At 66.4% G+C, this 111039-nt stretch carries 99 protein-coding genes and 1 pseudogene (1 of these 100 only partly in view); 54 read left to right on the top strand and 46 right to left on the bottom strand.

The window, feature by feature from the left end:
- The 4 genes from ACWKV7_RS04155 to fba all read left to right on the top strand — a co-directional run.
- Positions 1–782: the 3' portion of a phosphoglycerate kinase gene (locus ACWKV7_RS04155; RefSeq protein ID WP_483856383.1), read on the top strand. 382 nt of this gene lie to the left of the window's left edge; the window shows 782 of its 1164 coding nt (coding positions 383–1164); its start codon lies beyond the left edge, outside the window; it ends in the stop codon at positions 780–782.
- A 68-nt stretch (positions 783–850) separates the two neighbouring features.
- Complete coding sequence (locus ACWKV7_RS04150) at positions 851–1048, top strand: hypothetical protein (protein ID WP_483856382.1); 198 nt, start codon at positions 851–853, stop codon at positions 1046–1048.
- A gap of 10 nt (positions 1049–1058) precedes the next feature.
- The gene (locus ACWKV7_RS04145) at positions 1059–1289 is read left to right on the top strand and encodes a hypothetical protein (protein ID WP_483856381.1); all 231 of its coding nucleotides are present in this window, start codon (positions 1059–1061) and stop codon (positions 1287–1289) included.
- A gap of 136 nt (positions 1290–1425) precedes the next feature.
- Positions 1426–2490 (top strand): class II fructose-bisphosphate aldolase, encoded by a 1065-nt coding sequence (gene fba / locus ACWKV7_RS04140; protein ID WP_483856380.1) that lies wholly within the window; start codon positions 1426–1428, stop codon positions 2488–2490.
- Positions 2491–2555: 65 nt separating this feature from the next.
- Here the strand turns inward: fba and ACWKV7_RS04135 are convergent, their stop codons facing one another.
- Entirely contained in the window at positions 2556–3221 is a 666-nt protein-coding gene (locus ACWKV7_RS04135) for a polysaccharide lyase family 7 protein (RefSeq protein WP_483856379.1), read from the bottom strand.
- A gap of 457 nt (positions 3222–3678) precedes the next feature.
- Between ACWKV7_RS04135 and ACWKV7_RS04130 the strand changes: the two genes are divergently transcribed.
- From ACWKV7_RS04130 to yddG, 3 genes are all read left to right on the top strand, one after another.
- Positions 3679–4542: an HDOD domain-containing protein gene (locus tag ACWKV7_RS04130; protein ID WP_483856378.1), complete on the top strand. Its 864-nt coding sequence runs from the start codon at positions 3679–3681 to the stop codon at positions 4540–4542.
- A 62-nt stretch (positions 4543–4604) separates the two neighbouring features.
- On the top strand, positions 4605–5318 hold the full coding sequence (locus ACWKV7_RS04125) for a helix-turn-helix domain-containing protein (RefSeq protein WP_483856377.1): 714 nt from the start codon (positions 4605–4607) through the stop codon (positions 5316–5318).
- Positions 5319–5391: 73 nt separating this feature from the next.
- Complete coding sequence (gene yddG, locus ACWKV7_RS04120; RefSeq protein ID WP_483856376.1) at positions 5392–6252, top strand: aromatic amino acid exporter YddG; 861 nt, start codon at positions 5392–5394, stop codon at positions 6250–6252.
- A gap of 117 nt (positions 6253–6369) precedes the next feature.
- Here the strand turns inward: yddG and pdxR are convergent, their stop codons facing one another.
- On the bottom strand, positions 6370–7794 hold the full coding sequence (pdxR, locus tag ACWKV7_RS04115) for a MocR-like pyridoxine biosynthesis transcription factor PdxR (protein WP_483856375.1): 1425 nt from the start codon (positions 7792–7794) through the stop codon (positions 6370–6372).
- 119 nt (positions 7795–7913) lie between these two features.
- On the opposite strand from pdxR, the gene ACWKV7_RS04110 reads away from it, so the two are divergent.
- The 3 genes from ACWKV7_RS04110 to ACWKV7_RS04100 all read left to right on the top strand — a co-directional run bounded on the left by ACWKV7_RS04110 (position 7914) and on the right by ACWKV7_RS04100 (position 9858).
- The gene (locus ACWKV7_RS04110; RefSeq protein WP_483856374.1) at positions 7914–8351 is read left to right on the top strand and encodes a carboxymuconolactone decarboxylase family protein; all 438 of its coding nucleotides are present in this window, start codon (positions 7914–7916) and stop codon (positions 8349–8351) included.
- 11 nt (positions 8352–8362) lie between these two features.
- A complete protein-coding gene (locus ACWKV7_RS04105) occupies positions 8363–8791 on the top strand; it encodes a cupin domain-containing protein (protein ID WP_483856373.1) in 429 nt (142 codons plus the stop codon).
- 128 nt (positions 8792–8919) lie between these two features.
- Positions 8920–9858, top strand: a complete 939-nt coding sequence (locus tag ACWKV7_RS04100; protein ID WP_483856372.1) for a DUF808 domain-containing protein — start codon at positions 8920–8922, stop codon at positions 9856–9858.
- 5 nt (positions 9859–9863) lie between these two features.
- On the opposite strand, the gene ACWKV7_RS04095 is transcribed toward ACWKV7_RS04100, so the two are convergent.
- Genes ACWKV7_RS04095 through ACWKV7_RS04080 form a run of 4 tightly spaced genes read right to left on the bottom strand, consistent with a single transcriptional unit; the run spans position 9864 to position 11593 of the window.
- The gene (locus tag ACWKV7_RS04095) at positions 9864–10439 is read right to left on the bottom strand and encodes a DUF1993 domain-containing protein (RefSeq protein ID WP_483856371.1); all 576 of its coding nucleotides are present in this window, start codon (positions 10437–10439) and stop codon (positions 9864–9866) included.
- Entirely contained in the window at positions 10436–10564 is a 129-nt protein-coding gene (locus ACWKV7_RS04090) for a hypothetical protein (RefSeq protein WP_483856370.1), read from the bottom strand. The genes ACWKV7_RS04095 and ACWKV7_RS04090 overlap by 4 nt, the downstream gene beginning before the upstream one ends.
- The gene (locus ACWKV7_RS04085) at positions 10546–11160 is read right to left on the bottom strand and encodes a hypothetical protein (RefSeq protein ID WP_483856369.1); all 615 of its coding nucleotides are present in this window, start codon (positions 11158–11160) and stop codon (positions 10546–10548) included. The genes ACWKV7_RS04090 and ACWKV7_RS04085 overlap by 19 nt, the downstream gene beginning before the upstream one ends.
- The gene (locus ACWKV7_RS04080; RefSeq protein ID WP_483856368.1) at positions 11144–11593 is read right to left on the bottom strand and encodes a hypothetical protein; all 450 of its coding nucleotides are present in this window, start codon (positions 11591–11593) and stop codon (positions 11144–11146) included. Before ACWKV7_RS04080 ends, ACWKV7_RS04085 begins: the two co-directional genes overlap by 17 nt.
- A 253-nt stretch (positions 11594–11846) precedes the next feature.
- Between ACWKV7_RS04080 and ACWKV7_RS04075 the strand changes: the two genes are divergently transcribed.
- A complete protein-coding gene (locus ACWKV7_RS04075) occupies positions 11847–13847 on the top strand; it encodes a methyl-accepting chemotaxis protein (protein WP_483856367.1) in 2001 nt (666 codons plus the stop codon).
- A 39-nt stretch (positions 13848–13886) separates the two neighbouring features.
- On the opposite strand, the gene ACWKV7_RS04070 is transcribed toward ACWKV7_RS04075, so the two are convergent.
- Entirely contained in the window at positions 13887–14144 is a 258-nt protein-coding gene (locus ACWKV7_RS04070) for a hypothetical protein (RefSeq protein WP_483856366.1), read from the bottom strand.
- 135 nt (positions 14145–14279) lie between these two features.
- Here ACWKV7_RS04070 and ACWKV7_RS04065 point away from each other — a divergent pair, with 135 nt between their 5' ends.
- On the top strand, positions 14280–15020 hold the full coding sequence (locus ACWKV7_RS04065) for an MgtC/SapB family protein (RefSeq protein WP_483856365.1): 741 nt from the start codon (positions 14280–14282) through the stop codon (positions 15018–15020).
- 10 nt (positions 15021–15030) lie between these two features.
- On the opposite strand, the gene ACWKV7_RS04060 is transcribed toward ACWKV7_RS04065, so the two are convergent.
- Complete coding sequence (locus tag ACWKV7_RS04060; RefSeq protein WP_483856364.1) at positions 15031–15735, bottom strand: pYEATS domain-containing protein; 705 nt, start codon at positions 15733–15735, stop codon at positions 15031–15033.
- A 197-nt stretch (positions 15736–15932) separates the two neighbouring features.
- Here ACWKV7_RS04060 and ACWKV7_RS04055 point away from each other — a divergent pair, with 197 nt between their 5' ends.
- From ACWKV7_RS04055 to ACWKV7_RS04045, 3 genes are all read left to right on the top strand, one after another.
- The gene (locus ACWKV7_RS04055) at positions 15933–16667 is read left to right on the top strand and encodes a substrate-binding periplasmic protein (RefSeq protein ID WP_483856363.1); all 735 of its coding nucleotides are present in this window, start codon (positions 15933–15935) and stop codon (positions 16665–16667) included.
- Between the two features lie 383 nt (positions 16668–17050).
- Positions 17051–18457, top strand: coding sequence for a mannan-binding lectin (locus tag ACWKV7_RS04050; protein WP_483856362.1), 1407 nt, complete (start codon positions 17051–17053; stop codon positions 18455–18457).
- A gap of 197 nt (positions 18458–18654) precedes the next feature.
- A complete protein-coding gene (locus ACWKV7_RS04045; RefSeq protein ID WP_483856361.1) occupies positions 18655–20163 on the top strand; it encodes a P-loop ATPase, Sll1717 family in 1509 nt (502 codons plus the stop codon).
- 8 nt (positions 20164–20171) lie between these two features.
- On the opposite strand, the gene ACWKV7_RS04040 is transcribed toward ACWKV7_RS04045, so the two are convergent.
- Together ACWKV7_RS04040 and ACWKV7_RS04035 are read right to left on the bottom strand one after the other, a co-directional pair.
- Complete coding sequence (locus tag ACWKV7_RS04040; protein ID WP_483856360.1) at positions 20172–20930, bottom strand: hypothetical protein; 759 nt, start codon at positions 20928–20930, stop codon at positions 20172–20174.
- 45 nt (positions 20931–20975) lie between these two features.
- Positions 20976–21167 (bottom strand): hypothetical protein, encoded by a 192-nt coding sequence (locus ACWKV7_RS04035; RefSeq protein ID WP_483856359.1) that lies wholly within the window; start codon positions 21165–21167, stop codon positions 20976–20978.
- A 20-nt stretch (positions 21168–21187) separates the two neighbouring features.
- Here ACWKV7_RS04035 and ACWKV7_RS04030 point away from each other — a divergent pair, with 20 nt between their 5' ends.
- The gene (locus ACWKV7_RS04030; protein WP_483856358.1) at positions 21188–21529 is read left to right on the top strand and encodes an FKBP-type peptidyl-prolyl cis-trans isomerase; all 342 of its coding nucleotides are present in this window, start codon (positions 21188–21190) and stop codon (positions 21527–21529) included.
- 19 nt (positions 21530–21548) lie between these two features.
- Here ACWKV7_RS04030 and ACWKV7_RS04025 read toward each other — a convergent pair whose 3' ends face one another.
- Positions 21549–22895 carry a choice-of-anchor Q domain-containing protein gene (locus ACWKV7_RS04025; RefSeq protein WP_483856357.1) on the bottom strand — a complete coding sequence of 449 codons (1347 nt, stop codon included), beginning with the start codon at positions 22893–22895 and terminating at the stop codon, positions 21549–21551.
- 174 nt (positions 22896–23069) lie between these two features.
- On the opposite strand from ACWKV7_RS04025, the gene ACWKV7_RS04020 reads away from it, so the two are divergent.
- On the top strand, positions 23070–23852 hold the full coding sequence (locus ACWKV7_RS04020) for an exodeoxyribonuclease III (RefSeq protein ID WP_483856356.1): 783 nt from the start codon (positions 23070–23072) through the stop codon (positions 23850–23852).
- A 59-nt stretch (positions 23853–23911) separates the two neighbouring features.
- On the opposite strand, the gene ACWKV7_RS04015 is transcribed toward ACWKV7_RS04020, so the two are convergent.
- The 5 genes from ACWKV7_RS04015 to ACWKV7_RS03995 are packed head-to-tail and all read right to left on the bottom strand — an operon-like array spanning position 23912 to position 34912.
- Positions 23912–25555: a diguanylate cyclase gene (locus ACWKV7_RS04015; RefSeq protein WP_483856355.1), complete on the bottom strand. Its 1644-nt coding sequence runs from the start codon at positions 25553–25555 to the stop codon at positions 23912–23914.
- The gene (locus tag ACWKV7_RS04010; protein ID WP_483856354.1) at positions 25548–25934 is read right to left on the bottom strand and encodes a response regulator; all 387 of its coding nucleotides are present in this window, start codon (positions 25932–25934) and stop codon (positions 25548–25550) included. Before ACWKV7_RS04010 ends, ACWKV7_RS04015 begins: the two co-directional genes overlap by 8 nt.
- Positions 25931–28531 (bottom strand): hybrid sensor histidine kinase/response regulator, encoded by a 2601-nt coding sequence (locus tag ACWKV7_RS04005; protein ID WP_483856353.1) that lies wholly within the window; start codon positions 28529–28531, stop codon positions 25931–25933. The genes ACWKV7_RS04010 and ACWKV7_RS04005 overlap by 4 nt, the downstream gene beginning before the upstream one ends.
- The gene (locus ACWKV7_RS04000) at positions 28528–33744 is read right to left on the bottom strand and encodes a PAS domain S-box protein (protein WP_483856352.1); all 5217 of its coding nucleotides are present in this window, start codon (positions 33742–33744) and stop codon (positions 28528–28530) included. The genes ACWKV7_RS04005 and ACWKV7_RS04000 overlap by 4 nt, the downstream gene beginning before the upstream one ends.
- A 43-nt stretch (positions 33745–33787) precedes the next feature.
- The gene (locus ACWKV7_RS03995; protein WP_483856351.1) at positions 33788–34912 is read right to left on the bottom strand and encodes an HDOD domain-containing protein; all 1125 of its coding nucleotides are present in this window, start codon (positions 34910–34912) and stop codon (positions 33788–33790) included.
- Positions 34913–35105: 193 nt separating this feature from the next.
- Here ACWKV7_RS03995 and ACWKV7_RS03990 point away from each other — a divergent pair, with 193 nt between their 5' ends.
- Positions 35106–36020, top strand: a complete 915-nt coding sequence (locus ACWKV7_RS03990) for a LysR family transcriptional regulator (protein WP_483856350.1) — start codon at positions 35106–35108, stop codon at positions 36018–36020.
- 167 nt (positions 36021–36187) lie between these two features.
- Here ACWKV7_RS03990 and ACWKV7_RS03985 read toward each other — a convergent pair whose 3' ends face one another.
- From ACWKV7_RS03985 to ACWKV7_RS03975, 3 genes are all read right to left on the bottom strand, one after another.
- A complete protein-coding gene (locus ACWKV7_RS03985) occupies positions 36188–37075 on the bottom strand; it encodes a dihydrodipicolinate synthase family protein (protein ID WP_483856349.1) in 888 nt (295 codons plus the stop codon).
- Positions 37076–37086: 11 nt separating this feature from the next.
- Positions 37087–37872 (bottom strand): aldolase, encoded by a 786-nt coding sequence (locus ACWKV7_RS03980; RefSeq protein ID WP_483856348.1) that lies wholly within the window; start codon positions 37870–37872, stop codon positions 37087–37089.
- A 187-nt stretch (positions 37873–38059) separates the two neighbouring features.
- The gene (locus ACWKV7_RS03975; RefSeq protein ID WP_483856347.1) at positions 38060–39682 is read right to left on the bottom strand and encodes a SulP family inorganic anion transporter; all 1623 of its coding nucleotides are present in this window, start codon (positions 39680–39682) and stop codon (positions 38060–38062) included.
- Between the two features lie 437 nt (positions 39683–40119).
- On the opposite strand from ACWKV7_RS03975, the gene ACWKV7_RS03970 reads away from it, so the two are divergent.
- From ACWKV7_RS03970 to ACWKV7_RS03960, 3 genes are all read left to right on the top strand, one after another.
- Positions 40120–41103 carry a lipin/Ned1/Smp2 family protein gene (locus ACWKV7_RS03970; RefSeq protein WP_483856346.1) on the top strand — a complete coding sequence of 328 codons (984 nt, stop codon included), beginning with the start codon at positions 40120–40122 and terminating at the stop codon, positions 41101–41103.
- Positions 41104–41344: 241 nt separating this feature from the next.
- Complete coding sequence (locus ACWKV7_RS03965) at positions 41345–41500, top strand: hypothetical protein (protein ID WP_483856345.1); 156 nt, start codon at positions 41345–41347, stop codon at positions 41498–41500.
- A gap of 236 nt (positions 41501–41736) precedes the next feature.
- On the top strand, positions 41737–44529 hold the full coding sequence (locus ACWKV7_RS03960; RefSeq protein ID WP_483856344.1) for an AsmA family protein: 2793 nt from the start codon (positions 41737–41739) through the stop codon (positions 44527–44529).
- 8 nt (positions 44530–44537) lie between these two features.
- Here ACWKV7_RS03960 and ACWKV7_RS03955 read toward each other — a convergent pair whose 3' ends face one another.
- Both ACWKV7_RS03955 and ACWKV7_RS03950 read right to left on the bottom strand, forming a co-directional pair.
- Entirely contained in the window at positions 44538–46502 is a 1965-nt protein-coding gene (locus tag ACWKV7_RS03955; RefSeq protein ID WP_483856343.1) for a 7TM diverse intracellular signaling domain-containing protein, read from the bottom strand.
- Positions 46503–46638: 136 nt separating this feature from the next.
- Complete coding sequence (locus ACWKV7_RS03950) at positions 46639–47871, bottom strand: HD domain-containing phosphohydrolase (RefSeq protein WP_483856342.1); 1233 nt, start codon at positions 47869–47871, stop codon at positions 46639–46641.
- A 293-nt stretch (positions 47872–48164) separates the two neighbouring features.
- Between ACWKV7_RS03950 and ald the strand changes: the two genes are divergently transcribed.
- From ald to ACWKV7_RS03935, 3 genes are all read left to right on the top strand, one after another.
- A complete protein-coding gene (ald, locus tag ACWKV7_RS03945) occupies positions 48165–49286 on the top strand; it encodes an alanine dehydrogenase (RefSeq protein WP_483856341.1) in 1122 nt (373 codons plus the stop codon).
- A gap of 78 nt (positions 49287–49364) precedes the next feature.
- Positions 49365–49532, top strand: coding sequence for a hypothetical protein (locus ACWKV7_RS03940; protein ID WP_483856340.1), 168 nt, complete (start codon positions 49365–49367; stop codon positions 49530–49532).
- Between the two features lie 117 nt (positions 49533–49649).
- Positions 49650–50522: a type 1 glutamine amidotransferase domain-containing protein gene (locus ACWKV7_RS03935; protein ID WP_483856339.1), complete on the top strand. Its 873-nt coding sequence runs from the start codon at positions 49650–49652 to the stop codon at positions 50520–50522.
- 245 nt (positions 50523–50767) lie between these two features.
- Here the strand turns inward: ACWKV7_RS03935 and ACWKV7_RS03930 are convergent, their stop codons facing one another.
- From ACWKV7_RS03930 to ACWKV7_RS03915, 4 genes are all read right to left on the bottom strand, one after another.
- Complete coding sequence (locus tag ACWKV7_RS03930; protein ID WP_483856338.1) at positions 50768–51952, bottom strand: BaiN/RdsA family NAD(P)/FAD-dependent oxidoreductase; 1185 nt, start codon at positions 51950–51952, stop codon at positions 50768–50770.
- 219 nt (positions 51953–52171) lie between these two features.
- Positions 52172–53407 carry a diguanylate cyclase gene (locus ACWKV7_RS03925; protein ID WP_483856337.1) on the bottom strand — a complete coding sequence of 412 codons (1236 nt, stop codon included), beginning with the start codon at positions 53405–53407 and terminating at the stop codon, positions 52172–52174.
- Positions 53408–53569: 162 nt separating this feature from the next.
- Positions 53570–53848 carry a DUF3509 domain-containing protein gene (locus ACWKV7_RS03920; protein WP_483856336.1) on the bottom strand — a complete coding sequence of 93 codons (279 nt, stop codon included), beginning with the start codon at positions 53846–53848 and terminating at the stop codon, positions 53570–53572.
- A gap of 189 nt (positions 53849–54037) precedes the next feature.
- A complete protein-coding gene (locus ACWKV7_RS03915; RefSeq protein WP_483856335.1) occupies positions 54038–54436 on the bottom strand; it encodes an acetyl-CoA sensor PanZ family protein in 399 nt (132 codons plus the stop codon).
- A gap of 119 nt (positions 54437–54555) precedes the next feature.
- Here ACWKV7_RS03915 and hisB point away from each other — a divergent pair, with 119 nt between their 5' ends.
- The 8 genes from hisB to ACWKV7_RS03875 all read left to right on the top strand — a co-directional run bounded on the left by hisB (position 54556) and on the right by ACWKV7_RS03875 (position 60305).
- Entirely contained in the window at positions 54556–55149 is a 594-nt protein-coding gene (gene hisB / locus ACWKV7_RS03910) for an imidazoleglycerol-phosphate dehydratase HisB (RefSeq protein ID WP_483856334.1), read from the top strand.
- Positions 55149–55787, top strand: coding sequence for an imidazole glycerol phosphate synthase subunit HisH (hisH, locus tag ACWKV7_RS03905; RefSeq protein ID WP_483856333.1), 639 nt, complete (start codon positions 55149–55151; stop codon positions 55785–55787). The genes hisB and hisH overlap by 1 nt, the downstream gene beginning before the upstream one ends.
- Positions 55787–56047: a DUF2164 domain-containing protein gene (locus tag ACWKV7_RS03900; protein ID WP_483856332.1), complete on the top strand. Its 261-nt coding sequence runs from the start codon at positions 55787–55789 to the stop codon at positions 56045–56047. The genes hisH and ACWKV7_RS03900 overlap by 1 nt, the downstream gene beginning before the upstream one ends.
- A gap of 36 nt (positions 56048–56083) precedes the next feature.
- Entirely contained in the window at positions 56084–56827 is a 744-nt protein-coding gene (gene hisA, locus ACWKV7_RS03895) for a 1-(5-phosphoribosyl)-5-[(5-phosphoribosylamino)methylideneamino]imidazole-4-carboxamide isomerase (RefSeq protein ID WP_483856331.1), read from the top strand.
- 96 nt (positions 56828–56923) lie between these two features.
- Complete coding sequence (gene hisF / locus ACWKV7_RS03890) at positions 56924–57694, top strand: imidazole glycerol phosphate synthase subunit HisF (RefSeq protein WP_483856330.1); 771 nt, start codon at positions 56924–56926, stop codon at positions 57692–57694.
- A gap of 135 nt (positions 57695–57829) precedes the next feature.
- Positions 57830–58567: a substrate-binding periplasmic protein gene (locus ACWKV7_RS03885; RefSeq protein WP_483856329.1), complete on the top strand. Its 738-nt coding sequence runs from the start codon at positions 57830–57832 to the stop codon at positions 58565–58567.
- A 105-nt stretch (positions 58568–58672) separates the two neighbouring features.
- Positions 58673–59428, top strand: a complete 756-nt coding sequence (locus tag ACWKV7_RS03880; RefSeq protein WP_483856328.1) for a substrate-binding periplasmic protein — start codon at positions 58673–58675, stop codon at positions 59426–59428.
- Between the two features lie 121 nt (positions 59429–59549).
- A complete protein-coding gene (locus ACWKV7_RS03875) occupies positions 59550–60305 on the top strand; it encodes a substrate-binding periplasmic protein (protein WP_483856327.1) in 756 nt (251 codons plus the stop codon).
- A 178-nt stretch (positions 60306–60483) separates the two neighbouring features.
- Here the strand turns inward: ACWKV7_RS03875 and ACWKV7_RS03870 are convergent, their stop codons facing one another.
- The 3 genes from ACWKV7_RS03870 to gpmI form a co-directional block, all read right to left on the bottom strand.
- Positions 60484–61794: a S41 family peptidase gene (locus tag ACWKV7_RS03870; RefSeq protein WP_483856326.1), complete on the bottom strand. Its 1311-nt coding sequence runs from the start codon at positions 61792–61794 to the stop codon at positions 60484–60486.
- A gap of 73 nt (positions 61795–61867) precedes the next feature.
- Positions 61868–63109 carry a murein hydrolase activator EnvC family protein gene (locus tag ACWKV7_RS03865; protein WP_483856325.1) on the bottom strand — a complete coding sequence of 414 codons (1242 nt, stop codon included), beginning with the start codon at positions 63107–63109 and terminating at the stop codon, positions 61868–61870.
- 110 nt (positions 63110–63219) lie between these two features.
- On the bottom strand, positions 63220–64755 hold the full coding sequence (gene gpmI, locus ACWKV7_RS03860) for a 2,3-bisphosphoglycerate-independent phosphoglycerate mutase (protein WP_483856324.1): 1536 nt from the start codon (positions 64753–64755) through the stop codon (positions 63220–63222).
- Positions 64756–64913: 158 nt separating this feature from the next.
- Between gpmI and ACWKV7_RS03855 the strand changes: the two genes are divergently transcribed.
- The 4 genes and pseudogenes from ACWKV7_RS03855 (at position 64914) to ACWKV7_RS03840 (ending at position 67306) form a co-directional block, all read left to right on the top strand.
- On the top strand, positions 64914–65327 hold the full coding sequence (locus ACWKV7_RS03855; protein ID WP_483856323.1) for a rhodanese-like domain-containing protein: 414 nt from the start codon (positions 64914–64916) through the stop codon (positions 65325–65327).
- 1 nt (position 65328) lies between these two features.
- The gene (gene grxC, locus ACWKV7_RS03850; RefSeq protein ID WP_483856322.1) at positions 65329–65583 is read left to right on the top strand and encodes a glutaredoxin 3; all 255 of its coding nucleotides are present in this window, start codon (positions 65329–65331) and stop codon (positions 65581–65583) included.
- Positions 65584–65618: 35 nt separating this feature from the next.
- Entirely contained in the window at positions 65619–66113 is a 495-nt protein-coding gene (gene secB, locus ACWKV7_RS03845; RefSeq protein ID WP_483856321.1) for a protein-export chaperone SecB, read from the top strand.
- A 149-nt stretch (positions 66114–66262) separates the two neighbouring features.
- Positions 66263–67306 (top strand): annotated as a pseudogene (locus ACWKV7_RS03840) (transposase).
- Between the two features lie 70 nt (positions 67307–67376).
- Here ACWKV7_RS03840 and rpoD read toward each other — a convergent pair.
- The 3 genes from rpoD to rpsU all read right to left on the bottom strand — a co-directional run bounded on the left by rpoD (position 67377) and on the right by rpsU (position 71608).
- Positions 67377–69224 (bottom strand): RNA polymerase sigma factor RpoD, encoded by a 1848-nt coding sequence (rpoD, locus tag ACWKV7_RS03835; protein WP_483856320.1) that lies wholly within the window; start codon positions 69222–69224, stop codon positions 67377–67379.
- A gap of 79 nt (positions 69225–69303) precedes the next feature.
- Entirely contained in the window at positions 69304–71241 is a 1938-nt protein-coding gene (dnaG, locus tag ACWKV7_RS03830; RefSeq protein WP_483856319.1) for a DNA primase, read from the bottom strand.
- Between the two features lie 151 nt (positions 71242–71392).
- A complete protein-coding gene (gene rpsU / locus ACWKV7_RS03825; protein WP_010795989.1) occupies positions 71393–71608 on the bottom strand; it encodes a 30S ribosomal protein S21 in 216 nt (71 codons plus the stop codon).
- 201 nt (positions 71609–71809) lie between these two features.
- On the opposite strand from rpsU, the gene tsaD reads away from it, so the two are divergent.
- A complete protein-coding gene (gene tsaD, locus ACWKV7_RS03820; protein WP_483856318.1) occupies positions 71810–72835 on the top strand; it encodes a tRNA (adenosine(37)-N6)-threonylcarbamoyltransferase complex transferase subunit TsaD in 1026 nt (341 codons plus the stop codon).
- Here the strand turns inward: tsaD and plsY are convergent.
- A complete protein-coding gene (gene plsY / locus ACWKV7_RS03815; RefSeq protein ID WP_483856317.1) occupies positions 72832–73401 on the bottom strand; it encodes a glycerol-3-phosphate 1-O-acyltransferase PlsY in 570 nt (189 codons plus the stop codon). The two genes, tsaD and plsY, sit on opposite strands and share 4 nt — an antisense overlap.
- Positions 73402–73476: 75 nt before the next feature.
- Between plsY and folB the strand changes: the two genes are divergently transcribed.
- A complete protein-coding gene (gene folB, locus ACWKV7_RS03810; RefSeq protein ID WP_483856316.1) occupies positions 73477–73830 on the top strand; it encodes a dihydroneopterin aldolase in 354 nt (117 codons plus the stop codon).
- Complete coding sequence (folK, locus tag ACWKV7_RS03805) at positions 73821–74366, top strand: 2-amino-4-hydroxy-6-hydroxymethyldihydropteridine diphosphokinase (protein WP_483856315.1); 546 nt, start codon at positions 73821–73823, stop codon at positions 74364–74366. Before folB ends, folK begins: the two co-directional genes overlap by 10 nt.
- Positions 74367–74405: 39 nt before the next feature.
- Here folK and ACWKV7_RS03800 read toward each other — a convergent pair whose 3' ends face one another.
- Both ACWKV7_RS03800 and gbcA read right to left on the bottom strand, forming a co-directional pair.
- Complete coding sequence (locus ACWKV7_RS03800) at positions 74406–75650, bottom strand: multifunctional CCA addition/repair protein (RefSeq protein WP_483856314.1); 1245 nt, start codon at positions 75648–75650, stop codon at positions 74406–74408.
- Positions 75651–75878: 228 nt separating this feature from the next.
- Positions 75879–77171, bottom strand: coding sequence for a glycine-betaine demethylase subunit GbcA (gbcA, locus tag ACWKV7_RS03795; protein ID WP_483856313.1), 1293 nt, complete (start codon positions 77169–77171; stop codon positions 75879–75881).
- Positions 77172–77480: 309 nt separating this feature from the next.
- Here gbcA and gbcB point away from each other — a divergent pair, with 309 nt between their 5' ends.
- Positions 77481–78581 carry a glycine-betaine demethylase subunit GbcB gene (gene gbcB, locus ACWKV7_RS03790; RefSeq protein ID WP_483856312.1) on the top strand — a complete coding sequence of 367 codons (1101 nt, stop codon included), beginning with the start codon at positions 77481–77483 and terminating at the stop codon, positions 78579–78581.
- Positions 78582–78616: 35 nt separating this feature from the next.
- On the opposite strand, the gene soxR is transcribed toward gbcB, so the two are convergent.
- Positions 78617–79069: a redox-sensitive transcriptional activator SoxR gene (gene soxR, locus ACWKV7_RS03785; protein WP_483856311.1), complete on the bottom strand. Its 453-nt coding sequence runs from the start codon at positions 79067–79069 to the stop codon at positions 78617–78619.
- 82 nt (positions 79070–79151) lie between these two features.
- Between soxR and ACWKV7_RS03780 the strand changes: the two genes are divergently transcribed.
- Positions 79152–79718: an NADPH-dependent FMN reductase gene (locus ACWKV7_RS03780; RefSeq protein ID WP_483856310.1), complete on the top strand. Its 567-nt coding sequence runs from the start codon at positions 79152–79154 to the stop codon at positions 79716–79718.
- Positions 79719–79772: 54 nt separating this feature from the next.
- Positions 79773–80129, top strand: coding sequence for a glyoxalase superfamily protein (locus tag ACWKV7_RS03775; protein ID WP_483856309.1), 357 nt, complete (start codon positions 79773–79775; stop codon positions 80127–80129).
- Positions 80130–80470: 341 nt separating this feature from the next.
- On the opposite strand, the gene gcvT is transcribed toward ACWKV7_RS03775, so the two are convergent.
- From gcvT to ACWKV7_RS03740, 7 genes are all read right to left on the bottom strand, one after another.
- Complete coding sequence (gcvT, locus tag ACWKV7_RS03770; protein WP_483856308.1) at positions 80471–81592, bottom strand: glycine cleavage system aminomethyltransferase GcvT; 1122 nt, start codon at positions 81590–81592, stop codon at positions 80471–80473.
- 156 nt (positions 81593–81748) lie between these two features.
- Complete coding sequence (locus tag ACWKV7_RS03765; protein ID WP_483856307.1) at positions 81749–83125, bottom strand: L-serine ammonia-lyase; 1377 nt, start codon at positions 83123–83125, stop codon at positions 81749–81751.
- A gap of 83 nt (positions 83126–83208) precedes the next feature.
- Positions 83209–84462, bottom strand: a complete 1254-nt coding sequence (gene glyA, locus ACWKV7_RS03760; protein WP_483856306.1) for a serine hydroxymethyltransferase — start codon at positions 84460–84462, stop codon at positions 83209–83211.
- Positions 84463–84599: 137 nt separating this feature from the next.
- A complete protein-coding gene (gcvP, locus tag ACWKV7_RS03755) occupies positions 84600–87452 on the bottom strand; it encodes an aminomethyl-transferring glycine dehydrogenase (RefSeq protein ID WP_483856305.1) in 2853 nt (950 codons plus the stop codon).
- Positions 87453–87461: 9 nt separating this feature from the next.
- Positions 87462–87848 carry a glycine cleavage system protein GcvH gene (gene gcvH, locus ACWKV7_RS03750; protein ID WP_483856304.1) on the bottom strand — a complete coding sequence of 129 codons (387 nt, stop codon included), beginning with the start codon at positions 87846–87848 and terminating at the stop codon, positions 87462–87464.
- 462 nt (positions 87849–88310) lie between these two features.
- Positions 88311–89855, bottom strand: coding sequence for a sigma-54-dependent transcriptional regulator (locus ACWKV7_RS03745; RefSeq protein ID WP_483856303.1), 1545 nt, complete (start codon positions 89853–89855; stop codon positions 88311–88313).
- Positions 89856–89940: 85 nt separating this feature from the next.
- The gene (locus ACWKV7_RS03740) at positions 89941–90312 is read right to left on the bottom strand and encodes a DUF5329 family protein (protein WP_483856302.1); all 372 of its coding nucleotides are present in this window, start codon (positions 90310–90312) and stop codon (positions 89941–89943) included.
- A gap of 155 nt (positions 90313–90467) precedes the next feature.
- Here ACWKV7_RS03740 and ACWKV7_RS03735 point away from each other — a divergent pair, with 155 nt between their 5' ends.
- Both ACWKV7_RS03735 and ACWKV7_RS03730 read left to right on the top strand, forming a co-directional pair.
- Positions 90468–91397, top strand: coding sequence for an ion channel (locus tag ACWKV7_RS03735; RefSeq protein WP_483856301.1), 930 nt, complete (start codon positions 90468–90470; stop codon positions 91395–91397).
- A 70-nt stretch (positions 91398–91467) separates the two neighbouring features.
- On the top strand, positions 91468–92289 hold the full coding sequence (locus tag ACWKV7_RS03730) for a substrate-binding periplasmic protein (protein WP_483856300.1): 822 nt from the start codon (positions 91468–91470) through the stop codon (positions 92287–92289).
- A gap of 5 nt (positions 92290–92294) precedes the next feature.
- Here ACWKV7_RS03730 and ACWKV7_RS03725 read toward each other — a convergent pair whose 3' ends face one another.
- The 3 genes from ACWKV7_RS03725 to ACWKV7_RS03715 form a co-directional block, all read right to left on the bottom strand.
- Entirely contained in the window at positions 92295–92504 is a 210-nt protein-coding gene (locus ACWKV7_RS03725) for a hypothetical protein (protein ID WP_483856299.1), read from the bottom strand.
- Positions 92505–92654: 150 nt separating this feature from the next.
- Positions 92655–93434, bottom strand: coding sequence for a substrate-binding periplasmic protein (locus tag ACWKV7_RS03720; RefSeq protein ID WP_483856298.1), 780 nt, complete (start codon positions 93432–93434; stop codon positions 92655–92657).
- 591 nt (positions 93435–94025) lie between these two features.
- On the bottom strand, positions 94026–95069 hold the full coding sequence (locus tag ACWKV7_RS03715) for a threonine aldolase family protein (protein ID WP_483856297.1): 1044 nt from the start codon (positions 95067–95069) through the stop codon (positions 94026–94028).
- 436 nt (positions 95070–95505) lie between these two features.
- On the opposite strand from ACWKV7_RS03715, the gene ACWKV7_RS03710 reads away from it, so the two are divergent.
- The 8 genes from ACWKV7_RS03710 to fdhA all read left to right on the top strand — a co-directional run bounded on the left by ACWKV7_RS03710 (position 95506) and on the right by fdhA (position 105453).
- Complete coding sequence (locus tag ACWKV7_RS03710) at positions 95506–95805, top strand: hypothetical protein (RefSeq protein ID WP_483856296.1); 300 nt, start codon at positions 95506–95508, stop codon at positions 95803–95805.
- Between the two features lie 239 nt (positions 95806–96044).
- Positions 96045–97298 (top strand): serine hydroxymethyltransferase, encoded by a 1254-nt coding sequence (glyA, locus tag ACWKV7_RS03705; RefSeq protein WP_483856295.1) that lies wholly within the window; start codon positions 96045–96047, stop codon positions 97296–97298.
- A gap of 137 nt (positions 97299–97435) precedes the next feature.
- Complete coding sequence (locus ACWKV7_RS03700; protein WP_483856294.1) at positions 97436–98686, top strand: sarcosine oxidase subunit beta; 1251 nt, start codon at positions 97436–97438, stop codon at positions 98684–98686.
- A gap of 145 nt (positions 98687–98831) precedes the next feature.
- On the top strand, positions 98832–99158 hold the full coding sequence (locus tag ACWKV7_RS03695) for a sarcosine oxidase subunit delta (protein ID WP_483856293.1): 327 nt from the start codon (positions 98832–98834) through the stop codon (positions 99156–99158).
- Positions 99155–102193, top strand: a complete 3039-nt coding sequence (locus ACWKV7_RS03690; protein WP_483856292.1) for a sarcosine oxidase subunit alpha — start codon at positions 99155–99157, stop codon at positions 102191–102193. Before ACWKV7_RS03695 ends, ACWKV7_RS03690 begins: the two co-directional genes overlap by 4 nt.
- A gap of 72 nt (positions 102194–102265) precedes the next feature.
- Positions 102266–102898 carry a sarcosine oxidase subunit gamma gene (locus tag ACWKV7_RS03685; protein ID WP_483856291.1) on the top strand — a complete coding sequence of 211 codons (633 nt, stop codon included), beginning with the start codon at positions 102266–102268 and terminating at the stop codon, positions 102896–102898.
- A 242-nt stretch (positions 102899–103140) separates the two neighbouring features.
- Positions 103141–103998, top strand: coding sequence for a formyltetrahydrofolate deformylase (gene purU / locus ACWKV7_RS03680; RefSeq protein ID WP_483856290.1), 858 nt, complete (start codon positions 103141–103143; stop codon positions 103996–103998).
- Positions 103999–104253: 255 nt separating this feature from the next.
- A complete protein-coding gene (gene fdhA / locus ACWKV7_RS03675; RefSeq protein WP_483856289.1) occupies positions 104254–105453 on the top strand; it encodes a formaldehyde dehydrogenase, glutathione-independent in 1200 nt (399 codons plus the stop codon).
- A 324-nt stretch (positions 105454–105777) separates the two neighbouring features.
- On the opposite strand, the gene ACWKV7_RS03670 is transcribed toward fdhA, so the two are convergent.
- The gene (locus ACWKV7_RS03670) at positions 105778–106665 is read right to left on the bottom strand and encodes a 1-acylglycerol-3-phosphate O-acyltransferase, YihG family (protein ID WP_483856288.1); all 888 of its coding nucleotides are present in this window, start codon (positions 106663–106665) and stop codon (positions 105778–105780) included.
- Positions 106666–106821: 156 nt separating this feature from the next.
- On the opposite strand from ACWKV7_RS03670, the gene ACWKV7_RS03665 reads away from it, so the two are divergent.
- Together ACWKV7_RS03665 and ACWKV7_RS03660 are read left to right on the top strand one after the other, a co-directional pair.
- Positions 106822–108063 (top strand): HD-GYP domain-containing protein, encoded by a 1242-nt coding sequence (locus ACWKV7_RS03665; RefSeq protein ID WP_483856287.1) that lies wholly within the window; start codon positions 106822–106824, stop codon positions 108061–108063.
- Positions 108064–108221: 158 nt separating this feature from the next.
- A complete protein-coding gene (locus tag ACWKV7_RS03660; protein ID WP_483856286.1) occupies positions 108222–110252 on the top strand; it encodes a methyl-accepting chemotaxis protein in 2031 nt (676 codons plus the stop codon).
- The last annotated feature ends 787 nt before the right edge of the window (positions 110253–111039 follow it).

Genomic DNA, 111039 nt, shown 5'->3' with positions numbered 1-111039 from the left:
AGTACGCGGCCCTGTGCGACGTGTTCGTCATGGACGCCTTCGGCACCGCCCACCGCGCCGAGGGTTCGACCCACGGCGTGGCCAAGTTCGCCAAGACCGCCTGCGCCGGCCCGCTGCTGGCGGCCGAGCTGGAAGCCCTGGGCAAGGCGCTGGGCAACCCGGCCAAGCCGATGGCGGCCATCGTCGCCGGCTCCAAGGTGTCGACCAAGCTCGACGTGCTGAACAGCCTCTCGCAGATCTGCGACCAGTTGATCGTCGGCGGCGGCATCGCCAACACCTTCCTCGCCGCCGCCGGCTACAAGGTCGGCACGTCGCTGTACGAAGCCGACCTGGTGGATACCGCCAAGGCCATCGCCGCCAAGGTCAGCGTGCCGCTGCCGGTAGACGTTGTGGTGGCCAAGGCGTTTGCCGAGGACGCGGCCGCCACCGTGAAGTCGGTGAACGATGTGGCCGACGACGACATGATCCTCGACATCGGCCCGCAGACCGCGGCGCAATTCGCCGAGCTGTTGAAGTCGTCGAAGACTATCCTATGGAATGGCCCGGTGGGCGTGTTCGAATTCGATCAGTTCGGCGAGGGTACCAAGGCCCTGGCCCTGGCCATCGCCGAGAGCCCGGCGTTCTCCATCGCCGGCGGTGGCGACACCCTGGCGGCCATCGACAAGTACGGCGTCGGCGAGAAGATTTCCTACATCTCCACCGGCGGCGGCGCCTTCCTCGAATTCGTCGAGGGCAAGGTATTGCCGGCGGTCGAGGTGCTGGAGCAGCGCGCCAAGGGGTGAGGCCCGGTCGCAACAACCGGGGCCGGCGGCGGTCTTTGTAGGGGGAACCCCGTTACAAGGAGTCGTGTATGCGCCGCACCACCGTTTTGCTGGTTTGCCTGGGCCTGGCAGGATGCGCCGGCTCTAACGTCGACAGTGCCTGTGAGGTGTTCAGCCCGCCGCCGGCGATGACGCCGACTGCGCAGAACGATCAGCGGGTCGAGGTGCAGAGCACCGGCGACCCGACAGCGGTGATCAGTGCGGATGACGAGCAGCGTTGTCCATGAGGGTGGTTGCATGACGAGACACGCATTGCTGGGCCTCGCGATCCTGGTCCTGCCGCTAGCCGGTTGCATCAGCGACCCGGAGCAGGATGACCGCTGGTGCGGGTCGCTGACGGCCAACGCCATGGCCAATCCGAGTCCGGTGCGCGAGCAGCAGGCCGAAGTCGAGGCGCGAGCCAGTGGCGATCCGACCCGCTACGAGCATTTGCCTGCGGCCTGCCACAACGGCGGCCACGGGTCATAGAAATACCTTCGCCCCGGCGGAGGAAAGAGGGAGCGTCGTCGTCTGCCATATGGGCGCGCCAACCCCGACTTGAATACCGCCTGCCCCTGCGGCAGGCTTTGACGCTTAACGAGCCCCAATCGGGAGAGAGATACCCATGGCACTCATCAGCATGCGCCAGTTGCTGGACCACGCCGCCGAACGCGGCTACGGCGTTCCGGCCTTCAACGTCAACAACCTCGAGCAGATGCGCGCCATCATGGAAGCGGCCGACAAGACCGATTCCCCCGTGATCGTCCAGGCCTCGGCCGGTGCCCGCAAGTACGCCGGCGCGCCGTTCCTGCGCCACCTGATCCTGGCGGCCATCGAAGAATTCCCGCATATCCCGGTGTGCATGCACCAGGACCACGGTACCAGCCCCGACGTGTGCCAGCGTTCCATCCAGCTCGGCTTCTCCTCGGTGATGATGGACGGCTCGCTGAAGGAAGACGGCAAGACCCCCGCCGACTACGACTACAACGTTCGCGTGACCCAGCAGACCGTAGCCTTCGCCCATGCCTGCGGCGTGTCGGTGGAAGGCGAGCTGGGCTGCCTGGGCAGCCTGGAAACCGGCCAGGCCGGTGAGGAAGACGGCATCGGCGCCGAAGGCACCCTGGACCACAGCCAGATGCTTACCGATCCGGAAGAGGCCGCCGACTTCGTCAAACGCACCCAGGTCGACGCCCTCGCCATCGCCATCGGCACCAGCCACGGCGCCTACAAGTTCACCAAGCCGCCGACCGGCGACATCCTCGCCATCGACCGCATCAAGGAAATCCACAAGCGCATCCCCAACACCCACCTGGTGATGCACGGCTCTTCCTCGGTGCCGCAGGACTGGCTGGCGATCATCAACGAGTTCGGTGGCGACATTAAGGAAACCTACGGCGTGCCGGTCGAAGAGATCGTCGAAGGCATCAAGTACGGGGTGCGCAAGGTCAATATCGACACCGACCTGCGCCTGGCCTCCACCGGCGCGATCCGCCGCTTCCTGGCGCAGAACCCCAGCGAGTTCGACCCGCGCAAGTACTTCGCCAAGACCGTCGAAGCGATGCGCGACATCTGCATCGCCCGCTACGAAGCCTTCGGCACCGCCGGCAACGCCTCGAAGATCAAGCCGATCTCCCTCGAAGGCATGTACCTGCGCTATGCCAAGGGCGAGCTGAACCCCAAGGTCAACTGACCTGCCGCGCATGACATAAAAAGGCCCGCAGCGATGCGGGCCTTTTCATTGCGGTGCCGGCTGCTTTACAGCGGATAGTGATCGATATCCAGCTTGTCGAAGGTGGCGCTGCCAGCCTCCTGGTAGCCGGTGTTGTCCTGCGGATAGACGCCAGCCTTGAAATACAGCGGTTTTGGAGCCCAGTCGGGGTCCACGCGCGCGCTCCACTTGAAGTCGTTGATGGTGACGCCGAGGGTGCCGCCGGGACTCAGGTGGATCGAGTAGACGAAGCGCTGGTTCAGCGGGATGCCGGTGGCCACGGTGTAGACCTGGGTCGCGTCCTTGGGATGCAGGCGCACCTTGGCCACGATGTTGCCGGTCTTCGAATAGGACTTGTACTGGTATTCCACCTTCAGCAGCGGGCTGTTGCTCTGGAAGGCGTGGATCTGGCCGATGACCACCTTGCCGGTCGATGGCACCTGGGTGACTTTCAGCCCCGCCCGCAGAAAGTGATCGGCACTGGGAATGTGCCAGTTATGCAGGGTTCCGTCGGCATAGGTCTCGCGCAGCTCCGTGCGCGGGTATTTGGCGTTTTCCGTGGTTTCGCCCTCCACGGGTGCCCAGAAGAAGAGGGCGCCCGATTGGGTCTTGAAATAGTTGTCCTGATAGCCAGCGAGCAGTTGTGGCGTCTCGATGGTGACGGCGGGGTCGCCTACTGGTACGGATAGATTCCAGGTTGCAAGATCGATCATGACTGAATCTCCAACGACGAGAACTGCTTCAGTCGCTACACATCTCATCCACGAGTCAGTAGGGCTTACTCGGCATTCCGGCCGGTGCACGAACTAACAGCAAAAAGGGCAGCGTGGCTGCCGTTATGGGGCCAAGGCCTTACGGGACGCTTTTATAGATCGGAATGCGCTTGATGATAAGAGCCATTTATCGACTTATTGACGTCAATATTTTTTCGCTATGGCGTGATGCCAGTACTTGCCATGAAATCGCCATGCCGATTGGCCGGTCGGGAGGGCGCGATTTGTGTGCGGATTCGCTTTTTTAATGGCGCCAATTTTTTGAATGCGGTCGCCGCGTCTGCCTGAGCCTCCCCGCGGGCAAAAGCGGTAATCCGACGAACGGGAGCCGTTGGCCCCGGCCATTTGCCGGGGCGGTGCTTGGCTACACTGCTGAAGCGGCAGGAGAGAAAGCGCCATGGCAGCCACCGAGCACACGGAATATTCCATCTACCGACAGGTCATTTCCCAGCTGATGTGCGGCGAGGAGCAGTTGCCCAGTCTGCCGACGATCACCCTGGAAATCCGGCGCGCGCTGACCCAGCCGGAGCTCAGCATGGGGCAACTGAGCCGGTTGATCGCCAGGGACCCTGCGCTCAGCGCCCTGCTGATGAAGAACGCGGCCAGCGTGCTGCAGCGCACCCGGCATGCGCCCAAGACGCTGCTCGACGTGGTGCGCGTGCTGGGCGTGGCGCAGGTCGACCGCATCACCATGATCCACAGCATCAAGAGCCTGTTCACCCTGCACAGCAGTGGACACAAGCAGCTGTTCATGGAGGTCTGGGAGCGGCTGATCCTCAAGGCCAGCATCACCGCCTTCCTCGCCCGCGCCCTTGGCCGCGCGGAGCCGGAGCACGCCCTGCTGGCCAGCCTGCTGAGCGAAATCGGCACCCTGGCGGTGCTGTCCGCCTTCAAGGATTGCAGCATCACGCCATCGCGGGCGTTCTACTACAGCCTGTGCCGGCAATACAGCAAGTCGCTGGGCGTCATCGTATTGAAGAAGTGGGCGGTGGATGACAGCTACATCCGCATCGTGCGCGACCTCGGCAACTGGCAGCACTGCGACGGCCCGGACATCCTGCTGGTAGATCTGGTCAATCTCGGCCTGTTCCACGCTATCAAGCAACTGCGCGAGCCGGTCGAGCTGCCGCCGCTGCAGGACCTGCCGGTCTTCCACAAGCTGCTGCCGCCGATGGATTTCATCGGCGACAACGGCGAGCTGACCCTGGTGCTCAGCCACCGGGCAGAGATCCAGGCGATTGCCGATCAGTTGCGCCACTGACGGCGCTTGGCAGGCGCGACCTGACGCAGGATCATGGCCGCTTTCCTTGCCGGCATGCCCGAATGGCTCGCTTCCCTCATTCCGACCTGCACGATGACCTGCGCCGCTATCCGCCCCGGGTGCTGAGCGATGCCCATGAGTTCCACCAGGTGCTGGTCGGCCTGGACGGCAACCTGGATATCGAGGTGGCAGGGCGCGGTGCGCGCATCGAGGCGGGGCGGGTGTGCCTGATTCCGGCCGGCGAAACCCATCATTACCTGGCCCTCAGGGATTCGAACCGCTGCCGCGTGCTGGACCTGCCGCTGTCCTGGCTGGATGCGCTGGCGCCCGAGGCCCAGCGCTTGTTCGAGCGGCCCGGCACTCGGCACCTCGCCGCCGCCGATTGCCGGGCCGAACCGCTGCGACTGCTGGCGCTGCTGCAGGGCGACGGCGGCCGCTCGGGCTGGCCGGCACAGCGACTGAATCTCGCGCGGCTGCAACGCCACGTGGAGGCGCGTCTGGCCGAGCCGCTGCGGGTCGCCGAGCTGGCTGCGCTGTGCCATCTCAGCGAGCGCGCCTTCGCCCGCCAGTTGCAGGCATTGACCGGGCTCGCGCCCCAGGCCTGGCTCGCCGAGCGGCGCCTGTGCCGAGCCGAGCAACTGCTGCGCGAGGGCCGCTGGCGCCTGACCGATATCGCCCAGGCCTGTGGCTTTGCCGACTCCAGCCACTTCGCCCATGTGTTTCGTCGCTACCGGGGCGTGAGTCCGCGGGCCTGGCGCCAGTGCGCCGGGGTCTGAAGCGACCGATCCAGACAAGTTTTTCCGTGGTGTCGCGGCAGGCTATGCCGCTCATCGACTGCGCGGAAACGCCATGACTGCACACACCTCCCCTGGCTCCCGGCGGGCCACCTGGATCGGCGCCAGCTCGGTGCTGAGCTGGTCCACCCTGGCCCTGTTGACGCAACTGGCCGGACCGATCCCGCCGTTCCTGCTCACCGGCTTGTGCTTCCTGCTTGCCGCCGCTTGCGCGTTCGCCGTGCTGCTCCGGCAGGGCGTCGACTGGCGGGCGGCGCTGCGCCAGCCGGGGCTGGCCTGGCTGCTCGGCGTGGGCGGTCTGTTCGGCTTCCACCTGCTCTACTTCATCGCCCAGCAGAATGCGCCGGCGGCCAATGCCGGGCTGATCAGCTACCTGTGGCCGCTGCTGATCGTGCTGTTCTCCGCTGGTTTGCCGGGCGAGCGGCTGCGGGCGCGGCAGGTGCTGGGGGCGCTGCTCGGCCTGGCGGGCGCGGCGCTGCTGATCGGCCCGCAGGGCTGGAGCGGCGAGCACGCGACGGGCTATCTGGCGGCGCTGGCGGCGGCCCTGGTGTGGGCCGGCTATTCGGTGCTGTCGCGGCTGTTCGCCGGTGTGCCGACCAGCGCGGTGGCCTGGTACTGCCTGGCCACCGGCCTGCTGGCGCTGCTCTGCCACGGGCTCTGGGAGCCGGCCTATCGGCCTCGGGGCGGCCAGTGGCTTGGTGTCCTGTTGCTCGGCCTGGGCCCGGTGGGCAGCGCCTTCTTCACCTGGGACCTGGGCATGAAGCACGGCAACCTGCGCCTGCTCGGCATCCTCGCCTATGCCACGCCGCTGCTGTCGACCCTGCTGCTGGTGCTGGCCGGCTACGCCACGCCGAGCCCGGCGTTGCTGATCGCCGCCTTGCTGATCGTCGGCGGCGCGTTGCTCGGGCGAAGCTAGGTCGCGTCGACCGCTGGCGGCGGCCGGACCGGCGAAACCAACGGAAACGGGGTGCGTGCCGGCCCTGCGGGCCGGATGTTGGGCTTCGTTCCCTTACGCAGTGTGCCTCGGTTGCGGTCAGGAGGACGAGCGCAGCAGCTCGGCGAGAATGTCCAGCGCCGGGTCGATGTCCTCGGTCTCGATGGCGCCGAAGCCGAACATCAGGCCCTGCATGGTCGCTTCGCCAAGGTACAGCGGCGCCAGGTTCAGCACGTGCACGCCGCGCTCGGCGAGCTGCGCGCACAAGCGGGCGGCATCCAGCGGCTGGCGCAGGCGCGCGGCGAGGTGGAGGCCGGCCACGGCCGGCAGCGCGGCGAGCCAGGGCGCCAGGTCGCCAGCGAGCCGTGCCAGCAGCCGCTCGCGGCGCGTCGCGTACTCCCGTTGCAGGCGCCGGGTATGGCGGGCGAAGGCGCCGCTCTGGATGAAATGCGCCAGGGCCAGTTGCTGCAGGCTTTCGCTGTGGCGGTCGGTGAGTCGCTTGGCCAGGCTCACCACCTCGCGCAGGGCCGGCGGGATCAGCAGGTAGCCCAGGCGCAGCTCGGGGAACAGGGTCTTGGAAAAGGTGCCGACATAGGCCACCCGGCCTTCCCTGTCGAGACTCTGCAGCGCCTCCAGCGGGCGGCCGGAGAAGCGGTACTCGCCGTCGTAGTCGTCCTCGATGATCAGCGCCTGGCGCGCGCTGGCCCATTCCAGCAGGGCCAGGCGGCGCGGCAGGCTGAGCGGCATGCCCAGCGGGAACTGGTGGGAGGGCGTCACATAGACCACCTTGGCGGCGTCCGGCAGGCAATCCACCCGCAAGCCCTCGCCATCCACCGGCACGCCCACCACCCGTGCGCCGGCGGCGAGGAAGGCCTGCCGTGCCGGCGGGTAGCCGGGTTCTTCCAGCGCCACCAGGTCGCCGGGCTCCAGCATCACCCGCGCCAGCAGGTCGAGGGCCTGCTGGGCGCCCTGGCTGATCAGGATGTCGCGCCAGTCGCAGCGCACCGCGCGGTTGATCGCCAGATAGCGCGAGGTGGCCATGCGCAGCGGCGGGCAGCCTAACGCCTCGGCGTGGATGCCGGGGTTGCGCGCTTGCTGGCGCAGCGCATGCAGCACGCAGGCGCGCCATTCGTCGTAGGGAAAGCGGCGGGTCTCGCTGGCACCGCCGGTGAAGCTGTAGCGCAGCTGCGGCTGCTCGCGCAACTGCGCGCCGGCGGCCAGCGCCTGCCATCGCGCGTTGGCACGCAAGGCCGCGCTCGGCTTGCGCGGCTGGCTGGCCGGGGAGGGCGCGTCGGCGACGAAGGTGCCGCTGCCGACACGGGCCTGCAGGAAGCCTTCGGCGCTCAGGCGCTCGTAGGCGTCGTTCACTGTCTTGCGCGAAACGCCGAGGCGCTCGGCGAGCAAGCGCGTCGCCGGGAGCCGGTCGCCGCTGCACAGGCGGCCTTCGAGAATGCCCTCGCGCAGCTGGCGATAGAGCTGGCCGACCAGGTCCTGGCGGCCGCAGAGGCTGAGTTGCAGCTCCATGCTGGATTGGCTACCTGAAATCGTTGCAGATTGGCTATTTGTGGATGCCAAAGTTGCACCTAGGGTAGCAGCCAGGATTCGCACCGGGCGAGTCCTGCCACCCTCACAGGAGATTCGCCATGAGTGCACGCCTCGATTGGTCCGCCAAATCCCCCGCCGCCTACAAGGCCATGCTCGGCCTGGAGCAGGCCCTCTCGCGCAGCGATCTGGACCCCGCGCTGCTGGAACTGGTGCGCCTGCGCGCCTCGCAACTCAACGGCTGTGCCTTCTGCGTCGACATGCACAGCAAGGACGCGCGCCAGCGCGGCGAGAGCGAGCAACGCCTGAGCACGCTCTGCGTCTGGCGCGACACCGGCTTCTTCAGCCCGCGCGAGCGCGCCGCCCTGGCCTGGACCGAGAGCCTGACCCTGTTGCCGCAGCGCGGTGCCCCGCGCGCTGAGTACGAGGCCCTGGGCGCGCACTTCGGCGAGCAGGAAATCGTCGACCTGACGCTGGCCATCGCCACCATCAATGCCTGGAACCGCTTCGGCGTCGGCTTCGCGCTGGAACCGGCCTGAGGGAGGACGCCATGGCGAGCCCATGCCGTCGGCGCCTGGGGCTGCTGCTGCCGCTGCTGCCGTTGGCGGCCAGCGCCCATGGGCCGGAGCGGCTGGATATCCTGCAGGACAGGCTGCTGGCCGATGCGCCGGGCCAGCGCGGCGTGCTGCTCACGGTGCGTTTCGCCCCCGGGCAGGCGTCGCCGGCGCACGTACATGCCGGCTCGGTGCTGGCCTATGTGCTGGAGGGCCAGGTGGTCACCCAGGTGCAGGGCGGTCCCGAGCAGACCTTCGGTGCCGGAGAAAGCTGGTACGAGAGCCCGGGCGTGCCGCATGTGCAGGCGCGCAACGCCAGCGCCGCCGAGCCCGCCACCCTGCTGGTCTGGCAGTTATTGCCGGAGGGCGAGCCGGTGTTGCGCGCGCTGTCGCCGCCGTCCCCCAGCACAGCATCGACGCCGTAGCGCCACCTCGTCGCCCAGGCTGCGAATCCCCGGCCAGCGGTCTTGGCCGGGCGCCTGCGGGCTGCTTTACTATCCGCCCCCAAAAATGGGTGCGGCCATTGCCGCGCCCGACCAGCAAGGAAATAGTCGTGGCCGGAAGCAGCCTGTTAGCACTGATCGATGATATCGCCACCATGCTCGACGACGTGGCGTTGATGACCAAGGTCGCGGCGAAGAAGACCGCCGGCGTGCTGGGCGACGACCTCGCCCTGAATGCCCAGCAGGTCACCGGGGTCCAGGCCGAGCGCGAGTTGCCGGTGGTCTGGGCGGTGGCCAAGGGCTCGCTGCTGAACAAGGTGATCCTGGTGCCGGCGGCCCTGGTCATCAGCCTGCTGGCGCCCTGGGCGGTGGTCCTGCTACTGATGCTCGGCGGCGCCTTTCTCTGCTACGAGGGCTTCGAGAAGCTGGCCCATAAGCTGCTGCACAGCAAGGACGAGGACGACAGCCACCGGGCCGAGCTGTCGGCGGCGCTGGCCGATCCTGCGGTCGACCTGGTCGCGTTCGAGCGCGACAAGATCAAGGGCGCGGTGCGCACCGACTTCATCCTCTCGGCGGAAATCATCGTCATCAGCCTGGGCACCGTCACTGGCGAACCGTTGCTGACCCAGCTCGCCGTGCTCGCCGGCATCGCCCTGCTGATCACCGCCGGCGTCTACGGGCTGGTGGCCGGCATCGTCAAGCTCGACGACCTGGGCCTGTATCTGAGTCGGCGCGGCGGCCGCCTGTCCCGCGCCGTCGGCGACGGCATCCTGCGGGCCGCGCCATACCTGATGAAGAGTCTGGCGGTGATCGGCACGGTGGCCATGTTCATGGTCGGCGGCAGCATTCTTGCCCATGGCATTCCCGGCGCCTCGGCGCTGTTCCACGACCTCGCCCATGGCCTGGAAGCCGTGCCCGCCGTCGGCGGCGTACTCGCCACCATCGCCCCGACCCTGCTCGACCTGCTGCTCGGCGTGGTTGCCGGGGCGTTGGCGCTGCTCGGCGTGAGTGCCGTGACGCGCTTGTACCGGGTGGTCAAGCCCGCCTGACGAGGTCAGGCGCCATCCGACGGGGCGAAGCTGAAGCCCGCCGGATACTGGTGGTAGCCGTCGAAATCCTGCTTGCCGAGGGCAATGCCCTCGCTGCGCAGAATCGCGTGCACCATGCTCAGGTGAAAGAAGAAGTTCGGCAGCGCGTAGTGCAGCACGTAGTCGCGGCCGCTGAAGTGGCGCGTGGCGAAGCCGGCCTGGGTGCTGATCGGGGCATGCGCGGCGGCATCGAGGGCCGCCTCCGGTATCCCGGCGAGCGCCGCCAGGGTCGCGTCGATGCGCGCATCCAGCCCGGCGAAGCTGCCGGCATGCCCGGCCAGGCCCGGCGGCGCCTCGCCGAGCAGCGGATAGCAGGCGCGCAAGGCGAAGCCGCAGGCAGTGCAGACCTGCTGCGCCAAGGGAAACATGCCCTCGGCTAGCCGGGCCTGCAGCAATGCGGATTCGGCCGGGCCGTCCCGCTGGGCCTGGCGGGCAACGCGAGCGAGGGAGTCGCGCAGGCGTTGCAGGTAGTGGGTGAAGATCGGCACGCAGGCCGCATGCAGGCCGATGCCCATGGCCGGGTGCGCTCCCGGTGCGTTCATCGCGCCTCTCCTACAAGCCCGCGCAGCGGGGCGAAGCCGAAGCAGCTCAAGCCCGCCAGCGCCAGGCTTGCCAGGTAGGCCCGCAGCACGGGGATGGCCAGATAGGTCAGTGGTCTCGTGGACATGGCCGTTCCAGGGGGACAGTGTTCGCTTCGTTATAGCCGGACGACGGCCCCGATGGTTCGTCGTGCCGCGAAAGCGTGCAGGCGCTCACGCCGTCGACCCGGCCAGGCTCGGCGGCCTGGGGCGCGCAAAGGCGCCAGTCGAAGCGCTCCGGCGCGAAGGTGGCGATCATCTCGCGCGCCTGGTCGACGCCCCAGGCGGCAATCAACAGGAACGGCAGCGGTGCCAGCAGGTGGGCTCGGCCGATGGCGCGCGCTTTCCGGTCGCGGCGAATCGGCGTTGGCTTGAACACCCTTTCACCAAGGGGCGGATACTGCCCGTCGCGCAGAATGCGGTAGCCGCGCAGGCCGATGCTGCCGCCCAGCAGCACGCCGCAGCTCAGCGGCAGGCCGACGAACATCCCCAGCCACAACAGGCTGACGCCGTTGACGCCGAACAGTTCGTAACAGGGCGCGGTGCGGGCAAACTCGCTCAGCCACGGCGTGAAGACCCCTTCCATGAAGGCGACCAGCAGGCCGCCCAGCACCACACCACCGGCGGCGAAACGCAAGCGCTCGGCCAGGGTGTACTGCGGTGCGAATTCAGGCGAACGGGCCATCGGCGGACCGATCCTCGGCGTGGGCGCGTGCGGGAACGGCTGCCCTGCGCGGCCCGCCGCCTGCCGCACGCCGGCTTTGGAGCCACGCGATCAGGGCGGGCAGGACGAGCGCGGCATAGCCGCTGGCGATCACCAGCACACTGCGGTAGGGCAGGCTGGCGAAGCAATTCATCCAGAACACCAGCCAAGCCAGCAGGCAGGCCCAGAGCACGCGATGCGGGGGCTGTCGCGAGAAGGCCTGACCGCAGGCGTTGCCCAGCGCCAGGGCTGCCAGCACATAGAGGGAATGATGGAGTTGCAGGCCGAAGGCGATGTCGCGGCGCAAGGGACCGACAAGCTGCCGATAGCCCTCGACGGCCAGCGAGTAGAGCGCGGCCGCCACCGCCAGTTGCACGACGGTGTAGGCGACGATGAGCAGTAGGCGGCGCGGCATTCGCATCCGGAGTGTCGATGGTCAAGGCTGGCCGGCCATTCTGAGCGGGCGCGGGCGGCGCTGCAAATCCGCCATGCATTCGGGTGCTGGCGATTTGCCGCCTCCCAGCACCGGCAGTCGGCGCTTGCCTGGCCTAAGCTCAAGCCATGCCGCGTTATACCGATACAGAGGCATGGCGGTGACGCCGACAACTCCCACGGGTAATAAATCGACTGGCGCAGCATGGCTGCCTGCGCCTCTAGGGTGGTGAACCATGTTTTCCCTGAAAACCATTCAAGCCCGCTATACCTGGGCGCTGCTTGCATTCATCGGCGTGGTGATGCTGCTGACCGCGCTGGGGATCGGGCGCTTCGTCACGCCGCAACTGAAGGCGGCGGAAGAGGAGCTGGTGCTGCGCAAGGTCAACCAGATCGCCGAGCAGATTCTCGTCGAGCTGTCGCGGGTGCAGGCGCAGTCGCGCAGCATCACCCAGACGGTGGCCCTGCTCGACAGCGACAGCATCGACAAGGTGCTGCCGGGGCTGGTCGACCAGTACGGCGATGCGAAGGTCTTCGGTGGCGGGATCTGGCCGCTGCCGGGCAAGCGCACGGCGGACCGCGACAAGCACAGCACCTTCTACCATCGCGACGGCTCCGGGCAACTGGTGGTCAACACCTACTGGAACTCGCCGGAGTCGCTCAAGTACTACGAGCAGCCCTGGCACCGCAACGGCATGCAGGCGCCGCGCGGCACCTGCGCCTGGGCCGCGGCCTACAAGGACGACGCCAGCGCCCAGCCGCGCACCAACTGTGCCATGGCCATCTACAAGGACGGCGCGGCCTTCGGCGTGTCCACCATCGATGTGACCCTCGGCTTCTTCAACCAGTTGGTGGCGGAGAAGGAGAAGGAGATCCAGGGCCAGGTGATGATCGTCGAGCCGGATGGCAAGATTCTCAGCAACCTGCCGGCCCTGGGCGGCGAGATCGTGCTGCGCAACGTGTCGGAGCTGGCCAGCCAGTCGCCGTTCATCGCCAAGATCCAGGCCTCGCTGGGCGCCGCCGGGCAGTCCGGGGTGTACCAGGGCGAGTACGAGGGCCGCGAGGGCGACGACTACACCTTCTTCCTGCGGCCCATCGAGGGCACGCCCTGGCTGCTGGCGGCGGCGTTGCCGACCGACCTGCTCACCGAGAAGAGCCGCGAAGTGCTGAAGACCCTTAGCCTGCTGCAGATTCCCATGGTGATCCTGCTGCTGGTGCTGATGTTGTTTGCCCTGCGCACGCTGATGAACCGCCTGGGCGTGCTGAAGACCAACATCGATTCGCTGTCGGCCGGCGATGCCGACCTGACCCGGCGCATCGCGCTCAAGGGCGAAGACGAGGTGGACGAAGTCGGCAACTCGGTCAACCGCTTCATCGCCTACCTGCAGAACATGGTCGCCGACCTGGCCACGGCCAGCTCGCAGATCGCCGAGGAGATCGACCAGCTCAAGCAGCAGTCGGCGCAGAGCAACCAGATTCTCGCCCGCCACGCGGCGGAGACCGACCAGGCGGTGACCGCCATCACCGAGATGAACTCCACTGCCGAATCCGTGGCCCGCAGCGCCACGGAGACCGCCAGTTTCACCCAGCGCGCCGATGCCAACGCGCACCAGTCCAAGAGCGTGGTGGACGATGCGTCCAACAGCGTGCGGGCATTGGTCGACGAGGTGGCCAGCGCCACCGAAAAGGTACAGGCGATGCAGAGCGACGCGCAGCGCATCAACGATGTGCTCGGCGTGATCGGCGGGATCGCCGAGCAGACCAACCTGCTGGCGCTGAACGCGGCCATCGAGGCGGCGCGGGCAGGCGACCAGGGCCGCGGTTTCGCCGTGGTCGCCGACGAGGTACGGGCGCTGGCCGGCCGCACCCAGCAGAGCACCTCGGAGATCAACGAAATGCTCGGCCGCCTGCAGCAGGGCGTGAACTCGGCGGTGACGGCCATGGAAAAGACCAAGGCCAGCTGCCAGGCCACTGCCGACAAGACCGCCAAGGTCAACGTCGGCCTCGACGACATGGCCAGCTCCATCAGCCGCATCTACGACCTCAGCAGCCAGATCGCCACCGCCGCCGAGGAGCAGAGCGCGGTGACCGAGGAGATCAACCAGAACATGGTGGCGGTGCGGCAGATGGTCAACGAGCTGATCGAAAGCGGCCAGGCTACCGATCGCAGCAGCGAGACGCTACTGACCTCCAATGGCCGGCTGATCGCCATGGTGCGGCGCTTCAAGGTGCGCTGACCGGGCGGGCGGCCGGGGAGCGAGGCTTGCCGGGGGCGTTCAGGGTGCGCTGGCACCCTGGTAGACGCTCAGCAGCAGGATCAGCAACCACGGCCAGAGGTGCCGGTACCACCGGTCGTGGCGCAGGTTGACCAGCACCGCGAGCCAGCAGGCCAGGCCTACCGGCCACCAGCCGAGCCGGAAAAAGAAGAACGCCAGCAGCACGAAGAAAAAGGACGAGCGGAACCAGGGCAGCGCTGTCTCGTCGGCTGTCGCGAGTTCGGATTGCGGGGGGCGATAGGGGCCGTGGTCAGTCATGGTCAGCTCGGGGAGGACGCGGCGGGCAAGCATAGGGCCGTTTGCGCCTGCGTTCATTGGCGCGCGCTACCGGGCAGGCTGGCGCCGTGGCGACTAAGCTGGGCGAAGTGCCAGCGCATCGAGTGAGTCCCCGCCGTGAACCTGTCCTCTGCCTTTCCCGAGTTATGGGCACTGCCCGGTGTGGCGGTCAACCTGACCCTGTTCTTCAACATGCTCGGCGCGCTGCTGCTCGGCCTGCTGGTGGGCTACGAACGCGCCTATCACGGCCGTGCCGCCGGCATGCGCACCTACGGCATGGTGTGCATGGCCTCGGCGGCGCTTACCGTGCTGTGCATCTATCCGCAACAGTGGTTCGGCGGCCACTACGCCGGCACGGTGGACCCGACCCGGGTGATCCAGGGCATCGTCACCGGCATCGGCTTTCTTGGCGCCGGGCTGATCATGAAGGACGGCATGAGCATCAGCGGCCTGACCACCGCGGCATCGATCTGGGCGTCGTCGGCGATTGGCGTGCTGGTGGGGGTGGGCTTCTACGGCGCCGCCGTGCTGCTCAGCCTGATCTCGGCCGGGTTGATGATGTGGGGCGCCAAGCTGGAGGCGAAGCTGCCGTCGCGGCCTGCCATCGCCATCGTGCTGCGCTTCGCGCCCGGCTTCGTCAAGCCCAGCGAAGACGTGTTGCGACGCATCGCCCGCGAGCGCGGCTATGTGATCGCCGGCGGCTCGTTCACCGTGTCCTACGAGCAGGGCCAGCTGGAATGGCGCTTCGTCGCGGTGGCGGTGGATGGGCGCAGGAGCGCGCGCATCAGCGACATGGCCGATGAGCTGGCCGGCCTGGATGGCGTCGCCCGGTTCCAGATGTCCCATGCGCGCAATTGAGCGGGCGCGCTTACGGTTGCTCCAGGGAGACCACCTTTTTCAGATGCAGGGTTTCGCCGTTTTTCAGCCTGACGTCCGCCTCGATCTCGAAGGGCTTCCACAGCTCGATGTCGAGGCTCCTGCCGGCGTCGACGTCCTGCTGGTCGAAGCGCACCTGGTTCTGCTTGAAATACTTGTCCGGCAGCCGGAATTCGACGCTCTCGATCTGCTGCTCGATGCGTGGGTCCTGGATGTCCAGCGAGATGTTGGCCTGGTAACTGGTGGTCAGGATGCCCGCGCGTTGCAGCGTGCTGCCGATGCCTTGGCGCTCGACGGGGGCGGAATCGATCTTCAGCACCACGGGCGCCTGCGGCGAGGCGAGGTCCGCCTTGGGTTTGCTTTCCGTCCAGTTGTAGAAATACGGGCGCTGCTGGACCAGCTCCTTGGTGTTCCGGGCCTCGTCGGCCATCACCGCCGTGGCGCCGGTGGCCATGGCGAAGACGATCAGCGAGTTCAGCACGTACAGCACGCCCTTGATCAGGCGCGGCGTGGCGCCTTCCTTGAACTCCTTGCTCTCGAAGATGACCACGCAGATCAGGAAGCTGACGACGATGGAGCCGAACGGTACCGCCAGGCCGAAGCCCTTGAACAGGGCGCCGGAAACCGCGGCCACGACGGCGGCGGCGAAGGCGGGGGTGAGCATGGACTTGGGATTGACGAACTCTTCGATGGCCATGGCGGGTTCCTCCTTGACGGAAAGCTGCATTGCGGTGGGGCGACGCAGGGGACTGCCGGTGTCCAGCCCTTGCAGGGTGAAGCCTGCTTCAGTCTAGACGGCCGCCGAGCGCCACAGCCAAGCGGCAGGCCGGTGCCGGGCCACGCTGCCCCTGCCGGATACGCCGGCAGACCGGCAACCTGCGCCAGGGACGCCGCATGAAACTGCCGCGCGCCTGGTTGATGGGGCTTGTGCTGCTGTCCGGCGCAGTCGTGGCGCAGGAGCCGTTGCGCCTGGTGGCCGACAACTGGCCGCCCTTCACCGGAGAGGAACTGCCCGGCGGCGGGCTGGCCACCGATCTGGTGACCACCGCGCTGGCACGGGCCGGCTATGCCAGCCAGTTCCGCGTCGTGCCTTGGGCGCGTGCGCTGCGTGGCCTGGAGAAGGGCCGTTACGACATCGTGCTGAGCGCCTGGTACAGCGAGGAACGCACCCGCCTGGGCACGTTTTCGCAACCCTACCTGCTCAACCGGATACGCCTGATCAAGCGCAAGGACAGCGCCCTGGCCTTCGAGTCGCTGGCCGACCTGCAGCCCTATACCGTTGCCGTAGTGCGCGGCTACGCCTACGAACCGGGCTTCGACCACGACAGCCGCCTGCACAAGGTCCCCGTGCTCGGCTTTGCCACCGCCGCGCGCATGCTGTACGCCGGCCGGGTCAGCCTGACCCTGGAGGACGAACTGGTCGCCCGCCATTACCTCAACCGCGAACCGCAGGACGTGCGCGAAGCCCTGGAGTTCCTGCCCAAGCCGCTCAGCGAGAACGGCCTGCACATCCTGGTCAGCCACCGGCACCCGGACCGGGCGCGCATCGTCAGCGCCTTCGACCGGCAGATCGCGGCGATGAAGGCCGACGGCAGCTACGCAGAACTGTTCAGGCGCCATGGGTTGTAGCGCGCCCGGTCGTCGACCCCTTGCCGGTCGCCTTGCAAACGCTGGTTGGCTCTTCTAGCGTCAATTCATCGCAAGGAGCACCCGCTGGCAGGATCGCCGCCCCGCTGGACCCCTCCACAGCCAACCGCTTGCCACCTTGCCGATGAGCCCCGCCATTCGCTTGCGCGCGCCCGGCAGCCAGGCAGCAGACAGGAAGTACCGGCAATGGAAAGGCCACTCCAACCCACAACGCACTTCCCCCTCACCCATCCTGGAGCCAGGCGCTGCCGCGCGGCATGGCCGTACCTGCGTGTACGCATCCGACGACGAGGAAGCCCCTGCGACCGATCACACCCCCGCTTTGCACTGGACGATTAGCACAACGCTGAATGGAGATAACAAGAATGAACCGACTTCCCAGAACCCGCCTCATCGGCGCTTTGATGTGGCCACTGCTGGCGACGCTGTCGCTGCTCACCGCCAACCAGGCCGTCGCCGACACGCCGCCCGTCTGCAACGCCAGCCAGAGCTGGATCACCAGCCCCAACCCGCCGGGCGAGGTGCCCAACGGCAGCAATGCCCAGTTCTGCGATTTCTACCAGTTCAGCTGGCAGTGGTTCCTCGACCTGGTGAGCCCGGCGAAGAGCGATGCCAGCCAGCGCAACTTCCAGGTCGCCGCGAACTATCCGGTGTTGCAGGCCAGCGGGCAGAACTCCTGCGACCCGAACGCGCCGCCCAAGGTCATGTTCGTGCGCATCGAGAAGCCCCAGGACCCGAACACCCCCTTCATCATCCCCGAGCGCATCGGCCAGGCCGGCGGCGAGGACACCATCTACGACCAGAAGGGCAACGTGGTCTTCTATGACGTGCGCTTCAGCCGCAACCTGTGCAACGTCGGGCAGATCCAGTCGGCGCCGAATTTCCCCGGCGGCACCACCGAGCTGAAATCCGCCTGGCGCATCATCGCCGAGGCGGACAAGCCCAACTACTTCTGGATGGAAGCGGACGTCGACGGCGTGCCGGGCACCGAACTGCTGGGCATGATCGGCTTCCACATGGTCATCGCCACGCCGCTGCACCCGGAATTCATCTGGGCCACCTTCGAGCACCGCAGCAATGACCCCGAATGCGCCAACCCCGGCACCGCGCCGGCGTCCGGCTGGTCGTTCACCAGCGCCGCCTGTACCGCGCAACTGCCCAACCTGACCGGCGAGTGCAGTTTCAATACCGCCGAACCAGCCACCAGCCTGACCGGCACACCCTCGGAAATCTGCCGCGTGTTCCATGACGGCAGCGACCCGAGCGATCACGAAGGCACCGACAACATTGCCATCATCGATAGCCTGAACAGCCAGATCCAGGGCTTCCTCAGCGCCCTGGACAGCAGCAACCCGATGGCCGTCTGGCAGAACTACATGATGGTCGGTGCGCTCTGGGAAAACGATGTCACCCAGCCATCCTCGGTGGTGTCCAACCAGCGCGGCTCCATGCGCCTGGCCAATACAGTCATGGAGACCACCTTCCAGGACGTCAACCTCAATTCCTCGTTCGTCTCCAACTGCTTCGGCTGCCACAACTTCGCCGGCTCCAAGGCCAGCAACACCCTGCCGTCATCGGACCTGAGCCACATCTTCGACGACATCACCCTCGGCCAGTGCAAGGCCACCGACGTACAGGCCGGGCCGATCTGGAACAACACCGAAGCCCAGCAGGTCTGCGTGCAGACCTGCAAGAACAAGGGCGGCTGGAACGGCAACTGGACCACCACCGAACCGGGCAAGATGTCCGTGTGCGGGTGTTGTGGGGGGTGATTGGGTATAGATGAAGGAGCTTGCCGGGCACTGGTTATGGCTGGTGCCTGGTGAATTGGACCCGATAGCAAATGTGTCGATGCCGGGGCTGGCTGTTGGTAAGCGCATGGATTGCCAGAGTGGCTATAAGCCAGAGTTACATGCTCGTGGCAGGTTGCGCTAAGTCTTTATCTTTCATAATGGAAGCAGGTGCGGCTATGACGATTCTAGTAAAGGAAATTCTTATATCGTTGGATGTCGGAAACTCGGTGGCTGAGTTTGATCAATCGCTAGAGAAGTATTTTATAGAGAACGAAGCATTCGTTTCTCTTGTCCATGATCGTGCCGACATTATTGCCGGGGATAAGGGTACCGGGAAAATAGCAGTGTATCGCATACTTCAAAAAAGATATGGATCAATGCAGGAATTAAAGGGGGTTGAGGTCCTGGCTGGTTTTAACCCAACAGGAAATCCTGTCTTCCAGAAGCTAGTACATCAGCAGCAATTAACTGAGGCGCAATATTCTTCCATCTGGAAAACCTATCTACTTTCTTTAGTAGGTAACTGGGCGCTGGAAATAGTAGCTGAAGAAAAAACAGAAAAATTTAAGAGGCTCGATAGGCTTTTGTCAAATACTGGTTTGCGCTCTGCAGATGACAAGCCTCTTACCATTTTCAATAAACTAACCAATCTTATTCAGCGGGTTCTTTCTCCACAAAGTGCAGAAGTAGAAATGACATTGTCTGAAACTGGTGTGCCAATAATTACGCCGCGACTCCATTTTGGAAATGACACTGCTGAAGATCTTAATGCTAGAGAAATTCCACACGAAGCAGCGCTTTCGCTCCTCAATGAGTGTCTCGACGAAATTGATATAACCGTCTGGGTTGCTCTTGACCGCTTAGACGAAGCTTTCCAGGGATTTCCTGATATTGAAATTCCCGCATTGCGAGCTCTACTTAGAACCTATCTTGACTTGCTTGAATTTGAACGGGTCAGATTGAAGCTGTTCGTCCGTCGAGACCTCTTCAGAAGAATTATCGGTAGCGGTTTTGTTAATCTTACTCATTTGAATGCGCGAAAGAAAGAGATTCTCTGGGATGAAGCGGATCTTCTCAATCTCTTGGCTCGACGAATAAGGGATGGGGATGACTTCTCTAATCATATCAATGCTAAGTCCTTATCTGACGAGGACTTGTTTTACAAGGTTTTCCCGCCTAAGGTGGATCAGGCCGAAAGAAAGCCAACCACGTTTAATTGGGTAATGTCTCGTATTCGAGATGGGAATGACGTACGCCCTCCTCGTAATCTCATTGATCTTGTAGGTATGGCGCGCGAAGAGCAGCTCAGAGCTGAAGCTAGAGTTTCTAGAGAAGCACAGGATGGCGTGCCTTTGATTTGTTCAGAAGCTATTCGAGCAGCTCACGCTAGATTGAGTGCCCAGCGGGTAGAAGATACTCTACTAGCTGAGGCAGGCGCAGAAATGGCAGGTTATATAAATAAATTTCGTCGCGCCAAAGCTGAGCAAAGCGAAGAGTCCCTTGCCAAGATACTATCAGTAGAGGGGGCTCCCTTGCATAAGATAATAAAGCAACTTGTTGACATTGGTTTCCTTGAGGAGTTGCGTACGACTTGGAAAGTGCCCATGCTTTATAGAGATGGGCTTGAAGTTACACAGGGTAAAGCTTATACAAGCAATTCCGGTGCTGAAGATGATGAAGATTAGCGAATAGCCTAGATGACCATTGGTGGAAAACGCTTCGCGGTTTTCCACCCTACGGGACCGATAGCTCTGTAGGGCGAGCAACGTTTGCTTGCCCACCAGCCTTTTCGACCAGCCCGCCAGGCATAACGCTGAGGTATTACATCCAGCTTCTCTTCTTCGAGTGCGCCGGCCAGTCGTGGGCTGGCAGGTTTGTGTTCGCCACCCAGGCACTCGCCAAGGCCTGTGTCTGGGCCGCTTACGGCAATGGGCCGTAAGCCTTGGCCGTGCCTAGCTGGCGCTGTCCTTCTGGTTTTGCGACAGCGAGGTGATGGTGTTGGCGTTGGACTTGCGATTGCGAAGAACGCCTGGTCCATCTGGCCGGTGACGCTGATCCGGCCGCCTTTCTCGATCTGTGGGTAGCCCTGCTTGTCCAGTGGGTGGGAGGGCAGAGTCAGGGTGTTGACCTTGAGGACTCCGCTGCCGGTGTCGAGGGTGATCTGCCGCTCGGCCGCATCCTGGACGGTGCCCTGGATAGTGGCCTGGCCGGAGGGCAGGCAGGTCGCCGTGCGCCGGCCGGCGGACTCCTCGTCGGCGGCGCTGGCGAAGAAGAAGGTGTTGAGCCCTTTGGCGTAAACGCTGTTGGCCTCGATGGTGGTGGATTCGAAGATGTCATTGTCGACATCGCCGTAGACGATGACCTGATCGTCCTTGAGGATCTTGTATCCCTCCTTGTACCAGTCCCAGTCGTCCATCTCGACGGTGTTGGCGCCGTCGCCGTAGTTGAGCACGAAGGAGTCGGGCGTGGTGGCGACGACCTTGCCGCTGATGCCGATTTACATCTGGTAAGGGTTGGGCTGGCTGGCTTGCTGGTCGGCGAGGGCGGTGCCGGCCAGCAGTGTCGAGGCGGTAAAGGTAGATGACCCGGTGGCGCGGGTGCTCCCCGAGGATGAGGAGCGGCGCTCCGGCAGGGCGGCCAGGCGGCGCTTGCCAAGCGCCGGCATTCCTGCGAAAACGCCGGCCCCCATGATTTCTTGGCGAGCGGACGATGAGCAACGAATTGCAGATTACCGATATACGGTTGGGCGACGGCAAGGAAGCGGTCAAGGGCGCCCTGATCACCACCCAGTACGTCGGCTACCTGGAGGACGGCACCACCTTCGATTCCTCCTATGACAAGGGTCGGCCGTTCCAATGCGTGATCGGCACCGGCCGGGTGATCAAGGGCTGGGACCAGGGGCTGATGGGCATGCGCGTCGGCGGCAAGCGCAAGCTGTTCGTGCCGGCGCACCTGGCCTACGGCGAGCGGCAGATCGGCGCGCACATCCGGCCGAACTCCAACCTCATCTTCGAAATCGAGCTGCTGGAAGTGCTGACGCGGGACGACTGAGTGCAGGCGTCCCGCTGCCTCACGGCGCCGGTTTTTCTGCCGCGCCGAGGTCGCAGATCGCCAGGCCGTCGCCGTCGCCATCCTGCGGGCGCGGCAACTGGCGTTGGTCATAGGGCAGGCAGGTACCGATGGCGGCATCGATTGCCGGGCTGGCGTCGCGCAACTCATGCAGCGGGGGCGCATCCGGCGGCGTGGAGAGGGGCTCGAGGACCTCGGTGAAGGTACGGGCGTCGTCGATCGGCAGGTCCGCCGGGCAGTCGCCATTGTCGAGGCCAAGCATCAGGCCGCTGGTCTGCATGATCGCATCCGCCCCGTTGTAGCAGTTGGATGGCCGCACCGGGCCTTCGTCCGGGATGTAGAAGTTGCCGGCGACGATGCTGTTGCGTATGTCCAGCCGGCCCAGGTTGAACAGGCTGCGCGAGCTGTGGTTGTCGGCAATGGTGACGTTGATCAGTTGCGCCACGGTGGTGGGGTTGTTGCGGCTGCCGTACTGGCCATTGGCGAAGACACCGTCTCCGTAGTAGCCATGGTTGTCGCTGAGCGTGCTGTTGCTCAGGCGGAACTGGCCGCCTTCGGCGTTGAGGATGGCCGCGCCGTTGCCGTATTCGCCGCCCTTGTTGAAGATGAAGGCGCTGCGGGTGACCGTGGCGAGTCCTTCGTTGTAGATGGCGCCGCCCCGGCCGGTATCGACGTAGTCGTAGCTGTTGTTGTCGGTGAAGGTGCTGTCGCGCACGAACAACTGGCCGCGGCGGCTGTTGTAGATGGCGCCGCCTTCACCCGAGCCGGGATCGGCCATGGTGCGGTTATCGTCGAACCAGGAGGCCGCGACCTTCAGCGTGCCGTAATTGGCGATGGCGCCGCCGCCGCCGATTTCCGCCTCCGCCTTGTTGCGCGTCAGGGTCACCTGCCACAGGTCCAGTGTGCCGCGGTTGCGCAGGGCACCGCCGAAGGTCGAGGTCAGGCCGTTGCGCAGGCTGAGCCGTTCCAGGCGCAGGGTGCTCGCTTCCTGCACATCGAACAGGCGGTCCAGGCTTCGCCCGTCGATGATGGTCTGGCCCTGGCCGGCACCGCGCACGATCACGTCGTCGTGCATCACATCGATATCGCCGTTCTGGTTGGCGTCTTCTTCCAGCGCGCGCTTGTCCTGCCGCTGCGGGGCCAGGCCGAGCGTATAGGTGCCGGCCTGCAGCAGCACGCGGTCTTCGCCATGCCGCTGGTTGGCCAACTGGATGGCCTCGCGCAGCGAGCAATCCGCGTCGCAGACGCCGTCGTTGCTGTCGTCGAACTTGCTGACGATAAGATCGGCCGCAGTGGCCGGGGCGGCCGCGAGGGCGACCAGCATAGGAAGGTAGGACCGAAGGGACATGGCCAAGTCTCCTGAAGGGGGGGGGACCTCGGCGGAGACGGCTTGGCTTCCGTGCCGGGCGTGCCCTGCTTCGACCGACTGCCCGGCGCAGGGTGCCGGGCCGTTCGTCGCGAGCACGGACGAACGCCTGGTCGCTGTCGGCGTCGAACGGGCATTGCTCGTCGAGGTGCTGCCATGGATACCCTGAAGATCGCCACCTTCAACATCAACGGCATTCGTTCGCGGCTGCCGGCGCTGCTCGACTGGCTGGCGCGCGAGGCGCCGGACGTGGTCTGCCTGCAGGAACTGAAGGCACCGGATGCGGCCTTCCCCGTCGACGACATCCGCGCCGCCGGCTACGGAGCGATCTGGTACGGGCAGCCTTCCTGGAACGGCGTGGCGATCCTGGCCAAGGGTGCGGACCCGCTGGAGAGCCGGCGCGGCCTGCCCGACGACCCGGACCCCAGCCAGAGCCGCTACCTCGAAGCGGCGGTGCGGGGCGTCATCGTCGGCTGCCTGTACCTGCCCAACGGCAACCCGCAGCCGGGGCCGAAGTTCGACTACAAGCTGGCCTGGTTCGAGCGGCTGATCGAGCATGCGGCCGGGCTGTTCGCCAGCGGCCACCCGGTGCTGCTGGCCGGCGACTTCAACGTGGTGCCGACCGACGAGGATATCTACAACACCCGCTCCTGGCTGAAGGACGCCCTGCTGCAGCCCGAGAGCCGCGAGTGCTTCCGGCGCCTGCTTGCCCAGGGCTGGACCGATGCCCTGCGTGCGCGCCATCCTGACGAGCGCATCTACACCTTCTGGGACTATTTCCGCCAGCACTGGCAGAAGAACGCGGGGCTGCGCATCGATCACCTACTGCTCAGCGCCGACCTGGCACCGCGCCTGCGCGACGCCGGCGTCGACCGCTGGGTACGCGGCGAACCCCACGCCAGCGACCATGCGCCGGTGTGGGTGAAGATTGCGGTGTGAGGCCAGGTGCGGCCGGCAGGTTGCGAATGGCCCGGCGTAGGCGGGGTGAAACCCGCCATCTAGGCCAGGCAGACTTGGTTGCGTCCGCCGTTTTTGGCGACGTAGAGGGCCTGGTCGGCTTTTTCCAGCAGTTCGCTTGGATGGCAGTTGCTGAGGGTGCTGGCGATGCCGGCGCTGAGGGTGACGGAGAAGGCCTGGTCGCCGGGGCCGAAGCTGAGTTCGGCGAAGCGCTCGCGAATCTCGTCGATGATTTTCTTCGCCTGCTGGCCGTCGCAGTCCGGCAGCACCGCGACGAATTCCTCGCCGCCGTAGCGGCCGAGGCTGTCGATCTTGCGCAGGCGCTGGCGCAGCAGGTTGGCTAGGGCACGGATGACGTTGTCGCCGGCGGCGTGGCCGTGGCGGTCGTTGACCTGCTTGAAGTGGTCGATGTCGAGCATCACCACGCTGGCGGGTTGCTGGCAGCGGCGCGCGCGCTCCACGCCGAGCACCACCTGTTCCTTGATGTCGGCATGCTTGAGCAGGCCGGTCAGGCTGTCCCGCGACAGGGCGTCGCTGAGCAGGCGTGCCCGCTGGGCGTGGGAGAACACCGTGGCCACCAGGGTGTTGTCGGAGATGGGTTTGCTGACGAAGTTGTCGCCGCCCTTGAGCAGCGCGTCCATCTGTTTGCCGATGTCGGTTTCGCCGGACAGGTAGATGATCGGCACCCGCAGCCAGTCATCGTCGAGGCGGATGATCTGCGCCAGCTCGGCGCCCGAGCACTCGGGCATGTACATGTCCAGCAGCAGCACTTCGGGTTTGAACGCTTCCATCACCTGCAGGGCCTGGGTCGGGTCGTGCAGGACTTCCGCCCGCATCTTGGCGTTGCGCAGCACCAGCGCGTAGCGCGTGGCCAGGTGCTCGTCGTCGTCGATGATCAGCACCCGGTAGGGCTCGCCGCTCTGCTGGGCGAAGCATCGCTCCAGGCGGTTTTCCAGTTGGGCGAGGTCCACCGGCTTGCTGAAGTAGCCGACCGTACCGGCGCGCACGGCGCGCAGTTGGGTATCGAAGTCGGTGGTGTCGGCGAGCACCAGCAGCGGCAAGGGGAGCGTCGTGTTCTGTTGCAACGCTTCGACGTAGTCCAGGCCGGCCAGGCCGCCACGCTGGTCGAGCCCGAGGTCGGCGATCAGGGCATCGGGCCGGTGGAGGGCGAGGGCGGCATCGAGGGCCGCGGTGTCGGCGAAGTAGCGCGCGTCGTAGCCGAAGCTACCGAGGGTCTGGCAGATGTTCTCGCCGACACCCGGCTGCGCTTCGAGAACGTAGATGCATTGGCCATGCTGGCGCGCGGTGGTGGGGTCGCCGGCTACCTCGGCGGTGGCCGGCGGCGGCTGTTGCAATAGCTGGGCGAGCGCGCGTAGCGGCTCTTCCAGCGCGGGCGCTGCGCGCTGCGCCGCAGGGTCCTGGGCCAGCCAGGCATCCAGTTGCAACTCCAGGGTGCGGGCGTGCCGGCCCAGTTCGGCGAAGCCGAAGGTGCCGGCGGAGCCGCCCAGGCGGTGCAGGCGCGCGCGCAGCTCCTGCACGAGCGCGCGCTGGGCGTCGTCGACCGGGCCGCGGAGGCGTCCGGCCTGTTCGAGCAGTTCCGGCAGTTCCTCGCGCAGGTGCGCGGAGAATTGCTCGGCGAGTTGCCGCAGCTGCTGCTGGAGATCCAGCGAGGGGCCGTCAGCCATGGGCGGCGCTCCAGATCGCGCGCACCTGGTTGGCCAGCTGCATGGGGTCGAAGGGCTTGATGATCACGTCGCGGGCGCCCAGGCCCCGGTAATAGGCGACTTCGGCCGGCTGCACCTTGGCGGTCATGAAGGCCACCGGGATCTGCTGCAGGTCGACGAGGTCGCGCAGCTTCTCCAGGGTCTGCGGGCCATCCATGCCGGGCATCATCACGTCCAGCAGGATGAAGTCGGGGGCAAAGGCCTGGACCTTTTCCAGCGCTTCTGTGCCTGAGGCGCAACTGAGCACCTGGAAGCCGCCAACCGCTTCCAGGGCGACCTTGGCCACGGCCTGGATCGAGGGGTCGTCCTCCACGTGCAGTATGCGTTCGAGTTGTCTCATGGCTGTCTCCCGTAGTCGTGGCTGGCCTGCCCTTGGCCGGATTCCGTGGGCGGCATCGCGATGCGCTCGGCGAGGGTCTTGATCAGTAGAGTATGGTCGATGGGTTTGCCGAGCCAGACGAGGTTCGGGGTCTCGCGGTCGAGCAGGCGCTGGCCTTCCTCGCAGTAGGCGGATATCACCAGGATCGGCAGGGTTGCGGTGGCCGGGTTCGCGCGCAGCTCGCGGATGAAGGTCACCCCGTGGATGTCCGGCAGGCGCAGGTCCAGGGTCACCGCCGCGAAGGGTTTTTCCGCCATGGCCTGGCGGGCCTGGTCCACGTTCAGCGTGCAGTCGACCCGGTAGCCGGCCTGTTCGAGCATGACCTGCAGCAGGCGGGCGATGCCCGGCTCGTCTTCCACCACCAGCACGCGCGGCGCGCTGCTGTCCTCGGCATAGCCCGACGGCAGGGTCTGCTGCTCGATCAGTGGCAGCTCGAACCAGAAGGTCGCGCCCTGCCCCGGAACCGAATGGAAGCCGACGGTGCCTTCCATGCGCTCGATCAGCTCCTTGCTGATGGCCAGGCCGAGGCCGGTGCCGGCCTGTTCGCGGCGGTCCGAGCCGTCGGCCTGGGCGAAGCGCTGGAAGATGCGCGCCTGGAACTCGTCCTGCACGCCGGGGCCCTGGTCGCTGACGCTGACCCGCACGCGGGAGCCGCGCAGTTCACCGTGCACGCGCACGGCGGCGCCGGCTGGGGAGAACTTGACGGCATTGGACAGGAAGTTGGCCAATACCTGCTGCAGGCGCAGGCCGTCGACGCGCACCCACATGTCGCCGGGCAGGTCCAGGGCGAAGGTCACGTCGTGGCGATCGGCATAGGCCAGGTTGGCGGCCAGCGCCTCCTGGATCAGCGGGCGCAGCGGTTGCACGCGCAGGTCGAAGACCATCTTGCCGGCGCTGAGCTTGTCCATGTCCAGCAGGTCGTTGATCAGCAGGCTGAGGCGCTGGCTGTTCTGCTGGGCGATCTGCAGCATCTGCCGCATCAGCGGCGGCACCTCGCCGAGCGCGCCGCCGTTGAGCAGGCCGAGGGCGCCGGCGATGGACGTGAGCGGGGTACGCAGCTCGTGGCTGACGGTGGAGATGAATTCGTTCTTCATGCGCTCGATGCGCTTGCGCTCGCTGAGGTCCTGGGTGGTGCCGCTCAGCCGGCGTACCCGGCCTTCGGCGTCGCGCTGGATGAAGCCGCGCAGCAGCACCGGCACCTCGTGGCCGTCCCGGTGCTGCAGGCGCACCTCATGGTTGAAGGCGTCGGAGTCCGACTCCAGGGCTTGCTGCAGATGCTGCTGAATGGTGGCCAGGTCGTCCGGATGCACCGCCTGTAACCAGCGCTCGGCGGGCTGCGGGCGGTCGTCGGGCGTCAGGCCGAGCATTTCCCAGGCACGTGCGGAAGCGAGGAAGGTGCCGGCCACCAGGTCCAGGTCCCACCAGCCGTCGTTGCTGCCGCGCAGCACCAAGCGCAAGCGTTCTTCGCTCTGGCTCAGGGCTTCGCTGCTCTGGCGGATGCGCTCGGTCATCTTCTGCGCGAGCATTTCGGCCTGCTCGCGGCGCTGGGTCAGCAGCGTGGCGATGAAGAACAGCAGCAGGCTGACGCCGACCCCGAGGATCAGCAGCGGCAGTTCCCGGTGCACGCCGGCCTCGAAACCCGGCCGGCTGCTGAAAATCAGCGTCCAGGTCTGGCCATAGAGATCCAGTTGGCGTTGCAGGGTGAAGCGGGGGCGATGATTCGGTTGTTCCTGGCTGAGATAGAGCAGCGCTTCGGCGGCCGGCGTGGGGCCGGCGTAGATGGCGAAGTCCAGCTTAAGTACCTGCGGGCCGAGGATGCCGGTCATCAGGTCGGCCATGCGGTAGGGACTGTAGACGAAGCCGCGCAGCGCCTCCAGGCGCTGGGCCGGCGTATCCAGCGGCTGGCCAGGGCGATAGACCGGCACATACATCAGCAGGCCCGGCTGCACCTTGCCGTGGGTTTCCTGCAGCAGGGTAACGCGGTCGGTGATGCGGGTTTCCCCGCTGCGGGCGGCAGCGAGCATCGCCGCCCGGCGGGTCGGCTCGGACAGCATGTCGTAGCCGAAGGCCGCCAGGTTGCGGTCGCTGAACGGCTCCAGGTAGACGATCGAACTGTAGCGCTCGCGCGGTCCCGTCGGGTGCACGGCGAACGACGGAAAGCCCTCCTCGTGCACCTGCGCTTCGAACGACGCCAGCTCCTCGGGTTTGAGGATGCGGGCGAAGCCCACTCCCTGGATGCCCGGGTAGTTCTGCGCCAGCCTCAACCGGGACACATAGGTGCGCCACTCGTCGCGACTGACATCGAGGCTGGCGTCGAACAGGCCGGCGCCGCCGAGCAGGATCTGCTCGTGGTCGGTCATGCGCTTGTTGATCGAGCGACTGAGTTCGTTGGCCAGCAGTTCGAACTGGTGGGCGGCGGCCAGGCGCTCGCGCTGGTGCAGGTGGATCCAGGCCGCGAGGTCGGCCAGCAAAGCGATGGCCAGCACGGCCCAGGCAAGACCGTTGCGACGGCTGAAGAGAATCCGCCAGCGCCCGCCTACGGGCGCCTCGCCACTCATGGGGATACCTCGTCGTCGGCTGCCGCCAACGGCAGCTCGAACCAGAAGGTGGCCCCCTGACCCGGTGGCGAGTCGAACCCGATGATGCCGTGCATACGCTCGATCAACTCCTTGCAGATGGCCAGGCCCAGGCCGGTACCGCTTTTCTGGCGCGTATCGCTGGCATCGGCCTGGGAGAACTTGCTGAAAATGCGTGCCTGGAACGCCTCCGGCACGCCCGGACCCTGGTCGCGAACGCTGACCCGGACCCGCTCGCCGCTGGGCTCGACGAGCACGCGTACCTCGGCCCCCGGCGGCGAGAACTTCGCGGCATTGGACAACAGGTTGGCCAGCACTTGTTCCAGGCGCTGGCCGTCCACCGTGACCCAGGCGTCGTCCAGGCGCCGATGCAGCACCAGGTCCACCTGGTGCTGCTCGGCATAGGGCCGGTTGTGCTCCAGGGCCTGTTCGATGATCGGCATCAGCGGTGCGCGGCGCATGTCGAAGACCATCTGCCCGGCCACCAGTTTGTCCATGTCCAGCAGGTCGTTGATCAGCAGGTTCAGGCGCTGGCTGTTCTGCTGGGCGATCTGCAGCATCTGCTGCATGGCCTCCGGTACGTCGCCCAGGGCACCGCCTGTGATCAGCCCCAGCGACCCGGCGATGGAGGTCAGGGGCGTGCGCAGCTCGTGGCTGACGGTGGAGACGAACTCGCTCTTCATGCGTTCGATGCGCTTGCGCTCGCTGATATCGCGGATCACGCCGATGAAACGCTGCTCGCCCTGGTGGCTGATCTGCGACACCGACAATTCCAGAGTGAAGACCTGGCCGTTGCGCCGCAGCCCCGGCAATTCCAGCACATTGCCGACGACCTTCGAGGGCTGGCCGGTCCGGTGTTTTTTCAGGGCCGCGTCATGGGCTGAGCGTTGCGGCTCCGGCATCAGCAGCCTGATGTTGCGCCCCCGGATTTCCCGGTGGTCGTAGCCAAACATGACCTCTGCTGCACGGTTGAAGGTTTCGATGCGCCCGTGGCCGTCGATGGTGACAATCGCGTCCAGCACGTTGTCCAGCACCGTGCGCAGGTAGTGCTCGCGTTCGCGGATATCGCGCTCGGCGGCGACCCGCTCGCTGAAATCCTGGATCTGGCTGACGAAGTACAGTGGCCGGCCCTCGCCGTCGCGCAGCAGGGATACGCTGAGCAGGGCCCAGATCACCCGGCCGAGCTTGTCCAGGTAGCGCTTTTCCAGTTGGTAGCCGTGGATGCGTCCGGCCAGGAGGGCGTTCACATTGCGCAGGTCTTCCTGGCGGTCGTCCGGATGCGTGATCTGTGCGACGTTGCGGGCCAGCAACTCCTCCCGGCTGTAGCCGAGCATGCGGCACAGCTCGTCGTTGACCTCCAGCCAGCGGCCTTCGGGGCTGACCAGTGCCATGCCGAGGGGCGCCGTATTGAACGCGCTATAGAAGCGCTGCTGGCTCAGGCGCAGTTCGTCCTCCATGTACTTGCGCTCGCTGATGTCCCAGATGAAGCCGCTGATCCAGAGCAGTTGGCCCTGGCTGTCGTACTCGCCGCGGCCTTTCTCGCGCACCCAGATGTTGCGGCCATCGGCATGCACCATGCGGTAGGTCAGCTCGAAGGGTTCCTGGCGCTCCAGGAAGGCCTGGGCGGTGTAGGTGATCGGCAGGTCGTCGGGATGCACCACGCTGGCGAAGCTGCGCACCGTGCTGTCGATGAAATCGCTGGCCGGGTAGCCGCAGAGGTCGAACACCGTGTCGCTGATATAGCGCATGGTCCACTGGGCATCGTTGCCGCAGCGATAGACTACGCCCGGCAGGCTGGCGACCATGCCGCGGAAGCGGCTCTCGCTTTTCTGCAGGGCGCGGGTGGCCTGCTGCAGTTCGGAAATGTCACTGGCGATGCCGAGAAAACCATCGCTCGCGCCTTGCTCGTTGCGGATCGCGCTGACCGTGAGGTTGACCGTGCGCAGCTCGCCGTCCTTGCGTAGATAGGTCCACTGGCGGGTTTCCGGCTCGCCGTCGCGCACCATGGCGACGAACACCTCGAAGCCTTCCACCGGCCGTCCCAGTTCGCGCGTCAGCTGCTCGCCGCGCTGCTCTATCTCGCTCGGCAGATGAAAAACGGCCGGTGTCTGCTGGCCGACCATTTCCTGCGCGGTGTAGCCCAGCAGGCGTTCGGCGCCGGCATTGAACAGCGTGATCAGGCCGTCGGCGTCGGTGGCGATGATCGACACGCCGGTGGCCGAATCCATCACCGCCTGGAGAAAGCTGCGGGCTTCGCGGATCTCTTCTTCGCGCTGCCTGGCTTCGCTGATATCGGTGTGGGTGCCGTACATCATCAGCGGCAGGCCCTCGCCGGTGCGGCTGACCACCTGGCCGCAGGTGTGCACCCAGACCCAGTGGCCCTGCTTGTGGCGCATGCGGCACTGGCAATCGTAGAAGGGCAGTTCGCCGGCGAAGTGGCGCTCCAGCAGGCGGTTGGCCTGTTGCCGGTCCTCGGGGTGGGTCAGCCGTGTCCAGGTCTCGATGCTCAGCGGCTTGAGTTCGTCCAGGCGGTAGCCGAGCATCTCCGCCCAGCGGTCATTGAAGATGGCCTTGCCGGTCTGCACGTTCCACTCCCAGGTGCCGACGTGGGTGCCCTCGATGATGCTGGTCAGGCGCTCCCGCTGTTCCTTGAGGCTGGCTTCGGCCTGGGCGCGCTCGGTGACGTCCTGCACCGTGCCGACCATGCGCACCATGTCGCCGTGTTCGTCCGGTTGCAGGCGTGCCAGCTCATGCACCCAGCGGGTCTCGCCATCTGGACGGATGATCCGGTGTACCACGTCGTGCACGCCGCCGGCACGGGCACGCAATTCGCTCAGCTCGATCAGTGGCATGTCCTCCGGATACACGCACTTCTTGAAGGCCTCGATGCTCGGCCTGAACTGCTCCGGGTCGTAGCCGAAGATGTCGAAGATCACGCTGGACCAGTACAGCTCGCCGGTCTGCAGGTTGGCTTCCCAGTGGCCCAGGCGGGCGATGCGCTGGGCCTTGTCGAGGCGCTCCAGCAGGGCCTGGCGGGCCTGCTCCTGCTCCTGGCGCTCGAGGGTGGCACCGACCCAGCGGGCGAATAGCTGGATGAATTCCAGGTCGGCCTCGTCGAAGGCGGGCGAGTGGGGCGTAGCCGAGGAAAAGTTGAGCGTGCCGAAGCGTTCGCCGGCCACCCACAGGCTGGTGCCGATGTACGCCTCCAGGGCAAACGAGCGGTAGCAGGGGTGGCCGGCGTAGACGGACTCGCTCATGTAGGAAATGGCCAGGGGCGCGTCGTGCTGCAGGGTGATCTGGCAGTAGGTGTTCTCCAGCGGAAAATGCTGGCCGTCCTCCAGGCTGCCGGGCGGGGAGACCTGCACTACTACCTGGTAGTCATTGCCGTCGATGCGGCTGATGATACCCAGCGGCAAACCGTAGAATCCCGCGCCCAGTTGCAGGGCCTGGCGCAACTGCTCCTGGCTGCTCAGATGCGGCAGCGCGGCGATCTCGTTGAGTGCGCGCAGTGCCTGCTGCTGGCGCTGCTGGCGTTGCTCGATCGCGTTCTTGTCGCGCTCGTAGCGCAAGGCATCGAGCAGTTGGCCGAGCGTGGTCTGTAGCGGCGCCAGGTAGCTCGGCAGCTCGTCGGAATAGCCGCCTGGCCGGTTGGCCAGGCAGAGTACGCCGAGCAGTTCGCCATGGTAGTGCACCGGCAGGCCGAGCAGCGCCTGCAGCGGCTCCGAACCGCTGGGCAGGCCCTGGCAGGTGGCTGCGGGTGCGTTGTCGATCTGTGCCGTGCCGGTTCGCACGACACGCCCGAGCAGCGCGCTGCCATCGTGCAACGTCAGGATTTCGGGCGTCAGCGGGGTGTAGGGGCCGGGCTCCGCGGGGGGCTGGGCGAAGCAGCCGACTGCGTAGCTGTTGAGTAGCGGCAGACCGTTGTCGTCGCGCAGCACTTCGCCGAACAGGCCGAGGCGGCTGTCGGTCAGTTGCAGGATCTGCTGCAGCAGTTGGTCGAAGGTCTGCCGGTGGCTCTTGGTGTCGATATAGGCGGCCTGGGCCTGGCTGATGATGGCCAGCAGGCGGCGCGAGGCCTCGCTCTCCCGATGCTTGTCCTGCAGCCGTGACTGGTGCTGGAAGTGCTGGCGCAGCAGCGCGCCCCGGCTGGCCAGCAACAGGCCGAGCAGCAGCAGGCTGGCGCTCAGCCAGGCCAGCAGCCATTTGAACACCAGTTTGCGCAGATCCCGCCGATGGGTGTCGGCCAGTTCGCTGATGTCACGCCAGAGCAGCACCGCGGCCAGGTCGGGACGCTGCGTGTCGCCCATGCCGAGAAAGTCGCGCAGGGGAATCCGCGTCAGCAGGTAGGTGCTGCCGTTTTCCTCCATCAGGCGGAAGCGCGGGCCGCCCGGCGTCGGCAGCAGGCCTTGCTCCAGCCAGTCGATCACCTGGTCGCGGGACTGAAAGTGCAGTCGCCAGCGGGGCGCATCCGCCCCGTCGCCGGGGGTATGCGTGCCCAGTTGGCGGGCGAGCAACTGCTCGTTGAGCAACAGCGCCACGCCGCTGGCGAGCTGCTGGTCGAGCTGTTCCAGGTCGTGCAGCGGGTCGCTGTCCACTTCCACCGCGCCAATCGTGTGCTCGCCCTCCAGAGTTGCCACGCGCAGCAGCTCCACCGCGCGCATGCCGATCCCGCCATAGCCCGCGCCCAGCCCGGCCTGGGGCGCGTCTAGGGCCAGCGCACGTTCGAGGATCGGCTTGCGCAGTTCCTGGTTGCCGCTGAACTCGCTGTTCTGTTGCAGCCCGAGCAGGACCTCGCCGCCTGGCGCCAGGTGCAGGTAGAGGTTGAAATGCTGGGTGTCCTGCAGGCTACGCCAGCGCGGTGCCACGCGGGTGAACAGCTGCGAGCGGATCCGCTCCAGGGGTTCGTCGTCCAGATCCATGCCCTGTTCGCGCAGCACATGGGCCTGGCGCACCAGCTCCACGGTCCAGGAGTCGGCGGCCACCGTGCTGGCCAGCAGCTCCAGGCTCTGGCGCTGGGCCTGTTGCAGGCTTTGCAGGGTCAATTCCTGGGCCTCGCTCTGCTTGGCCAGTTGCAATTGCCACAGGTGCAGGCGTTCTTCCCGTGCTTGCCAGCCCAGCCAGGCGAACAGCAGCAACAGCCCGAGGCTACCGAAAACTGCGATTTGACCGATCTTGTAGCGAGTCTTGCGACGCATGCAGCGGTTACTCGTCCGGCAAAGAAAAACAGACACTGAAGGTTCAGGATAGTCCGGCCAGGCGGCGCAGCCGTTCGAGCGCGGCCGGGTCTTGCTGGTCGAGCTCGGCGGCGGCCAGGCGCAACAGTACCTGCTCGCGGCGTACCTGGGCGGATGGCAGTGCGTAGACAGCGCCGATCAGTTCGCGCAGTGCCATGGGCATCTGCCAGCGGGCCTTGAGCTGGACCGCGAAGGGCGCGCTGAAGGTGCCCATCGCCTCGTGCACCTGGGCCTCATCGAGGGCCTTGCCGCTGTCGAGCCAGCCTTGCGCCAGGAACAGCACGCACAGCTCGCCCAGGCGATGCAGCAGGGCGGCCGTCAGGCACTGGGCCGGGTCCTGGCCGCATTGCCGGGCCAGCGCTACCACGCGCTCGGCAAGCTGTTCGATGGCTTCCAGGTGGGGGGCTGCCATGGCCTGCAGGCGCGAATCGCCGAGGGTGCCGGCCTGGCGCAGCGCCATGCCCATGGCCAGCGCCAGGCTGGTCGGCCCGCCGAGCTTGTGCAGGGCTTCGCCGAGACTCAGGCAGGGACGCCCGCCGGTGAGGTAGGCACTGCTGTTGGCCACGGCGATCAGCCGCGCGCTGAGGGCCGGGTCCTGTTGCCAGCTCTCGACCAGCGCGCGCAGGTCGAGGGTCTTGCCCTGCAGGGTCTGTTGCAGGCGCTCCTTGACGCCGCTCAGCAGCGGCAGGTCCAGGGCCGTTGCGTCCAGACCGCCGAGGTAGGCCAGAAAATCCTGTTCTGCGACAGCGACCTCGGGCGGGTCGTCGTCCGTCGGCAGCAGCTTCTGCAGGCACTCGACCACCCGCGGGACCTGGAACGGCTTGCTGATGAAGGCACTGATGCCCAGCGGTCGCACCTCCAGCACGCTGGCCCGGTCGGAACGACCGGTGACCACCACCAGCGGGGTCTGGCGATCCTCGCGGCGGATCTTCTCCAGCATGCTCACGCCGCTCGGGCCCGGCAGGTTCCAGTCGGCCAGCACCAGTTGGTAGGGCGCGCGCTGCCAGGCATCGAACGCCTGTTGCGCATCGCCGAACAGCTCGACCCGGGCCGCTGGGCGAATGCTCAGCACGATCTGCTTGAGCAGGTCGGCGATCCAGGGGTCGTCTTCCAGAATCATCACGCGCATACGGCTTCCTTTGGCGCTGGACGAAGGAGAGGGGCAGCAAGCAATGGTGGCATTGTCCCATCACGCCATGCCGGGCCTGGATCAATGACTCGTTCGACTTTAGTCGCTGGCGGGCATTTTTTCGAAGCGGCGATGGAGGCGCGCGCAGTGCCCGGATAAGGTAATGCGCTTCGTCCGGGATCAGAGGGCCGCGATGGACTTTCGCCAGCTTCGCTATTTCGCCGCGCTTTACCAGGAGGGCCATGTCGGCCGCGCCGCCGAGCGCCTGTGCATCTCCCAGCCGGCGCTGTCGCAACAGATTCGCCAACTGGAAAACCTGCTCGATGTGGCGCTGTTCCAGCGGGAGAACAAGCGCCTGATCCCGACCCCGGCGGGCCACGAGCTCTACCAGCATGCCGTGCCGCTGCTCGACGGGCTCGAGCGGGCGCGCGAGGCCATGCAAGCCTATTGTGGCCAGGCACCGAAAAGCCTGGCCGTCGGCGTGCTGCAGACGGTCAACGCCAGCCTGGTGCCGGCGCTGCTGGAACGCCTGCGGCAACGCTTGCCGGGGCTGCGGCTGCAGGTCTACGAACTGTCCGCAGGCGAGATCGAGCGGCGCCTGCTGGCCGGCAGCCTGGACATCGGCATCAGCTTTTTGCCGCCGCGCCAGCCCTGGCTGCACGGCATGCCGGTGTACGAGGACGAGTTGCACCTGGTGGTCGGCGCGCAGCACGCGCTCAAGGATTGCCCGCGGGTCTCCCTGGCCCAGGCGGCCGAGGCGCCGGCGATGCTGCTGGGGGAGGAATTCCGCGTCCGGCAGATCTGGCAGGAACAACTGGCCCGGCTGGGGCGACAGGCCCGGGTGCAGGCGGAGCTGAACCAGATGAACGGTATCCTCGACAGCCTGGCGGGGACCAACCTGGCCACCGTGCTGCCAGGCCGCGCCCGCCTTTTGCGAGCCGGAACGGGATTGCGGTGGAAGCCCCTGTGCGAGCCGCGGGTGCCCTTGCAGATCGGCCTGGTGTTTCGCGATGCGCAGCGGCAGAAACCGATGCTGGAACTGTTCGCCGAATTGCTCGACGGCATCGAGCAGGAACGACGCCACGCCGACCCGCCGGGTGCGGTTTAGGCGCCTGGCGACGAGGCCCCGCGGGCGGGGGCATCGTCGCCGGGATCGCGCGTGTTTGGCTTTGGGAGCGCGCGCCTCAACCCGGCCTGCCAACGGGGCTGACCCATAGGTTGCGGCGGGGCGTGTAGCTTGAGGCGCGCAGCGACGAAGCCCGCCGGGCGGGCCCGTTAGCCCAGTTGCTCGATCAACCCCGCCAGCCGCTCCCGCCGCGCAGCGTCCAGGGGCTGCAGGGGCGGGCGTGGGGCGCCGGCGGCGATACCGCACAGCTCCAGGCCGGCCTTGATGGTGGTCGGCAGGCCGCCCTGCAGAATGAACTGCAACAGCGGCAACTGCCGGTAGAACAGCTCCCTGGCGCGGGTCAGGTCGCCGCCCTGCGCCGCCTCGTAGAGTGCCAGGCAGTGGTCGGCGATCAGGTTGGGCGCCGCGGTGCACCAGCCCACCGCACCGGCGGCGAAGGCTTCCAGCGCCAACGGATTGCTGCCGTTGTACAGCGGGATGCTGCCGTCGGACAGCTGCATCAGCCGATGCATGCGCTGGATGTCGCCGCTGCTCTCCTTGACCATGGTGATGTTGTCGATCTCGCGCACCAGCCGGGCGATCAGCTCCGGTGACATGTCCACGCCGCTGGTGGCCGGGTTGTTGTAGAGCATGATCGGCAGGTCGATGGCCTGGGCGATCTGCCGGTAGTGCTGGTGGATTTCCGCCTCGGAGAGTTTCCAGTAGGCCATCGGCAACACCATCACCGCGTCGGCGCCGACCTGCTGGGCGAAGCGCGCCCGGCGCACGGCGCTGGCGGTGGTCAGGTCGGAGATGCCCACCACCACCGGCACCCGCCGCGCGATGTGCCGTACCGACAGTTCTGCGGTCTCGTGCCATTCGCGGTCGCTCAGGTAGGCGCTCTCGCCGGTGCTGCCCAGCGGGGCGATGGCGTGGCAGCCGCTGGCGATCAGACGGTCGAGCATGCGTGTCAGCACGTCGGCGTCGATGCCTTCGCCGCCGGCGGCGAACGGGGTGACCGGGTAGGCGATGATGCCTTTGAATTGCAGTGCGTTCATGGCTGTTTTCCTCATTCGGTCGGCAGGCAGTCGGGGTGGCGGCGCAGGGCACGGCGGGCGTAGTAGGCGAAGGCCGCCTGCTCGCGCCGCGGCGTGGATATCCAGTCGTGGGCTTCGCGGGCGAGCGCGGCGGGGATCGGCTTGATCGCGCCGGCGGCCATGGCCAGCAATTGCATCTGTGCGGCTCGCTCGATCAGCACGGCGAGCACGCAGGCCTCCTCGACGGTGCGCCCGGTGACCAACTGGCCGTGGTGGGCCAGCAGCACGGCGCGCTTGTCGCCGAGGGCGGCGCTGATGATCTCGCCCTCTTCATTGCCTACCGGCACGCCCGGCCACTCGCCAAGGAACGCGCAGTCGTCGAACAGCGGGCAGACATCCATGTGGGACACCACCAGCGGCGTTTCCAGCATCGACAGCGCCGCCACGTGCAACGGGTGGGTGTGGATGATGCAGTTGACGTCCGGACGGGCGCGGTAGATCCAGCTGTGGAAGCGGTTGGCCGGGTTGGCCATGCCTTCGCCGTCGAGTACCTGCAGGTCCTCGTCGACCCGCAGCAGGTTGTGCGCGTCGATCTCGTCGAAGCCCAGGCCCAGGCGCTGGGTGTAGTAGCTGCCGGGCGGCTCGGCGCGGCAGGTGATCTGCCCGGCGAGCCCGGAGTCGTGGCCGGCGTCGTAGAGAATGCGGCAGGTCAGCGCCAGTTTCTGGCGCGTGCTCCAGCGGTCGTGGGCCAGGCTGTGTTGCATTTGCCGATGGGCCTGGGCCATCAGCGCGGTTTTGCTCATCTCGAAAGTGGACATGGCAGGCATCGCCTCTGCGACAGGGTGCAAGGAAGTGCTCGAGCGAACGCAGAGTAAGGGCGCCCGCAGGACGCCGGCCATTTCGATTTGGCAGGAGTTTCGATAAGCGCAGCTTATCGATGGGCGCGGCGGAGGGGCGTGCGTCCGGCGGCGATCCTGGGCGGTCGCTGCCGGACAGGCGCTGGGCTCAGTGTCCCATCAGTTGGTCGATGCCTTCCGGTTTGTCGTGCACGCCGAAGCGGTCGACGATGGTGGCGCTGGCTTCGTTGAGGCCGAGCACCTCGACCTGCGCCCCTTCGCGGCGGAACTTGATGACCACTTTGTCCAGCGCGGCCACGGCGGTGATGTCCCAGAAGTGCGCACGGGACAGGTCGATGACCACCTTGCCGAGGACTTCCTTGAAGTCGAAGGCGCCGACGAACTTGTCCGAGGAGCTGAAGAACACCTGGCCGGTCACCCGGTAGGTGCGCTGGTTGCCGTCTGTGGCCAGCTCCGAATCGATGCGCAGGTAGTGGCCGATCTTGTTGGCGAAGAACAGCGCCGCCAGCAGCACGCCGACGAACACGCCGTAGGCCAGGTTGTGGGTGAACACCACGACCAGCACGGTGGCGACCATGACGATGTTGGTCGACAGCGGGTAGTGCCTGAGGTTGCGCAGCGAGTCCCAGCTGAAGGTGCCGATGGAGACCATGATCATCACCGCCACCAGCGCGGCCATGGGGATCTGGCTCACCCACTCGCTGAGGAACACCACCATCAGCAGCAGCACCGAGCCGGCCACCAGGCACGACAGCCGGCCGCGGCCGCCGGATTTCACGTTGATCACCGACTGGCCGATCATCGCGCAGCCGGCCATGCCGCCCATCAGCCCGGCGGCGATGTTGGCCAGGCCCTGGCCCTTGCACTCGCGGTTCTTGTCGCTGGAAGTGTCGGTGAGGTCGTCGACGATGGTGGCGGTCATCATCGATTCCAGCAGGCCGACCACCGCCATCGCGGCGGCATAGGGAAAGATGATCGCCAGGGTCTCGACGGTCAGCGGCACGTCCGGCCAGAGGAAGACCGGCAGGGTGTCGGGCAGCTCGCCCATGTCGCCGACGGTGCGGATGTCCAGGCCGAGCAGCATGGCCACGCCGGTGAGCAGCACGATGCACACCAGTGGCGAGGGAATCACCAGGTTCCTGCTCCAGCGCATCAGCACCACCGCCAGGGCCAGCCCGATGCCGGCCACGGCGTAGCCCAGGCGCGCATCGACGCTGCCCAGTACCAGGGCGAAACCGAGGATCAGGAAGTACAGGCCGATGCCCGGGAAGGTGCGCTGGCCGAGCCAGGGCAGGCCGTAGATCAGCACCAGGCCGGCGGCCGTCATCGCGTAGACGTGCCAGGTGACGCCGGTCAGTTCGGGAAGCTGCGCCATGAAGATCAGGATCGCCAGGGCGTTGACGAAGCCAGTGACCACCGAGCGCGAGACGAAGCGCATCAGCGAGCCCAGCTTCAGGTAGCCGGCGCCGATCTGCAGCACGCCGCAGAGCAGGCTGGCGGCCAGCAGGTATTCCAGGCCGTGATTCTTCACCAGGGTAACCATCAGCAGGGCCATGGCGCCGGTGGCGGCGGAGATCATGCCCGGGCGGCCGCCGGCGAAGGCGATCACCACGGCGATGCAGAAGGAGGCATAGAGGCCGACCTTGGGGTCGACGCCGGCGATGATCGAAAAGGCGATCGCCTCCGGGATCAGCGCCAGCGCCACCACGAGACCGGCGAGCACATCGCCGCGAAGGTTGGAAAACCAGGTCTGTTTGATCGTCTGCAACATCGCAATTTCCAGAGCAAGGCATCGCTTGGCCGTGGCGAACCGCGGGCCGGTCGATACAGGTTTCGAATTATGGGCATCCGCCGGGCAGGGCACGGTGGACAGTCGGCCGCCCGGCCAGCGGGCGGTCGCGGGGGCGACGAGGGCGAGCGCCATGGCGGGGTGGGCAGCCAGGTCGTGCTGCGCGCGGGGTCGCGTCGGCTAGCGAACAGGCCGCGCAGTCTACAGGCGCAGGCCACGGCTGGCGATCTTCGCCGACCGAACGTTCCCGTCGGGAGCAGCGCCTGCCACCCTGGGGAACACGGCAGGGGTGTGCGCCAGGTCGCGGTTCTTGCACGCACGTCCAACGGACGGGTCACCGGTCGGTCATATCGGCGCAGGATACTCGGCGCTTCGCTCGCACTTCGCCGAGACAAAACCGATAAGAAAGGAGCCCCCGAATGCTACGCAGCAAAACCCTGGCCGCCTTGCTGGCCCTGACCTTCAGCGTCGCCGTGCAGGCCGCGACCACCTGCCCGGACTACCAGACCCCGCAACAGGCGCCGACCGTGCCGACCCCGGCGAAGAAGTCCTTCCGCCACTTCGGCAGCAGCCTGCTCAGCGCCTTCTACAAGCCCTGGCACATGGTGCACGACGCCATGGTCGCCGAAGGCCAGTTCATCTACCTGGTCGGCAAGTTCGACTACGACGCGGTGCTGCACAAGGACCTGGAGGACGAGCGCGTGCACGTCTACCTCTATGGCACCGGCATGCAGAACTGGGAATACCTGGGCAGCCGCATCACCGACAGCGACGGCAAGATCGCCATGACCCTGCCGGCGCGCCCGGCCGGCGAGTACCGCGTGCGCATGGTGGTGGAGGGTGACCTGACCAGCGTGGACGGTTGGGTCAGCGTGGTCGAGAAGGGCCGCCAGGCGGTGCTGTTCGACATCGACGGCACCCTGACCATCAACGATTTCGAGGCCTACGCCGATTACCTCGGCATCAAGACCGCCACGCCCTATTACTACGCCCCGGAAACCGTGCGTGCCTACCAGCAGAAGGGCTACCAGATCGTCTACCTGACCGCGCGGCCCTACTGGGTCACCCGCGATGGTCGCGAGTGGTTCACCAAGCAGAACCTGCTGAGCTGGCACTACCGCAGCAACCCCTACGGCGACGGCCCGATTCCGCCGAACACCGTCGAGCACAAGAGCAACTACGTGCGCTACCTGCGCGAAACCGTCGGGCTGGACATCGTGCGTGCCTACGGCAATGCCAGCACCGACATCGAGGCCTACGCCAACGGCGGTATGCCCAAGGCCGATACCTGGATCATCGGCGAGAACGCCGGCAAGCAGGGCACCCAGGGCATCACCGGCGACTACGCCCTGCACTACGCCAACGTAGTGCAGAACACCCCGCCGGCGGCCTGCCGGCGCTGAGCCCTGCCCAACCCATGGCCGCCCCGGCCTGATATCCGGGGCGGCCATGCTTCCACGGGAGCGATTTCGCCGATTGCGGCACTCTCGCCCCAGGCTTCGGTCAACAAGGGGTTGGCGGCGCCCTGGTCCGCCATGCCCCATTTCGGGCGGTCAATCTCGTTGGAGGACAATCATGCGTACTTCTCTACTTTTATCCGCAGTTTTTGCGCTTTTCCTGGCGGGGTGTGACAAGGAACCCGACATGCCGACGCCCCCGCCGGCACCCGCTCCGCAAACCTCCGAACCGGCGCAGACCACGCCGCCCGCACCGCCGATGAGCGAGCCGGACGTTCCCGCCGAGCCCGCTCCGCAGCCGGCGCCGACCGAGCTGGAAGACGGAGCGATGGAACAACAGTAGGCGCCCCGTCCACGGAAAACCCGCCACCCGGCGGGTTTTTTGTGTCTGCTCCGCCCCCCGCCGCGGGCCGAGCCGCAACGCGAGCAGGCGTGTCTCGTCGGCCCTCAGGGTCGAGCTGCGCGGAGGCTGTCCCGGTTTTCCGACATGCGGTCGAGCGTTCCCGGCCCCTGCTGGTCGACAGACCAGGGAGTGGCCAGCGCGCCTCCGGCCATTCAGGACCGAACGGGAGGACGAGCATGAAGCGGGTGGGTGTGTTGCTGGTGGCGGGCGTGATGCTGCTGTCCCTGGGTCTGGTCCTGGCCCTGTGGGCGCTGGAGTCGCCCTGGGCCAAGCGGCAACTGGAAGACCGCCTCAGCCAGCGCCTGGACGGCCGGACCGTGCACCTGGGCAGCCTGGCGGTCGACTGGGGCTGGCCGCTGGCGGTGCACCTGGAAGACATTCGCATCGCCAATGCCGCCTGGGCCAGACATGAGCAGATGCTGCAGGCTGCCGCGCTGGACCTGACCCTGGATCTTGGCGAACTGCTGCGCGGCAACCTCAGCCTGGAACTGCTCGGGCTGGATCAGCCGGTCATCCACCTGGCGCGCCGTCAGGACGGCACCGTCAACTGGGCGCCGCTGCGCTCCGCCGACGCCGAGGACGACCAGGGCCTCGGCCTGCACCCCGCACTGATCGAGGTCAGCGAGGGCCGGCTCACCTACCGGGACCAGCAGCGTCAACTCCAGTTGGACGCTTCCTTCGCCACCGGCCGCGACGACGCGCAGCAGCGCCGGCTGAGCATCCAGGGCCAGGGTGAGTGGCAAGACCAGCCCTTGCAATTCGAGGTCGTCGGCGGGCCGCCGAGCCAGGCGCTGCAGCCCGACTCGCCCTACCGGCTGACCCTGCAGGGTCGTCTGGGACAGCTGCGCCTGGACTTCGAGGGCCAGGTCCGGGACCTGATGCAGCTCGACGCGTTGCACGGCGAGGCGAACCTGTCGGTACCAGACCCGGCCACCCTGGCCAGGTTGCTCGGCCGGCCCGACTGGCGGATGCCGGCCCTGGAGGCCGAGGCGCGCATCAGTCACCAGGGCCGGCGCTGGGCGCTGGACGACATTGAGATACAGGCCGGCGATAGCCAGCTGCACGGCTCGCTGGCCTTCCAGCGGGAGCAGCCGCTGCGACTCGAACTGAAGCTGCGGGCCGACCGGCTCGATCTCGACCGCTGGGCGCTGTCCGCGGCTGGCCCGGCGGCGGACGCCGGCTCCCTGGCGCAGGGGCTCGCCCCGTTGCGCCATTACCAGGGCCAGGTCGATATCGACATCGCCCGGCTCGCCTATGGCCAGGCAACGCTGAGCGACCTGCACCTGCGCGGCACGCTGGAGGACGGCCGCCTGCGCATCGAGCAGCTGCAGGCCAAGCAGGGCAATGGCGAGCTGAGCGCCCAGGCGACGCTGGATATCGCTGGGCCGGTGGCCAGCGGCAGCCTTGACCTGCAACTGGACAGCGTCGATCTCGGCCGGGCGCTGGCACCCCTGGGCCATGGCCAACTGGGCACGCTCGACGGGCAGGTGCAGGCCGAGTTCGGCGAAACCCTCTTGCGTATCGGCAACGCTCAGCTCGATTACCGCGCGCCGGCGCGGCAACTGCGCCTGCAGCTCAGCGCGGAATTCCTCGACGGCGACGGCCTGCACGTCCAGGGCGATGGCTCGCACCGGGGCGTGCCGCTGCAGTTCGACCTGCACCTCGGGCCGCCGCTCGCCCTGCTGGACACCGAGCAGAGCTACCGCGTCGAGGGCCGCCTGACCTCCGGCGACACCACGCTGGACGTCGACGGCAGCGTGACCCGGCCGCTGCAGTGGGCGGCCGCGCAGGGCCACTTCGTCATCGAGGGCTCCAGCCCCGCCCGGCTCAACCCTCTGGTCGGCTTCGGCCTGCCGTCGCTGCCCGGCTATCGCCTGGAAGGCCGACTGGACTGGCAAGAGCCCTTGCTGCGCCTGCAAGACCTGCAGGGCCGTTTCGGCGACAGCGATGTGGGCGGCGATGTGCGCCTGCGGCTGGGGCAGCGGCCGATGCTCTGGGCGACGTTGCGCTCGCAGGACCTGAACTTCGCCGACCTGCTGCCCCTGCAGGATGTCGCTACCGACTCGCGGCCCGAGGATGCCCGGGTCTTCTCCGCCCAGCCGTGGAACCTGGCGAGGATGCGCCGGCTCGACGTCGTACTGGATTACCAGGCGGACAACGTCGATACCCGCCATGTGCCGCTGGGCAGCGTCGACCTGGAGCTGAGCCTGCGACAGGGGCGGATGGACATCGAGCCGTTGCAGATCGGGCTGGGCGGCGGCCAGGTGTCCGGTCGGCTTGCCCTGGATGCGCGCCAGGCGCCGCTGAATGCCGAACTGCAACTGTCGATGCGCCAGGTGAACCTCAAGCCGCTGCTGCGCCGCGGCGAGTTGCCCAAGGTCGCCGCCGACTCCGCGGGCATCCTCGGTGGGCGGCTGGACGTGCAGTCTTCCGGAGATTCGATGGCGGCGCTGATGGCCCATCTCGAGGGCCAGCTGGAACTGGCCATGTCCGGCGGCCGTCTGGACCTGCTCACCGTCGAACTGCTCGGCCTGGATGGCGGCGAGCGGTTGGTGGGGACCCTGGCGGAGGACGACCAGGTGCCCGTGCAGTGCGCCTACGCGCGGTTCGACGCCGACGCCGGGGTGGCGCGGCTGGAACGCTTCTTCGTCAGCACCACGGATAGCAACTTCACCGGCGGCGGGCGCGTGGATCTGGGACGCGAGCGCCTGGACCTGGTGCTGGAGGCGCATCCCAAGGACTTCAGCGTGCTCTCCAGCGATTCGCCGGTGCAACTGCAGGGCACGCTGGGCGACCCGGAGGTCAGCGTGGTCTCCGACGAGCTGCTCGCCCGCGGCATCGCCAGCGTCGTCGGTGCCGTCGTCGCCCCGCCGCTGGCGATCCTGCCGTGGGTCGAGCCGGGCCTGGGCGAAGGCGCGGGCATGGGCTGCCGACGGGCGCTGGAGGCTTTCCAGGCTTCCGCCGATTGAGCGCCGGCTCAGGTGTTTGACTTCGACCCTTCGACCCGCTCGTCCTCGGCTGTGGATGGCGCCACGTTGGGCGTGCCGAACAGCCAGACGCGGTTGCGCCCGGTGGACTTGGCATAGTACATCGCGTGGTCGGCCTGGCTGAGCAGGATCGAGACGTCGCCGTCCTCGCCGTGGCTGAAGGCCACGCCGATGCTGGCGCCGAGCGCGACGTCGCGGCCCTTGATGTAGGCCGGCCGGGCCAGGCTGTCGAGGAAGCGCCCGGCCAGGGCGAGCCCGAACGCATCGTCCGGGACCGCCTCGCAGATCAGCACGAACTCGTCGCCGCCCAAGCGCGCCACCAGGTCGGTCTCGCGGGCGCAGGCCAGCAGCCGCTGCGCGACCTGTTGCAGCAGTTGGTCGCCGGCCTCGTGGCCGAGCCGGTCGTTGACCGCTTTGAACTCGTCCAGGTCGACCAGCATCAACGCCAGCCGCTCCTGGCGCCGGCGGGTGCGCAGCAGGGCGGACTCCAGGTGCTGGCGCAGCGCGGTGCGGTTGGCCAGGCCGGTCAGCGGGTCCTTCAACGCCAGCTCCAGGAGTTGCGCATTGGCCGCGGCCAGCGCCTCGGTGCGTTCGGCGACGCGCTGTTCGAGCACCTGCTCCTGCTCTTGCAAGGTCCGCAGCATCTGCTGCTGGGCGGCCAGGTGGGCGACCTGGGCCTGCTCCTTCTGGCGTTTCAGTTCGTTGAAACGGGCGGCCAGGGCGAACGAGAGCAGCAGCATTTCCAGGGCCGAGCCGATCTGCATGGAGTAGATGGTGGTGAAGTTGCTCGGCAGTACGCCGAAGTTGCGCAGCGCCAGCAGGCCGGCGCCGAGCAGCATCATGCTCCAGGCCAGCACGAAGATGCGTGCCCCCGGCACCCGCTGGATCGTGCAGCCGATGCCGCAGCTGAGCAGCAGCAAGGTGTGGACGATGGCGATGAGGGACATCACCTGCAGGCTGGTCTGCACGCTCAGCAGCGTCATCCAGGCGACCGCCGCCAGTTCGAGCAACGCCGCGCCGCCCAGCAGGCGGTGCCAGCGCGGCGCCTGGTGGGCGGTGTCGAGGAAGGCGCGGGTGAACAGGGTGGACACCGCCGCCGCCAGCGTCAGGCCCATGGGTAGCGTGCGGTTGGCCCAGGGCACCACCTGCGGCAGGAAGTACTGCGGACCGAAACCATTGATGGCCATCAGGCCGCTCGCGAAACAGAGCACGAACAGCACGTAGAGCAGGAAGCTGCGCTCGCGCAGCGCGAAGTACAGCAACAGGTTGTAGGCGGCCAGCGCCAGCAGCATGCCGAAGTACAGGGCGAGCACGCCGTAGCCGGCCTCGCTGTGGCGATGGAAGGCATCGGCTCGCCAGAGCCTGGCGTCCAGCGTCAGGCTGCCTTCGGACTGGGCGCGCACATACAGCGTGCGCTGCTCGCCGGGTAACAGGCGCAGGGTGAACACTGGGTTGCGGTGGGCGACGCTGCGCGCGGCGAACGGCAGGGTGTCGCCGGCCTGCTGCTGGCGCAGGCCGGCGGCGGTCGGCTCGAAGTAGTCCAGCCGATCCAGCGACGAGTAGCCGAACTCCAGGCGCCAGTCGCTGGGCTCTTGGGCGGCGGAGCGCAGGGACAGGCGCAGCCAGACCACATCCTGGGTGTAGCCGAAGTTGAGGTCGCTGCGCGCGGCGTCATGGACGAAGCCCGCCTCGTCGTTCAGCACCTGGGCGATCCCCAGTTCACCGCCGGGGTCGCGCAGCAGATCGACGTAGGGCAGCAGCGCGACCGACTCCTCGTCGCCGTGCAGCAGCAATTCGGGCGTGCGCGCATGGGCATGCCCGGCGGACGCCAGCAGCAGGCAAGCCACCAGCGCCGTCGAGAGCCAGAGGCAAAGGCGGCGGAAACGCCCGACGCTGGAGCGGCCGTCGTCCTTGAAGCGGGTCCCGCGTGGGCCGTAGCGAGCATGTAGCGCCATACGGAGGCCCTGGATCGAGGTCATCGCGGTGACGCGGCACACGAACGATGGTGGCGGCAAAGTGCCACATGGCTAGATTCAAGCCGAGTTCTAGCCGGTGCGCTTGTCCGTTGGTCAGGTCGCGCCGACCGACGGTTCAGGCAACCGCGCATCGCTCGGCTGCCAGCGGGGCGTCGCGGAGCAGCCAGGCGCGTTGCAGCAGCGGTTGCAGGCTGAGCAACTGCAGATGCACCTCGTCCATTTCCGGGTAGGCGGCGCTGAGGCGGTGCTCGTGCACGTGGTCGATCCAGCGCTCGTATTCCTGGCTGAGCAGGCCGGAGCTGGCGCAGATGCCGTACAGGGCGTCCACCAGCACGGCGCCCTGGCGCAGGCCGGGCGAGTCAATGTCGGGTTCGCTCCTGCGACCGGCGATCAGCGTCTGCAGTTGCCCGGAGAGTCGGCGCTGGCGCTCCAGCAGCCCGGCCAGCCAGTCGGGCCGCTCCTGTTCGCCCACCAGCGGTCCGCGCTTGCCGCCGATGTGCTGAATCAGGTCGCTGGCAGCGTGGAAGACCGGTGCGCTCCAGAACTGGCGGAGCAATTGCAACGGCGCCAGGGCATGGCCGAGCGTGCCGCATAGGCTGTCGCCGATCTGCTCCAGGCATAGCCAGGCGATGAAGTCGGCGGAACCCAGCAACTGCGCTTCGCGGCTCGGCGTGCCGGCTCGCCAGCCGCGCGGATAGCCGCTGCCGTCGAGATGTTCGTGCTGGTTGAGCAGGGCGTCGGCGACCGCGGGGTCGATGGTGGTGCGGATCATTTCGCGACTGACCACCGGATGTGACTCGAACTGGCGCTGCCCATCGGCGGTGGCCTGCGCCTCGCTCTGCATGAAATCCTCCGGCAGGTGCAGCAGGCCGATGTTGCGCGCCAGGGCGGCGGTGAACAGGCCCGGCCAGGACAGCCCGCGCCAGGTGCTGCACTTGGCCAGGGCCAGCGCCAGCAGGGCGCCGAACAGGGTACGTCGCAAGCGCGCCGGAAACATCGCCTGCATCACCGTCAGGCGCTGGCAGAGCAGGGGCTGGCGGTCCAGTGCGCTGCACAGTTCGGGCAGCGGCAAGGGCAGCAGGTCCAGTAGCGCGGCGCTGTCGGCGTGTCGGTCGGCCAGCGCGACGAAGACCTCGACCAGGCGCAAGCCATCCAGCTGGCCTTCGATGCCGATACTGGCGTCCAGCGGTTTGAGCAGTTTCTGCCGGGCCAGCTTGGTCAGCGTGGCTTCGTCCAACCTGGCGCCGCGGGCGAGCAGCTTGAGGCCGTGTTCGTTGCAGATGTCCTCGCTGGCGGTGATCTGGCGTTCGCGGTCGAGTTGAGCGAGATGGCGGCAGTAGACGTCCATATCGACGATGTCCCTGGTTGGATCGACTGATGGATTGACTCTAGCAGGCGATGGAAAAACCACCCGGGCTGCCGCTGCGGCGTCGATGACCGGCGTGGTTGCACGCGCCGGCTCGCTTGGCGTGGCCTGCGCTAGCGTAAACCCCGCCGCCGTCGGCCAAATGGCCGCAGGGTGCCTGGAGTTCGGCGTTTTCCGGGAAAAAATCCTGAAATCAGCAGGGTATTCAGGGTGGGTCCGCCGCTCGGCTTTCTACACTTTCTCTTACGTCCTATGCCGTAACCCTGGAGGCCAGCATGCGTATCGGAGTACCCAAGGAAATCAAGAATCACGAGTACCGCGTCGGCCTGACGCCGTCCTCGGTGGCGGAGCTGACCGGGCTCGGTCATCAGGTCTGGGTGCAGAGCCAGGCCGGCGCGGCCATCGGGTTCAGCGATGCCGACTTTCAGGCGGCCGGCGCGCAGATCGGCGCCGACGCCGAGGCGGTGTTCGCCGCCGCCGAGATGATCGTCAAGGTCAAGGAGCCGCTGGCCGAGGAACGTGCCCGGCTGCGCCCCGAGCAGACGCTGTTCACCTACCTGCACTTGGCCCCGGACCGCCCGCAGACCGACGATCTGCTGGCTTCCGGCGCCACCTGCATCGCCTACGAGACGGTCACCGACGCTCAGGGCCGGCTGCCGCTGCTGGCGCCGATGTCCGAAGTGGCCGGGCGCATGTCGATCCAGGCTGGTGCCTGCTGCCTGGAGAAAGCCCGCGGCGGTCGCGGTGTGCTGCTCGGCGGCGTGCCGGGCGTCGCCCCGGGCAAGGTGGTGATCCTCGGCGGCGGCGTGGTCGGCAGCCATGCCCTGGCGATGGCCGTTGGCATGGGCGCGGATGTCACCGTGCTGGACAAGAGTGTCGACGCCCTGCGCCGGCTCGACTCGCTGTACGGCAACCGCATCACCACGCTGTACTCGACCCGCGCGGCGGTACGCGAACAGGTGCTGGCCGCCGACCTGGTGATCGGCGGGGTGCTGATTCCCGGTGCGTCGGCGCCCAAGTTGGTCAGCGCGGAAATGGTCAGGCTGATGAAGGCTGGCGCGGTGCTGGTGGATGTCGCCATCGACCAGGGCGGGTGCGCGGAGACCTCGCGGGCCACCACCCATGCCGAGCCCACCTACGTGGTCGATGAGGTGGTGCACTACTGCGTGGCGAACATGCCCGGCGGCGTGGCGCGCACCTCTACCCTGGCGCTGAACAACGCCACGCTGCCGTTCGTCGTTGCCCTGGCGGAGAAGGGCACCCGGCGGGCTCTGGAAGAGGATGCGCACCTGCGCAACGGCCTGAACGTGGCCAAGGGGCAGCTCACCAACGCCAGCGTCGCCGAAGCCCATGGCCTGCCGTACCGGCCGGCGGCGGAGCTGCTCGCCCAGCTGTGATCCCGGCACTTCCCCGGCGCCTGCCGGTCAACCCCACGAGGCCGCCCGCTCCCGGGCGGCGCCACGTGGGAGGTTGTCATGCCGTATGTACTTGTGCTGATGGTGTTGGCGCTGGCCGGTTGCGGGGACCCGGAGCCCGGCAGCCTGCAAAACGTCGAGGAGAATTCCCAGGAGTACCACAACACCGCGACCGATCCCCAGGGGCCGCAAAAGATCTCGCCACCGCCGGAAATCACCGAGCAGTAGCCGGGCGCGCGGGCGGCCAGGCTGGCAAAGCCACTGCCTTGGCTCGCACGGACAGTGGTGAGCCGGCGCGGGCGGGCGCTCTAATGCCGGCACTGCTCTCTGGCGAAGGCTTCTGCGATGACTGCCGCACCCCGCACGACCCTGCTGATGCCCCTGCCGGCGCTGGACTTCGACCCGAGCGAGGTCGCGCTCGCCTGGCAGGCATTGCGTGCGGCGGGCCACCGGGTCCGCTTTGCCACGCCCGCCGGCAAGCCCGCCGAGGGCGATTCGCTGATGCTCGACGGCATGGGGCTCGACCCCTGGGGTTGGCTGCCGGGGTTGCGCAGGGTCAGGCTGCTCGGCCTGCTGCTGCGTGCCCGCGCCGATGCCCGCGAGGCCTATCGAGCGTTGTGCGATGACGCCGATTACCGCCAGCCCTTGCGCTATTCGCAACTGCGCGCCGAGTCATTCGATGGGCTGTTCCTGCCCGGCGGCCATCGCGCCCGAGGCATGCGTACCTATCTGGAAAGCGCTGCGCTGCAGGCCGTGGTCGCGGCGTTCTTCGCCCGCGACAAACCGGTGGCGGCGGTCTGCCATGGCGTGCTGCTGGCGGCGCGCAGCCTGAGGGACGACGGCCGCTCGGTGCTCTACGGGCGCAAGACCACCGCGCTGACCTGGAGCATGGAGCGCAGTGCCTGGCGGCTGACCCGGTTCTTCGGTCGCGTCTGGGACCCGCACTACTACCGCACCTACCGGGAAGCGCCCGGCGAGCCGGCCGGCTACATGAGCGTGCAGGCCGAGGTCACCCGTGCCCTGGCGCGCCCCGAGGACTTCCTCGATGTGCCGCTCGATGCGATCGACCGCTGGCGCAAGACCAGCGGCCTGCACCGTGACAGCCCCACCGACGAGCGCCCGGCGTTCGTCGTGCAGGACGGCAACTATCTGTCCGCGCGCTGGCCGGGGGATGTGCATACCCTCGCCCGACGCTTCGTCGAGCTGCTGGAAGAGTGAGCGCGGCGCGCTTCGGTGATGGGTGATGCGCTGAGACCCGGAATGACTCCACTGGGTCCCGGCTTTCGCCGGGGCGACGGTTCGAGAAGGGTGCGTGCTTCGTTCTCTATCGGGTGATGGAGCTGAGTAAGCGATATCCAGGCATCGCGGCGTTACACACTCACGCGCTTTCCCAGGCCCGTCGTACCGACGCAGGTCGGTATCCAGAGCCGGCAGCGCAGGCGTCTCGACATCCGTCTAGATCGTCAGGCGTACTGTCCCGCCGCATAGCCCGAGGCCCAGGCCCACTGGAAGTTGAAGCCGCCGAGGTGGCCGGTGACGTCCAGCACTTCGCCGATGAAGTACAGCCCCGGCGAGCGCTGCGATTCCATGGTCTTGGACGACACCTCATCCACGCTCACCCCGCCCAGGGTCACCTCGGCGGTGCGATAGCCCTCGGTGCCGGCCGGCACCAGTTGCCACTGCTGCAGCTTGGCGGCGATCGCCTTAAGCTCGGCGGGGCTGTACTGCTTCAGCGGTTTGGAGACGAACCAGCTGTCGGCCAGCAGGGCGGCCATCTTCTTGGTGAACAGCTCGCCGAGCAGGGTCTTCAGTTCGCTGTTCGGCCTCGTGGCCTGCTGTTCGGCCAGCCAGGTCGGCAGGTCCAGGTGTGGCAGCAGGTCGATCTCGATGACATCGCCCGGTTGCCAGTAGGAGGAAATCTGCAGGATCGCCGGCCCGCTCAGGCCGCGGTGGGTGAACAGAATGTTCTCGCGAAAGCTCTGGCCGTTGCAGCTCACCAGGCAGTCCTCCACCGAAGTGCCGGACAGCTCGCTGCATAGCGTTTTCAGCTGCGGGTCGGTGATAGTGAACGGCACCAGCCCGGCGCGGGTCGGCAGCACCTCATGGCCGAACTGCCGAGCCACCTGATAGCCGAAACCCGTGGCGCCGAGGGTCGGGATGGACAGGCCGCCGCTGGCGATCACCAGCGACTGGCAGCGCATCGGCCCGGCGCTGGTCTGCAGGCGGTAGCCGTCTTCCGCTTTCTCGATGCTGTCCACCGCGGTGTTCAGCAGCAGGTACGCGCCGGCCTCTTCGCACTCGGCCAGCAGCAGGTTGAGGATGTCGCTGGACTTGTTGTCGCAGAACAGCTGGCCGAGCTTCTTCTCGTGGTAGGCCACGCCGTGCTTGGCCACCAGACCGATGAAGTCCCACTGGGTGAAGCGTGCCAGGGCGGACTTGCAGAAGTGCGGGTTGCGCGAGAGGAAGTTGGCCGGCTCGCAGTACAGGTTGGTGAAGTTGCAACGTCCGCCGCCGGACATCAGGATTTTCTTGCCGGCCTTGTTGGCGTGGTCCAGCAGCAACACCTGGCGGCCGCGCCCGGCGGCGGTCGCCGCGCACATCAGGCCGGCGGCACCGGCGCCTATGATCAATACATCCACAACCCGCACGACAACGACCTCGCAGCAACAAGATGCCCGGCAACGGCCGGGCGCGGCAGTTTACCGCAGTGCTCGAGTGGACGGTGCTGCCTGCTGGCGCTCATCCGGCTACACCGAAAGGCGAGACCCGCAGCTGTAGGGGCGAATGTATTCGCCTGACCAGACACCGCCAGGCGAATGAATTCGCCCCTACAGGCAAGAAGTAGTGCGGGAAGACAGCGCTGCCTATCAATTGTGCAGGGTGCGCCCGCGCCCCTGGTTCTTGGCCTGGTACAACCGCAGGTCGGCCTCGTGCAGCAGGCTTTCCAAGTCTTCCGGTTCGCCGTGGTAGACGCCGGCGCTGAACGACAACGGCGGCGCGCCGACGGCGTACTTGAGGCCGGCGCAGGTGTCGCGCAGGCGGTCGAGGGCGGCGCTGACAGTGGCGCCATCCTCGGGGCTGACCAGGGCGAACTCCTCGCCGCCGAGGCGGCCCAGCAGGGCATCGGGGAAGGCCGCGCGCAGGGCGCGGGAGAAGGCCACGAGGGCAGCGTCGCCGCTGGCGTGGCCGTGCTCGTCGTTGATCACCTTGAAGAAGTCCAGGTCGATCATCGCTACGCTGAGGTACTGCTTGCTGCGCTGCGCCTGGCGGAACTGCGCGATGCCCTGCTCGTAGAAGGCGCGGCGGTTGTACAGGTTGGTCAGCGAGTCGAACTGCGCGGCCTGGCGCAGCGCGCGCATCATGTCGCGGCGCTCCAGCGTCGACATCACCCGGCAGTTGAGTTCCTCCGGGCAGAATGGCTTGCGCAGGAAGTCATCGGCGCCGTGCTTGATGAACAGCGCGCTGAGCGAACCCTTGGCGTCGGCGGAGAGGCCGAGAATGATCAGCTCGTTGCGCCGGTACTTCTGCCGCAGCAGCTTGACCAGGTCGAAGCCGCTGACGCCGGGCATGCTGTGGTCGACCAGGAACAGGTCGATGTCCGGCTGATCCAGCAGGATCTGCAGCGCCTCGTCGCCGTCGCGGGCGTCGATGATCTGGTACAGGTGCGGGGTGAGTACACGGCGGATGAAGTGGCGGGTGGCCTCGGAGTCCTCGGCGACGAGGATCTTCACGTGGCTGTTGCTCTCCAGTCGATGCAGCAGGCGAAAGGCATATTCGTAGGAGTGCTGGCTTTCCTTGAGCACGTAGTCGACCACGCCCTTGAGCAGCAGCTCGTCGCGGCGCTGCTCGTTATAGGAGCCGGTGAGCACGATGCAGGGCAGGTTGTAGCGCATGACCAGGTCGACGATCTCGCCGTTGGGTGCGTCTGGCAGGTTGAGGTCGACGATGGTGGCGAAGAACAGTTCGGCGGAGGTTTCCAGCAGGACCTGGGCCTCGCCGAGGGACGCGCAGAACACCGGTTGCAGGCCTGCTTCCTGATGGAACAGATGCTCAAGAATCTTCAGCACCAGGGCGCTGTCTTCGACGACCAGGATGTTGCGCACGACTGACTCCGCGTTGACCGAGGCGCGATCATATCGCAGTGACCGCTTTGTGCCAGTGTAGGCGGGTGGCGCAGGTGGGCGTCGACTCCGGTGCCGGGCGGTAGCGCAGGCGGCCCGGCAAGGCGGCATCGCTTGGGGGCGCCGGCCGGCGCCCCGCAGCGGTCAGATCACGTTGTAGGTCGGCAGGTGCTGGCTCTTCTGGCTTTGCAGCGAGCGGATATCCGGTCGCATGCCGGCGGCCATGGCCAGGTCGCGACGAATGGCGCCGATCAGCCAGTCGGTGCGTTCGTTCGATCCCACGGCCTGGTAGGGCAGCACGCGCTTGATCTGCTTGCCATCCTCTCCGTGCAACATGACCAGGTAATCCCCATCGGGGCGCTCTTTGGCGGACACGCTGAATTCAGGAAAAGCAGCCCTGATTCGCTCCAAGGTACGGTTCATGGGGTAGCCTCCATTCGCGGAAATACTCGGCTTTGCAAATAGCAGTCGCCATGCCAACCCGAAGCGAATAATTTTTCCTTATAAACCAATAAGTTAAATCGGAGCGAAAAACACCGGTCATGCAAAACGCATGATTTCGCGGTTTCCCGGCTTGCATTTTGCGGGACGGCGCCAGCCGGGTGGCAGTGTCTACAGCGCGTCCAGTGGCAACTGGGCACGGGCCGCGAGGGCCTGGCTTTCCAGGTGGTTGGCCGGTGCCGCCAGGTACAGTGGGCGGCCGGCCTCGGCCGCCAGGCGCTTGGCCTCATCGAGCAGGCGCCGACCGACGCCCCGGCCGCGGGTGACCTGGCGCACGCACAGATGCGACAGGCGCCAGCGCTGCGGACCGCGTTCGAGCAACGCGGCGCCGAGCAGGCGATCATTGAAGCGCCCGGCCAGCAGTTCGCCGCGGGCGAGGCCGGCCTCGACCAGCGCGGCGCCGTCGGCGTGGGGCGCCAGCAGCCAGGCTGGGGCGTCGGCGTAGATCTTCGCCAGGTCGCTGCGGTCCTGGGCGGAGGGGGCGCTGAGGGTTTCGACGACTACGGGCATGGCGGGGCTCCTCGGACGGGCCGCCGAGTGTAAACCCGCCCAGCCGCCGCCGGTAGCCGGCTCCGGCGTGGCACGCCTATAATGGCGGCCTTTTCCCGTGAGCTTTTGTGGAGCTGGTGATGGCCGAACGTACGGCATCCGTCGAGCGCAATACCCTGGAAACCCAGGTCAAGGTGTCGATCAACCTGGACGGCACGGGCAAGGCCCGTTTCGACATCGGCGTGCCCTTCCTCGAGCACATGCTCGACCAGATCGCCCGCCACGGCCTGATCGACCTCGACATCCAGTGCAAGGGCGATCTGCATATCGACGATCACCACACCGTCGAAGACGTCGGCATCACCCTCGGCCAGGCCTTCACCCAAGCGGTCGGCGACAAGAAGGGCATGACCCGCTACGGCCATTCCTACGTGCCGCTGGACGAAGCGTTGTCGCGCGTGGTGATCGATTTCTCCGGCCGCCCGGGGTTGCAGATGCACGTGCCCTTCACCCGCGCCAGCGTCGGCGGCTTCGATGTCGACCTGTTCCAGGAGTTCTTCCAGGGCTTCGTCAATCATGCGCTGGTTACCCTGCACATCGACAACCTGCGCGGGCACAACACCCACCACCAGATCGAAACCGTGTTCAAGGCCTTCGGCCGCGCGCTGCGCATGGCCGTCGAGCTGGACCCGCGCATGGCCGGGCAGATGCCATCCACCAAGGGCGTGCTCTGATGCAAACGGTTGCAGTCATCGACTATGGCATGGGCAACCTGCACTCGGTGGCCAAGGCCCTGGAGCACGTCGGCGCCGGCAAGGTGCTGGTCACCAGCGATGCGGCGGTGATCCGCGAGGCCGACCGCGTGGTGTTCCCCGGCGTCGGTGCGATCCGCGATTGCATGGCCGAAATCCGCCGCCTGGGCTTCGACGACCTAGTCCGCGAGGTCAGCGTCGACCGCCCGTTCCTCGGCATCTGCGTCGGCATGCAGGCGCTGCTGGAACGCAGCGAGGAGAACGGCGGCGTCGACTGCATCGGCCTGTTTCCCGGCCAGGTGCGCTTCTTCGGCAAGGACCTGCATGAAGACGGCGAGCAGCTGAAGGTGCCGCACATGGGCTGGAACGAAGTCCGGCAGAGCGTCAGCCACCCGCTCTGGCACAGCATTCCCGACCTGGCGCGCTTCTATTTCGTGCACAGCTACTACATCGAGGCCGGCAACCCCCGGCAGGTGGTCGGGCACGGCCACTATGGCGTCGACTTCGCCGCCGCGCTGGCCGAGGGCTCGCGCTTCGCCGTGCAGTTCCACCCGGAGAAGAGCCATACCCATGGCCTGCAACTGCTGCAGAACTTCGCCGCCTGGGACGGGCGCTGGTAATGAGCAAGGGCAAGGCCAGGCCGCCGCTGTTGCAGCTCGACGCCGAGCAGAACCAGGCGGCGCTGGACCGGCTCAAGCGCTTTCTCGACGAGCGCTTCGAGCTGCAGCTGGGCAGCTTCGAGGTGCAGGAGCTGCTTGACCTGTTCAGCCAGGACATTGCCCCCTACTACTACAACAAGGCGATCTTCGACGTGCAGACGCACCTGAAGGACAGGTTCGAAAGCATCGAAAGCGACTTGTGGGCGCTCGAAAAGAGCTGACCCATCCCGATTCACACGACTCAAGCAGGTTCACCGATGCTCATCATTCCCGCTATCGATCTGAAGGACGGCGCCTGCGTGCGCCTGCGCCAGGGCCGCATGGAAGACTCCACGGTGTTTTCCGACGACCCGGTGGCCATGGCTGCGCGCTGGGTGGACGGTGGCTGCCGGCGCCTGCACCTGGTCGACCTGAACGGTGCCTTCGAGGGGCAGCCGGTGAACGGCGAGGTGGTCACTGCGATCGCCAGGCGCTATCCGGGCCTGCCGATCCAGATCGGCGGCGGCATTCGCTCGCTGGAAACCATCGAGCACTACGTCAGGGCCGGCGTCAGCTACGTGATCATCGGCACCAAGGCGGTGAAGCAGCCTGAGTTCGTCACCGAGGCCTGCAAGGCCTTCCCGGGCAAGGTCATCGTCGGCCTGGACGCCAAGGACGGCTTCGTTGCCACCGACGGCTGGGCCGAGGTCTCGACCGTGCAGGCCACCGATCTGGCCAAGCGATTCGAGGCCGACGGCGTGTCCGCCATCGTTTACACCGACATCGCCAAGGACGGCATGATGCAGGGCTGCAACATCCCCGCGACCGTGGCTCTGGCCAACGCCAGCCGCATTCCGGTGATCGCCTCCGGCGGCATCCACAACATTGGCGATATCCAGGCCCTGCTGGATACCAATAATCGTGGCATCGTCGGCGCCATCACCGGGCGGGCGATCTACGAAGGCACGCTGGACGTCGCCGAGGCCCAGGCGATCTGCGACCTGAAGTACAAGGACGAGTGAGCGGGCGGCAAGCGCCAAGACGGTAGGGCGGGTGAAACCCGCCGCAACTGACGTAATCTTTACCGGTGGGTTGCACCCACCCTACGGGAGCTCCCCATGGCCCTGGCCAAACGCATCATTCCCTGCCTCGACGTCGACAACGGTCGTGTGGTCAAGGGTGTCAAGTTCGAGAACATCCGCGACGCCGGCGATCCGGTGGAAATTGCCCGTCGCTACGATGAACAGGGCGCCGACGAGATCACCTTCCTCGACATCACCGCCAGCGTCGATGGCCGCGACACGACCCTGCACACCGTCGAGCGCATGGCCAGCCAGGTGTTCATCCCGCTGACCGTTGGCGGTGGCGTGCGCACCGTGCAGGACATCCGCAACCTGCTCAATGCCGGGGCCGACAAGGTGTCGATCAACACCGCCGCGGTGTTCAATCCGGAGTTCGTCGGCGAGGCGGCACAGCGCTTCGGCTCGCAATGCATCGTTGTGGCCATCGACGCGAAGAAAGTGTCCGCGCCCGGCGAAGCGCCGCGCTGGGAAATCTTCACCCACGGCGGGCGCAAGCCCACCGGCCTGGACGCGGTGCTCTGGGCGAAGAAGATGGAAGACCTCGGTGCCGGCGAAATCCTGCTGACCAGCATGGATCAGGACGGCATGAAGAACGGTTTCGACCTCGGCGTCACCCGCGCCATCAGCGAGGCCGTCGGCATCCCGGTGATTGCCTCCGGCGGCGTCGGCAACCTCGAGCATCTGGCCGACGGCATCCTCGAGGGCAAGGCCGACGCGGTGCTCGCCGCGAGCATCTTTCACTTCGGTGAGTTCACCGTGCCGGAAGCCAAGGCCTACCTCGCCAGTCGCGGCATCGTGGTGCGCTGATCGACAAACGGCCGCATTTGGCGGCCAATCCTGTGCGCGAGTCGACGGTGCGCGCTAGGCTTTTCGAATAGAGTCGGCGCCCCGCGTTTCAAGCCCCAAATTCCCCATAACGATAACTGCCGACATGGAGTCTCTATGCCTGCTTTACGGCTGTTTGCCGCTGCCATTCTGTTTTGCCTGAGCGGCGTTTGCCGCGCCGAGCCCCTGGTTCTGCTGACCGAGAACCTGGCGCCGTTCAACATGGCCGCCAATGGCGGCAACTTCGCCCGTGGCGATGACGTGCTCGGTATCAGCACCGACACCTTGCGCGAGATGTGCCACCGCGCGGCCGTCGAATGCCAGGTGATCCTGCGCTTCCCCTGGGGCCGGGTCTATCAGCAGGCCCTCGACGAGCAGGGTTATGGCGTGTTCTCCACTGCCCGCACGCCGGAGCGCGAGCGCCTCTTCAAGTGGGTCGGGCCGATCGCCAGCAACGACTGGGTGCTGCTGGCCAAGGCCGACAGCGGTATCCAGCTGGGGAGCCTGCAGGATGCCGCCCAGTATCGAATCGGCGGCTACAAGGGCGATGCCATCAGCCAGCACCTGATCGACCGGGGCCTGACGGTACAGACCTCGCTGCGCGACACCGAGAATGTGAAGAAACTGCTCAAAGGACAGATCGACCTGTGGGCCACCGCCGACCCGACCGGGCGCTACGTGGCCAAGCAGGAAGGTTTGGAGAACCTGGTGGTGGCGCACCGCTTCAACACCGCCGAGCTGTACCTGGCCCTGAATCCCAATACCTCCGACGAAGTGGTGCAGAAGTTGCAGGCTGCCCTGGAGAGCCTGCGAGCGGACGGCAGCCTGCAGGAGATCGTGAAGAAATACATGTAACAAGAGGCGACCGTTCGGTCCCGATTTGCCATCGGGACTGGGCCAGGGCGTCTTGCCTGGGTATGCTGGGCCCACTGCCACTATAACTAGACAAGAGAGCCGCTAATGTTCAGACGCTTGCTGCTGACCCTGGCCAGCACCATGCTGGTGCTGGCCGGTACCGTCCATGCCGAAACCAGCGAGAACTACACCGTCGTGCTGCTGACGGAAAACTTCCCGCCGTACAACATGGCCATCAACGGCAAGAACTTTGCCCAGGAAGACAATATCGACGGCATTGCCGTGGATATCGTGCGCGAGATGTTCAAGCGCGCCGGGGTCAAGTACAACATGACCCTGCGCTTCCCCTGGGATCGCATCTACAAGCTGGCGCTCGACAAACCCGGCTATGGTGTGTTCTCCACCGCCCGTCTGCCGGAGCGTGAGGAGCAGTTCAAATGGGTCGGTCCGCTCGGGCCGGACGACTGGGTATTGCTGGCCAGGGGCGACAGCCAGATTCAGCTCAACAGCCTGGACGAAGCGAAAAAATATCGGGTCGGCGCTTATAAAGGCGATGCCATTGCCGAATACCTGACCGAGCAGGGGTTGGAACCGATCACCGCCCTTCGCGACCAGCAGAACGCAGTGAAGCTGGACAAGGGCCAGATCGACCTCTGGGCCACCGGCGACCCGGCCGGGCGCTACCTGGCCAAGCAGGAAGGTGTGTCGGGCCTGAAAACGGTGTTGCGTTTCGACAGTGCCGAACTCTACCTGGCGCTGAACCCGAACGTGCCGGACGAGATCGTGCAGAAGCTGCAGGCCGCGCTGGACCAGATGCGCGCCGAGGGCATGGTCGACGAGATTCTCAACAGCTACCTGTAAACCTTGTCGCGGCGGCCAGGCCCTCGGGCCAGCCGCCAAAACGGAGCCGCGTCCGTCGGCGGATGCGCCACAGCCAGGATGGCCCAACCATAACTACAAACCATGGGGAGCGGTATTAGCCATGCTGAAACTACTGCAACGGAGTTTATTGCTAGGTCTGGTCCTGGTCGCCGCTACAGCTCGCGCTGAGCTGCCGGCCGACTACAAGGTGGTATTGCTGACGGAAAACTTTCCGCCGTTCAACATGGCGGTGGACGACAAGAACTTCGCCCGTGACGAAGGCATCGACGGCATCAGCGCCGATATCGTGCGCGAGATGTTCAAGCGCGCCGGCATCAACTACAACCTGAGCCTGCGCTTTCCCTGGGACCGCCTGTACAAGCTGACCCTCGACAAGCCCAGCTACGGGCTGTTCTCCACCACGTTCACCCCCGAGCGCCAGCCGCTGTTCAAGTGGGTCGGGCCGATTGCCAACACCGGCTGGGTGCTGCTCGCCGCGCCGGGCAACAACATCAGCATCGGCAGCCTCAAGGAAGCCAGCAAATACCGCATCGGTGCCTACAAGAACGACGCGGTCAGCCAGCATCTGGAAAGCCAGGGCCTGGAGCCGATCAACGCGCTGCGCGACCAGCAGAACGTGCAGAAGCTGCTCAAGGGCCAGATCGACCTGTGGGCGACCACCGACCCGGTGGGCCGCTACCTGGCCAAGCAGGAGGGCGTGTCCGGGCTGCAGACCGTGCTGCGCTTCAACGATGCCGAGCTCTACCTGGCGCTGAACAAGGACACCCCGGACGAAGTGGTGGAGCGCCTGCAAAAGGCCCTCGACGAGCTGCGCGCCGAAGGCTACGTCGACGACATCACCAACAGCTACCTGTAGAGCAGCTTCGCGCCCCAAGCTGCAACTAAGGTCAGAGCGAGTACGCGGTTAAGGCGCCGTTGCAATCCGGGGCGCGCTCCCGGATTGCGCCGCGTTCCGCGGCACAACTGCCGATGACGGCGCCGGCTACATGTTCCGGCCCAGCCGTGAAGCGCAGTACGGCTCGGGCATGCGTGGCCTATTCCCCGCGAGTGATATTCAGCCCTTTCAGCAGGTTCAGTGCCTGGCTCAGCTGGTAGTCGTCGTCCTGCGGGCGCGGCTCGCTGGCGGCCTTCTTGCTGCTGGGCTTGTCCGGGCCGCCATTGCCGTTGCCCAGGTGCCCCTCCAGATCCGCTTCCCTGATGCTTTGCTGGTCCTGTTCGCGGGTCAGCTTGGCGCGGGCGACCTCGATGTCCGGCACGATGCCCTGGGCCTGGATCGAGCGGCCGTTGGGGGTGAAATACAGCGCGGTGGTCAGCTTCAGGGCGCGCTCGTTGTTCAGCGGCAGCACGGTCTGGACCGAACCCTTGCCGAAGCTGTCGGTACCCATCAGCACCGCGCGCTTGTGATCCTGCAGGGCACCGGCGACGATTTCCGAGGCCGAGGCGCTGCCGCCGTTGATCAGCACCACCAGCGGCACGCCCTCGCTGAGGTTGTCCGGGTCGGCGGAGAAGCGCAGCTCGGAGTTGGCGATGCGACCCTTGGTGTAGACGATCAGGCCCTTGTCCAGGAAATGGTCGGCGACTTCCACCGCCGCCTGCAGCACTCCGCCAGGGTTGTTGCGCAGGTCCAGTACCAGGCCGTTGAGCTTCTTGCCGCCGTTGTCCTTCTTCAGGCGGGCCAGGGCCTTGCCGACTTCCTCGCCCGTGTTGATCTGGAACTGGGTGACGCGCACGTAGCCGTAGCCATCGTCGAGCAACTGGCTCTTCACGCTCTTGACCTTGATGGCGGCGCGGATCAATTCGACATCGTAAGGCTTGCCGCCTTCGCGAATCAGCGTCAGCTGGATCTTGCTGCCCGGCTTGCCGCGCATCTTGTCCACCGCTTCCATCATCGACAGGCCCTTGGTCGGCTGGCCGTCGATCTTGATGATCAGGTCGCCGGCCTCGATGCCTGCGCGGGCGGCGGGGGTGTCGTCGATCGGTGTGACCACCTTGACGAAGCCGTCCTCCAGGCCGACTTCGATGCCCAGCCCGCCGAACTCGCCGCTGGTGCTTTCCTGCAGCTCGCGGAAGTCTTCCGGCTCCAGGTAGGCCGAGTGCGGATCGAGGTTGCTGAGCATGCCCTTGATGGCATTCTCCAGCAGTGTCTTGTCGTCCACCGGCTCGACATAGGCGGCCTTGATGCGGTCGAGCACCTCGGCGAAGGTGCGCAGTTCATCCAGCGGCAACGGTGCCTTGGTGTCCGCCACCGCCGCGCCGGCAACGGGCTCATCGGCGTGGGCTGCTGGCAGGCCGGCCAGCAGGCCGAGGACCAGGGCGAGGCTGGTGAGGCGGAAGCAATGCGGCATATCCAACTAACTCCTAATGTTTAGGGGCGGCGCCTGGCTGGCCACCGAAATTCCGTTGCGTCCGGCGGGCCGGTCAACCCTGGGCGCGGCACCATTGCAGCGGGTCGCTGGGGCGGCCCTGCTGGCGAATGGCGAAGTACAGGGCGGGGGTGTCCTGTCCGCCGCTGTTGCCGACGGTGGCGATGGGGTCGCCAGCCTTGACGATCTCGCCGGCATCCTTGAGCAGACTCTGGTTGTGACCGTAGAGGCTCAGATATCCGTTGCCATGGTCGAGAATGACCAGAAGTCCGGCACCGCGCAACCAGTCGGCGAACACCACCCGGCCGCCGTGCACGGCGCGTACCTGGCTGCCGGAACTGGCGCCGATCAGTACGCCGTCCCACTTGCTTCGAGGGTCGCCATTGCGAGGAGTGCCGTAGGCGGCGATCAAGCGGCCATCCACTGGCCATGGCAACTTGCCGCGTGCCTTGGCGAAGGGGCCACCGTAGACGGCGCCGCTGCTGGAAACCAGGGGGCCGCGGGCGGCCGGCTCGCCGCCCTGGCGTTGTTCGCGCTGCTCGGCAAGCAGTCGTTGGCGGGCCTGTTCGGCTTCGCGGGCCTGGCGGGCGAGGGTTTCGTCGATGGTCTTGATCAGGCGATCGAGCTGGGCCTGGTCCTGCTGGCGCGCCTTGAGCTTCTTGTCGCCGGCGCCGTATTCGCGGTCGAGCTTGGCCAGGGCCTGCTGGCGCTCCTTGCGCACTGCGTCGAGCTGGGCGCGGTGATCGTCGAGCGCGCTCTTCTGCGCCACCAGCTCGGCCTGGTGGGCGGCGATCTCGTCTTCGACGTTGGCCAACTGCCGCAGGGTCTCGTTGAAAGCGCCGAGCTGCTCGAGGCGCGCCTGGTTCACGTAGTCGTAGTAGCTTAGGGTGCGGGCGAAGCGTTCCGGCTGCTGCTGGTTGAGCAGCAGCTTGAGGTATTCCTGGCGGCCACTCTGGTAGGCGGCGCGGGCCTGGATGCCGATCAGCCGCTGCTGTTCGAGGCGTGCGCCTTCGAGCGTGCTCTTTTCCTTGTCCAGGCGCTCGAGCTCGGTTTCGCTGTCCTTCAGCTCGTGCTCCAGATCCTTCACCTGGCGCTCCAGCTGGCCCATTTCGCTTTCGGTCTTCTGCAGTTCCTTCTGCACGCCGGACTTCTCCTGCTGCAGCTTGTCCAGCAGCTTCTTCAGTTCGGCGACATCCTGGCGGGCGGCTTCGAGTTGTTTCTGGGCGTCGGCGCGCTCGTCGGCGAAGGCCGGAGCGAGCAGGCTGATCAGGGCGAGGAAGAACAGGGTGCGGAACATGGGGCGTGCGACACCGGAGGGAAGAGGCAGGCCCTAGTATGCCGAAGCGCGCGGGAAGCTAAAAGCGCGAAGCCGGAAGCGCGTCAAGCTTCCGGCCTTGTGCGGGTGGTTCAGTCGAGTTCGACGATGGAGCGGCCGGTCATTTCCTGCGGTTGCGGCAGGCCAAGCAGCGCCAGCATGGTCGGCGCCACGTCGGCCAGCACGCCGCCTTCGCGAATGCGCAGGTGGCGTTTGCCGACATAGATGAACGGTACCGGCTCACAGGTATGGGCGGTGTGCGCCTGGCCGGTAACTTCGTCTTCCATCTGCTCGACGTTGCCGTGGTCGGCGGTGATCAGCGCCTCGCCGCCGACCTTGTCCAGCGCCTCGACGATGCGACCGACGCAGCTGTCCAGGCATTCCACTGCTTTCACCGCCGCCTCGAATACGCCGGTGTGGCCGACCATGTCGCCATTGGCATAGTTGACGACGATCACGTCGAAGCGCTGGTTCTCGATGGCCTCGACGATCCGGTCGGTGACTTCCGGAGCGCTCATCTCGGGCTTGAGGTCGTAGGTGGCGACGTTCGGCGAGGGAATGAGGATGCGCTCTTCGCCGGGAAACGGCTCTTCGCGGCCGCCGGAGAAGAAGAAGGTGACGTGGGCGTACTTCTCGGTCTCGGCGATGCGCAGCTGGGTCAGGCCGTTATTGGCCAGGTACTCGCCGAGCACGTTGGTCAGCGGTGCCGGCGGGAAGGCGCAGGGGGCCGGGATGCTCGCCGCGTACTGGGTGAGCATGACGAAGCCGGCCAGTTGCGGCACGCGCTGGCGCGGGAATTCCTTGAAATCCGCCTCGACGAAGGCGCGGGTCAGCTCGCGGGCGCGGTCGGCGCGGAAGTTCATGAACACCACGGCGTCACCGTCTTCCACGGTTACCGGCTCGCCGATCACCGTGGCCTTGACGAACTCGTCGCTCTCGCCGCGCTCGTAGGCCGCCAGCAAGCCCTCCACGCCGTTGGCGGCGCGGTAGTCGGCCTGGCCATCGACGATCAGGTGGTAGGCCTGTTCGACGCGGTCCCAGCGGTTGTCGCGGTCCATCGCGAAGTAGCGGCCGACCAGCGAGGCGATGCGGCCCTTGCCGAGCTTGGCGAAGGCGGCGTCGAGCAGCTCGATGGAACTTTGCGCGCTTTTCGGCGGCGTATCGCGGCCGTCGAGGAAGGCGTGCAGGTAGATTTTTTCCGCTCCGCGCTGGGCGGCCAGTTCGGCCATGGCCGCCAGGTGCTCTTCATGGCTGTGCACGCCGCCGGGGGAGAGCAGGCCGAGGATATGCACCGCCTTGCCGGCACCGACCGCCTGGTCGACCGCACCGCAAAGGGTCGGGTTGGCGAAGAACTCGCCGTCGCGGATGGCCTTGGTGACACGGGTGAAATCCTGGTACACCACGCGGCCGGCGCCGAGGTTCATGTGACCCACTTCCGAGTTGCCCATCTGCCCGTCGGGCAGGCCGACATCCATGCCGCTGCCGGAGATCAGGCCGTGCGGCTGGGTGGCGCGCAGGCGGTCGTAGACCGGGGTGTTGGCGGCGTGGATCGCGTTGTATTCGGGGCTGTCGCTGTGACCGAAGCCGTCCAGAATGATCAGTACCAGGGGTTTGCGGGTAGCGGTCATGGGGGTTCGACTCGTTGGGGCCCGGCGCACCAGGCGTGAAAAAGGCGGGCATTTTAACCCAGTGTGACGCCCCTGACACGGCTGGCCGTTTCGCGGGTTCAGCCGGCTCCGGGGGCTGTGTATACTGGCCGGCATTTTACCGCCCCTGGAAACTATTGATGGTCGCCCACCTGATCGAATTCGCCACCCACCACTATGTGCTCAGCGGTCTGTTCGTGCTGCTGCTGGCGCTGCTGATCTTCACCGAGATGCGTCGCGGCGGGCAGAGCCTGAGCACACGCGAGCTGACCGCCCTGGTCAACGCCGAGACCGGCGTGGTGCTGGACGTTCGTCCGAAGAAGGACTTCGACACCGGGCATATCGTCGATGCCCTGAACATTCCTTTCGAGAAGCTGGTCAACCGTATGGCCGAGCTGGAAAAGCACAAGGCCAAGACCCTCATCGTGGTCGACGCCATGGGGCAGCACGCCGGCAGCATCTGCCGCGAGCTGCAAAAGGCTGGCTTTACCGCCGCCAAGCTGTCCGGCGGTATCGCCAGCTGGCGTGGAGATAATCTGCCGCTGGTCAAGTGATATGTCGAAAGTCGTCATCTACACCACCGCCTGGTGCCCCTACTGCATACGAGCCAAGCAGTTGCTCGGCAAGAAGGGTGTCGCCTACGAAGAGATCGCAGTCGACGGCAAGCCCGAACTGCGCAGCGAGATGACCCGCAAGGCCGGTCGCACCTCGGTGCCGCAGATCTGGATCGATGACACCCATGTCGGCGGTTGCGACGATCTCTATGCCATGGAGCGTGCGGGCAAGCTGGACGCGCTGCTCAAATCCTGAACCATCGATAAACGCACGAACAAGAAGGCTTTGCCATGACCGAACAAACAAGCAACGGCGCGAACGGCGCTTCCCAGAACGCCGAAGGCCCGCAGTTCTCCCTGCAGCGCATCTATGTGCGCGACCTGTCCTTCGAAGCGCCGAAGAGCCCGGAGATCTTCCGCCAGGAGTGGAACCCGAGCGTCGCCCTGGACCTGAATACCCGCCAGAAGACCCTGGAAGGCGACTTCCATGAAGTGGTGCTGACGGTATCGGTCACTGTGAAGAATGGCGAGGAAACCGCCTTCATCGCCGAAGTGCAGCAGGCCGGCATCTTCCTGATCAAGGGCCTGGACGCGGCGTCCATGAGCCATACCCTCGGCGCCTTCTGCCCGAACATCCTGTTCCCCTACGCGCGCGAAACCCTCGACAGCCTGGTCACCCGCGGCTCGTTCCCGGCGCTGATGCTGTCCCCGGTAAACTTCGACGCCCTCTACGCCCAGGAACTGGCGCGCATGCAGGCCGCCGGCGAGGTACAGGCCCAGGCCTGATCTGCCTTTGCGAAGAGCTGGAAAAGCGCCTCAGGGCGCATTTTCTGGTTCTAGGCGGATTCAAGGGGGGAGTGATTTGTCCGGCAGGGACATGGGTCAAAGTGGCAGTCGCCAAAATGCACCCAATTCCCCCTCCCTTTGTTGTCGCCGTGCATCCTGTCGATCTTGCCGTTCTCTGGCCAGGCTATGGCGTCGTAGCCTCTTGCCCCATTGCCGACAACACCCTGCTGCTTGCGCTGGAATCCCTAGCCAAGTGCCCTGGTTTGGGTGCTGCCAGCAGCCCAGTGCTTTGATCCACGAACGACACCTGCGCCGAGTGACCGCGATCTGTTGGCTCAACGAATTCAGCTCTAGCTGCTCCTACGCCGCGTGGACTGCCCGCGCTTTGGGCGAGTGACCGAGCTGATCGATTGGCTGGAATCCGCTTCTCGCCTGACTCGGCGTTTGCGGGTTTGGAGGGCTTGCTGCGGATTCTGCCCGCCTACCCTCAAACCCTCGACAAGCGCCACCTGGAGGCGGAGGTCGGCACTTTCGAGCCGGGCGCGGTGCGCCGTCCGGTGATGGACGAGTGCGCCCCGCACTCGGGGCATCGCTATGCCGCGGTGATCATGGATGCTAAGCGAACGCAGATGCTGCGATTCGGCCGCGGCAATGAATTGCTGCGAGGCTATTCGTCCGTTCTTCGAGTTAGTCGGCGAACACTGCCTGAAGATCGATGCGGTGGCGATGGGCATAAACACTGCTTTCGGCCGGGAGCTGAAGCCCGTAAGCCGAATTGGTTTGCGACCTGTGCCACGTGATGGCGCGCTATTGGTGTGAGGTGATTGATCATTTCCGCCCCGATCAGCCCTCTGCGGAACGACGAGCCGGTGCACAAGGTAGTCAAGCGCAGTCGCTGGTTGCTGTTGCGCAATGCAGAAAAGCCTGAGGGACGACCGAGCCGTGCAGCTGCAGAAGCTGCTCGCTGCCAATCAGCCACTGGCCTCGGCGTGTCTGCGATAGCGGCTTGCCGCCACTACCGTGCTTCGCCAAAAAAAACTGGGGCGCTATCCTCGCCGCCGCCCGAGTCCCCATGCAAGCACGCCAGCCTGCAGGAGGGCGTGAATAATTACATCAAGGCCATCAAGCGAGTGGCCAACGGCTTCCGGGGCCCGGGCAAATTCAAGGTCACCTTCCTCGGAGAGGCGCGATGAACAAAAAATAACCCCCTCTTCCGATTGGCAGAGGGGTCGTTTTTCAGCGCTACGAAGAAGCGCCGATGGGCTACTCGTCGAGGAAGGAGCGCAGGTGCTCGCTCCGCGACGGGTGACGCAGCTTGCGCAGTGCCTTGGCTTCGATCTGGCGGATACGCTCGCGGGTGACGTCGAACTGCTTGCCGACTTCCTCGAGGGTGTGGTCGGTATTCATGTCGATGCCGAAGCGCATGCGCAGCACCTTGGCTTCACGGGCGGTGAGCCCGGCCAGTACTTCGCGGGTGGCTTCCTTGAGGCTTTCCACCGTCGCCACGTCGATCGGCGATTGCATGGTGGAGTCCTCGATGAAGTCGCCCAGGTGCGAGTCTTCGTCGTCGCCGATCGGAGTCTCCATGGAGATCGGCTCTTTGGCGATCTTCAACACCTTGCGGATCTTGTCCTCGGGCATCTCCATGCGCTCGCCCAGTTCCTCCGGAGTGGGCTCGCGACCCATTTCCTGCAGCATCTGGCGGGAGATGCGGTTGAGCTTGTTGATCGTCTCGATCATGTGCACCGGAATCCGGATGGTGCGCGCCTGGTCGGCGATCGAGCGGGTGATCGCCTGGCGGATCCACCAAGTGGCGTAGGTCGAGAACTTGTAGCCGCGGCGGTATTCGAACTTGTCCACCGCCTTCATCAGGCCGATGTTGCCTTCCTGGATCAGGTCGAGGAACTGCAGGCCGCGGTTGGTGTACTTCTTGGCGATGGAGATCACCAGGCGCAGGTTGGCCTCGACCATCTCTTTCTTCGCCCGGCGGGCCTTGGCCTCGCCGATCGACATGCGGCGGTTGATGTCCTTGATCTCGCCGATCACCAGGGCGGTTTCTTCCTGCAGGTCGATCAGCTTCTGCTGATTACGCTGGATGTCGCCCTGCAGGCGGCCGATGGCCTCGGCGTACTTGCTCTTGCCGTTGGCGAGCTGCACGCTCCAGTCGAGATCGGTTTCGTGATTCGGGAACTGGCGCAGGAAATCGGCACGCGGCATGCGAGCATCGCGTACGCACAGTTGCATGATCGCCCGCTCCTGGCCGCGTACGCGGTCCAGGGCGCCGCGCACACGCTCGACCAGCGCGTCGAACTGCTTGGGTACCAGCTTGATCGGCATGAACAGCTCGGCCAGCGCCTGCTGCTCGGCGGTTGCCTGCGGGCTGCCGCGGCCATGCTTCTTCAGGGCCTTGCGGGTCTTCTCGGCCTGCTCGGCAATGGCGCCAAAGCGCTGGCGGGCGACTTCCGGGTCCGGGCCGCCATCGCCTTCTTCTTCTTCGCTGTCGTCGTCGCTCTCTTCGTCGTCATCGTCGTCGCTGGCCTCGGCGGCCTTGCTCTTGATGTCGACAGGCACTTCAGCGGGCGCGGCGGCGCCATCGTCGTCGGGATCGAGATAGCCGCTGAGCACGTCGGACAGGCGCCCGCCCTCGGTGGTGACGCGCTCGTATTCGGCGAGAATGGAGTCGACGGTGCCGGGGAAGTAGGAGATGGCACCCATCACCTCGCGAATGCCTTCCTCGATGCGCTTGGCGATTTCGATCTCGCCTTCGCGGGTCAGCAGTTCCACGGTGCCCATTTCGCGCATGTACATGCGCACCGGGTCGGTGGTGCGGCCGATATCGGTTTCCACGGCGGCCAACGCGGCGGCCGCTTCCTCGGCAGCGGCTTCGTCGGTGTCGGCCTCGGCCAACAACAGGGCATCCGCATCCGGGGCACTCTCGAATACGTTGATGCCCATGTCGTTGATCATGCGAATGATGTCTTCCACCTGTTCCGGATCGGAAATATCCTCCGGCAGATGGTCGTTGACCTCCGCGTAAGTCAGGTAACCCTGCTCACGACCACGGCTGATCAACTCTTTCAAACGAGACTGCTGTTGTGCTTTTCCGGACATAACACCCTATCCACTGAAGGTTCTGGCGGGCTGAAAACAAGCTGAACATTATAGCCGAGAAAGGCCATCACGCGCCAGATCAGCTGGGCGTGACGGATGAGCTGTTGCGATTCAGCAGGTCGCGCAGCTGGATCTTTTCCTCTGCGCTCAATTCGCTTTGACGTGCTTTCTGCAGTAGATGCTCAAGGCTGTGCTCGCGTTGGCGGGCCGCTAATCTAGTTATAGTGTCGAAAAACTGTTGTTCAAGGTTATCCGCCGAAATCAGCCATTCCTTTTCTGCCAGTGCCCGTAGCAGACGGCCTTGCTCGGTGCCATGCCAGCGTGCGATGAGCTGCAGCGAGCGCAGTCTCGGGTTCTTCTGCAGGGCCTCGAGCAGGGCCACCAGCAACTGGGCGTAGGTGTCGTTCTCGGCGGCGAAATGGCTGGCATCCTCGACCTTCTGTGCCAGTTCAGGATGGTGTAGGAGGGTGCGCAGGGCGCTCAGGTTGGGCGGTTCGACGCTGACGGCGGTGCGCGGCGCGCGAGGCTGGAAGTCGCCACCAGTGCCGGTCTTTTTCCATTTCTTCCCGTCTTTCTTCCAGCTGCCCTGCTTCTTGGGTGCGGCCTGTTCGAAAGGACGCTCGGGTTCTGCGTAGTCTTCGTAGCTGGGTGCGGCTTCGTAGTAGGCGCTGTCCGCGTAGTCCGCGAGCTCCGGAGCGGTTGCGCTGGGCGTCGGGGTGGGCGTCAGTTGGTTGAGGGTCTCGCCGGACAGGCCGGTAATTTCCGTCAGGCGCATGCGCATCAGGGCGCGCAGGTTGGCACCCGGGATGCGCTCGATGAGCGGCGAGGCGAGGGTCGCCAAGTGCGCCTTGCCCTCCAGTGAGCGCGGGTCGGCCTCGTTGGTCAGTTGTTCGAAGAAGTAGTCGGCCAAGGGCTGTGCATGCTGGTTGATGCGGGCGCGGAAGGCATCGGTGCCTTCGGCGCGTACCAGGCTGTCCGGGTCTTCGCCCTCCGGCAGGAACAGGAAGCGCGCGCGGCGACCGTCCTGCAGGCTTGGCAGGGTTGCCTCCAGGGCACGCCAGGCGGCGCGGCGGCCGGCCTGGTCGCCATCGAAGCAGAACAGCACGCTGGGCACGATGCGGAACAGGCGCTTGAGGTGCTCTTCGCTGGTGGCTGTGCCGAGCGTCGCCACTGCGTTGCGCAGGCCCTGCTGGGCGAGGGCGATGACGTCCATGTAGCCCTCGACCACCATGATTTCGTCGAGGTCGCGATTGCTCTTGCGTGCCTCGTAGAGGCCGTATAGCTCCTGTCCCTTATGGAAGACCGGGGTTTCCGGGGAGTTCAAGTACTTGGGCTTGTCGTCGCCGAGCACGCGGCCGCCGAAGGCAATGACCCGGCCGCGGCTGTCGCGGATCGGGAAAATCACCCGGTCGCGGAAGCGGTCGTAGCGCTTGCCGGTGTCGGTGTTTTCGATCAGCAGGCCGGCATCGATCATGGCCTTCTGCTGCAACGTGTCGCCGCCCAGGTGCTTGTACAGGTTGTCCCAGCCCGGTGGGGCGAAGCCGAGGCCGAAGTCGCGGGCGATTTCCCCGGTCAGGCCGCGGCCCTTGAGGTAATCCACCGCGGCGCGGCGTGCCGGGTGGCTCTTCAGGGCCTGGCGGTAGTAGTCGGCGGCGGCGGTCAGTAGTGGGTAGAGCGGCGAGTCGGTCGGCTGGCGGGGTTTGTTGCTGCGGCCTTCCTCGCGCGGCACGTCCATGCCGGCACGCTTGGCGAGTTCCTCGACCGCCTGGGGGAAGTCCAGGTTGTCGTGGTCCATGACGAAGCCCAGCGCATTGCCGCCGGCACCGCAGCCGAAGCAGTAGTAGAACTGTTTGTCCGGGCTGACGCTGAAGGAGGGGGTCTTCTCGTTGTGGAATGGGCAGCGCGCGCTGAAATTCTTGCCGGTCTTTTTCAGCTGGATGCGCGAACTCACCACTTCGACGATGTCGGTGCGGTTGAGCAGGTCGTCGATGAAGGACTGCGGTATCAGGCCGGCCATGAAGTCGTCAGGTTGCTATTGCCAGAGGCGGGAGCATAAACGAAAAAACTCCGACCATTCGCCAGCTGGCGATGCGGAGTCTGATGGCGCTTGAAATGCAATGCCCGGCAGGAGCCGGGCATTCGCGGGCGTCAGCGGCGTACCGGGGAACTCAGTACAGGCGCTCGCGGCGACGCTGTTCGCGCTGCACTTTCTTGGCGTGACGCTTCACGGCGGCAGCGGCTTTGCGCTTACGCTCGGAAGTGGGCTTTTCGTAGAACTCGCGGCTGCGCACTTCGGCCAGGACACCGGCTTTTTCGCAGGAGCGCTTGAAGCGACGCAGAGCTACGTCGAAGGGTTCGTTCTCTTTAACTTTGACGGCTGGCATCCAGGGCTTACCTTCACTAATTACCGGTGGTGAACGTCTCCAGGCAATCGGCTCGGGAGGACGTCGGTTTTCAAGGGTTGCGAATGTTAACGCCTCGTCAAGCGGAATGCAAAGGCTTCGTCGAAAAGCGCTGGCCGGGGGCGAGGGGCGGCGATTATCATGCGCGCCTTCGAATTTGCCTATAGGTAGAAGGTCAAGTTCATGCTCGTACTGGGCCTGGAAACCTCCTGCGACGAAACCGGCGTCGCGCTCTATGACAGCGATCATGGCCTGCTGGCCGATGCGCTGTTCAGTCAGATCGATCTGCATCGCGTCTACGGCGGGGTGGTGCCCGAGCTGGCCTCGCGCGACCACGTCAAGCGCATGCTGCCGCTAATCCGCCAGGTGCTCGAGGAGGCCGGCCGCAAGCCGGGCGATATCGACGGTATCGCCTATACGGCGGGCCCCGGTCTGGTCGGGGCGCTGCTGGTCGGCGCTTCCTGCGCGCAGGCCCTGGCGTTTGCCTGGGATGTTCCGGCGATCGGCGTGCACCACATGGAAGGCCATCTGTTGGCGCCGATGCTGGAAGAGCAGCCGCCGCAGTTTCCGTTCGTCGCCTTGCTGGTGTCCGGCGGGCATACGCAACTGGTGCGGGTGGATGGAATCGGCCGCTACGAGCTGCTCGGCGAGTCGGTGGACGATGCCGCCGGCGAGGCTTTCGACAAGACCGCCAAGCTGATTGGCCTGGGCTATCCCGGCGGTCCGGAAATCGCCCGTCTGGCGCAGAGCGGCGCGCCGGGACGCTTCGTCTTCCCGCGGCCGATGACCGATCGGCCCGGCCTGGATTTCAGCTTCAGCGGCTTGAAGACCTTCGCCCTCAATACCTGGCAGCAGTGCAAAGAGGCTGGGGACGACGGCGATCAAACCCGTTGCGACATCGCTCTGGCCTTCGAGCGGGCGGTGGTGGAGACTCTCACCATCAAGTGCAAACGCGCCCTCAAGCAGACCCGGTTGAAAAGCCTGGTGATCGCTGGCGGGGTCAGCGCCAACCAGGCCTTGCGCCGGTCCCTGGAAGAGATGCTGGGTGGCTTGAAGGGGCAGGTCTTTTACGCCCGGCCACGTTTCTGCACCGACAACGGCGCGATGATCGCCTACGCTGGCTGTCAGCGGCTCGTTGCCGGGCAGCACGAGGGGCCGGAGATCAAGGTGCAGCCGCGTTGGCCGATGGAGACGCTGCCGGCAATCTAGAAGTGCCGTTCTCGGCCGGCCCAGAGATCGCGCAGGTTACCGCGGTGACGCCAGACGATCAGCAAGGTCAGCACACTCATCGGCAGCAGCGCGTCCTGTTGTTGCCAGGCCAGTAGCGGCAAGGTCAGCGGCGTGGCGATCAAGGCGGCGAGCGAGCTGGTGCGGGTTAGCGCGAAGGCCAGCAGCCAGGCGGCGACCGCCAGCAGCGCGGCGGGCGGATAGATGCCGAGCAACATGCCGGCGGCGGTGGCCACGCCCTTGCCGCCGCGGAAGCGGAAATACACGGGATACAGGTGGCCGATCACCGCGGCCAGGCCGACCCAGGCCTGCTGTTGGATGTCGAGGCCGATCAGGCCCGCGAGCAGCACGGGCAGCAGACCCTTGAGCAGGTCGCCGAGCAGGGTGAGGATGGCCAGCTTCTTGCCGGCGACCCGCAGCATGTTGGTCGCGCCGGGATTGCCCGAACCGCTGGCGCGCGGGTCCGGCGCCCCGCTGAGGCGGCTGAGCAGGATGGCGAAGGACAGCGAGCCGAGCAGATAGGCGAGGATCGCCAACAGCCAGAACATGGTATCCATTCCGGGGCGGGAAAGCCCCGATTCTAACGGGCCGCCGAGCCCTTGTCGTGTTGTTGGAGAGCTGGCGTGGACAAAGTGTTTATCGAGGGGCTGGAAGTCGACACCGTGATCGGCGTGTACGACTGGGAGCGCGGCATTCGCCAGTGCCTGCGTCTGGACCTGACCCTGGGCTGGGACAATCGTGCGCCGGCGGGCAGCGACGACTTGACCCTTGCGCTCGATTACGCCGCCGTTTCCGAGCGGGTGCAGGCTTTTGCCAGCGACGCGCACTGTCTGCTGGTGGAGACCTTTGCCGAGCGCCTGGCCCAGGCGCTGATGGCCGAGTTCGGCATTCCCTGGCTGCGTATCCGTCTGACCAAGCCTGGCGCGGTGCCGGCGGCCGCCGGCGTGGGCGTGGAGATCGAGCGCGGATGTCTCTGACGCCGGTTTTCCTCGGGCTCGGCAGCAACGTCGAGCGCGAGACCCATATCCGTGCAGGGCTCGAGGCGTTGCATGGCTTTCTGCACGACCTGCGTTGCTCGCCTGTCTTCGAGAGCCAGGCGGTGGGCATCAAGAGCGGGCCCTTCTTCAATATGGTGGTGGTGGCTCGCACCGATCTGCCGCTGGCCGAGCTGGACCGGCGGCTGAAGAGTATCGAAGCCGACAATGGCCGCTACGCGCCCGATCGCAAGGGCCTGCCACTGGATATCGACGTACTGCTGTATGGCGACCGGGTCGGCAATTTTTCGGGCCTGGTCCTGCCGCGTGCGGAAATCCTGAAAAATGCGTTCGTACTCTGGCCGCTGGCGCTGCTGGCGCCGGATGCGCGCCACCCGGCAGAAGGGCGGACCTTCGTCGAACTCTGGCGGGACGCGCGCATCGAGCAGCGCCTGTGGCCGGTGTCCTTCACCTGGCGTGAGCGCGAACTGACGCCGGAGGCCCTGCGGCTGGCCTTTCCGGCTCCCCTGGCGCAGTAGCGCGGCGGGAGTCCGCTCCCCGGCCCTTAACGTGTTGGACTAAAGGGCAGGGCTGTCCGGCTGCATCTTTGCCTTGTAGGCTTTTACCGCCTCGATCCGTGCCAGGCGCAGGGCGTCTCCCAGCTTCGCCCCTTGCAGACCTTTTTCCAGCAGCGGCTTCACCGGGACTGCGCGGGCTGCGTCGGCGGCGCCGTGCAGGTAGGCGGCCTGGGGATAGTCGCGTTGCTCCAGACCCTTGCGGCCGCGGGCATCCATCTCGCAGGCGGCAACGAATTCGGCGAAGCGCTGGGGCCGGCGGTAGATGTCGAAGTGCTGCAGCAGGTCGAGCAGCGTGTTGGCCCGCAGCTCCCGGGCGCGGTGGGCGTGGGTATGATACTGGCCGACCAGCATAGCCAGCTCCTGGCAATCCTTCGGCACCTTGCAACGGGCATTGACCGCGGCAATCAGCGGCTGCCCGTTGGTTTCATGGGCATGGTGCTTCGGCCATTCCTGCTCCGGTGTCAGGCCCTTGCCCAGGTCGTGCAACAGGCTGGCCCAGCGAACGGTCAGCGGCTGCTCATGCTCGGCGCACTGGCGCAGCACGCTGAGCACGTGCAGGCCGGTGTCGATTTCCGGATGGTGCTGTTCCGGCTGGGGCACGCCGAACAGCGCATCGATTTCGGGGAACAGAGCGGCGAGCGCGCCGCAGTCGCGCAATACCTGGATGAACACGTCCGGGCGCGGCTCCATCAGTGCACGAGAGATTTCCTTCCAGCTGCGTTCCGGGGTCAGCGCCTGCAGTTCGCCGGACTCGCTGAGCCGGCGCATCAGCGCCTGGGTTTCCTCCGCCACGCGAAAGCCCAGTGGCGCGTAGCGGGCGGCGAAGCGCGCCACTCGCAGCACGCGCAGCGGGTCTTCGGCGAAGGCGGGGGAGACGTGGCGCAATACCCGTGCCGCCAGGTCGCGCTGGCCGCCGTGGGGGTCGATCAGGTGGCCCTGCGCGTCCTCGGCAATGGCGTTGATGGTCAGGTCGCGGCGGATCAGATCGTCTTCCAGCGTCACCTCCGGACTGGCGTAGAAGGTGAAGCCACCGTAGCCGCGCCCGCTTTTGCGTTCGGTGCGGGCTAGGGCGTATTCCTCGCCGGTTTGCGGATGGAGAAACACCGGGAAGTCGGCGCCGACCGGCCGGTAGCCCTGGTCGAGCATGTCCTCGGCGCTGGCGCCGACCACCACCCAGTCCACCTCGGTGACCGGCCGCCCCAACAGGCGGTCGCGCACGGCGCCGCCGACTTTGTAGATCTGCATGTATGAATCCTCTTGGAAAGCGGAGGATAAAGGCAGCGACAGGCTGCAAGCCACAGGAAAAGCCCGGCGGAGTGTGCAGCCTGGAAGGGCGCGCGAAGTGCGCACGCCGCCTGCCGTCGCGGGTCCGGGACGGCAGGCGAGCAGGCCGTAGCCGAGCAGCATGAGCAGGACAAGGAGGGTCATGCAGCGTACTCGAGCCGCCCCGGCGTGGCGCCGGGGCGGCCGCGATCACTCGGCGTTGACCTGGCGCAGGTAGGGTGCCGGGGCCGCGCCGAGGTTGGCGAGCATGCGCTCGCTGTACCAGTCGATGAAGTTGACCACGCCGAACTCGTAGGTCTTCGAATACGGCCCCGGCTGGTAGGCGGTGGAGTTGATGCCGCGCTGGTTCTCTTCGGCCAGGCGGCGGTCCTGGTCGTTGGTGGCGTCCCAGACCTGGCGCAGGCGGGCGACGTCGTAGTCGACGCCTTCCACCGCGTCCTTGTGCACCAGCCACTTGGTGGTGACCATGGTTTCCTGGGCGCTGATCGGCCATACGGTGAAGACGATCACGTGGTCGCCCATGCAGTGGTTCCACGAGTGCGGCAGGTGCAGGATGCGCATCGAGCCGAGGTCCGGGTTCTTGATCCGGCCCATCAGCTTCTTGCTGCCCTGCTGGCCGTCCATGGTCATGGACACGGTGCCCTTGAGCAGCGGCATGCGCACGATGCGGTTGCGCAGGCCGAAGCTGGCGTGGGCGTAGGGGATCTTCTCCGCGTCCCAGGCGGCGGCGGAGGCGGCCACGTGGTCCTTGAACGCCTGGTCGGCGCGGGGGTCGGTGACGTCGTCCCATTCCAGTAGGGTCTTCAACAGCTCGGGGTGCGAGCCGTTGCAGTGGTAGCACTCGCGGTTGTTTTCGAGCACCAGCTTCCAGTTGGCCTTTTCCATCAAGGTGGTCTGCACCGCCACCTTGGTGTTCTCCATGTCGTAGGGCTCCATGTAGTGGGCCAGGGTGGCGAGGAAGTCGTCGATCGCCGGCGGGTTTTCGGCCAGGGAGATGAAGATGTAGCCACCCGCGGTCTTGCAGTTCACCGGCTTCAGGCCGTACTGGTTCATGTCGAAGTCGGCGCCCATCTCGGTGCCGGCGAACAGCAGGCGGCCGTCGATCTCGTAGGTCCATTGGTGGTAGGGACAGACCAGCTTGGCGACCTTGCCCTTGTCGCTGGTGCACAGGCGCGAGCCGCGGTGGCGGCAGACGTTGTGGAAGGCATGCACCACGCCCTCGGCACCGCGGATGACGATGATCGGGTTGTTGCCGATCTGCAGCGTCAGGTAGTTGCCCTTGGCGGGAATTTCGCAGGTCATGCCGGCGATCAGCCACTCCTTGTGGAAGATCTCCTGCATGTCGATCTGGAACAGCCGCTCGTCGTTGTAGAACGGTTGCGGCAGCGAGAAGGTGCGCTCGCGGCCTTGCAACATCTCGGCGGTGGCCTTGCGTGCGGGCTCCAGCGGATCGCCCAGACTCAGGGTAGAAGTGACGTCCATCGCTAACTCCTCATGCGGGCCGCGCGGCGGCCGGCGGACAGTGGCTGTTCGGGTTTACGCAAGGCGGCGCGCAGGTCCCGAGGCCGCGCGCCTTTGTGGTGTTGCTTTTGCGCCGAGTGTGGGGTCGGCGGCGGGCGGAACCTTATCCACGGGCGACACGCCCGCATCCGTTTCCGACGCGCCAGGCCAGGCGGTTACTGGCTGGTCGCGATAAGCATGCGAATGTCGCCCATGGGTAAATGGGCGTCTCGGGCGTTGCGCAGAATCGCCGACATGAGGCCGATCAGACGGCCGTAGTGCGAGGTGAGCATGTCCAGCAATTTCCTCAACCCGGTCAATACCCAGACCTGGACCAACGGCCGTCACGTGGTGCGCTGCGTCAAGGTGATCCAGGAGACCTGGGACGTGCGCACCTTCTGTTTCATGGCCGACCAACCGATCCTGTTCTTCTTCAAGCCGGGGCAGTTCGTCACCCTGGAGCTGGAGATCGACGGCCAGCCGGTGATGCGCTCCTACACCATCTCCAGCTCGCCCTCGGTGCCCTACAGCTTCTCCATCACCATCAAGCGGGTGCCCGGCGGCAAGGTCTCCAACTGGCTGCACGACAACCTCAAGGAAGGCGACCAGTTGCCGGTGCACGGCCCGGTGGGGCTGTTCAACGCCATCGACTTCCCGGCGGACAAGGTGCTGTTCCTTTCCGGTGGCGTCGGCATTACCCCGGTGATGTCGATGACCCGCTGGTTCTTCGACACCAACGCCAGCGTCGACATGGTCTTCGTGCACAGCGCGCGCTCGCCGAAGGACGTGATCTACCACCGCGAGCTGGAATTCATGGCCTCGCGCATCGGCAACTTCAGCCTGCACCTGATCTGCGAGAAGCAGAACCTGGGCGAGTCCTGGGCCGGCTATCGCGGTTACCTGAACCAGAAGATGCTGGAGTTGATGGCGCCGGATTACCTGGAGCGGGAAATCTTCTGCTGCGGGCCGACGCCCTATATGAATGCGGTGAAGCAGTTGCTGCAGGCCAACGGCTTCGACATGCAGCGCTACCATGAGGAATCCTTCGGCGCGACGCCGCCGGACGTGCGCCAGGATGTGCGCGAACTGGCGGCGGAGGCAGCCGAGGCACCGGAGATTCCGGTGTCCGACCTGCACTGCGTGGAGTTCGTCAGCACCGGCAAAAGCATTCGCGTGGCGCCCGGCGACACCGTTCACTCGGCCGCCGCCCAGCTCGGCCTGCACATCCCCAAGGCGTGCGGCATGGGCATCTGCGGCACCTGCAAGGTGATGAAGGTATCCGGCGAGGTGGAGATGGAGCACAACGGCGGCATCACCGACGAAGACGTGGCCGAGGGCTACATCCTCTCGTGCTGCAGCGTGCCCAAGGGTGACGTCAGCATCGACTATTGATGCCAGCCTGGCGGCGCGGTTCGCAGGCCTGACATTCACTGCGGATCGAGCAGGCGCGGCCCCGCGCCTTGCTCGGCAAGCTCGTCCCAAGGGTTGCGTAACGGGCATTGCTGCATCGACAGGCAGCCGCAACCAATGCAGCCAGTGAGCTGGTCGCGCAGCCGGCTCAACTGCTCGATGCGCGTGTCCAGGTCGCTGCGCCATCGTTCGGACAGGCGCTGCCAGTCGGCGGCGCTGGGAATTTGGTCGTGGGGCAGGGTGGCCAGCGCCTCGCCGATCATCGCCAACGAAATGCCCAGACGTTGCGCCACCTTGATGATCGATACCCGTCGCAGCACTTCGCGGGCATAGCGCCGCTGGTTGCCCGCGTTGCGCGTGCTGTGGATCAGCCCCTTGGATTCGTAGAAGTGCAGGGTCGACACCGGCACGCCGCTGCGCTCGGCCAACTGGCCGACGCTGAGTGGGGCGTGGCGATCTATCGGGCCCATAGTGTTTTTCCATCTTGACCTCAAGTTAGGTTGAGGTTTTACCGTCGGCCACCTCAATACGCAACCCTGCGAGGAAAAGCCGATGCACAGCAAGATCCGTCTGGTACTCATCTACGGCAGCGTGCGCGAAGGGCGACTGTGCGACAGCGTGGTGGCCTGGGCCAGGGAGCAGATCGCCCAGCGCGGCGAGTTCGAACTGAGCTTGGTTGATCCGGCCGATCTGGCCGGGGCACGCGTGGACGACGAGGTGCGCCTGCGCAGCCTGCGGGACCTGGCGCGGGCCGACGCCTTCCTGCTGGTCACGCCTGAGTACAACCACGGCTACCCGGCCGCGCTCAAGCAGCTGATCGACGAAGTACCTGCCGCCTGGGAAGCCCGACCGGTGGCGTTCGTCAGCTACGGCGGAATGTCCGGCGGCCTGCGTGCGGTGGAGCAATTGCGCCAGGTGATGGCCGAGATGCACGCCATGACGGTGCGCAACAGCGTCAGCCTGGCCAGCGCCTGGGAGCAGTTCGATGAAGCCGGGCGGCTGCGCCAGCCGCAGCGGGCCAATTCGTCCCTGGCGCGCATGCTGGTGCAGTTGAACTGGTGGGCGGTAGCCCTGCGCGAGGCCCGCGAGCAGCGTCCGTACGAGGTGGTACGGGGGTGACAGGCCGGCGGGTTGTCGATAGGGTGCCGGGCACCCTGTCGATGGAGAGACGCCATGCTGCTGACCGCCCCGATCCCGATTCTGCGCATCTTCGATGAGGCCAAGGCGCGGGCGTTCTACCTGGATTTTCTCGGCTTCCGCGAAGACTGGAACCATCGCTTCGAGCCCGGCCTGCCGCTGTATCTGCAGGTATCCAGGGGTGCCTGCGTGCTGCATCTGTCCGAACACCACGGCGACTGCTGCCCCGGCGCGGCGCTGCGTATTGCCACCGAGGGGCTGGACGCGTTCCACGCCGAGTTGCAAGCCAAGGACTACGACTATGCGCGCCCGGCCATCGAGGAAGTGCCCTGGGGACGGGATATGACGGTGACCGATCCGTTCGGCAATCGGTTGGTCTTCACCCAGGCGTAGTCCGGACAAGCCGAGGTGCGCGGCGCAATCCGGGGAGAGGTTACCCGGATTGCGCTGGAGCTTATTCGGGCTACGGACCTGCCTAAGCGCGAGCGGGAAAAGGACGCAGCGGTGTAGCCCGGACTGTGCGTCCCGACTGCCCGTGGTAGGGGCGAATTTATTCGCCTGGTTCGGCCTCGTTGGCGAATGAATTCGCCCCTACAGGCCAGTGCGGGATAAGCCCCGGTCATCCTGAACTTCGCGATCCCGATTGTGCAGTCCGCAGGGTGGATGACGCTTTTGCATCCACCGCCACGGAACGTTGGTGGATCGATGAAGCGCGATCCACCCTACGCGAGCGCTTAGCCGCGGTAGTAGCGCTGCGGCACGAACGGCGTCTTGGCGACTTTCATCGGTACGCGCTTGCCGCGCACCAGGGCCCAGACTTCGCTGTCTACCGGCACGTGGGTGCTGTCCACGTAGCCCATCGCCAGCGGCGCGCCCAGGGTCGGGCCGAAGCCGCCGCTGCACACCTGGCCGATTACCTGGCCGTCGGCATCGACGATCTCCGCGCCTTCGCGCACCGGGGTGCGTTCCTGCGGGAGCAGGCCGACACGTTTGCGGCTCACGCCGTCGCGCTGCTGGGCGAAAATCCGCTCGGCGCCGGGGAAGCCGCCGGGGCGGATGCCATCGGCGCGGCGGGCCTTGGAGATGGCCCACAGCAGGCTGGCTTCGATCGGCGTGGTGCTGGCGCTCATGTCGTGGCCGTAGAGGCACAGGCCGGCTTCCAGGCGCAGCGAGTCGCGCGCGCCAAGGCCGATGGGCTCGACTTCCGGCTCGGCCAGCAGGCTGCGAGCCAGGGTCTCGGCGTGCTCGGCCGGGATCGAGATTTCGAAACCATCCTCGCCGGTATAGCCGGAGCGGCTGACGAAGCAGTCGACGCCGAGCAGGCGCACGCGGGCGAACTGCATGAAGGTCATCTTGGCCACTTCCGGCGCCAGGCGGGCCAGTACGTCCACCGCCTGCGGCCCCTGCAGGGCGAGCAGGGCGCGGTCGAAGCAGGATTCGATCTGGCAGCGGCTAGCGATGTGCTGCTGCAGGTGCATCAGGTCCTGCTGCTTGCAGGCGGCGTTGACCACCAGGAACAGGGTGTCGTCGCCGAGGTTGGCGACCATCAGGTCGTCGAGGATGCCGCCGTTCTCGTCGGTAAACATGGCGTAGCGTTGCATGCCCACCGGCAGGTCGACGATATCCACCGGCACCAGGCTCTCCAGGGCGCTGGCGGCATCGGCTCCGCGCAGGATGATCTGGCCCATATGCGAGACGTCGAACAACCCGGCGTGGGTGCGGGTGTGCTGGTGTTCCTTCATCACGCCCAGCGGGTACTGCACCGGCATGTCGTAGCCGGCGAAAGGCACCATGCGTGCGCCGAGTTCGAGGTGCAGGGCGTGTAGCGGGGTTTTGGCGAGGGTTTCGGTGGACATTCGGTTCTCCTGAAAGTACGGCGAAGGGGCGAGCTGCGCCTCTCGCCCTGGCCCTCACCCCAGAGGGGCGAGGGGATGGTCAGGTGTTGGTTGGGACGGGCGTTGCCTGAACGCCCCTCACCCCCAGCCCTTCTCCCAGGGGGAGAGGGAAGAAAATCAGCATTCGATGATGTTCACGGCCAGGCCGCCGCGGGCGGTTTCCTTGTATTTGCTCTTCATGTCGGCGCCGGTCTGGCGCATGGTACGGATCACCTTGTCCAGCGAGATGAAGTGCTGGCCGTCGCCGCGCAGGGCCATGCGCGCGGCGTTGATGGCCTTCACCGAGCCCATGGCGTTGCGCTCGATGCACGGCACCTGGACCAGCCCGCCGACCGGGTCGCAGGTCAGGCCGAGGTTGTGCTCCATGCCGATCTCGGCGGCGTTCTCCACCTGGTTGACGCTGCCGCCGAGCACTTCGCAGAGCGCGCCGGCGGCCATCGAGCAGGCCACGCCGACTTCGCCCTGGCAGCCCACTTCGGCGCCGGAGATGGAGGCGTTCTCCTTGTAGAGGATGCCGATGGCAGCGGCAGTGAGCAGGAAGCGCACCACGCCGTCCTCGTTGGCGCCGCTGATGAAGCGCATGTAGTAGTGCAGCACGGCCGGGACGATGCCGGCCGCGCCGTTGGTGGGCGCGGTGACCACCCGCCCGCCGCTGGCGTTTTCCTCGTTCACCGCCAGGGCGTAGAGGTTGACCCAGTCGAGCACGCTGAGGGAGTCGCGCAGGCAGGCCTCGGGGTTCTGGCTGAGCTGGCGATAGAGGCCGGCGGCGCGGCGCTTGACCTTGAGGCCGCCGGGCATGATGCCCTCGGTGCGGCAGCCGGCGGTGACGCAGTCCTGCATCACCTGCCAGATCTTCAGTAGGCCGGCGCGGGTTTCCGCTTCCGGGCGCCAGGCCGCCTCGTTGGCCAGCATCAGCTGGCTGATGGACAGGCCGTGCTCGGTGCACAACGCCAGCAACTGCTTGGCGGTCTTGAACGGGTAGGGCAGCGGGGTGCTGTCCTCGACGATGCGGTCGGCACCGGCGGCATCGTCGTCGACGACGAAGCCACCGCCCACCGAGTAGTACTCGCGGGAGCGGATCTGCAGCCCGGCGGTGTCGAAGGCGCGGAAGATCATGCCGTTGGGGTGGTAGTCGAGCGGCTTCCTGATCATCGCCAGGTGCTCCTTCTCGACGAAGCGGATTGGCTTCTTGCCCAACAGTTTCAGTTCGCCGGACTGGCGGATCGTCTCCAGCCGCGCGGGAATGGTGCTGGTGTCGACCACATCCGGCTGCTCGCCCTCCAGACCGAGCAGTACCGCCTTGTCGCTGCCGTGGCCCTTGCCGGTGGCGCCGAGCGAGCCGTACAGCTCGACCTTGAGGCTGTGGGTCTGCTCCAGCAGCCCTTCGCGCTCCAGCCCTTCGACGAAGCGTACGGCGGCGCGCATCGGGCCGACGGTGTGGGAGCTGGACGGGCCGATGCCGATTTTGAACAGATCGAAAACGCTGAGTGACATGGTTAACTCCAAGTGGGCTCCGACTTCCCCTCACCTCGACCCTCTCCCGGAGGGAGAGGGTGGTGGGTGCGGCGCTTTGCTTATCAGTCAGCGTAGACCGGGAAGTCCCGGCAAAGGTCGGCGACCTGGCCACGCACCCGGTCGACCACCGCCGGGTTGTCCAGCTCGTCGAGGATGTCGCAGATCCAATCGGCCAGCTCGCGGCATTCGCCTTCCTTGAAACCGCGGCTGGTCACCGCCGGGGTACCGATGCGGATGCCGGAGGTGACGAAGGGCGACTGCGGGTCGTTGGGCACGGCGTTCTTGTTCACCGTGATGTGGGCGGCGCCAAGTGCCGCGTCGGCGGCCTTGCCGGTCAGGCCCTGCTTGACCAGGCTGATCAGCATCAGGTGGTTGTCGGTGCCGCCGGACACCACGTCGTAGCCGCGGCCGACGAACACCTCGGCCATGGCGCGGGCGTTGTCCAGCACTTGCTGCTGGTAGGTCTTGAAGCCAGGCTCCAGTGCTTCCTTGAAGCACACGGCCTTGGCGGCGATCACGTGCATCAGCGGGCCGCCCTGGGCGCCGGGGAAGACCGCGGAGTTGAGCTTTTTCTCGATCTCTTCGTTCTTGCGCGCGAGGATCAGCCCACCACGCGGACCGCGCAGGGTCTTGTGGGTGGTGGTGGTGACCACATCGGCGAAGGGGATCGGATTCGGGTACAGACCCGCTGCCACCAGACCGGCGACATGGGCCATGTCGACGAACAGCAGCGCGCCGACCTTGTCGGCGATCGCGCGGAAACGGGCGAAGTCCAGCACGCGGGAGTAGGCGGAGAAGCCGGCGACGATCATCTTCGGCTGGTGCTCGATGGCCAGGCGCTCGACTTCGGCGTAGTCGATCAGGCCGTTCTCGTCGATGCCGTATTGCACGGCGTTATACAGCTTGCCGGAAGACGACACCTTGGCGCCGTGGGTCAGGTGGCCGCCGTGGGCCAGGCTCATGCCGAGAATGGTGTCGCCGGCCTGCAACAGCGCCAGGTACACCGCGCTGTTGGCGGAAGAGCCGGAGTGCGGCTGGACGTTGGCGTAGTCGGCGCCGAACAGCTGCTTGGCGCGTTCGATGGCCAGTTGCTCGACCACATCGACGTGCTCGCAGCCGCCGTAGTAGCGCTTGCCCGGATAGCCTTCGGCGTACTTGTTGGTCAGGCCGCTGCCCTGGGCCTGCATCACGCGCTTGCTGCAATAGTTTTCCGAGGCGATCAGCTCGATGTGATCTTCCTGGCGTTGTTCTTCGGCGGCGATGGCGGCGAGCAGCGCGTCATCGTAGCCCTGGATCTGGTCGTGCTTGCTGAACATGGTGAGGTGTCTCTCTTGTTGTTCTGGTGGGTTCGTTGCACGTGGAGAGCGTGGGGTGGCAGGCCGCGCGGGCGCGGCCCTGGTGGGTATCGCTGCGCTCAACCCACCCTACGTAAGCCACACTGGGGCGGCGGATCTCAGGCGTCCTGGTAGGCCTCGATGGACGGGCAGGCGCAGACCAGGTTGCGGTCGCCGAACACGTTGTCCACGCGGCCCACCGGCGGCCAGTACTTGCCTTCCACCAGCGAGGCGACCGGGTACACCGCCTGTTCGCGGCTGTAGCCGTGGGCCCACTCGCCGACCAGTTCCAGCGCGGTGTGCGGGGCGTTCTTCAGCGGGTTGTCGTTTGCATCCAGGGCGCCGGTTTCCACTGAGCGGATCTCGTTGCGAATGGCGATCATGGCGTCGCAGAAGCGATCCAGCTCTTCCTTCGATTCGCTCTCGGTGGGCTCGATCATCAGCGTGCCGGCCACCGGGAAGGACATGGTCGGGGCGTGGAAGCCGAAGTCGATCAGGCGCTTGGCCACGTCGTCGACGCTGATGCCGCTGCTGTCCTTGAGCGGACGCAGGTCGAGGATGCACTCGTGGGCCACCAGGCCGCCTTCGCCGCTGTACAGCACCGGGTAGTGCTCTTCCAGGCGACGGGCGATGTAGTTGGCGTTGAGAATCGCCATCTGCGAGGCACGGCGCAAGCCGGCACCGCCCATCATGCGGATGTACATCCAGGTGATCGGCAGGATGCTGGCGCTGCCGTAAGGCGCTGCGCTCACCGCACCGCCCTTGCGCGCCATATGGCCGTGGCCGGGCAGGAACGGCGCCAGGTGCGCCTTGACGCCGATCGGGCCGACGCCTGGGCCGCCGCCGCCGTGGGGGATGCAGAAGGTCTTGTGCAGGTTCAGGTGGGACACGTCGCCGCCGAACTGGCCCGGTGCGCAGAGGCCGACCATGGCATTCATGTTGGCGCCGTCGATGTACACCTGGCCGCCGTTGGCGTGGATGATCTCGCAGATCTCGCGGATGCCTTCCTCGAATACCCCGTGGGTGGACGGGTAGGTGATCATGATCGCGGCCAGGCGCTCCTTGTGCTCCTCGGCCTTGGCACGTAGGTCGGCGATGTCGACGTTGCCGCGGTTATCGCAGGCGGTCACCACCACGCGCATGCCGGCCATGCTGGCGGTCGCCGGGTTGGTGCCGTGGGCCGATTGCGGGATCAGGCAGATGTCGCGCTGGTCGTCGCCGCGGCTCAGGTGGTAGGCGCGGATCGCCAAGAGGCCGGCGTACTCGCCCTGGGAGCCGGCGTTCGGCTGCAGGGATACTGCGTCGTAGCCGGTGGCGGCGCAGAGCATGGCTTCCAGTTCGGCGGTGAGCTGGGCATAGCCCTGGCTCTGCTCGGCGGGGGCGAACGGGTGCAGGTTGCCGAACTCGGCCCAGGTCACCGGGATCATCTCGCTGGCGGCGTTCAGCTTCATGGTGCAGGAGCCCAGCGGGATCATGCTGCGGTCCAGCGCCAGATCCTTGTCGGCCAGCTTGCGCAGGTAGCGCATCAGTTCGGTTTCGCTGTGGTAGCGGTTGAACACCGGGTGCTGGAGGATCGCCGACTGGCGGCGCAGGCCTTGCGGCAGGCGCTCGGCGACATGCGCGGCGAGGGCGGTGAAGTCCGGCAGGCTCTGGCCATCGGCGAAGACCGCCCAGAGCGCTTCGACGGCGGCCTGGTCGGTGGTTTCGTCCAGCGACAGGCCGAGGCGTTCACCGTCGATTTCGCGCAGGTTGATGCGCCGGGCACGGGCATTGGCATGCAGGGCGGCGGTCTTGTCGCCGCTGGCGATGCTCAGGGTGTCGAAGAAGTGTTCCTGTTCCACGCGATAGCCCAGCTTGGCCAGGCCCTGGGCGAGGATCGCAGTCATTCGGTGTACGCGCTGAGCGATCTGCGTCAGGCCTTTCGGGCCGTGGTAGACGGCATACATGCTGGCGATGTTGGCCAGCAGGACCTGCGCGGTGCAGATGTTGCTGGTGGCCTTCTCGCGGCGGATGTGCTGCTCGCGGGTCTGCATGGCCAGGCGCAGGGCCGGCTTGCCGAAGCGGTCCACCGAGACGCCCACCAGGCGGCCGGGCATGTCGCGCTTGAACGCCTCGCGGGTGGCGAAGTAGGCCGCGTGCGGGCCGCCGAAGCCGAGCGGCACGCCGAAGCGCTGGGCGCTGCCGAGGGCAACGTCGGCACCGAACTCGCCGGGCGGGGTCAGCAGGGTCAGCGCCAGCAAGTCGGCGGCCACCGCCACCAGGGCATTGGCGGCGTGCAGGCGCTCGACCAGGGCGCGGTAGTCGAAGACCTCGCCATCGGTGGTCGGGTATTGCAGCAGGGCGCCGAAGTAGGCGCTGGCATCACTGATCTCGCGCTCGTCGCCGACCACCACCTCGATGCCCAGCGGCTCGGCGCGGGTACGCAGCACGTCGAGGGTCTGCGGGTGGCAATGACGGGAAGCGAAGAAGGCATTGCTGGCCTTGTTCTTCGACAGGCGCTTGCAGAAGGTCATGGCCTCGGCGGCGGCGGTGGCTTCGTCGAGCAGCGAGGCGTTGGCGATGGGCAGGCCGGTGAGGTCGATGATCAGGGTCTGGAAGTTCAGCAGGGCTTCCAGGCGGCCTTGGGAGATTTCCGGCTGGTAGGGCGTGTAGGCGGTGTACCAGGCTGGGTTTTCCAGCAGGTTGCGCAGGATCGGGCTAGGCGTGTGGGTGCCGTAGTAACCCTGGCCGATGTGGCTGGTGAACTGCTGGTTCTTCGCCGCGATGGCCTTGATCGCCTTCAGCGCATCGGCTTCGCCGAGGCCGGCGGAGGCGTCCAGCACGCTGCTGCCCTTGATGCTTTCGGGGATCACGCTGGCGGTCAGGGCGTCCAGGCTGTCGTAGCCGAGCAGTTCGAGCATCGCCTGCTCGTCCGCCTGGCGCGGGCCGATATGGCGGGCGATGAATTCGTTGCGGGTGTTGAGTTCGGTCATCGGGCTCACTCAGGCGTCGGCGCTGGCTTGCAGCAGGCGGTCGTAGGCTTCCTCGGTCAGCAGTTCGGCCAGCTCGGTGGGCTGCTCGACGCGCATGCGGAAGAACCAGCCGGCCCCCATCGGGTCCTCGTTGACCTGCTCGGGGGCGTCGAGCAGCGCGCTGTTGATTTCCATGATTTCGCCGTCCAGCGGCATGGCGATGTTGCTGGCGGCCTTCACCGATTCCAGCACGGCGACTTCCTCGCCCTTGGCGAAGCGCTGGCCAACTTCCGGCAACTGCACGAACACCAGGTCGCCGAGCGCGTCCTGGGCGAAGGCGGTGATGCCCACGGTCACCTGGCCATCGGCCTCCTGACGCAGCCATTCGTGGTCGGTGGTAAAGCGCAGATCGCTCATCGCGGGCTCCTTGGATCTTGTTTTCGGGAGGGCTGCCGGCCGGCAGCGGTTCGAAACCCTTCAGCAAGGCCGATGCCAAGTGGCAACCCCTTGAAAAACAAGGCTTTCAGCGTATGTAAGCGGTTGCCCTGGAATGAAGTCGTTACGGTGGCCGGCGAGGCAGGCCATGACTACCCGGCCAGGCCCCGCTATGGCTGGCCGTGAAAGGAGTTGGAATGAAATCGCTACGCTGTAGCGAAGTCGTAACGCTGCTCGATGGGCATGGCGCCTGCCAGGCGTGAGGATGTAACGGGGCGAATTGGGCCTCGGCGGGCGAATGAATTCGCCCCTACAGGTGGTTCGTCGTTGCGTTTGGCGTCCGTTGGGCAGGGGAGGCCGGGGTGCTGCGGTTGCGAGCCGAAGGGTACATGGATGCGTGTAGGGGCGAATTCATTCGCCCTGGGGCGTCGTTGCGCTCGCTGGCTACTGCGAACCAGGAACCCCGTGCTTGCGCAGGCGGGCGGCGATGGCGGTGTGGGAGGTCTTCAGCCGGGCGGCGAGCTGGCGGGTCGACGGGTAGTGCGGGTAGAGGCGTTCGAGCAGGGCTTTCTCGAAGGCGTCCACGGCGCTTTCCAGGCTATCTACCTCGCCGTCCGCCTGGCGTGCCACCGAGGTGCCGGCGATGTCGAGGTCGCCGATGTCCACCAGGTTGTCTTCGCAAATCGCTGCGGCACGGAAGATCACGTTCTGCAATTGGCGCACGTTGCCCGGCCAGCGGTTGCCGAGCAGCGCCGGGTAGGCACCGGGGGCGAGGCGACAGGTGGGGCGCTGGATCTGCGCGCAGGCCTGGGCCATGAAGTGCCTGGCCAGCAGCAGGATGTCCTGGCCGCGCTCGCGCAGCGGCGGCACCTGCAGGTTGAGCACGTTGAGGCGGTAGAACAGGTCCTCGCGGAAGCTGCCTTCGGCGACCATCTGCTCCAGGTTGCGGTGGGTGGCGCTGATGATACGCACGTCCACCTTCAGCTCACGATCGCCGCCGACACGGCGAAAGCTGCCGTCGGAGAGGAAACGCAGCAGCTTGGCCTGCAGGTAGGGCGACATTTCGCCGATCTCGTCGAGGAACACCGTGCCCTGGTTTGCCAGTTCCATCAGGCCCGGCTTGCCGCCGCGCTGGGCACCGGTGAAGGCGCCGGGGGCATAGCCGAACAGCTCGCTCTCGGCCAGGCTTTCCGGCAGCGCGGCGCAGTTCAGGGCGAGGAAGGGCGCGGCGTGGCGTGGGCTGACGGCGTGGCAGGCACGGGCCACCAGCTCCTTGCCGGTGCCGGTCTCGCCGATGATCAAAAGCGGCGCGTCGATGCCCGCCACCCGCTGGGCGCGGGCCTTGAGCGTGTTGATCGCCGGCGATTCGCCGAGCAGCGCGGCGAAGCCCTCGGCGTGGTCGTGGTGCAGCGCGGCCAGGCTCTCGCCGATGCGGCTGGGCAGGTACAGGGTGAGCAGGCCGCCGGCCACGCGGTCACCGTCTTCGCCGAGGGCCTCGGCGATCGGCGTGGCATCCAGCAGCAGGGCCTGGCCCTGCAGGCTGATCTCGCGCATGGGGATGCGAAAGCCCTTGGCGATCAGCTCTTCCTGCACGGCGGCATCGCCGAACAGCCCGGCCAGGTCTGTCTCGTAGAGTGCGCTGGCCTCGCGCTCGGCCAGCGCCGCGGCGGCCGGGTTGGCCAGCAGAATGCGTCCGGCCGGGTCCACCGCCAGCACCGGGTCGCGCATCGCCGCCAGCAGGGCATCCAGGTGCAGGCTGCGGCGCTGGCCGGGCAGGATGTCCACCACCCGCACCGCCTGGACGCCGCGGATGCGCAGCAGGGAATCGCGCAGCTCGTCCAGGACCTCCGGGCCGAGGGTCGGGGCGTCGATATAGACGTTCGGCGGCAGCATCTCCACCGCATCGAGGTTCAGGTTGCGCGCACCGAGCAGCGCCAGCACTTCCTGGGTGATACCGACGCGGTCGATGAAGGTGACGTGGATGCGCATGCCGTTGGGAATCTGCCGAAGCGGGTGCCGGTGCGCACTATAACCGCAAGCGGGGTGGGGCGTCCGTACCCGGCCCGGTGCCGGGCTAGCGGGCTGTCGTCCGTTGCCGGTAGTCGGCCAGTTGCCGCTGCAGCCAGTCGGCGCTGGCCTGCTCGGCGGCACCGGGGCAGGCCACGCGGTAGGGTTTGCCGCTCATGCTGCTGGCGCTGGCGGCCTTGGCGATGAAGTCCTCGCTGCTGGCCACGGCTCCCTTGTCGAGCAAGTACTCGTATTTGCCGCGCAGGTGCTCGGTGGCTTCCGCGCCGCTGTACCAACTGCCGTTGCGGTTGAAGCGGCAGTCCGAGCCGGCGAGTGTGCCGAGCAGGTGTTCGATTTCCCGCGTGGCGCCTGCGTCGGGTTGGGCGGCGCCGGCCGCGAAGGGCAGGGCGATGAGAGATGCCAGAACCAAGGTGCGCATACAGCCTCCCGCTGTCATGTCGATGGGCGCCCGGTGGGCGTCGGGGCGCAGTTCTACCGGGCGGCGGCCGGGCACGCAAGCCAGGGTCCGCCCGACGGCACCTGCGGGTGGCCATGCTGGGCTACGCTCAAAGCCTGTGGCAGAGGTTTGCGGCCATGCACGAAACCCGCTTCGAGGACAGCTTCTGGCAGGACGCCGCGCTCGACAAGTCGGCCATCGCCGGTCTCGGTACGGCCCTGCAAGCCCGTGCCCGCGAGGGCGGGCCCATGCACGGCTTTTGCCTCAAGCACTGCGACCTTGCCGGCATCGACCTGGTCCGCCGCGGCAGCGCCGAGGGCTACGACCTTCGCCATGGCGACTTCTACCGTGCCGATCTGCGCGGCGCCCATCTGTTCGCCGTGGACCTGCGCGCAGCCTCCCTGATGAAGGCCGACCTGCGCGGCGCCAACCTGCATTGCGCGGACCTGCGCGAGGCGAACCTGCTCGGCGTGCGGCTGGATGGCGCGCGCCTGGACAACGTGCTCTGGGGCGAGCACATCCTGCAGGAAACCCAGGCCCGGCAAGCCCGGCGGGCGGGGCAGCGGCAAGCGATGCTCGACCTGCTGCAGCAGGCCGAGGAGACCTACCGCAACCTGCGGCTGAATTTGGAGAGCGCCGGCCTGTTCGAGCAGGCCGGGCGCTTCTTCCACCGGGAAATGGTCATGCGCCGCCTGCAGATGCCGGCCTGGTCGCTGGCGCGCCTGACCTCCTGGCTGGTCGACCTGTTCTGCGGCTATGGCGAGCGGCCGCTGCGGGTGGTGCTGTTTTCGCTGGCGTTCATCCTGCTCTGTGCCGGCAGTTTTTTCCTGCTGGGTATCAGCCATGGCGGCAATGCCATCGGATTGGGGCAGGCTCAGGGGGTGGGCGGACACCTGCGGGATTTCCTGTCCTGCGTGTATTTCAGCGTGGTCACCTTCACCACCCTGGGCTATGGCGATCTGGTGCCGCACGGCGCGGCCCGTGCGCTGGCGGCATTCGAGGCGTTCACCGGCAGCTTCACCATGGCGCTGTTCGTCGTGGTGTTCGTCAAGAAGATGACCCGCTGAGCGAGGGGGCTACACTGATACCTGTCGCCGGGCCTGCCCTGCCGGGGCGCCGAGCCGTAGGAGTCGCAGGATGTTCCGTGCCGTTCGCCTTGCCCGTGTCGCTTTGCCGGCTCTCCTCTGGCTTGCCCATGTACCGCTGGCCTCGGCGGAGCGACTGGTGCTGGCCACCGGCGACTGGCCGCCTTACGTCTCGGCGCAGCTGCAATACGACGGGCTGACCGCGCGCATTGTCCGCGAGGCCCTGCGCGAGGCCGGCTATGAAGTCGAGCTGCGCTATTTCCCCTGGCCGCGGGCATTGCTGGCGGGCGAGCGCGGCCAGGTCGACGGCACTTTTATCTGGAGCCACAAGCCCGAGCGCGAAGCGAAGTTCCTCTACAGCGATTCGGTCGGCGAATACGGTTACGTCTTCTTCCACCTGCAGGACACCCCCTTTGACTGGCGCACCCTCGACGACCTGCGCCGCTACAAGATCGGCGGCACCAGCTCCTATAACTATGGCGATGAGTTTCTCGAGGCCGGCCGCGAGGGGCGGCTGAATATCGAATGGGTGTCTTCCGACGAGCTGAACTGGCGCAAGCTGATGGCCGGGCGCATCGACGTGCTGCCGCAGGACATCTACGTCGGCTATGCCCAACTGGCCGACCTGTTTCCCGACCGGCAAGCCGCTGAAGTGCGCCATCACGTCAAGCCGCTCAAGTCGCTGACCAGCATGCACCTGTTGTTCCCCAAGCGGCTGGAGGCCAGTGCCGAGCGCGTACAGCGCTTCAATCGGGCACTGCGCGGCATGGTCGCCGCCGGCACCGTCGAGCGCTACCTGCAGGAGTTCCGCCAGACCGGCTATCGGGTGGTCAGCGACGACGTGCGTGAAGAGAGCCTGTCCCCCGAGCTCTGAGCCCTTCAGATCCCCTCGTCGCCTTCGTATTCCTCGGTGGCCCTGACCACCATCTCGCGCCAGGCACCGCTGTCCCGGGCGAGCAGGCGCATGGCCTGGAAAGTGGCCAGGAAGGCCTCGCGGTAGCGTTCCGGCTCATTGCGCGCGGCGGCCTGTTCGGCATGCTCCAGGGCCTGTTGCAGCAGGCTTTCGAACTGATCGTGGTCGAGGGACACGGGACACCTCCATGGCAGGCTGGGCTGCATAAAGAAGAGTAGACCGCTGCCGGTCGGCCGTAGGTTCCGCGTGGAGCAAGGCAGCTTGACCCAGGGCGGGCGCAACCCCATCCGGGCGAGGCTTTTGCGGGCTTCACCCGCCCGGCAGGACTAGTCGTGCGGGCCGGCGAGGAAGGCTTTCACCTGCTGGCGATAGCGTTCCGACTCGCGCTGGCGCTCGATCTCCGCCCAGATGCGGCGGGCGAGCCGTGGTCGGTCCTGTGCCAGCGCATTGGACAGCATCAGGTAGTAGGGCTTGTCTTCCAGCGGCGGCTCGGTCTTCTCCAGGGCGGCCGCCAGCTCCGGATGCGCCTGCAGCACGAAGTCGGCGCGCAGGCTTTGCAGGGCGACGGCTTCGATACGCTGGCTGCGCAGCATCTGCAGCAGGGACAGGGGATCGCGGCTGGTTTCGTCGACGTCGGCGCCGTGGTCGTGCAGGAAATCGACGATGGAAAAGCCGCTGAGCGAGCCGATGCGGCCATGCAGGTGGCGGAACTGCTCGCCGTCCCAGGCCACCGTGTCGCCCCTGCGCCGGTACAGCGAATAGGCCGAGGTGTGCAGACGCTTGCTGTCATCCAGGCTGCCGTCGGCATGGGTCGGGTAGCGGCCCATGACCAGCCGCTCGGCCTTGTAGCTGGAGGCGAAAGCGCCGTCGTAGAGGTTCTGCTCCAGGCCGGCGAGGCAGCGCTTCCAGGGGGCGGCGACATAGCGTACCTGCAGCCCCAGAGCCTGCTCCACCAGGCCCAGCAGCTCCAGGTTGAGCCCGCTGCCGTCGGTCATTACCCAAGGGTAGGAATCCTTGTCTTCGTAGCAGAAGGTCAGCTCGGGCGCCTCGCCCCGGGCGCCGCCGGAGACGAGAAGAGCAAGGATGAGCAGGCGCTGGACGATCATGCAGGGCTCCGCGACGGCAAGGGCGGCAGGCACACGGGCGGAACCGGCTCGCCTTGGCTAAGGGCAGTATAGGCAACGCGTTGGGCTGAAGGGCTGCGCGCGCCACTCGCTGTGGCGCCCGCAGACCACGCAGGTGCTGATCCAGGGCCCGTGCAGGCTGTATGGCCGTGGCGCCTGGGCCCCGGCCTTCGCCGGGGAGACGGGCTTGGGAGGGCGGGGGGCGGAGTGGCTTGCCGTCTTTTGCGATCTTGCGCCGCGCCCACCCTCTACGCCGACGTACCGGCGAAGGCCGGTATCCAGGGTTGGCAGTGCAGTTGCCCGTGGCGCCTGGGCCCCGGCCTTTGCCGGGGCGACGGGCTGGGAAAGGCGGTGTGGGGGATGGGCGGAGTGGCTTGTCGTCCTTTGTGAGCTTGCGCAGGCGTCCACCCTCTACGCCGACGTACCGGCGAAGGCCGGTATCCAGGATTGGCAGCTCAGAAGGTTGCCTGTGGCGCCTGCTCCCGGTCCTCGCCGGGGAGACGGGCCGGAGGGGCGTGCAGATGCGTGCTTTTCTTAGCCAACTCTCGGCCTGGCCTCTGCCGCCCCAGCGCATCAAGCCTGCTGCATCACCAGGCGGATGTCCCGCGCCAGTTCCTCGACGCGTTCGACCTCGGTGTCCCAGGAACACATGAAGCGTGCACCGCCGTTGCCGATGAAGGTATAGAAGCGCCAGCCGCGGGCGCGCAGGGCTTCCAGTGCCGGTTCGGACATCTGCAGGAACACGCCGTTGGCCTCCACCGGGAACATCAGGCTGACGCCGGGAATGTCGGCGACCCGCTCGGCCAGCAGGCGTGCGCAGCGGTTGGCGTGGTCGGCGTGGCGCAGCCAGGCGCCGCCTTCCAGCAGGCCGACCCAGGGCGCGGAAAGAAAGCGCATCTTCGAAGCCAACTGGCCGGCCTGCTTGCAGCGATAGTCGAAGTCCTCGGCGAGCTGCTTGTTGAAGAACAGGATGGCCTCGCCGACCGCCATGCCGTTCTTGGTGCCGCCGAAGCAGAGCACGTCGACCCCGGCCTTCCAGGTCAGCTCGGCCGGCGAGCAGCCGAGGAAGGCGCAGGCGTTGGCGAAGCGCGCACCGTCCATGTGCAGGTTCAGCCCCAGCTCGCGGCAGGTGGCGCTGATGGCGCGGATCTCATCGGGGCGATAGACGCTGCCGACCTCGGTGGCCTGGGTCAGGGTGACCACCCGCGGTTTCGGGTAGTGGATGTCCTGGCGCTTGTTGGCGATCAGCCGCACCGCGTCCGGGGTCAGCTTGCCGTCCGGGCTGGGGGCGATCAGCAGCTTCGAGCCGTTGGAGAAGAATTCCGGCGCGCCGCATTCGTCGGTCTCGACGTGGGCGGTCTCCGAACAGATCACGCTGTGGTAGCTCTGGCACAGGGCGGAGAGGGCCAGGGAATTGGCCGCGGTGCCGTTGAAGGCGAAGAACACTTCGCAGTCGCTGTCGAACAGTGCGCGGAAGTGGTCGGCGGCGCGCGCCGTCCATTGGTCCTCGCCATAGGCGCGCTGGTGGCCCTGGTTGGCCTGGGCCATGGCGGCCCAGGCTTCCGGGCAGATGCCCGAATAGTTGTCGCTGGCGAACTGTTGGGTCTGATCGCTCATGTTGTCGAATTCCTTGCAAAGGCGGTCGCCCGGTCGGATCGTGACCGGGCGGATGCACTACTTTAGGTCGTTACGTCGCGTTCGTGCGGGATTTTTTACACAGTGGGAAGCGGGCGTACAAAAAACGCGCGCCCAGGCGCTCCTCGCGGCCTGCCTGGGCTGGCGCCGGGAGCGCACAGCTTATCCACAGTGCGATGCACAGCATCTGTGTGCAACTGGATTTCTATCTTATTGAAAATGCTCAAAAAATGTTCGACTCCCGGGAGCCGGCGCAGGGGCTGGGCCAGAGCCGGCCATGGACAGCTTATCCACAGGGCTGTCCACGCCCCTTGTGGGTAACGGGCCCGTGGCGGAACTCGGCGGGTGTTTGGCCGCTCACACGCTTTAGGCGTCCGCGCGGCGGAGGCCGATCAATCCCGCCATGAGGAGTTCCCCGATGCGCTATCTCCCAGTGATTGCCATGTTCGCGACCTTCGCCGGGGCTCTGCCCGCCAGCGCGGCCGAATGGCCCGCGAATTCCAAGAGCGAATTCGTCAACGGATGCGTGGCCAGTGCCAAGACCCAGCACAGCGAGCAGGCTGCCAAGGCCTATTGCGAGTGTTCCGCCGACAAGGTCAGCGCGCAGTTCAGCGAAGCCGACATGCAGGGCTTGCAGAAGGAATCCAGCATCACCCCGGAAATGCAAAAGCGACTGGTCGATGCGTCCAGCGGCTGCCTGTCGCTGTTGAACCAGTAACCCGCCGGCGGTCCCGCCCCGCCGCGCTTCTCCTGCCGGGGCGGGCGCCGCCCTGCCGCACGCCGCCCAGCGGCTGTCGCGGCAATCGCGCGTGTCGCAAACACGCATGTCGCAAACGCACTCTCCCAAGGCGTGCCCAGGCATCTGACCCACCGAGCCCAGCCCTACCATCGCATCCAAAGAGGCCCTCTCGCCTCGTCGACAGGATGGCGCGCCGCGCCGCTGCTGGGAGACCCGCGATGTTCAGCAAGCAAGACCAGATCCAGGGCTACGACGACGAACTGCTCGCCGCGATGAACGCCGAGGAGGCGCGCCAGGAGCACCACATCGAGCTGATCGCCTCGGAGAACTACACCAGCAAGCGCGTGATGCAGGCTCAGGGCAGCGGGCTGACCAACAAGTACGCCGAGGGCTATCCGGGCAAGCGCTACTACGGCGGCTGCGAGCACGTCGATGTGGTCGAGCAATTGGCCATCGATCGCGCCAAGGCACTGTTCGGCGCCGACTACGCCAACGTGCAGCCGCACTCCGGCTCCTCGGCCAACAGCGCCGTCTACCTGGCGCTGATCAATGCCGGCGACACCATCCTCGGCATGAGCCTGGCCCATGGCGGCCACCTGACCCACGGCGCCAAGGTGTCGTCCTCGGGCAAGCTGTACAACGCCGTGCAGTACGGCATCGATACCGCTACCGGGCTGATCGACTACGACGAGGTGGAGCGCCTGGCGCTGGAGCACAAGCCGAAGATGATCGTCGCCGGCTTCTCCGCCTATTCCAAGACGCTCGATTTCCCGCGCTTCCGCGCCATCGCTGACAAGGTCGGTGCGCTGCTGTTCGTCGACATGGCCCACGTCGCCGGGCTGGTCGCCGCCGGCCTGTATCCCAACCCGATCCCCTTCGCCGACGTGGTCACCACCACCACCCACAAGACCCTGCGCGGTCCGCGTGGCGGATTGATCCTGGCCAAGGCCAACCCCGACATCGAGAAGAAGCTCAACGCCGCAGTGTTCCCCGGCGCCCAGGGCGGCCCGCTGATGCACGTGATCGCCGCCAAGGCGGTGTGCTTCAAGGAAGCGCTGGAGCCGGGCTTCAAGGATTACCAGGCGCAGGTGATCAAGAACGCCCAGGCGATGGCCAAGGTGTTCATCGAGCGCGGCTACGACGTGGTCTCCGGCGGCACCGACAACCACCTGTTCCTGGTCAGCCTGATTCGCCAGGGCCTGACCGGCAAGGATGCCGACGCCGCCCTCGGCCGCGCCGGCATCACGGTGAACAAGAACGCCGTGCCCAACGACCCGCAGTCGCCGTTCGTCACCTCCGGCCTGCGCATCGGTACCCCGGCGGTGACCACCCGCGGCTTCAAGGAAGCCCAGTGCACGGCGCTGGCCGGCTGGATCTGCGACATCCTCGACCACCTCGGCGATGCCGATGTCGAGGCGCAGGTGGCCAGGCAGGCGGCCGGGCTCTGTGCGGATTACCCGGTGTATCGCTGAGCGTTCTTCCTTCTCCCTTTGGGAGAAGGTGCCCGAAGGGCGGATGAGGGAACACCTCGTTGAATTTGGCCTGGGGTTTCCCTCTCCCCTAGCCCCTCTCCCAAGGGGAGAGGGGAACAGATTTTAGGAGCATCCACATGCAACGTTATTCCGGCTTCGGCCTGTTCAAGCACTCGCTCAGCCACCACGAGAACTGGCAGCGCATGTGGCGCAACCCGACGCCCAAGCCGGTGTACGACGTGATCATCGTCGGCGGCGGCGGCCACGGGCTGGCCACCGCCTACTACCTGGCCAAGGAATTCGGCGTGAAGAACGTCGCCGTGGTGGAGAAGGGCTGGCTGGGCGGCGGCAACACCGCGCGCAACACCACCATCGTGCGCTCCAACTACCTGTGGGACGAGTCGGCGCACCTCTACGAGCACGCCATGAAGCTGTGGGAAGGCCTTTCCCAGGACCTCAACTACAACGTCATGTACTCGCCGCGGGGTGTCTACAACCTCTGCCACACCCTGCAGGACATGCGCGATGCCGAGCGTCGGGTCAGCGCGAACCGTCTCAACGGCATCGACGGCGAGCTGCTGAACGCCGAGCAGGTGGCCGCCGAGATTCCCTACCTGGATTGCAGCAAGCACACCCGCTATCCGGTGATGGGCGCGACCATCCAGCGCCGTGGCGGCGTCGCCCGGCATGACGCGGTGGCCTGGGGCTATGCCCGCGCCGCCGACGCCGCCGGCGTCGACCTGCTGCAACAAACTGAAGTGATTGGCTTTCGCAAGCAGGATGGCGCGGTGATCGGTGTCGAGACCAATCGCGGCTTCATCGGCGCCAAGCGCGTCGGCGTGGTCACCGCCGGCAACTCCGGACACATGGCCAAGCTCGCCGGCTTTCGCCTGCCGATCGAGTCGCATCCGTTGCAGGCGCTGGTGTCCGAGCCGATCAAGCCGATCATCGACAGCGTGATCATGTCCAACGCCGTGCACGGCTACATCAGCCAATCGGACAAGGGCGACCTGGTCATCGGCGCCGGCATCGACGGCTACAACGGCTACGGCCAGCGCGGCTCCTACGGCACCATCGAGCACACCCTGCAGGCCATCGTCGAGATGTTCCCGATCCTTTCGCGGGTGCGCATGAACCGGCAGTGGGGCGGCATCGTGGATACCAGCCCGGACGCCTGCCCGATCATCGCCAAGACACCGGTGCAGAACCTGTTCTTCAACTGCGGCTGGGGCACCGGCGGCTTCAAGGCCACCCCTGGCTCCGGCCACGTATTCGCCGCCAGCCTGGCCAAGGGCGAGATGCATCCACTGGCCAAGCCGTTCTCCATCGAGCGTTTCCATACGGGTGCATTGATCGACGAACACGGCGCCGCGGCGGTGGCGCACTGATCAGCCCCCTCTCCTGAGAGGATTGGGGTGAGGGGAACACAGGCTGTACCCCTCTCTCCCGGCCCCTCTCCCGAAGGGAGAGGGGAGACAGGATTGCCTCACTCGATCCGTCGAGCGGGTAGAAAAGATTCACCGGAGGTCCACCATGCTGCACATCTTCTGCCCCCACTGCGGGGAACTGCGCTCCGAAGAGGAATTCAACGCCGCCGGCCAGGCGCATATCCCGCGGCCGCTGGACCCGAATGCCTGCTCCGACGAGGAGTGGGGCGACTACCTGTTCTTCCGCGATAACCCGCGCGGCCTGCACCACGAGCTGTGGCTGCATGCGGCCGGCTGCCGCAAGTACTTCAACGCCACCCGCCACACCATCAGCTACGAGATTCTCGAGACCTACAAGATCGGCGAGCAGCCCAGCATCACCGCCGCTCCGGCCGTCGAGAAGAAATCCGCAGCGCAAGGAGTCACGGCATGAGCCAGGTCAACCGTCTGTCCCGTGGTGGCCGCATCGATCGCGGCCAGCCGCTGACCTTTACCTTCAACGGCCAGAGCTACCAGGGCTTCGCCGGTGACAGCCTGGCGTCGGCCCTGCTGGCCAATGGCGTGGATATCATCGGCCGCAGCTTCAAGTACTCGCGCCCGCGCGGCATCGTCGCTGCCGGCGCCGAAGAGCCGAATGCCGTGCTGCAGATCGGCTCCCGCGAAGCGACCCAGATCCCCAACGTGCGTGCCACCCAGCAGGCGCTGTATGGCGGCCTGGTGGCCAACAGCACCAACGGCTGGCCGAGCGTCGACAACGACCTGATGGGCATTCTCGGCAAGGTCGGCGGGAAAATGATGCCGCCCGGCTTCTACTACAAGACCTTCATGTACCCCTCGTCGCTGTGGATGACCTACGAGAAGTACATTCGCAAGGCCGCCGGCCTCGGCCGCGCGCCGCTGGAAAACGACCCGGATATCTACGACCACCTCAACCAGCATTGCGACGTACTGGTGATCGGCGCCGGCCCGGCCGGTCTGGCCGCCGCCCTGGCCGCCGGCCGCAGCGGCGCGCGGGTGATCCTCGCCGACGAACAGGAAGAGTTCGGCGGCAGCCTGCTGGATACCCGCGAGACCCTCGACGGCAAACCCGCCAGCGAGTGGGTGGCCAGCGTCATCGCCGAGCTGCAAACCTTGCCGGAAGTGACGCTGCTGCCGCGCGCCACGGTCAACGGCTACCACGACCACAACTTCCTCACCATCCACCAGCGCCTCACCGACCACCTCGGCGAGCGCGCCCCGCTCGGCGCCTTCGCCGCCCCGCAACCGCGCCAGCGCATGCACCGCGTGCGCGCCGGCCGGGTGGTGCTGGCCGCCGGCGCCCATGAGCGGCCGCTGGTGTATGCCAACAACGACGTGCCCGGCAACATGCTGGCCGGCGCCGTGTCCACCTACGTGCGCCGCTACGGCGTGGCGCCGGGCAAGAAGCTGGTGCTGGCCACCAACAACGACTACGCCTACCGCGTGGCACTGGATTGGCTGGACGCCGGCCTGAGCGTGGTCGCCATCGCCGATGCCCGCAGCAACCCGCGTGGCAGCTGGGTGGAAGACGTGCGTTCCCGTGGCGTGCGCATTCTCACCGGCAGCTCGGTGGTCGACGTGCGCGGCAGCAAGCGCGTCGAGGCCGCCCGCATCGCCGCCATCGACCCGCTGGCGATGAAGGTCACCAGCCCCGGCGAGTGGCTGGACTGCGACCTGGTCGCCAGCTCCGGCGGCTACAGCCCGGTGGTGCACCTGGCGTCGCACCTCGGCGGTCGCCCGGAATGGCGCGAAGAGCTGCTGGCCTTCGTGCCCGGCCCTGGCAACGGTTTGCAGAAACGCATCGACGCCGGTGCGGTGAACGGCGTGTTCAAGCTCGGCGACGTCATCGCCGACGGCTTCGAGGCGGGCGCCAAGGCCGCCGCGGAGACTGGCTTCAAGGCGGTGACCGGCGAGTTGCCGCGCGCCGAGAAGCGCGTCGAGGAGCCGGCCGTCGCGCTGTTCCAGGTCCCCCACGACAAGCCCACGGCGCGCGCGCCCAAGCAGTTCGTCGACCTGCAGAACGACGTCACCGCCGCCGGCATCGAGCTGGCCACCCGCGAGGGCTTCGAATCGGTCGAGCACGTCAAGCGCTACACCGCGCTGGGCTTTGGCACCGACCAGGGCAAGCTGGGCAACATCAACGGCCTGGCCATCGCCGCCCGTTCGCTGGGCATCAGCATTCCGGAAATGGGCACCACCATGTTCCGCCCGAACTACACCCCGGTGACTTTCGGCGCCGTCGCCGGTCGCCACTGCGGGGCGCTGTTCGAGCCCAAGCGCTACACCGCGATGCAGAGCTGGCACGTGGCCAATGGCGCCGAGTTCGAGGACGTCGGCCAGTGGAAGCGGCCCTGGTACTTCCCGAAGAATGGCGAGGACCTGCACGCCGCCGTGGCCCGCGAGTGCCTGGCGGTGCGCAACAGCGTGGGCATCCTCGATGCCTCGACCCTCGGCAAGATCGACATCCAGGGCCCGGACGCCCGTGAATTCCTCAACCGCGTCTACACCAACGCCTGGACCAAGCTGGACGTGGGCAAGGCGCGCTACGGCCTGATGTGCAAGGAAGACGGCATGGTCTTCGACGACGGCGTGACCGCCTGCCTGGCCGACAACCACTTCCTGATGACCACCACCACCGGCGGCGCCGCCCGCGTGCTGCAGTGGCTGGAGCTGTACCACCAGACCGAATGGCCGGAGCTGAAGGTGTACTTCACCTCGGTCACCGACCACTGGGCGACCATGACCCTGTCCGGCCCCAACAGCCGCAAGCTGCTGGCCAAGGTGACGGATATCGATCTCGATAAGGACGCCTTCCCGTTCATGAGCTGGAAGGAAGGCCTGGTCGGCGGCGTGCCGGCGCGGGTGTTCCGCATCTCCTTCACCGGCGAGCTGAGCTACGAGGTGAACGTGCAGGCCGACTACGCCCTGGGGGTGTGGGAGCAATTGATCGAGGCGGGCAAGGAATTCGACCTGACCCCCTACGGCACCGAGACCATGCACGTGCTGCGGGCCGAGAAGGGTTTCATCATCGTCGGCCAGGACACCGATGCCTCGGTGACCCCGGACGACCTCAACATGGGCTGGTGCGTCGGCCGGACCAAGCCGTTCTCCTGGATCGGCTGGCGCGGCATGAACCGCGAGGACTGCCTGCGCGAAGATCGCAAGCAACTGGTCGGCCTCAAGCCGGTCGACCCGCGCAAAGTCCTGCCGGAAGGCGCGCAGCTGGTGTTCGATCCCAAGCAGAGCATCCCGATGAATATGGTCGGCCACGTCACCTCCAGCTACATGAGCGCGGCCATGGGCCACAGCTTCGCCATGGCGGTGGTCAAGGGCGGCCTCAAACGCATGGGCGAGCGGGTGTTCGCTCCCCTGGCCGACGGCAGTGTGATCGAGGCGGAGATCGTCTCCTCGGTGTTCTACGACCCGAAAGGCGAGCGGCAGAACGTCTGACCCCGGCCCAGGACCCGCGCGGCCTCAAGCAGGCCGCCGCGGCGCTCGACGAAACAGCATGAGAGAAAGCCCATGACCGCAGTGAACGTCTACAAGCAACGCCCGGACACCCTCGAAGGGCAATCGCCGCTGCACCATGCCGGCCTGCCCGAGCTGGTGGGCAAGGGCGCGGCCAATGCCGGCATCCGCCTGCGCGAGAAGAAACTGCTCGGCCACCTGACCCTGCGCGGCGACGCCAGGGACCCGGCCTTCGCCGGCGGCGTGCACAAGGCCCTCGGCCTGGAACTGCCTGCCGCGCTGTGCCTGGTGGCCGACGGCAACACCTCGTTGCAGTGGATGGGGCCGGACGAGTGGCTGCTGATCGTGCCGCGTGGCGAGGAGTTCGCCACCGAGCGGCGCCTGCGCGAAGCGCTCGGCAGCGAGCTGCACTATTCGGTCGTCAATGTCAGCGGCGGCCAGACCTTGCTGGAACTCTCCGGCGAGAAGGTGCGCGAGGTGCTGATGAAGTCCACCTCCTATGACGTCCATCCGAACAACTTCCCGGTGGGCAAGGCGGTGGGCAGCAACTTCGCCAAGACCCAACTGGTGATCCGCCATACCGGCGAGCACACCTGGGAACTGCTGGTGCGGCGTAGCTTCGCCGACTACATCTGGCTGTGGCTGCAGGACGCCTGCGCCGAGTTCGGCCTGGCGATCGAAGCCTGACGCCCCCCGCGAGGCAAGGGAAGAAAGCGGTAGGGTGGACGACGTTTTTTTCGTCCACCGGAGGGCGCCAAAGGTGGATGGGTAAAGCGTCATCCACCCTACGGCCCGAAGACACACGCGAGCAGCTCCCTCTCCCTTCGGGAGAGGGTTGGGGTGAGGGAAAGAGCGAGCCACGTTGAGCCGGCGCCCCTCTCCACCTGCCCTTCTCTCAAGGGGGAGGGGAAACATCATCGGAGTCTGTTATGAGCCGCACCCCCGACACCTGGATCCTCACCGCCCACAGCCCGAGCCTGCTCGGCACCGTGGATGTGGTGACGCGCTACCTGTTTGAGCAGGGCTGCTATGTCACCGAGCACCACAGCTTCGACGACCGCCTGGCCAGCCGCTTCTTCATCCGTGTCGAGTTCCGCCAGCCGGACGGTTTCGACGAGGCCAGCTTTCGCGCCGGCCTGGCCGAACGCGTCGAGCCGTTCGGCATGCACACCGAGCTGACCCCGCCGGGCTATCGGGCCAAGGTGGTGATCATGGTCTCCAAGGCCGACCACTGCCTGAACGACCTGCTCTACCGCCAGCGCATCGGCCAGTTGCCGATGGAGATCACTGCCGTGGTTTCCAACCATCCGGACCTGGAGCCCCTGGCGCGCTGGCACGGCATTCCCTACCACCACTTCCCGCTCGACCCGCAGGACAAACCGGCGCAGGAGCGTCGCGTCATGCAGGTGGTGGAAGACACCGGCGCCGAGCTGGTAATTCTCGCCCGCTACATGCAGGTGCTATCGCCCGAGCTGTGCGAAAAGCTCGATGGCCGGGCGATCAATATCCACCACTCGCTGCTGCCCGGCTTCAAGGGCGCCAAGCCATACCACCAGGCGTACCAGAAGGGCGTCAAGCTGGTCGGCGCCACCGCCCACTTCATCAACAACCACCTCGACGAGGGCCCGATCATCGCCCAGGGCGTCGAGCCGGTGGACCATGCCCATTACCCGGAAGACCTGATCGCCAAGGGCCGCGATATCGAATGCCTGACCCTGGCCAAGGCGGTCGGCTACTTCCTCGAACGCCGGGTATTCCTCCACGCCAGCCGTACCGTGGTGTTGTAGGGGCGAATTTATTCGCCCAACGTGGCCGAGCAAGGCGAATGAATTCGCCCCTACAGAAGCAGCAACGATAGCTCGCTCCCACCGGGAGAGACGCTGGGGGAGACGGGAGCTCCGGACATGGAGCCTGGTGGAATCCACCTCTCCGCAAAGCGCGATTCACCTTTGGCGCCGCCTTGGCGCTTCGCAACGAAGCCGACAGCAGTTCCCGAAACGGGGCGCCTGCCCCTCCGTTACAACAACAATGGAGAACAACGCATGTCTGGTAATCGTGGAGTCGTTTATCTCGGCGCGGGCAAGGTCGAGGTGCAGAAGATCGACTATCCGAAAATGCAGGACCCGCGCGGTCGCAAGATCGAACACGGGGTCATCCTCAAGGTGGTTTCCACCAATATCTGCGGGTCCGACCAGCACATGGTGCGCGGCCGCACCACCGCCCAGGTCGGTCTGGTGCTCGGCCACGAGATCACCGGCGAGGTGGTGGAAAAGGGCAGCGACGTCGAGAACCTGAAGATCGGCGACCTGGTGTCGGTGCCCTTCAACGTTGCCTGCGGCCGCTGCCGCAGTTGCAAGGAAATGCACACCGGCGTCTGCCTCACCGTCAACCCGGCCCGCGCCGGCGGTGCCTACGGCTACGTCGACATGGGCGACTGGACCGGCGGCCAGGCCGAGTACGTGCTGGTGCCCTATGCCGACTTCAACCTGCTGAAACTGCCGGAGCGGGATAGGGCGATGGAGAAGATCCGCGACCTGACCTGCCTGTCGGACATCCTGCCCACCGGCTACCACGGTGCGGTCACCGCCGGCGTCGGCCCCGGCAGCACCGTCTACGTGGCCGGCGCCGGCCCGGTTGGCCTGGCTGCCGCCGCGTCCGCCCGCCTGCTCGGCGCCGCGGTGGTGATCGTCGGCGACGTCAACCCGGTGCGCCTGGCCCATGCCAAGGCGGTGGGCTTCGAGATCGCCGACCTCTCCCAGGACACCCCGCTGCACGAGCAGATCGCCAACCTGCTGGGCGAGCCAGAAGTGGACTGCGCGGTTGACGCGGTGGGCTTCGAGGCGCGCGGCCACGGCCACCAGGGCGCCCAGCACGAAGCGCCGGCCACCGTGCTGAACTCGCTGATGCAGGTCACCCGCGTGGCCGGCAAGATCGGCATTCCCGGTCTCTACGTCACCGAAGACCCGGGCGCGGTGGACGCGGCGGCGAAGATCGGCAGCCTGAGCATTCGCTTCGGCCTCGGCTGGGCCAAGTCCCACAGCTTCCACACCGGCCAGACCCCGGTAATGAAGTACAACCGCCAGTTGATGCAGGCGATCATGTGGGACCGCATCAACATCGCCGAAGTGGTGGGCGTGCAGGTGATCAGCCTGGACGACGCGCCCAAGGGCTACGGCGAGTTCGATGCCGGGGTGCCGAAGAAATTCGTCATCGACCCGCACAAGTCGTTCAGCGCGGCCTAAAAGCAGCAGACGGGTAGGTCGGGTTAGCGGCGCAATCTACAAGCTGGCAGGCAACCAGCAGGTTGAGCGCCGCGTAACCCGACGCCGCGGCGCTCCAGCCGGCGCGCAATGGTGGGTTACGGCACGCCTCTGCCCCGGTGTCGCTGTTACTCCGTGCCCATGCGTGCCTAACCCACCCTACATTCCCGGCGGGTGCCGGCAGACATCTGTAGGGGCGAATTTATTCGCCAGACGCAGCCCCGTCAGGCGAATAAATTTGCCCCTACAACCCACCGCCGTCTTCGATTCCGCGCGCAGCCGAGGGCCTGGCGGGTTGCACCTGCCCTACGTTTCGCTGCGCAGTTGCGCGATGCGCGCGTCCTTCTCTTCCCATAGCTTCGACACCCAGCCCTGCACGAACTGGCGGAATTCCGGGTCGTTCTCGTAGTCCCCGCTCCACAGCGCCGGGTCCAGCGGGCGGGTACGGATGTCGACGATGACTCTGGCCACCCGCCCGCAGGCCAGATCCCAGAAGCCGGGCATGCGGCCCTGCGGATAGACCAGGGTGACGTCGAGGATCGCATCGAGCTGTTCGCCCAGCGCCGCCAGCACGAAGGCCACGCCGCCGGCCTTGGGCTTGAGCAGGTGCTGGTAGGGCGAGCTTTGCTGGGCCTGCTTGGCCGGGGTGAAGCGGGTGCCTTCGAGGTAGTTGACGATGGTCACCGGCAGGCGCTTGAACTTCTCGCAGGCGCGCTTGGTGATCTCCAGGTCCTGGCCCTTGAGCTGCGGGTGCTTCTCCAGGAAGGCCTTGGAGTAGCGCTTCATGAACGGGTAGTCCAGCGCCCAGAAGGCCAGGCCGAGGAACGGCACCCAGATCAACTCCTTCTTCAGGAAGAACTTGAAGTAGGGCGTCTTGCGGTTGAATGCCTGGATCAGCGCGGGAATATCCACCCAGGACTGGTGGTTGCTGATCACCAGGTAGGAAGTGTCCTGGCGCAGCTCTGCGCCGCCGCGAATATCCCAGACCGTCGGGGTCAGGGTGGCGAAGATCAGCTTGTCGATCTCCGCCCAGGTCTCGGCGATCCACATCACCCCGCGCGAGCAGAGATCGCGCAGGCGTTCGCCGGGCAGGATCAGTTTGAACAGGGCGATCAGCAGCATCGGGCCGATCAGCACCAGGGTATTGAGCAGAAGCAGCAGAATGACCAACAGGCCAGTGAGCGGACGGCGCATGGCAACTCCTGTTAAGCGCGGGCGCGGCCATCATAAGCAGAGCGGCGCCCGCGGACCAAGCCGTAGCGCGTCGGGAATATTGCATGGGTGGCGCTTTGATATCGCAGCGGATCGCCTATTCTTTTCCTGCTATCTATCGCAACCGTGGGCTGTGCCGTGCTCAAACGCATTACCGTCAGCGAGCTCTGTCTGGGCATGTACATCCAGGAATTCTGCGGGTCCTGGATGGAACACCCGTTCTGGAAGACCAGCTTCCTGCTCAACAGCGACAAAGACCTGCGGCGCATCCTCGATAGCGGCATTCGCGAGCTGTGGATCGATACCGCCAAGGGCCTGGATGTCAGCGGCGGCGAGAGCGAGGAACAGGTCGAGCAGCAGACCGAGGCGCGCCTGCTGGCCGCGCAGGTCGCCCCCGTGGTGCCGCGGCAGGTGAGCCTGGACGAGGAGCTGGAGCGCGCGCAGAAGGTCTGCGCGCGTTCCAAGGCGGCGGTGGTGGCGATGTTCCAGGACGCGCGCATGGGCCAGGTGGTGGACACCGGCCAGGTCGGCGAGCTGGTGGAGGAGATCGCCGGCTCCTTGCTGCGCCACCCCAACGCACTGATCAGCCTGGCCCGGCTGAAGAATTCCGACGAATACACCTACATGCACTCGGTGGCGGTCTGCGCGCTGATGATCGCCCTGGCGCGCCAGCTCGACCTCGACGAGGACGACGTGCGCGACGCCGGCATCGCCGGCCTGCTGCACGATGTCGGCAAGATGCTGATGCCGCCGGAGGTGTTGAACAAGCCGGGCAAGCTCACCGACGCCGAGTTCGCCACCATGCGCGACCATCCCCTCGCCGGGGCGCGCATCCTGCAGGCGGGCCGGCAGGTCAGCGCGCGGGTGCTGGACGTGTGCCTGCACCACCACGAGAAGGTCGACGGCAGCGGCTATCCCCATCGCCTGGCGGGCGAGCAGATCAGCCTGTTCGCCCGGATGGGCGCGGTGTGCGACGTGTACGACGCGATCACCTCGGACCGCCCGTACAAGAAGGGCTGGGACCCCGCCGAGTCGATTCGCAAGATGGCCGAGTGGAGCGGGCATTTCGACGATCATGTGTTCCAGGCCTTCGTCAAATCCGTTGGTATCTATCCGGTCGGCTCGCTGGTACGGCTGTCCAGTGGGCGCCTGGGCGTGGTGCTGGAGCAGCATGGGCAGTCGCTGCTGACGCCACGGGTCAAGGTGTTCTTCTCCACCCGCAGCGGCACGCCGATCGCCCAGGAGATCGTCGACCTTGCCAGGCACAACGGCCAGGAGCGCATCGTCGGCCGCGAGCGCCCGAGCGACTGGGGCTTTCGCAACCTCGACGAACTCTGGAGCGGACTGGAGCCCGGCAAGGGCTCCCACTTCGACCGATAGGTCACTTCGATCTCAAGTTCGTCGCCGGGCGGCCGAAGTTATCGATGATCTAGACTGATATCGGTTCGCCAAGCCTGCTGCAGGGTTGGTCCGGCTCTTGCTTGATGCCATTGTTTTGCGCCCGCTTGGGCGTCCCAGGGGATTGTCGAGGTGTCTTTATGACCGGAGTTCTCAAGCCGGGCGTGCGGCTGCTGGAGCGTTTCAGCTACGCGCGCAAGTTTCAGTTGGTGTTCCTGCTGTTCGTACTGCCGCTGGGCTATGCGCTGTGGATCATCACCAGTACCTACCTGGACCGGCTGGAGACCGTCGACCGCGAACTCGGCGGCATGCGCGTCGTGCAGGCGCTGGGTGGTGTGCAGCAGGAGCTGCTGGCGCAGCAGATGTTGCTGTCGCGCTGGAAGGGCACCGAGAAGGAGGCCCAGGCGCTGCTGGAGAAACGCGGCGGCGAACTGGACCAGGCCTTGCAACGGGCTGCCGACAGCCTCGAAGTCGAGGAAATGAACGAACACTCGCAACAGCAGTTCGCCGCTTTGCAGGCCATGCGTGCGCAGGTCAGCGTCGCCCAGGTGGGCTCGCAGGCGCTACCGGACGCGCTCGAACGTTACCAAAAGGTACTGCTGCAGTTGCTCGCGCTGCGCGAGCAGGTGGCCACCGACAGCGGCCTGATCCTCGATCCCTGGCTCGACAGCTACCTGATGATGGAGCTGCTCACCGATACCCTGCCGCATCAGTTCGAGCAGCTCGGCGCCTTCGCCGCCAACGGCCATGGCGCGGTGCTCTCGCAGCATTTCACTTTGCAGAGCCGAGTGCTGATCCGTGACCTGCGCCGCTCGCTGGACGAGTCCCGCGCCAACCTGCTGAAGGTGCAGACCACCCTGGGCAAGGAGGCGCCGCGTGTCGCCGCGCAGTTGCAGCAGCCGAGCGCCAAGGCGATGAAGAGCCTTGACGAATTCCTGGCGCGCATCGACCGCGACATGTTCGAAGCCAACCCGATGACCCTGACCACCGACGACTTCGTCAAGGCGGTGGCCAAAGTCGAGGAGGACCTGCGCGGCTTCGAGCAGGCGCTGCATGCCGAGTTCGCCCGCCGTCTCGGCGTCTATCGCAGCCAGGCACTGGCCAACATGCTCGAAGTGATTGGCGCCTTCAGCCTGCTGACCCTGCTGGCGCTGTATGTGCTGTTCTGCCTGAACTTCGCCATCCGGCGCAGCACCGCCAGCATCACCGCGGTAGCCGAAGGGCTGCGCGCCGGCGACCTGCGGGTGCAGGCCGAAGCCCACGGACAGGACGAAATGGCCGCCATCGGCGAGGCGTTGAATGCCGCCGTCGAGCAACTGCGCGACTCCCTGCAAGGGGTCAGCCAGGAGACCCAGCAACTCGGCGATACGGTGCTGGTGCTCAATGGCCAGGCCCAGGACGCCCTGCTGGAGGTGGAGCAGCAGCAGGGTCAGGTCAGCCAGATCGCCACCGCCGCCACCGAAATGGCCGCCACTGCGCAGAGCGTGGCGGAAAGCTGCGAAGAGGCGGCCAGCGAGGCCGGGCAGACCCGCGAGATCGCCATGCAGAGCAACCAGCGCAGCGCCCGCACCAGCGCCAGCATGCGTGAACTGAGCGCGCGCCTGGGCGACACCGCCTCTACCCTGCAGCACCTGCGCGAACAGACCCAGCAGATCAACCGCATCGTCGAGGTGATCAAGGGCATTGCCGAGCAGACCAACCTGCTCGCCCTCAACGCCGCCATCGAGGCTGCCCGCGCCGGCGAGCAGGGCCGCGGTTTCGCGGTGGTCGCCGACGAGGTGCGCAGCCTGTCGCAGCGCACCCAGGAATCGACCAAGGAAATCGCCCAGACCGTCGGCGACCTGCAAGCGGTGGTCGGCCAGGCGGTGGAGCTGATGGAAAGCGCGTTCCGCCAGGCCGAAGGCGATGTCGGCAGCGTGCTGGCGATGGGCGAGGACCTGGCCGGCATCGCCGAGTCGGTGCAGCGGGTCAGCGACCGCCTGGCGCAGATCGCCACCGCCGCAGAACAACAGGCCGCCACCGCCGACGAGGTGAGCGGCAACATCCAGCAGGTCGAGCAGGCCGCCAGCCACTTGCTCGAAGGCGCCCAGGCGGTCAATGCCGCCGCCGAGCAACTGCGCCGCGGCAGCCAGGTGCTGGAGCAGAACACCGGGCGTTTCCAGTTGGGATAGCGTTGATCCAAGAAGCCTCGCCAGGCGAATGAGTTCGCCTCTACACCAAGTGCTGTGGGGGCGAGTTTTTGATTCATCGCATTTGCTTGGGGAAGACAAGCGTGACACCGGACTGGCAAGTTTGTCTGGTGTGATTGCCGGGTCATTGGGTGGCATGGCTGCTTGCCGAGTTTCACTGATGCCTCTGGTTGCGCCTCCCGGCGCCTCACTTTTCTTTGTTTGCGCAAAGAAAAGTAAGCAAAAGAAAGCGCACCCCGGCATCCGGGTCTCGCTTCGCTCGACTCCCCTCCTTCCGGCACTGCTCCGGGGGCCGGCGTACAAGGGCCATCCTTGGCCCAATACGCCTCTCGCGACATCCATGTCGCTCGTCCCCCTACGCAGTACCTCCACTCGGCCTCCTGACGGGGACTTGTCCGCGCCTGGCAGTCCTGCGGCAAAAGCTAAAAAAAGCCAGCTCAAGTCTGTTTGCTCGTACACAAGTGGCTGGGCCGGGACTCGGGTCCCCTCAGGAGGCCGAGCGGAATCGTCGTGTAAGGGGCCGGCCGGGTAGGCTGAGCGACATGGATGTCGCGAGAGCTGCGATGGTTGGGGCCGCCTAGGCCGGACCCCTGGAGCGACGATGTAGCGAGGGAACCCCGGCGCAGCCGGGGCCGGATGCGGGGTGTGCTTTCTCTTTGGTTACTTTCTCTTTGCACCGGGCGGCGATCCGCTGTCGTGGTCAAGTTTTAGTGGACACCCGAATAGGGGATTTCAGGCGGTTGCCTTCTCGTACTCGACTGGAGGCTGG

Source organism: Zestomonas ipomoeae (assembly GCF_057128665.1).
Note: the sequence above shows the minus strand (reverse complement) of the source record. Positions and strands in the feature narration are given on the sequence as shown.

What these genes read in the sequence shown, in the direction of transcription:
- ACWKV7_RS03800 (WP_483856314.1), bottom strand. Translation starts at nt 75,650, where the DNA reads ATGCAGATCTACAAAGTCGGCGGCGCCGTGCGCGACCGCCTGTTGGGG.
- ACWKV7_RS04090 (WP_483856370.1), bottom strand. Translation starts at nt 10,564, where the DNA reads ATGTCCACGAGACCACTGACCTATCTGGCCATCCCCGTGCTGCGGGCC.
- ACWKV7_RS03735 (WP_483856301.1), top strand. Translation starts at nt 90,468, where the DNA reads ATGCACGAAACCCGCTTCGAGGACAGCTTCTGGCAGGACGCCGCGCTC.
- ACWKV7_RS03960 (WP_483856344.1), top strand. Translation starts at nt 41,737, where the DNA reads ATGAAGCGGGTGGGTGTGTTGCTGGTGGCGGGCGTGATGCTGCTGTCC.
- fba (WP_483856380.1), top strand. Translation starts at nt 1,426, where the DNA reads ATGGCACTCATCAGCATGCGCCAGTTGCTGGACCACGCCGCCGAACGC.
- ACWKV7_RS03975 (WP_483856347.1), bottom strand. Translation starts at nt 39,682, where the DNA reads ATGTTGCAGACGATCAAACAGACCTGGTTTTCCAACCTTCGCGGCGAT.
- hisF (WP_483856330.1), top strand. Translation starts at nt 56,924, where the DNA reads ATGGCCCTGGCCAAACGCATCATTCCCTGCCTCGACGTCGACAACGGT.
- ACWKV7_RS04085 (WP_483856369.1), bottom strand. Translation starts at nt 11,160, where the DNA reads ATGGCCCGTTCGCCTGAATTCGCACCGCAGTACACCCTGGCCGAGCGC.
- ACWKV7_RS04010 (WP_483856354.1), bottom strand. Translation starts at nt 25,934, where the DNA reads ATGAGACAACTCGAACGCATACTGCACGTGGAGGACGACCCCTCGATC.
- ACWKV7_RS04025 (WP_483856357.1), bottom strand. Translation starts at nt 22,895, where the DNA reads ATGTCCCTTCGGTCCTACCTTCCTATGCTGGTCGCCCTCGCGGCCGCC.
- ACWKV7_RS03935 (WP_483856339.1), top strand. Translation starts at nt 49,650, where the DNA reads ATGACTGCCGCACCCCGCACGACCCTGCTGATGCCCCTGCCGGCGCTG.
- dnaG (WP_483856319.1), bottom strand. Translation starts at nt 71,241, where the DNA reads ATGGCCGGCCTGATACCGCAGTCCTTCATCGACGACCTGCTCAACCGC.
- ACWKV7_RS03955 (WP_483856343.1), bottom strand. Translation starts at nt 46,502, where the DNA reads ATGGCGCTACATGCTCGCTACGGCCCACGCGGGACCCGCTTCAAGGAC.
- glyA (WP_483856306.1), bottom strand. Translation starts at nt 84,462, where the DNA reads ATGTTCAGCAAGCACGACCAGATCCAGGGCTACGATGACGCGCTGCTC.
- ACWKV7_RS03885 (WP_483856329.1), top strand. Translation starts at nt 57,830, where the DNA reads ATGCCTGCTTTACGGCTGTTTGCCGCTGCCATTCTGTTTTGCCTGAGC.
- glyA (WP_483856295.1), top strand. Translation starts at nt 96,045, where the DNA reads ATGTTCAGCAAGCAAGACCAGATCCAGGGCTACGACGACGAACTGCTC.
- ACWKV7_RS03660 (WP_483856286.1), top strand. Translation starts at nt 108,222, where the DNA reads ATGACCGGAGTTCTCAAGCCGGGCGTGCGGCTGCTGGAGCGTTTCAGC.
- folK (WP_483856315.1), top strand. Translation starts at nt 73,821, where the DNA reads ATGTCTCTGACGCCGGTTTTCCTCGGGCTCGGCAGCAACGTCGAGCGC.
- ACWKV7_RS04015 (WP_483856355.1), bottom strand. Translation starts at nt 25,555, where the DNA reads ATGGCTGACGGCCCCTCGCTGGATCTCCAGCAGCAGCTGCGGCAACTC.
- ACWKV7_RS04000 (WP_483856352.1), bottom strand. Translation starts at nt 33,744, where the DNA reads ATGCGTCGCAAGACTCGCTACAAGATCGGTCAAATCGCAGTTTTCGGT.
- ACWKV7_RS03715 (WP_483856297.1), bottom strand. Translation starts at nt 95,069, where the DNA reads ATGAGCGATCAGACCCAACAGTTCGCCAGCGACAACTATTCGGGCATC.
- rpoD (WP_483856320.1), bottom strand. Translation starts at nt 69,224, where the DNA reads ATGTCCGGAAAAGCACAACAGCAGTCTCGTTTGAAAGAGTTGATCAGC.
- ACWKV7_RS03970 (WP_483856346.1), top strand. Translation starts at nt 40,120, where the DNA reads ATGCTACGCAGCAAAACCCTGGCCGCCTTGCTGGCCCTGACCTTCAGC.
- ACWKV7_RS03865 (WP_483856325.1), bottom strand. Translation starts at nt 63,109, where the DNA reads ATGTTCCGCACCCTGTTCTTCCTCGCCCTGATCAGCCTGCTCGCTCCG.
- hisB (WP_483856334.1), top strand. Translation starts at nt 54,556, where the DNA reads ATGGCCGAACGTACGGCATCCGTCGAGCGCAATACCCTGGAAACCCAG.
- ACWKV7_RS03950 (WP_483856342.1), bottom strand. Translation starts at nt 47,871, where the DNA reads ATGGACGTCTACTGCCGCCATCTCGCTCAACTCGACCGCGAACGCCAG.
- gbcA (WP_483856313.1), bottom strand. Translation starts at nt 77,171, where the DNA reads ATGGACGTCACTTCTACCCTGAGTCTGGGCGATCCGCTGGAGCCCGCA.
- ACWKV7_RS04055 (WP_483856363.1), top strand. Translation starts at nt 15,933, where the DNA reads ATGAAACTGCCGCGCGCCTGGTTGATGGGGCTTGTGCTGCTGTCCGGC.
- tsaD (WP_483856318.1), top strand. Translation starts at nt 71,810, where the DNA reads ATGCTCGTACTGGGCCTGGAAACCTCCTGCGACGAAACCGGCGTCGCG.
- hisA (WP_483856331.1), top strand. Translation starts at nt 56,084, where the DNA reads ATGCTCATCATTCCCGCTATCGATCTGAAGGACGGCGCCTGCGTGCGC.
- pdxR (WP_483856375.1), bottom strand. Translation starts at nt 7,794, where the DNA reads ATGGAGCTGCAACTCAGCCTCTGCGGCCGCCAGGACCTGGTCGGCCAG.
- rpsU (WP_010795989.1), bottom strand. Translation starts at nt 71,608, where the DNA reads ATGCCAGCCGTCAAAGTTAAAGAGAACGAACCCTTCGACGTAGCTCTG.
- ACWKV7_RS04125 (WP_483856377.1), top strand. Translation starts at nt 4,605, where the DNA reads ATGGCTCGCTTCCCTCATTCCGACCTGCACGATGACCTGCGCCGCTAT.
- ACWKV7_RS03670 (WP_483856288.1), bottom strand. Translation starts at nt 106,665, where the DNA reads ATGCGCCGTCCGCTCACTGGCCTGTTGGTCATTCTGCTGCTTCTGCTC.
- gpmI (WP_483856324.1), bottom strand. Translation starts at nt 64,755, where the DNA reads ATGACCGCTACCCGCAAACCCCTGGTACTGATCATTCTGGACGGCTTC.
- ACWKV7_RS03710 (WP_483856296.1), top strand. Translation starts at nt 95,506, where the DNA reads ATGCGCTATCTCCCAGTGATTGCCATGTTCGCGACCTTCGCCGGGGCT.
- ald (WP_483856341.1), top strand. Translation starts at nt 48,165, where the DNA reads ATGCGTATCGGAGTACCCAAGGAAATCAAGAATCACGAGTACCGCGTC.
- ACWKV7_RS03765 (WP_483856307.1), bottom strand. Translation starts at nt 83,125, where the DNA reads ATGTCACTCAGCGTTTTCGATCTGTTCAAAATCGGCATCGGCCCGTCC.
- ACWKV7_RS04050 (WP_483856362.1), top strand. Translation starts at nt 17,051, where the DNA reads ATGAACCGACTTCCCAGAACCCGCCTCATCGGCGCTTTGATGTGGCCA.
- ACWKV7_RS03965 (WP_483856345.1), top strand. Translation starts at nt 41,345, where the DNA reads ATGCCGACGCCCCCGCCGGCACCCGCTCCGCAAACCTCCGAACCGGCG.
- purU (WP_483856290.1), top strand. Translation starts at nt 103,141, where the DNA reads ATGAGCCGCACCCCCGACACCTGGATCCTCACCGCCCACAGCCCGAGC.
- ACWKV7_RS04005 (WP_483856353.1), bottom strand. Translation starts at nt 28,531, where the DNA reads ATGAGTGGCGAGGCGCCCGTAGGCGGGCGCTGGCGGATTCTCTTCAGC.
- soxR (WP_483856311.1), bottom strand. Translation starts at nt 79,069, where the DNA reads ATGGGCCCGATAGATCGCCACGCCCCACTCAGCGTCGGCCAGTTGGCC.
- ACWKV7_RS03995 (WP_483856351.1), bottom strand. Translation starts at nt 34,912, where the DNA reads ATGCGCGTGATGATTCTGGAAGACGACCCCTGGATCGCCGACCTGCTC.
- ACWKV7_RS04075 (WP_483856367.1), top strand. Translation starts at nt 11,847, where the DNA reads ATGTTTTCCCTGAAAACCATTCAAGCCCGCTATACCTGGGCGCTGCTT.
- ACWKV7_RS03695 (WP_483856293.1), top strand. Translation starts at nt 98,832, where the DNA reads ATGCTGCACATCTTCTGCCCCCACTGCGGGGAACTGCGCTCCGAAGAG.
- ACWKV7_RS03740 (WP_483856302.1), bottom strand. Translation starts at nt 90,312, where the DNA reads ATGCGCACCTTGGTTCTGGCATCTCTCATCGCCCTGCCCTTCGCGGCC.
- ACWKV7_RS04030 (WP_483856358.1), top strand. Translation starts at nt 21,188, where the DNA reads ATGAGCAACGAATTGCAGATTACCGATATACGGTTGGGCGACGGCAAG.
- ACWKV7_RS03855 (WP_483856323.1), top strand. Translation starts at nt 64,914, where the DNA reads ATGGTCGCCCACCTGATCGAATTCGCCACCCACCACTATGTGCTCAGC.
- ACWKV7_RS04135 (WP_483856379.1), bottom strand. Translation starts at nt 3,221, where the DNA reads ATGATCGATCTTGCAACCTGGAATCTATCCGTACCAGTAGGCGACCCC.
- ACWKV7_RS03940 (WP_483856340.1), top strand. Translation starts at nt 49,365, where the DNA reads ATGCCGTATGTACTTGTGCTGATGGTGTTGGCGCTGGCCGGTTGCGGG.
- ACWKV7_RS04095 (WP_483856371.1), bottom strand. Translation starts at nt 10,439, where the DNA reads ATGAACGCACCGGGAGCGCACCCGGCCATGGGCATCGGCCTGCATGCG.
- ACWKV7_RS03720 (WP_483856298.1), bottom strand. Translation starts at nt 93,434, where the DNA reads ATGATCGTCCAGCGCCTGCTCATCCTTGCTCTTCTCGTCTCCGGCGGC.
- ACWKV7_RS04035 (WP_483856359.1), bottom strand. Translation starts at nt 21,167, where the DNA reads ATGGGGGCCGGCGTTTTCGCAGGAATGCCGGCGCTTGGCAAGCGCCGC.
- yddG (WP_483856376.1), top strand. Translation starts at nt 5,392, where the DNA reads ATGACTGCACACACCTCCCCTGGCTCCCGGCGGGCCACCTGGATCGGC.
- ACWKV7_RS04070 (WP_483856366.1), bottom strand. Translation starts at nt 14,144, where the DNA reads ATGACTGACCACGGCCCCTATCGCCCCCCGCAATCCGAACTCGCGACA.
- ACWKV7_RS03880 (WP_483856328.1), top strand. Translation starts at nt 58,673, where the DNA reads ATGTTCAGACGCTTGCTGCTGACCCTGGCCAGCACCATGCTGGTGCTG.
- hisH (WP_483856333.1), top strand. Translation starts at nt 55,149, where the DNA reads ATGCAAACGGTTGCAGTCATCGACTATGGCATGGGCAACCTGCACTCG.
- ACWKV7_RS03685 (WP_483856291.1), top strand. Translation starts at nt 102,266, where the DNA reads ATGACCGCAGTGAACGTCTACAAGCAACGCCCGGACACCCTCGAAGGG.
- ACWKV7_RS03985 (WP_483856349.1), bottom strand. Translation starts at nt 37,075, where the DNA reads ATGAACGCACTGCAATTCAAAGGCATCATCGCCTACCCGGTCACCCCG.
- ACWKV7_RS04020 (WP_483856356.1), top strand. Translation starts at nt 23,070, where the DNA reads ATGGATACCCTGAAGATCGCCACCTTCAACATCAACGGCATTCGTTCG.
- ACWKV7_RS03900 (WP_483856332.1), top strand. Translation starts at nt 55,787, where the DNA reads ATGAGCAAGGGCAAGGCCAGGCCGCCGCTGTTGCAGCTCGACGCCGAG.
- ACWKV7_RS03990 (WP_483856350.1), top strand. Translation starts at nt 35,106, where the DNA reads ATGGACTTTCGCCAGCTTCGCTATTTCGCCGCGCTTTACCAGGAGGGC.
- ACWKV7_RS04105 (WP_483856373.1), top strand. Translation starts at nt 8,363, where the DNA reads ATGGCGAGCCCATGCCGTCGGCGCCTGGGGCTGCTGCTGCCGCTGCTG.
- ACWKV7_RS04045 (WP_483856361.1), top strand. Translation starts at nt 18,655, where the DNA reads ATGACGATTCTAGTAAAGGAAATTCTTATATCGTTGGATGTCGGAAAC.
- ACWKV7_RS04110 (WP_483856374.1), top strand. Translation starts at nt 7,914, where the DNA reads ATGAGTGCACGCCTCGATTGGTCCGCCAAATCCCCCGCCGCCTACAAG.
- gbcB (WP_483856312.1), top strand. Translation starts at nt 77,481, where the DNA reads ATGTCCAGCAATTTCCTCAACCCGGTCAATACCCAGACCTGGACCAAC.
- ACWKV7_RS03730 (WP_483856300.1), top strand. Translation starts at nt 91,468, where the DNA reads ATGTTCCGTGCCGTTCGCCTTGCCCGTGTCGCTTTGCCGGCTCTCCTC.
- plsY (WP_483856317.1), bottom strand. Translation starts at nt 73,401, where the DNA reads ATGTTCTGGCTGTTGGCGATCCTCGCCTATCTGCTCGGCTCGCTGTCC.
- ACWKV7_RS03920 (WP_483856336.1), bottom strand. Translation starts at nt 53,848, where the DNA reads ATGAACCGTACCTTGGAGCGAATCAGGGCTGCTTTTCCTGAATTCAGC.
- secB (WP_483856321.1), top strand. Translation starts at nt 65,619, where the DNA reads ATGACCGAACAAACAAGCAACGGCGCGAACGGCGCTTCCCAGAACGCC.
- ACWKV7_RS03700 (WP_483856294.1), top strand. Translation starts at nt 97,436, where the DNA reads ATGCAACGTTATTCCGGCTTCGGCCTGTTCAAGCACTCGCTCAGCCAC.
- fdhA (WP_483856289.1), top strand. Translation starts at nt 104,254, where the DNA reads ATGTCTGGTAATCGTGGAGTCGTTTATCTCGGCGCGGGCAAGGTCGAG.
- ACWKV7_RS03745 (WP_483856303.1), bottom strand. Translation starts at nt 89,855, where the DNA reads ATGCGCATCCACGTCACCTTCATCGACCGCGTCGGTATCACCCAGGAA.
- gcvH (WP_483856304.1), bottom strand. Translation starts at nt 87,848, where the DNA reads ATGAGCGATCTGCGCTTTACCACCGACCACGAATGGCTGCGTCAGGAG.
- ACWKV7_RS04130 (WP_483856378.1), top strand. Translation starts at nt 3,679, where the DNA reads ATGGCAGCCACCGAGCACACGGAATATTCCATCTACCGACAGGTCATT.
- ACWKV7_RS03780 (WP_483856310.1), top strand. Translation starts at nt 79,152, where the DNA reads ATGCACAGCAAGATCCGTCTGGTACTCATCTACGGCAGCGTGCGCGAA.
- ACWKV7_RS03690 (WP_483856292.1), top strand. Translation starts at nt 99,155, where the DNA reads ATGAGCCAGGTCAACCGTCTGTCCCGTGGTGGCCGCATCGATCGCGGC.
- ACWKV7_RS04150 (WP_483856382.1), top strand. Translation starts at nt 851, where the DNA reads ATGCGCCGCACCACCGTTTTGCTGGTTTGCCTGGGCCTGGCAGGATGC.
- grxC (WP_483856322.1), top strand. Translation starts at nt 65,329, where the DNA reads ATGTCGAAAGTCGTCATCTACACCACCGCCTGGTGCCCCTACTGCATA.
- gcvP (WP_483856305.1), bottom strand. Translation starts at nt 87,452, where the DNA reads ATGACCGAACTCAACACCCGCAACGAATTCATCGCCCGCCATATCGGC.
- gcvT (WP_483856308.1), bottom strand. Translation starts at nt 81,592, where the DNA reads ATGTCCACCGAAACCCTCGCCAAAACCCCGCTACACGCCCTGCACCTC.
- ACWKV7_RS04145 (WP_483856381.1), top strand. Translation starts at nt 1,059, where the DNA reads ATGACGAGACACGCATTGCTGGGCCTCGCGATCCTGGTCCTGCCGCTA.
- ACWKV7_RS03870 (WP_483856326.1), bottom strand. Translation starts at nt 61,794, where the DNA reads ATGCCGCATTGCTTCCGCCTCACCAGCCTCGCCCTGGTCCTCGGCCTG.
- ACWKV7_RS03980 (WP_483856348.1), bottom strand. Translation starts at nt 37,872, where the DNA reads ATGTCCACTTTCGAGATGAGCAAAACCGCGCTGATGGCCCAGGCCCAT.
- ACWKV7_RS03915 (WP_483856335.1), bottom strand. Translation starts at nt 54,436, where the DNA reads ATGCCCGTAGTCGTCGAAACCCTCAGCGCCCCCTCCGCCCAGGACCGC.
- ACWKV7_RS03775 (WP_483856309.1), top strand. Translation starts at nt 79,773, where the DNA reads ATGCTGCTGACCGCCCCGATCCCGATTCTGCGCATCTTCGATGAGGCC.
- ACWKV7_RS04080 (WP_483856368.1), bottom strand. Translation starts at nt 11,593, where the DNA reads ATGCCGCGCCGCCTACTGCTCATCGTCGCCTACACCGTCGTGCAACTG.
- ACWKV7_RS04060 (WP_483856364.1), bottom strand. Translation starts at nt 15,735, where the DNA reads ATGGCCATCGAAGAGTTCGTCAATCCCAAGTCCATGCTCACCCCCGCC.
- ACWKV7_RS03875 (WP_483856327.1), top strand. Translation starts at nt 59,550, where the DNA reads ATGCTGAAACTACTGCAACGGAGTTTATTGCTAGGTCTGGTCCTGGTC.